Below are 110,215 nucleotides of genomic sequence, written 5' to 3' on the forward strand. Positions count from 1 at the left end.
AGCCGGGCCAGGTCGGCAAGGGCGGCATCGTGCGCGACGCGGCGATGTACGAGATCGTCGAGAAGCGCCTGCGCGATGCCTGCGCCGCGCTCGAGCTGCGCGTGCTGCGCTGGTTCGACAGCCCGATCGCCGGCGGCGACGGCAACCGCGAGTTTTTCATTCACGCCGTGCGCGCGACGGGCGCGGGCGGTTCCTAAGGAGACGCAGGTGCGCCTTCCGCTGAGTTTCGAATTCTTCCCGACCAAGACGCCCGAAGGCGCGGTCAAGCTGCGCGCGGCGCGCCAGCAGCTCTATGCGCGCAAGCCCGAGTTCTGCTCGGTCACCTACGGCGCGGGCGGCTCCACCCACCAGGGCACCTTCGGCGCGGTGCAGGAGATCCTGTCCGAGGGCGTGGACGCGGCCAGCCATTTCTCGTGCATCGGCGCCACGCGCGAGACGGTGCGCGCGCAGCTCGCCGAGCTCAAGGCCATGGGCGTGAAGCGCCTTGTCGCGCTGCGCGGCGACCTGCCCAGCGGCTACGGCGCCGGCGGCGAGTTCCAGTACGCGAGCGACCTCGTGGCCTTCATCCGCGCGGAGACCGGCCGCGACTTCCACATCGAGGTGGCCTGCTATCCCGAGGTGCATCCGCAGGCGCGTTCGCCCGAGGCCGACCTGCAGGCCTTCGCGGCCAAGGTGAAGGCCGGCGCCGATTCGGCGATCACGCAGTACTTCTTCAGCGCCGACGCCTACTTCCGCTTCGTCGACGAGGCGCGCGCGCTCGGCATCGACACGCCGATCGTGCCCGGCATCATGCCGATCACCAGTTCGACGCAGCTGATGCGCTTCTCGGACGCCTGCCGGCGCCGAGATCCCGCGCTGGATCCGGCTGCGGCTGCAGGCCTTCGGCGACGACACGGCCTCGATCAAGGCCTTCGGCCTCGACGTCGTGACCGACCTGTGCGCGCGGCTGCGCGAGGGCGGCGTGCCGGCGCTGCACTTCTACACGATGAACCAGTCGGCGGCCACGCTGGCTGTCCTGGAGCGCCTGGATTGAGAGGGGCGGCGCGGGCGCCTGGCTCGCTGCGCGGGGCGCTTCGCGCCGCGCTCGTGGCCTGCACCTGCGCGCTCGCGGGCTGCGCCATGCCGCCGGCCACCGAGGGCGGCGCGGCGCCCGGCGCCGTGGCGCAGGAGAGCCTGTCGCCGATCCCGCGCCAGATGACCGTGCCGCCCGGTGCCGAGCCGCGTTCGAACGTGCCTTCGGTGCGCTACGACCTCGCCGTGACCGGGCCCGACGAACTGCCCGCCGACGGCCTGCCGGGCGACGAACCGCGCGGCGAGGTGTTCGAGCGCGGCGGCGCCTCGTGGTACGGCATCCAGTTTCACCAGCGCCGCACCGCCAGCGGCGAGCGTTTCGACATGGGCGCCCTGACGGCCGCCCACAAGACCCTGCCCTTCAACACTCGCGTGTGCGTGCGCAGCCTCGTCAACGGCAAGGAAGTGCTGGTGCGCGTGAACGACCGCGGCCCCTACACGCAGGGCCGCGTGATCGACCTGAGCCGCGCCGCGGCCGACCGCATCGGGCTCGCGAGCCTGGGCATCAAGCAGGTGGCGCTGACCGTCATCGACCGCGAGGGCATGCGCTGCGACGGCGAGGTGGCGGCGCCGGGCGAGACCGACACGCCCTCGCTCGACGTGGCGCCGCTGCGGCCGCAGGCCCAGCCCGCGGCGGCCCGCAAGGCGCCGGTGCGCCGCGCGCCGGTACGGCGGCGCTGAGCGCGCGCCGCGCGGATCAGCCCGCGGCTTCGACCGTGAAGCCCGCGTTGCGGTCCTGCCCCAGCTTCTGCACCAGCTGCGGCAGCGCCGCCTCGAGCAGCGGCTTCAAGGTATAGGGCGGGTTGATCAGGAACATGCCGCTGGCCGGCAGGCCCGGGCGGCGCGTTTCGCCGCTGGGCGCGGTCGTGATCTTGCTCGACTTGACCGTCAGCGTGACGTTGAGCGAGGACTTGCCGGCCTTGGTCGCCATGGTCTTGAGCCGGCGCGGCAGGTCGTGCGCCTCGGGCCGCGGAATGATCGGATACCAGACCGCATAGGTGCCGGTGGCGAAGCGCTTGAGCGCCTCGGCCATGAAGTCGAGCACCCGGCCGTAGTCGGTCTTGAGCTCGTAGCTCGGGTCCATCAGCACCAGCGCGCGCCGCGAAGGCGGTGGCAGGAATTTGGTGGCGCTACCGAAGCCGTCCTCGTGCAGCACAGCGATCTGGCGGCCGGCCTCGAGCTGCGCGATGTTGGCCGTGAGCGTGCGGCTGTCGGTGGGGATGCAGCTCGAACAGCTTGAGCCGGTCGTGGTCGCGCAGCAGGTGCTGCACGATGAACGGCGAGCCCGGGTAGACGCGGGCGCCGCCCTTGGCATTGAAGTCGTGGATCACCTCGAGGTAGCGCGCGAGCGCGTCGGCCAGCGGGGCCTCGGCCTCCTTGGCCGCCTTCTTGGCGGCGGCCGTCGTCGCGGGGGCGGGTGCCGGGGCCGGCGCGGCCTTGGGGTCGGCGACCAGGCGCAGCACGCCCTCGGCGGCCTCGCCGCTGGTGCCCGCGTAATCGCCATCGAGCCGGTACAGGCCGGCGCCCGCGTGGGTGTCGACCACCGTCAGGGCGGTCTCCTTTTCGAGCATGTGATCGAGCGTGGCGATCAGCACCAGGTGCTTGAGCACGTCGGCGTGATTGCCGGCATGGAAGGCGTGGCGGTAGCTGAACATGAGAAGAAGTACCTAAAAGGTGGAGGCATGCATCCGGCGAGATCGCTAGACTCGCGCGCCGGAAACATTAATTAACAAGAAAGAGGGCGCAAATGCGTGGAGCAGGGTGGAGATTCTGGGGCCTGTGCGTGGGTGCGGGCGTTTTGTCCATTTTGACGGGGTGTGCGTCGGTGACGCACGGCACCCAGCAGAGCGTGAAGATCGAGACGCTGACGGAGGCCGGCAAGACCGTCGAGGGCGCCCAATGCACGCTCACGAACGACCGCAACGGCATCGTGATGCGCTCGGGCGAAAGCGTTCTCGGTGCGCCGTTCGGGCGCGCTGCTGAACATCGAATGCACGCAGCCGGGCCTGGCGCCGGCCACGGGGCAGGCGATTTCGCGCGTCAACACCGGCATGGTCGGCAACATCCTGATCGGCGGCGTGCTGGGCGCGGCCATCGATTCGGGCACCGGCGCCGGCTTCAACTACCCGAGCTGGATGCAGCTGGTGTTCGGCGAGGTGCGCAGCTTCGACCGCAGCGGCCAGACCGGCGACCAGCCGCTGGCGGGCATCCGCATCGGCGAGACCCGGCTGGCGGCGCCCTCCCTCGTGCCGCCACCGCCGCCGGCCGTCGCGGTGACGCCGCCCCCGGTCGCGCCCACGCCCGCGCCGACGCCGCCGGTGGCCGAGCAGAAGCCCGCCGCGCCGCCGCCCGTCGCCATCGCGCCGCCCCCCGTTGCGCCCGCGGCCCCCGTCGTGCCGCCAGCGGCGCCGCGCGCCGTCGGCGCGCGCGTCTCGATGGACGACCTCGGCGCGCTGCTTCCCGCCAAGCCATGAGGACTCGCGTTCTCTGGCTGGCGGCGCTGCTGGTCGCCGGCCCCGCCGCGGCGCTCGAGCCCGACGCGCTGTTCGCCAAGGTGTCGGGCAGCGTCTGGGCCATCCGCACCTTCGACGCCCAGTCCCGGCCGCTCAGCGCCGGCAGCGCGGTCGTGATCGCGCCCGGCCGGCTGGTGACCAACTGCCATGTGCTGGCCAAGGCCAGCAGCTTCGTCGTGCGCCAGGAGAACGTGGCCTACGGCGCCACCCTCGAGTACCCCGACCCGCAGCGCGACCTGTGCCAGGTCAAGGTGGCGAACTTCACCGCGCCGCCGGTGGCGCTGGCGCCCGCGGGCAGCGCGCGCGTGGGCCAGCGCGTCTACGCCATCGGCAATCCGCGCGGCCTCGAGAACACCCTCAGCGACGGCATCCTGTCGGGCCTGCGCGGCGAAGAGGGCGAGCGCCTGCTGCAGACCACCGCGGCCATCGCGCCCGGCTCGAGCGGCGGCGGACTGTTCGACAGCGAAGGCCGGCTGCTGGGCATCACGACCTTCGCCGCCAGGGATGGCGGCAGCCTGAATTTCGCGGTGCCGGCGGAATGGCTGGCCGAACTGCCGGCGCGCGCGAAGACCGCGCTGGAAGCACGCGCCGGCGGCGCCGACGGCAACGGCAATGGCCGCGGCGCGCCCGCGGCGGGCCGTCCGGGCGCGCCACGGCTCGGCGAGGTGTTCGAATACGCGCTGATCGATGGCCTCACGGGCGTGCGGACGCCGGTGCGCTACCGGGTCGACCGGATCGAGGGCGAGAACGTCTATTACAACCAGGGCGGGCGGGTCGAGAAGGCCGATGGCCAGCTGGTGTCGGCGACCTCGCCGGCCGGCGGGCTGTTCGACGCGGCCGCGCCGCCCGGCGGCTGGACCCGGCCCGCGATGACGCCGGGCATGCGCTGGCGCAGCGAGTACACCTCGGCCTCCAGCGGGGAGACGGTGCGCTACGCGCTCGATGCCGCGGTGATCGGCACGAGCCGCCTGACCGTCGACGGCGAGGCGCTGAGCGTGCAGCAGATTGCCTACGACGGCTGGATGTTCGCGCTCGTGGGCACCGGGCCCGCGCAGGCGCTGCCCTTCAAGGCGACGGTCTCCTACGCGCCCGACCTGGCCCGGGTGGTCCGTTTCGAGGCCGAATACCGCCGCGTCTTCCTCGGCATGACGCGCGAGACGCTGGAGCTGGTGCGGGTCTGGCGCTGAGCCCGCAGCGGGCGTTTCAGGGGCTCGAGGGGCGGCGATCCGGAAAATTGCCCGCCAACCCCGATTCTTCGTATAATCGCGGGCTTCGCAGCGTTTTTGTGGCCCCGCGGCGAAGTACTTCCACCACCTAAGAGATTCCCACCAGAGGAAAACCGACCGTGGAAAAGGGCCCGCCAAACCCTCTTACGAAAAGAGAAATCTCATGACCACGTTCAGCGCAAAACCCGCTGACGTGAAGCACGAGTGGTTTGTGATTGACGCGACCGACAAGGTCCTCGGACGGGTAGCCAGCGAAGTTGCCCTCCGTCTGCGCGGCAAGCACAAGGCCATTTATACGCCTCACGTCGATACCGGTGACTTCATCGTCATCATCAACGCAGCCCAGCTGCGCGTCACCGGCGCCAAGTCCATCGACAAGGTGTACTACCGTCACTCGGGTTACCCGGGCGGCATCACGGCGACGAACTTCCGCGACATGCAGTCGAAGCACCCCGGCCGCGCGCTGGAAAAGGCCGTCAAGGGCATGCTGCCCAAGGGCCCGCTCGGCTACGCCATGATCAAGAAACTCAAGGTGTACGGTGGTGCAGAGCATCCGCACACCGCCCAACAGCCCAAAGTGCTGGAACTGTAAGGAGCCTTGAGAATGATTGGTGAATGGAACAACGGCACCGGCCGTCGCAAATCCAGCGTCGCTCGCGTGTTCCTGAAGAAGGGCACCGGCAAGATCACGGTCAACGGCAAGGACATCCAAGCGTTCTTCGGCCGCGAGACCTCGATCATGATCGCCAAGCAACCGCTGGCGCTGACGAACAACCTCGAAGCCTTCGACGTCATGGTGAACGTGCACGGCGGCGGCGAATCGGGTCAGGCCGGCGCAACCCGCCACGGCATCACCCGTGCGCTGATCGACTACGACGCGAGCCTCAAGCCGGTGCTGAGCCAGGCCGGCTTCGTCACCCGCGACGCGCGTGAAGTCGAACGTAAGAAGGTCGGTCTGCACTCCGCACGCCGCCGCAAGCAGTTCTCGAAGCGCTGATCTCCAGCCTTCGCCTGCCGAGAAAACCGCCTTCGGGCGGTTTTTTTCATGGGCATCGCCGCCCGATCGGCCTTGCCGCCGTGTGGTTGCGACCCCACTTGCATTGGGTGCACCGCCCGCGGCCCCGGCTCCAAAGCCCGCATTGCAGTAGCATTCCCTCCCTTGGCCGCATGTTCCGGCCCCTCTCCAGGAGTTTCCCCTCATGAGCGCCCTTGCCGAAAACATCCAGACCCAGATGCCCGAACCGATCGTCTTCACCGACAGCGCGGCCGCCAAGGTGGCCGACCTGATCGCCGAAGAAGGCAATCCCGACCTCAAGCTGCGCGTGTTCGTCCAGGGTGGCGGCTGCTCGGGCTTCCAGTACGGCTTCACCTTCGACGAGATCACCAACGAAGACGACACGACCATGACCAAGAACGGCGTGTCGCTGCTGATCGATGCCATGAGCTACCAGTACCTGGTCGGCGCCGAGATCGACTACAAGGAAGACCTGCAGGGCGCCCAGTTCGTGATCAAGAACCCGAACGCCACCAGCACCTGCGGCTGCGGCTCCAGCTTCTCGGCCTGATCCACCGATGGTGCCTGCCCGCGGCGCACCATCCCCCCACGAAGCCGCCTCCGGGCGGCTTTTTGCTTTGCGCCTCCCTCCCCGCCCATGCCGCCCGACACCGCCGTAGCCAACACCGCCGTCGCCCCCGCCCGCAAGAGCCTGCTGTGGCTCGTGGCGGTGGGCTTCTTCATGCAGACGCTGGACGCCACCATCATCAACACGGCGCTGCCGGCGATGGCGGCCAGCCTCGGCGAGAGCCCGCTGCGCATGCAGTCGGTGGTGGTGGCCTATGCGCTGACCATGGCGATGCTGATCCCGGCCTCGGGCTGGATCGCCGACCGCTTCGGCACCCGGCGCGTGTTCTTCGCGGCCATCGTGCTGTTCGGGCTGGGCTCGGTGCTGTGCGCGCTCTCGCACGGACTGGGCCAGCTGGTGGCCGCGCGCGTGGTGCAGGGCCTCGGCGGCGCGCTGCTGCTGCCGGTGGGGCGGCTGGCGCTGCTGCGCACCGTGCCGCGCGGCGAGTTCCTGCAGGCGATGAGCTTCGTGGCCATTCCCGGCCTGATCGGCCCGCTGCTCGGGCCCACGCTGGGCGGCTGGCTGGTGCAGTACGCCTCGTGGCACTGGATCTTCCTGATCAACGTGCCGGTGGGCCTGGCCGGCTGCATCGCCACCCTGCGCTTCATGCCCGACCTGCGCGGCGCCGCGCTGCGGCGCTTCGACGCCGTGGGCTACGGCCTGCTGGCCTTCGGCATGGTGGCGATCTCGCTCTCGCTCGACGGCGTGGCCGAACTCGGCCTGCGCCAGGGCGGCGTGATGGTGGTGCTGATCTTCGGTTTCGCGAGCGTGGTGGCCTACTGGCTGCGCGCGGCACGCACGCCCGACCCGCTGTTCGCGCCCTCGCTGTTCAAGGTGCCGACGCTGAGCATCGGCCTGCTCGGCAACCTGTTTTCGCGCTTGGGCAGCAGTTGCATGCCCTTCCTGGTGCCGCTGCTGCTGCAGGTGTCGATGGGCTATTCGCCGGTGCGCGCGGGCCTGATGATGCTGCCGGTGGCGCTGGCCGGCATGGCGATGAAGCGCTTCGCCACGCCGCTGATCACGCGCCACGGCTATCGCAAGGTGCTGGTGGTCAATACGGCGCTGGTGGGGCTCGCGATGGCCAGCTTCGGCCTCACGGCGCCGGGCCAGCCCTTCGCGCTCCACGTGCTGCAGCTGCTGTTCTTCGGCGCGGTCAATTCGCTGCAGTTCACCGCGATGAACACCATCACCCTCAAGGACCTCGACGGCAGTATGGCCAGCAGCGGCAACAGCCTGCTGTCGATGGTGCAGATGCTCGCGATGAGCATGGGCGTGGCCGCCGCGGGCGCTGTGCTCGCGGGCTACAACGGCATCTTCGGCACCGACACGGCGGTGCGCACGCTCGATGCCTTCCAGGCCACCTTCGCCAGCATGGGCCTGATCACGGTGGCTTCGGCGCTCATCTTCTGGCATTTGCCGGCGGAAGTGCGGGCCTCGCGGCCCGCGCAGCCCGAGGTCTCGGGCCAGGGCTGAGTCAGGCCGGGTAGATCGCGCCCAGCACGCGTGCGCCGCGGGCGCCGGTCACGCTGGCGAGGTTGCCGCTCTCGCGCCGCACCGTGGCGCGCGCCAGCCAGGCGAAGGCGGCCGCCTCCACCTGCTGCGGCGGCAGGCCGCGTTCGTTCGAGGCCACCACGGCGATGCCCGGCAGCAGCGCGCGCAGCCGCGACAGCAGGTGGCCGTTGAGCGCGCCGCCGCCGCAGACGATCAGCAGCTTGCTCTCTTTTCCGTAGCGCAGCAGGTCGGCGGCGCAGGTGCTGGCCGTCAGCTCGGCGAGCGTCGCCTGCACGTCGACCGGGGCGTCGCCCGCGCCGGTGCCCACGTGCGCCGCCAGCCATTCGGGATTGAACAGGTCGCGCCCGGTGCTCTTGGGCGGCGCCTTGGCGAAGAAGGGCTCGCCCTGCAGCCGCGCGAGCAGCTCGGGCAGCACCGTGCCGCTCGCGGCCCACTGGCCGTCGAGGTCGAAGGGCTGGCCGTGGTAGCGCTGGCACCAGTGGTCCATCAGCGCGTTGCCGGGGCCGCAGTCGAAGCCCAGCACCACCGCGCCCTCGGGCGCGTCGCTGGCCGGCAGCAAGCTCAGGTTCGAGATGCCGCCGAGGTTTAGCACCGCGATCGGCTCGCCGGGCCCGGCGAACAGCGCCCGGTGGAAGGCCGGCACCAGCGGCGCGCCCTGGCCGCCGGCCGCGAGGTCGCGGCTGCGGAAGTCGGCCACCACGTCGATGCCGCAGAGCTCGGCCAGCAGCGACGGGTTGTTGAGCTGCAGCGTGTAGCCGACCTCGTCGAATTCGCCGGGCCGGTGGCGCACGGTCTGGCCATGCACGCCGACGGCACGGACCGCGCCGGGTTCGAGTCCGGCATCGGCCAGCAGTTGCTCGACCACGCCCGCGTAGACGCGCGCCAGCCCGTTGCCGGCGAGCGCCGCGCGGTGCAGTTCGTTGTCGCCCGGGGTGTTGAGGGCCATCAGTTCGCCGCGCAGGCCGACCGGGAAGGGGGCGGTGGCGTAGCCGGTGACCGAGATCCCGCCGTCGGAGAAGTCGGCGAGCACGCCGTCCACGCCATCGAGCGAGGTGCCCGACATCAGTCCGATGTAGAGATCGCCGGTGGCCATGGGGCTGGGGGAGCTGCCGGATGTTCCGGCGCTTCTATATTATGAGAGGAGGGGCGCGGCGCTCAGTCCGCGCTGGCCTGCACCACCGAGAACGCGGCGGCCAGTTCGTTGCGCGCGCCGACGGCGATGCGCTCGAAGGCCGGGCGCATCGCGGCGGTGATCGGGGCGCCGCCTTCCTGGGCGATCGAGGTCGGGTTCTGGTAGACGCCGTTGACCCGGAATTCGAAGTGCAGGTGCGGGCCGGTGGCCCAGCCCGTGGAGCCCACGGCGCCGACGGTCTGGCCCTGGCTCACGCTCTGGCCGGCCTTGACGTCGATGCGGCTCAGGTGCGCATAGGCCGTCTGCTGGTTGTTGCGGTGGTTGATGATGACGATGTTGCCGTAGCCGTTCTGCGTGCCGGCGAAATCGACCGTGCCGTCGCCGACCGTGCGCACGGCGGTGCCGGTGGGCGCCGCGTAGTCGATGCCGTTGTGCTGGCGCCAGCTGTTGAGGATCGGATGCATGCGCATCGCGAAGCCGCTCGACACGCGCGTGAATTCCACCGGCGTCGCCAGATAGGCCTTGCGCAGGCTGTCGCCGTTCGGGCGGTAGTAGCTGCCCTTCTGGCCCGCGCCCGGCGGCTGGAACCACACGGCCTGGTGGATCTTGCCGTTGTTCTCGAACTCGGCCGAGAGCACGCGGCCGCTGCGCAGCGCCTGGCCGTCGGCCTCGAAGGTCTCGTAGACCACGGCGAAGCGGTCGCCCTTGCGCAGCTGGCGCACGTCGACGTCGCCCGCGAAGATGTCGGCCAGCTGGCTGGCGACGCCATCGGGGATGCGCGCCTCGTCGGTGGCGGCGAACAGCGAGCTGCGGATGGTGCCGCTGGCCAGGCGGGCGCCCGGCGTGAGGGTGTCGCGCTCGGTCAGGGCCACGAAGCCCACGGGCGTGCGTTCGACCACGAAGCGCTTGAAGCCGCCGTCGCCGTCGGGAATCCAGCGCGCGCTGAGCTTCTTGAGCTGGTTGTCCTGGGTGGCCTCGGCGGTCACGGTGCGGCCGGCGCGCGCGAACAGCGCGGTGCGGGCCTCGCCGCTGCCGCGCACGAACGCGCTGGCGGCCGGGTCGGAGATGCCCAGGCGCTTGAGCAGCGCCTCGGCGGTGTCGCTCGAGCGGGTGACGTCGGTGCGGAACAGCGTGAAGCTGAAGTCCTCGAGCGACGTGGCCTGTTCGGCGAACGACAGGGGGGCGGAGGTGGCTTCGAGCACCTGATGGACCGGGAGGTCCGAGGCGTCGGGTCCGAGCGAAGCCACGGCGAGGGTTCCGGCGCTCAGCAGCGCCGCCGCGATGATCGCGGTGATCTGCTTGGGGTAGGTCCGGAACGTATAGGCCACGCGAGAAGCGAGAAGCTCCTCGGCGGCAAGAATGCCGTTGATCAAACTTTGAATTCCAGCTCAGGTTTCTGCAGATCCGTCGGCAAAGCCCAGAGCGGTCAGGGCGGCGGGACGGTGCGGAAAAAGCGCCGCTTAGAATCCGGCGCTTGAAAAGTCGGGCGAGTATAGCTTCCGCACTCCAAAAGTCAGCCAAAAAAAGCCCATGAACGCCGAATCTGTTACATCCGTGGCCCTTTCAAATAGTGTAGGACGCGCGCTCGAAATCTCCCTCCGGGGGCTGACGAACTGCTCCCCCAGGACGAATGGGTGCGCAAGCTGCAGCGCTCCGAGGCCACCGGCACCCCGCTGCGCATCAAGCTCGGCCTCGACCCGACCGCGCCCGACATCCACATCGGCCACACGGTGGTGCTCAACAAGATGCGCCAGCTCCAGGACCTGGGGCACCGCGTGATCTTCCTGATCGGCGACTTCACCACCACCATCGGCGACCCCTCGGGCCGCAACAGCACGCGTCCGCCGCTCACGCGCGAGCAGATCGAGGCCAATGCCCAGACCTACTACAAGCAGGCCAGCCTGGTGCTCGATCCCGAGAAGACCGAGATCCGCTACAACTCCGAGTGGAGCGACCCGCTGGGCGCGCGCGGCATGATCCAGCTGGCCGCCAAGTACACGGTGGCGCGGATGATGGAGCGCGACGACTTCAACAAGCGCTTCAAGGCCGGCCAGTCGATCTCGGTGCACGAGTTCCTTTACCCGCTGATGCAGGGCTACGACTCGGTGGCGCTCAAGAGCGACCTCGAGCTCGGCGGCACCGACCAGAAGTTCAACCTCCTCGTGGGCCGGCATCTGCAGCAGGAATACGGACAGGAACCGCAGTGCATACTCACTATGCCGCTGCTGGAAGGGCTCGATGGCGTCGAGAAGATGTCCAAGAGCAAGAACAACTACATCGGCATCAGCGAAGACGCCAACACCATGTACGCCAAGGTGCTGTCGATCTCCGACGACCTGATGTGGCGCTGGTACACGCTGCTGAGCTTCCGTTCGCTCGAGGAGATCGCCGCGCTCAAGGCCGAGATCGAGGGCGGGCGCAATCCGAAGGACGCCAAGGTCGCGCTCGCCAAGGAGATCACGGCGCGCTTCCACAGCCCGGCGGCGGCCGAGGCGGCCGAGCAGGATTTCATCAACCGCAGCAAGGGCGGCGTGCCCGAAGAGATTCCCGAAGTGAGCCTGGCCGGCGCCCCGCTGGGCATCGGCCAGCTGCTCAAGCAGGCCAACCTCGCGGCCTCGTCCGGCGAGGGCAACCGGCTGATCGACGGCGGCGGCGTGCGCATCGACGGCGCGGTGGTCAGCGACAAGGGGCTCAAGCTGCCGGCCGGCAGCTACGTGGTGCAGGTCGGCAAGCGCAAGTTCGCGCGCGTGACGCTGTCCTGAACCGGGCGCTCCAGAAGCAAAAAGGCCGGGGCGATCCCAGCCTTTTTATCTGGCGAGCGCGTTTCAGCGCACCTCGATCGTCACGCGCCGGTTGCGCGGCTCGTCGACCTCGTCGGCCGTCGGCACCGCCAGTTCGCGTTCGCCGCGGCCCGCGGCCTCGATGCGGTTGGCCGGAAAACGGCGCTCGATGAAGAGCTGCGCCACTTCCTGCGCGCGGCGGCGCGAGAGCACGTCGTTGTTCTGCAGCGTGCCCTTGGTGTCGGTGTGGCCGACCACCACGATGTCGCCGCCGGGGCGTGTCTGGGCGGCGGTCAGCGCCTCTTCCATGATCTTCTGCGAGGCGGCGGTCAGCGTGATGGTGCCGAGCTCGAAGTACACCGTGTAGCGCTGCGAGGGCGGCGGGCGCATCTCGAACAGCGGCTTGTTCTCGGCCTGCACCTTGGCCGCGTCGGCGGCATCGACCACCGGCGCGCCTGAGGCGCCCTTCCTGGCCGTGGCGCGCTGGTAAGGCTGCGACAGCACCTCCTCGCCATCCTTGGCGCGCACCACCACCGCCGAGGCGGAGCCGTCGGCCTGCGGCAGCAGCACCACGCGGGTGGCGGGCGAGGAACAGGCCGCGAGCAGCGCGACCAGCAGCGCGGCACCGAGGAAGCGCAGGCGGGAAGAAAGGAGGGAACTGGAACCGGAACACATCATGGCTGGCCGTCGGTCTGGACGATGAAGTCGGTGCCGCGGATGCCGATGGTTGCCGTCTGGGTCTCGACGCGCACCGCGTCGGGGTTGGTCTTGCCGATCAGGCCGGTGATCATGCGCATCGAGCCGCGCAGCAGCGAGACGAGCAGCCCGCCCTCGTGGGTGGTGGCGTCGAAGTGGAACTGCTTGAGGTCGAGCCGCGAGGACGGGCCGACCACCAGCGTGGTGTCGTCGCGCAGCACGACCGAGGCTGAAGAATCGGGGCCGGTCACGATCCGGTCGACCGAGGCCAGCGCGTCGCCGGGCACGGCGTTGCGCGCGGTGGCGGCGGCGCTCAGCAGCTTGACGTCGCCGCGCACCGACTTCACGAAGCCGGCCTGGCGCTCGGGGGCGGCGGTTGCGGTTGCGGTTGCCGCGGGCGTGCCCGGGGCGGTCTGCGCCTGCGAGATCGCCGCGGCGCCGAACAGCGCGCAGCCCAGCAGGGGCAGTAGGAATTTCTTGTGCATCATCAGGTTTTCCGCGAACTGTTTCGGGGCGGACACAATTATTAATGCCAAGGCGTTACACCTGGACACGAACATGATAATTCGGTGCCTATCTGCGGCCTTTTACCGTTTTTCCTGTCGCTTGTCGCCGTCAACGCCCCCCGGGCACGCATGAACCTCACACCCAAGACACTGCTGCGGGCCTCCATCGCGGTGGCCCTGGTCACGATTGTGCTCAAGGGCCTCGCGGGCTACATCACCCATTCGATGGGCCTGATCTCGGACGCCATGGAGTCGTTCGTGAACCTGGCCAGCGCCACCTTCGCGCTGGCCATGGTGACGATCGCCGAACGCCCGGCCGACGAGGGCCATCCCTACGGCCACCACAAGGCCGAGTACTTCTCCTCGGGCTTCGAGGGCATCCTGATCGTGGGCGCGGCCGTCGCGATCTTCTGGGTCTCGGTGCAGCGGCTGCTGGCGCCGCAGCCGCTCGAGCAGCTCGGCTGGGGCCTCGCGCTGTCGATCGTCAGCTCGGGCCTGAACGCCGGGCTCGCGTGGCTGCTGTTCCGCGCCGCCCGGGCCCGCCGCTCGATCGCGCTCGAGGCCGACGCGCGCCACCTGATGGCCGACGTCTGGACCTCGGCCGCGGTGCTGGTGGGCATCGTCGCGGTGCACTTCACGGGCTGGCTCTGGCTCGACCCGCTGCTGGCCATCGGCGTGGCGCTCAACATCGCGCGCGAGGGCGTGAAGCTGGTCTGGCGTTCCTCGCAGGGCCTGATGGACGAGGCGCTCGAGCCCGAGACCCAGGCGCTGCTGCGCGCCACGCTCGAGCGCTTCGCCGCCGGCGTGCCCGAGGGCGGCCGGCTGCGCTTCGACGACATCTTCACGCGCAGCGCCGGCCAGCGCCGCTTCGCCGACCTGCACATGCACGTGCCCGGCGACTGGACCCTGCAGCGCGCCGCCGCCCTGCGCGATGCGCTCGAGCAGGCCCTGATGGACGCCGTGCCCGGCCTGCGCGTGACCATCCAGCTGCTGCCGCTGGGCATGGAAGCCCGCGCCACCCAGCTTCCGCCAGACAACCCCGAGGAATCCCATCCATGAAAGCAGTGCTCCAGCGCGTGGCGCAGGCACGCGTCGACATCGCGGGCCGCACCGTCGGCGAGATCGGCGCCGGCCTGCTCGTGCTGCTGTGCGCCGAGCGCGGCGACAGCGACGCCGCGGCCGACCGCATGCTCGCCAAGATGCTCAAGCTGCGCATCTTTTCCGACGAGGCCGGCAAGATGAACCGCAGCGTGCAGGACATCGGCGGCGGCCTGCTGGTGGTGAGCCAGTTCACGCTCGCGGCCGACGTGAGCGGCGGCAACCGCCCGAGCTTCACGCTCGCGGCGCCGCCCGACGAAGGCCGCCGGCTCTACGACCATTTCGTCGCGAAGGCGCGCGCCGCGCATCCGGTGGTGGCCACGGGCGAGTTCGGCGCCGACATGCAGGTGCACCTGCTCAACGACGGGCCGGTCACGATTCCGCTGCAGATGAGCTGAGGGCCGCGCCGCCCCGGGTTCAGTCGCGCCGCAGCAGCGCTTCCCACGCCACCTTCGGGTGCTCGTAGCGGTCGATGCTCAGTTCCTCGAGCTGCGCGATGCGCCAGCCGCGCGCGAACAGCCGCTGCACCGTGGCGCGCTCGAAGAAGCGCTTGGGAGCGCCGTCGACCAGATAGAGGTTGTCCTCGTCCGGGCGCCCCGGGCCGCGGCCGCCGTAGTGCCGGTCGTTGACCGAGTTGAGCCGGCACAGCAGCACGCCGCTGGGCCGCAGCACCGCGTGGATGCGCTCGACCAGTTCCAGCGTCTGCGCCCATTCGAAGTAGTGCAGCGACAGGCTCGCGAGCACGACGCCGATGCGCTGCCCCTTGGCCAGCGGAAAGGGCGCGCGGAAATCCTGGTGGTGCACGCGCACGCCCGCCAGGCGCCGCTCGCGCGCGGCATCCGCAGCTTGCGCCGACAGCTCGATCGCCTCCACGCGCAGCCCCGCGGCCGCCAGCGTGGCGCTGTCGCGGCCGTCGCCGCAGCCCAGTTCGAGCACCGGATCGGCGCCCGCGCATTCGGCCAGCAGCGGCAGCCAGCGCACGAGCCACGGGTCGGTGCCATCCACGCCCATCGGTGCGCGCCGTCTCAGCGGTTGTAGGGATCGCGGATGCCCAGCCCCGCGAGGATCTCGATCTCGCGCGCTTCCATCGCCTCGGCGTCTTCTTCGCCGGTCTCGTGGTCCCAGCCCTGCGCATGCAGCGTGCCGTGCACCAGCAGGTGCGCGTAGTGCGCGGCCAGCGTCTTGCGCTGCTCCTTCGCCTCGCGCGCCACCACCGGCGCGCACAGCACCAGGTCGGCCATGACAAGCGGCGCCTGCGCATAGTCGAAGGTCAGCACGTTGGTCGCGTAGTCCTTGCCGCGGAATTCGCGGTTCAGCTGCTGGCCCTCGTCGGCATCGACGATGCGCACCGTGATCTCGGCGTCGGCATCGAGCGCATGGCGGATCCAGCGCGTCACGCCGTGGCGCGGCAGCGCGGCGCGGTGCCGTTCCACGCCCTTGAAGCGTCCGAACTGCAGCGACAGGGTAGTGCGGCCAGGGCCATCTCAGTGCCCGCCCGCGCCGGCGCGCTTGCGCTGGCCGTCGTAGGCGTCGACGATGCGCGCCACCAGCGGATGGCGCACCACGTCGGCGCTCGTGAAGTGCGTGATCGCGATGCCGTTCACGCGCCGCAGCACGCGCTCGGCGTCGATCAGGCCGCTGAGTTGCTGCTTGGGCAGGTCGATCTGGCTCACGTCGCCCGTCACCACCGCCTTGGCGCCGAAGCCGATGCGCGTGAGGAACATCTTCATCTGCTCGGGCGTGGTGTTCTGTGCCTCGTCGAGGATCACGAAGGCGTTGTTGAGCGTGCGCCCGCGCATGAAGGCCAGCGGCGCGATCTCCAGCGCGTTGCGCTCGAAGGCCTTCTGCACCTTCTCGAAGCCCATCAGGTCGTAGAGCGCGTCATACAGCGGCCGCAGGTAGGGGTCGACCTTCTGCGTCAGGTCGCCCGGCAGGAAGCCCAGGCGTTCGCCGGCCTCGACCGCCGGGCGCGTGAGCACGATGCGCTGCACCGCGCTGCGCTCGAGCGCATCGACCGCGCAGGCCACCGCGAGGTAGGTCTTGCCGGTGCCGGCCGGGCCGATGCCGAAGGTGATGTCATGCTTGGCGATATTGTCGAGGTACAGGCCCTGCGTGGGCGTGCGCGCGCGCAGGTCGGCGCGACGGGTGGCGAGCGTGATCGCGCTGTCGACGTCCTCGTCCATCGAGCCGTCGCCGGCCAGCGTGAGCTGCACCACCGCCGCGTCGATCGGGCGCTGGGGCGATCTCGTAGAGCGCCTGCAGCACGTCCATCGCGCGCTGCGCATTGACCTTGGGGCCGTCGATCTTGAACTGCTCGTGGCGGTGCGCGATCTTCACCGCGAGCGCCTCCTCGATGCGGCGCAGGTGGGCGTCGAGCGGGCCGCACAGGTGGCCCAGGCGCGTGTTGTTGGGCGGAGCGAAGGTGTGTCGCAGAATCACGCGGTTTCCATTTCCATCTTTGTTGGTAGCCCATGCAAGACCGGCCCTGCTCGAAAAAACACGATTCAGCGCGGGAAACACCGCGGAACCGGCTTTGCCGGGCCGCTGGTGTTGCCCCCCTCGAGGGGGGAGGCGGCTACACGAAGTGAGCAAGCAACGGGGGTGGGCCAATGATAGGCAAACTCACCGGGATCCTGGCCGAACGCAATCCGCCGCAGGTCGTGATCGACTGCAACGGTGTCGGCTACGAGGTCGACGTGCCGATGAGCACCTTCTACAACCTGCCCGGCGTCGGCGCCAAGGTCTCGCTGCTCACGCACTTCATCGTGCGCGAGGACGCGCAGATCCTCTACGGCTTCGGCAGCGCCGAGGAACGCGCCGCCTTCCGCCAGCTCATCAAGATCTCGGGCGTGGGTCCGCGCACCGCGCTGGGCGTGCTCTCTGGCATGAGCGTGGGCGAGCTGTCGCAGGCCGTCACCCTGCAGGAGGCCGGTCGGCTGGTGAAGGTGCCCGGCATCGGCAAGAAGATCGCCGAGCGCCTCTTGCTCGAGCTCAAGGGCAAGCTCGGCGCCGACATCGGCCTGCCCGCGCACATCGCCTCCGATGCCCAGGCCGACATCCTGCAGGCGCTGGTCGCGCTGGGCTACAGCGACAAGGAAGCGGCCGCCGCGCTCAAGGCACTGCCGAAGGACGTGAGCGTGAGCGACGGCATCAAGCTGGCGCTGAAGGCGCTGGCGAAGTAGACAACGCGGTCGGACATGCCCCACCGCGACTGCTGCGCCACGCGCAAGGCAGGCGCGATCCCTCGCCAAAAGTGAATACCTTTGGCATAGACTGCTCACCGAGAAAAAGGGCGCAGCCCATCCGGTGGTACCCGCCAGGCCGGGCCCCCGGAAAACCGGAGCACGAGGAGCGGGGTGCCACATGTCTTTCGAGAATCTCGAACAGGGGCTGCTGACGGCGATCGACCATGTGCACGGGGCCGCCATCGGCGAGATGAGCTGGAGCCTGGCCCTGGAGGCCGTCTGCGATGTCCTCGGTGCGCGGGCCGCGGACCTCAACATGTTCGATGCCGACACCCTCGACTATCTGGCCTTCCACCCGGCGCGCGTCGATCCCTTCGTGCTGACCTACATCGCCGACTACATGAGCGATGTCACCCACGAGAACCCGCGCGTCGCGCAGCTCTACCTGCCGATGGCGGAAGGCCGCATCGTGGCCGACAGCGACGTCTGGACGACGCGCGAGCTCGGCCGCATGCCCTTCTTCGCGGACTTCCTGCAGCCCTGGGGCACCTTCGATTCCCTCAACACCTGGGTCCGGCGCGGCAGCGACGGGTCGCCGCTGATCGCGCTGGCGGTCCACTACCGCAAGCAGGACTGCCCACCGCAGGCCGAGCATCGGCGCAGGCTGGCCATGCTGCTGCCGCACATCCGGCGCGCCTGCGCCACCGCGGAAAGGCTGAACGAAGCGCTGCTGCGGGTCGCGGGGCTGGAGCAGGCGATCGAGCGTGCGCGCGAGCCGATCGTCCTGCTGAGCGAAGGCGCGCGAATGCTGCATGCGAGCGGCGCGGCGCGGGCCTTGCTGCAGCGGGAGCGGGGGCTTTTCCTCGGGCCCGACGAGACGCTGCGTTTTCGGAGCACGGCACACCAGGACGCCTTGCGCGCCGCGCTGCGGCGATGCCGCCCTGGCGCCACCGCGTTGCAGGATGCCCATGCCTCGCCGTCGGCCCGAATCGTGATTCCGCAGGCCGGCGGCGCCCCGCTGGTGCTCACGGTCCAGCCGCTGCCCGGCACGCGGCGCCATCACTCGGCCGCCGTGGCCGCGCTGTTCATCCACGCGCCGCAGCAAGTCGGCGCCCACGAGGTCGGCGCGCTGCGTGAGGCCTACGGCTTGACGCCCGCCGAGATCCAGGTCGTGTGCGGCCTCGTGAACGGCACCTCCCTGAAGAAGCTGGCGCAGCAGCGCGAGATCTCCTACGAAACCGTCCGCTCGCAGCTGCGCCAGATCTTCGCGAAGACCGGCACCCACCGGCAGTCCGCGCTGGTCGGCCTGGTGCGTGGCGTTCGCTAGCCAGCGCGCGGGCCAGCCGTCAGGCGCACCGTCCCCTGTAGCCCGCTCCGGCCTCGTAGCGCCACCGGCCCTTGCCGCGGTGCGCGGTCGAGCAGGCCCACCACTGGACCCGGCCGTTGAGGATGTTGCCCTCGCCGCGTCCCGGGCTCAGCGTGCTCAGCCCGCCATTGGGGCAGCGGAAGGCTTCCGAGCTGTCGAAGAAGTTCTTCGTCTGGCGGCGGGTTCTCGACGCAGAAGCCGACGTCGACCGGAAAGCTGCATCGGTTGACGAGCGTCCGGTTCTGGACGCTCACGCAGTGGCTGTCGTTCTCGCTGGCGAACGCTCCCGCGCAAGCGCCGAGAAGGGTGGCGCAGGCGAGCGAAGCGCGCAGGGCGCGCGGTCTGCCGAGGATGGTCATGTCCGTCTCCTTCATGCCGAGGGTTCGACGGACGCATCGTGACCATGCCTCGCGGCAGGATCATCCCCCGTTTGGAGTACGCGGCGGCCGCGCTTCCTGACCGCGCAACGCCGCCACCAGCGCGCCCAGCAGCGCATGCGTCTCGACCAGGCTCGGCCCGTGCACCGGCTGCGGCCAGGCGCTGTGGATCGCGACCACGAGCCCTTCCTTCGGATGGATGTAGAGCTGCTGCCCGAAGATGCCGAGCGCGGCGAACAGGCCGCCGTCGAGTTCGGGCAGCGCCTGCGCGCCGAGCGGGAAGGTCCACCACTGGTAGCCGTATCCCATCGGCTCGTAGCCCTCGAGCGTGCCGGGTGCGAGCCGCTGCGCGGGGTCGGCGCGCGTGGCGTCGCGCAGCCAGCCCTCGGGCAGCACGCGCTGTCCGCCGGCCATGCCGCCGCCGAGGATGAACAGGCCGAAGCGGCCGAAGTCGCGCAGGGTCGCGTTGACGCCGCTGCCCGCGAACTCCTGGCCGCCCGGCGCATCGAGCTGCCAATAGGCATCGGCCTCCATGCCGAAGGGCGCCCAGATCCTGCGCGACAGGTAGTCGCCGATCGGCTCGCGCAGCGCGCCGGCCAGGATCCTGCCGACCAGGTAGGTCTCGCCGGTGCTGTAGTTGAAGCGCGTGCCGGCCGGCGCCACGCGCGGCAGCGTGGCCATGAAGGCGAGCACCGCGCCCGCGTCCCGGTCGAGCTGCGCGCGCAGCATGCGGCGGCGGTCGGAGGCCGGGTCGAGGTAGTCCTCGTTCCAGGCCACGCCCGAGCTCATCTGCAGCACCTGCCGCAGCGTGACGCCGTCGTAGGCCGAACCGCGCAGCGCGGGCACGTAGGCGACCACGGCGTCGTCCAGGCTCGCGATCAGGCCGTCGTGCAGCGCCGCGCCCACGAGCGTGGAGGCGATCGACTTCGCGACCGAGAACGACATCCAGCGCGTGGCCGCGTCGTTGCCCATCGCGTAGCGCTCGAGCACCACGCGGCCGTCCTTGATCGCCAGCAGGCCCGCCGTGCGATTGCGCGCCATGAAGTCGCCGATGCCGAACTCCGCGTCGCCCGCGCGGTAGCGCACGTCGACCGCGCGGCCCGCGGGCAGCGGATGGACCTGCGCGCCGCGCCGGATCGTGCGCGTCGCATAGAGCCGGTCCATGTGGCGGTAGGTGGGCGCCTGCAGCTCGGGCGCCAGCGTCATCAGGTCCTCGAGCCGGCCGATGGCCTCGGTGTCCGCCATGCAGCAGCTCCTTACTTTGCCGGCCTGGCCGGCCGGTTCAGCCCCAGCGTCGGCGTCTCGTCGAAGAAGTTCCAGGGCTTGAGCAGCGCATGCACCCACTCGGTGGGCATGATCGGCCATTCCTCGGCGCGCGCGACGTGGGTGGTGCCGGTGGTGAGCCAGACCACGTTGTCGGTGTTCACGATCGCCTGGTCGTCGGCGGTGAACTGGCCCAGGCCGGTGTCCTTGTTCGAGCGGTTCGGGTACTTGCCCTCGGGGAACTGCTCCTCGGGGTCGTAGCGCGTCACCCAGAGCTGGCGGTCCATGAAGCTCAGGCGGTGGTTGATCCACTCGTCCTGCGCGAAGTTGGCGCCCTTGGCGATAGGGTGCGTGCCGCCCGCGTAGGGAATGAGCTGGTACGAGACCGGGTTGCCGACCTTGTTGTTCTTCGCCGGATTGCTCAGCAGCCGGATCGTCGACGGGTCGAACTTCTGCGCCGCCTGCCGCTCGGTCGCCACCGTGCGCTGCACCGTCTGCATGGTGCTGGTGCGCGGGCCGCCGCGGGTGTTGGGCAGCACCACCGGATCGACCTCGGTCAGCGAGTTGTTCTCGCCGTCCACGTCGAGGTCGAGCCGGAAGTTGTAGATGTGCTGGTGCGTGGTGCCGACGATGTGGTGATCGAGCAAGGTGCCGTAGCGCGTGTCCTCGGCGGCGGTCGCGTCCTGCATGGTGCGCGACTTCACGCCCTTCACCGCCTCGATGCCGGTGGCGCCCGCGTTGATGCCGATGGTGCCGTTCTCGGCGAACACCCAGTCGAACAGGTAGTCGTAGTTGCCCACCGTGCTGATCCAGCGCACCACCAGTTCGCGCCGCTCGGTGCTCACGTTGGGCTTGCCCATCTCCTGGTGCTTGAACTCGGGATCGGCATAACGCTCGAAGACCGCGATCGCGCGCGGCACCTTCACGGGCGCGCCGGTGTAGTCGGCCAGCGTGGCGTCGAGCAGCACCGCGTTCTGCGGCGCGTCCTTCTCGGGCTCGATCGGCGAGGTCAGCGTGCCCATGCCGTACTCGCCCGAGTCGAGGTAGGCCTTGAAGTACCAGCCGGTGTCGGGGTCGCCGTAGGGCACGATCATCCCGCCCAGCGAGCCTTCGTACATCACCTTGCGCTTGGTGCCCTTGTCGTTGTAGGTCACGGTCGAGAGCACCAGGCCCACGCGCGAGTCGAGCCGCAGGTGGAAGTCCCAGTTGCGCCAGTGCAGCATGTTGCCGGCGATGGTGTAGTTCTTGCCCTCGGGCTCGGTGATCTCCAGCGGCTTGGGCGCGGGCGTGCCGGCGCGATCGCGGCCGTCGTAGGGCGTGGGCTTGAGCGGCACCGGCACCAGGCCGCCGTCCTCGATCTTCAGCACCTGCTTCTGCTCGAGGTCGACCACCGCCACCAGGCCCTCGATCGGGTGCGCCCAGTAGTTGCCGTCGCCCACGTCGAGGTAGCTCACCACCTTGAGCAGGCGGTCCTCCTGGCGCAGCGAATCCTTGCCGTCGAAGTAGCCCACGGTCAGCGGCGTGGCCACCACCTTCTTCACGTCGTCGATGCCGCGCGTGGCGAGCGCCTTCGCATAGTCGGCGCTGGCCTCGATCGCGCTCTGCACGGTGGCGAAGTCGTCGAGCAGCACCATGCCGTGCGCGCCTTCCACCGGCTTCCACTCGAGCAGCTTGCGTGCCGCGAGGTCGATGCTGCCCTCGATCACCTTCTTGCCGTCGAGCGCGACGAAGCTCGCCTGCCGCGCGGCGCGCACCGGCTGGCCCGAGAGCGCGAAGGCCCAGACCTGGTCCTTGGGCGGGCGCTTGAGGCTAATCTCGGTGAAGCGCAGGCCGGGCTTGTAGTTGCCCGAGGCCTTGATGGTCTCGAGCGCGGCCTGGATCTCCTCGGCCGACAGCGGATTGAGCGGATTCGGCGTGCGCTCGACCACGAAGGTGCGGTCCAGGCTGGACTGGAACACCTGGTTGATGAAGTCGTGCGGCACCCAGGCCGCGCCCTTGCGCAGCACCACCGGCACGTCGAGCTGCAGCGGCTGGCCGTTGATCAGCGCGGTCTTCGAGCCGGGCTTGATGCGAACCAGCGTGCCGTTGCGCGCCACCGTCCAGACGTTGGCGAAGCTGTCGAAGCGCACGGTGGCGCCGAAATCCTCGACCGTCTTCTTGAGCGGCACCATGTGGGCCGCGCCGCCATGGGCCTGGGCGTTGCCGGCCGCGAGCGGGCCGAGGGCCAGCGCGAGCGCGGTGGCAAGAAGGGTGCGGGTGGTGCCGCGGACCGGCGTTCGGTGGTGGCTGCTGCGCATGGACGGCTGTTCCCTTTTCTTCGCATGTTGTGACGAGCGACAGCGAAGTTAAGGGCGCGGCCCGCGCGGCGGTTAGCCGGATTCGGCAAGCCAGCGCGCGCGCGTGGCCGAGGGAAGTTCCCCGAACAGCCGGCTGTAGTCGGCCGCGAAGCGCGACAGGTGCCAGAAGCCCCAGCGCGCCGCCACGTCGCCGATGCTGTCGCGCCGGTGCGTCTGCAGCTCGCGCCGCACCCGGTTCAGGCGCATCACGCGCAGGTAGGTCACGGGGCTCAGGTGCACCACGTCCTCGAAGGCGTACTGCAGCGCGCGGCGCGATACGCCGGTGGCCGCGCAGAGGTCGGGCACGCTGATGGCCTCGTCGGCATGGGCGCGCATGTACTCGCGCGCCAGCGCCACGATGTGGCGCCGCGCCACCGTGCCGGGCGGCAGCCGGGTCTCGAAGGCGTCGCAGCCGATGCAGTGCAGCACCGCGTCGGCCAGCGACAGCGACAGCATGTGGCGCGCCGCCGGCTGCTCGAGCTGCGCGAGGTTGCCGCGCGCCAGCGACAGCGCCGCGCCCAGCAGCTTCGACAGCTCGCTCTCGTCGAAGCCCGGCTGGCGCACCGGTGCCGGCTCGGGCAGGCGCAGCTCGAAGTCGGCGCCGAACAGCGTGGCCGCGAGCTCGGCCAGCGGCGCGGTGTCGATGCACACCGCCATCAGGTCCATGCCGGCGCCGGCCAGCAGTTCGAATTCGCGCTGCGGCGACAGCGCGATCAGGCGCCGGCCCTCGATCTCGTGGCCGCAGTACCAGCTGCCGCTGCCCGCGACCTCGGTGACGGCGAACGAGACCGTGCCCGGGCGGCCCTGGCCGTTCTGCAGCAGGGTCTGGTTCGCATGCTCGTGGAAGACCTGGACGAAGCCCAGGTGCAAGTCCTCGGACAGGCCCTCGAAGCGGCCGTTCGACAGCTGCTCGTAGTGCTGGTCCCAGTGGTCCAGGCTCGAGGCCTGTGCCTGGGCCTCGGCGTTCAGGTGGCGGGAGAAGTGAAGCTCGGTCATGGTCGGCGCGGACGCTGGCACGGCGGCCGTCGTCGAGCCGACGAGCAGGAACCGTGCCGATCAGTGCGCAGTCTGCAAGAAGCGCGGGCGCTTGACCATCTTGCTTACCCTCGGTCCGGCCGCCGCCTCATTCGGGCTGGAGCCCGATGTCCTTGACCAGCGCGCCCCAGTCGCGCAGGTCCTGGCGCAGGGTCGCGGCGAACTGCTCGGGCGTGTTCTGCGGCAGGTCGGTGAAGTTGAGCTCGCGCAGGCGCTGCACCACGGCCGGGTCGCGCAGCGCGCGGTTCACCGCCTCGTTGAGCTTCTTCACGACCGCCGGCGGCGTCTTCGCGGGCGCCAGCACGCCGTACCAGGCATAGGTGGTGAACGGGTAGCCGGACTCGGTCATCGTCGGCACCTCGGGCAGCATCGGGATGCGCGAGGGGCCGCTGTTGGCCAGCGCCCGGAGCCGGCCCGCGCGCACCAGCTCCACCGTCGAGGACATGTCGGCGAAGGCCGCCTCGACCTGGCCGCCCATCAGGTCCTGCACGCAGGGGCCGCTGCCCTTGTAGGGCACGTGCTCGATCACCAGGCCGGCCTGCTTCTTGAGGCTTTCCATCGCCAGGTGGCCGCCCGAGCCGTTGCCCCACGAACAGTAGCTGAGCTTGTCGGGCCGCGCCTTGGCATAGGCGACGAAGTCGGCCAGCGTCTTCACCGGCAGGTCGTTGCGCACCAGCAGCAGGTTGCCGCCGCGGCCGATCTGCGCCACCGGCGCGAAGTCCTTCACCGGGTCGTAGGGCAGCTTGCGGTAGAGGCTGGGGTTCACCACCATCGCGGCGGCATAGGTGAACAGCAGCCGGTAGCCGTCGGGCGCCGCGCGCGCCACCTGCTCGGTGCCGAGGATGCCGTTGGCGCCGGGCCGGTTGTCGACCACGAAGGGCTGCTTGAGCGACTTGCCCAGCGCGTCGGCGATCAGCCGCGCGATGGTGTCGGTGCCGCCCGCGGCGGCCGTGGGCACGACCAGCGTGACGGGCTTGTCGGGATAGGCCTCGGCGCCCTGCGCGGCGGCCGTGGCCAGCAGGCCGGCGAGGCCAACAAGGAACAGGCCGGTGCGGAGAAAAAGAAGCGGTCATGGATGCGGGTCCTCGGGAAGTCATTGGATACCGAAGCGCGCCTGCGTGCCCTGCTCGATCATGTCGGCGCTCACGCGGTAGAGGTTGCGCGACACGTAGCTGGGCACCTGCCGCGCGCGCTGGCGCAGCCACTCGGCCTTGAGCGCGCGCGCCTCGGCGAGCTCGGGCGCGTCGCCGCGCGCGGTGGCCAGCAGGTCGATCACGTGCAGCGCGAGCTGCCATTGCCCCTGCCGCGCCAGCGCGCATGCCCGCGCGATCAGGCCGGCCTTGTCGGTGATGGCCTCGGCCACGGCCTGGCCGACGGCCTCGGGCGGCTCGGGATGCAGGCTGGTCGGGTTGCGGTCCCACCAGCCGTTCTCCGAGCGGTAGATGTCGCGCACGATGTAGGCCGGGTCGCCGTAGGTGGGCTTCATCCAGTCGACCGCGAACAGCTCGTCGGGGCAGCGGATGCGCGCCAGCAGCTCGCGCTCGTTGAGGCCCTCGTTCATCAGCCGCACCACCTCGGCGCGCAGCCAGCGCAGGGCGCGCGCCGTGTGCGTGAGCACGTGCCGCACCTGGTCCTCGCCCTCGAGCGTGGCGCCGAACTCGCGCACCGCCTTGCGCGCGCCGAGCGCGGCCAGCGCCTCGAGCGTGTCGGCCCAGCGCACCGTGTCGCGCAGGGTGCGAAAGGGCGTGCCGATGTTGGGGATCGAATCGATCAGCGCCGCGCCGCCGTAGAGCACGCGCTGCGCGGGGCTCCACAGTGCGATCGCGTCGTCGGTCTCCGAGGGCGCCCAGCGCAGCTCGACGGCGCGCTCGCCGTGGCCGATGGCCAGCCGCTCGTCGAAGGTCTCGGTCGGCGCATGCATCGACAGCCGCTTGGCGAAGAAGCCCGCGGGCCGGTTGAACTGGATCTCGGCCATGCGGTGCTGCAGCGCCTCGGTCTCGCGGTAGCGCGCGAGGCGCCGCGGCACGTTGCGGTGCGCGATCACGCGCGGCGGCGCGTCGCCGCGCTGCGCCGCATGGGCGAGCCACATCGGCACGCCGGCGTTGTAGCCCACATGGCCGTGGCTGTAGCACAGTGCATGCAGCGGCGCGTCGCTGAGCTCGCGCACCGCGTCGATCATGCCCTGCGTCACCGCGCCGCCCGGGCCGGCGTCGATCACCACCAGGCCGACGTCGGTCTCGGCCACGAAGGACTGCCCCTGCCCGCGCAGGATGTGCAGGCCCGGCGCCACCGTCTCGGTGCCGCTGCCGACGATGAGGAAGGGCTTCTCCTGTTCCTGTGTGCTGCTCATGCGTCGTCTCCCAGTCGTTGAAGCGGCGGCAGCGCATAGCGGCCGTCGAGCATCTCCGCGCGCGGCACGTAGGCGCGCAGGCAGAGGTAGAAGGCGCCCGCGGGCGCGGGCAGCCAGTTCGCGCGCGCGGCCTCGTCCGCGGGCGCCGCATGCTGGATGCGCAGCGTGAGCCCGCCGTCGGCGTCGCGGCGCAGCGCCGGCGTGCGGTCGCCGATGGCGTAGCGGTCGATCGGGTTGTCGACCAGCATGCAGTCGCGGCTGTCGTACATCGTGAGCGACCAGAAGGCCTCGACCGGCGGCAGCGCGCCGGGCCCGAAGCGCAAGCTGTAGCGGTGGCTGCCGTGCAGCGCGCGGCCCGCGGCGTCGTGCCAGGCGAGCGGGTAGGTGGCCTCGCGGCTCTCGAGCATGCCGATGTACTTGAGCGCGACCAGCGCGCGCAGCCGGTGGTCGTCGCCGAAGCTCGCTTCGACCGTCGGCATCGATACCCAGCCGCTGGCGGCCGCGCGGCCGGCTTCCGTGGCGCGCAGCCGTGGCAGCACGCGGGCGATCGCGTCCTGCAGCCGCTCGCGCTGCGTGTCGTCGAGCGCGCCGGCATCGGGGTGCAGGCCGAGCGCGGCGTAGCGCGCGAGCCGGTCGGCATCGCGCGCGGGCGGCGGGTTCTCGCGCAGCGCGCGCTGCACCTGCGCCGCGAAATGCGCGGCGTCCGGCGGTGCCTGCGGATCGCAGGCCGGATCGAAGGCCATCGGCCGGGGCGCCGCGCCGGCCTGCCAGTCGGCCAGCGTGCGCACCACGAAGCCGTCCTGCAGCGCATGCACCGCGGGCAGGTCGTGCGGCCCGTCGACCAGGATGCGGCCGATGACCCAGAGCCAGCGCGTGGGCGCCTCGATGCGTGCCCCGGGCGCGTCGAAGGCGGCCGGCAGCGCGCCGCGCCAGCCCGGCGGCACGAGCACGAAGGAACGCGCCGCCGTGCCCGTGAGCCGCTGGCCGAGGTGGGCGAAGGGGTTGGTGTAGAAGTCGAGCAGGCCCAGCACGTAGTAGCGCCCCGCGGTGTCGGGCACGTCGATCACCAGCGGGCCCGCGCCGAGGTCGAGCCAGGCATGGGTGTAGAGCGTGTCGTTGTTCGGCGTCACGACGCGGCTCCTGCCCGGGCCCAGCAGCTTGCGCGCATGGGTGAACACGTTGCACCAGCGTTGCGGTGCCGGTGCCTCGCCGGCGGTCTCGCAGCGTTGCGGCGAGGTGGCCGCGCGCATGCGGCACATCTCGTACAGCGGCCAGGCGTAGACCACGGCCTCCTCGGCCAGGGTGTCGGTCACGGCGTCGATCGTCGCGGCCATGGCGTCAGTCCTCCCGCGGCTGCAGGGCCGGGATGCGCCAGGCGCGCACGCCTTCGCGCGGGTGGTACATGCGCAGGATCAGGTAGAAGCGGCCGGCCGGCGCGGGCAGCCAGTTGGCGGCATCGGCGGGCCGTGCATGGCCCAGCACCAGTTCCAGGCTGCCATCGGCGCCGCGCGCGAGGCCCTGCGTGCGGTCGCCGATCGCATGGCGGCCGATGGCGTTGGGATAGAGGAAGCGGTCGCTGTCGTAGAGCGTCACCGACCAGAAGGCGTCGGCCGGCGGCATGTCGTCGCCCTCGAAGCGCATCGCATAGCGGCGCCGGCCGTCGAGCGGCTCGAGCGTCGCATCGTGGTGCGAGGCGGCGTACACGGCCTCGCTGGTGGCCAGTGCGCCCAGGCCCAGGTAGGCGGTGCGCGCGCGGCCGAGGAACTCGCTGCCGTAGCGGCCGGTGGCGGGCGTCATGGCCCAGGCCTTGGGTCGGTGGTGCCGGCCCACCGCGCCGACCGCGCGCACGCCCTCGGCGAAACCTTCGACCAGGCCCTCGCGCAGCGGCGCGTCGAGCGTGTCCCACGCGAAGGCCGCGTCGGGCCGCAGCCCGGCCTGGCCGAACCAGGCCACCAGCGCGCGGTCCTCGACGCGGCCCGGCGCCTCGGCGAGCGCCTGGCAGAGGTTGGCGAAGAAGCGCGGCGCGACCTGCGCGGCCGGCTCGCCGTTCTCGAAGGCGGCGGCCATGGCATCGACCGGTTCGCCGACCCAGCGTTCGATCGCCGCCGGGCGGCCGCGCGGCACCGTGCCGGGCGCGGGCGCGAGCCGGATCTCGGACTGCAGCGCGCGCGCCGCGGGCCAGTCGGCCTCGTCGCCGACCAGGATGCGGCCGATCAGCCACACCAGGTCGGTCGGGCAGCGCACCACGCGGTGCGCGGCCAGCGCCTCGGGCACCGTGCCGCCCGGGCCCACGAGCACCACGGTCTCGCCCGCGGGATCGCAGTTGCGCGGCCCGAGGTTCTCGAAGTTCTCGGTGTAGGCGTCGTACAGCGGCAGCACGAAGTAGCGCCCCGGATGGCGCGCGGCCGCGGGCACGCTCAGCAGCATCGGGCCATCGGCCAGGTGGATCCAGGCGATGGTGTAGAGCAGGTCGTTGGCCGGCGTCACCACGTCGCGGTCCTCGTGGGTCGAGGGGCGCGGCGCATGGTGCAGCGTGTTGATCGGCGCGCGCACGTCCGAGCCGGCCGAGGTGCCGATCCGGCGTTCGGCGCGCGGCGCGGTCTGCAGCGCGCAGGTGCGATACGTCTCGGTCAGCGGATAGCCGTAGACGAAGGCGGCGAGGCCGATCGAGCGCGCGAGCGCCTGGCGCGCGGCGTCGACGGTGGCCTGGGAGGCGGGAGCATTCATGGGGACGGGACCTCTTGGCTGGTGGCGATGAAGGAAGGGGAAAGGAATCAATCGAGCTTCACGCCCGTGGCCTGCGTGAGCCGCAGCGTCACGGGCAGGAAGGCGCGGTAGGCGGCGCTGGCCTCGGCCGGCAGGTTGCCCACGGGTTCGGCGCCGAGTTCCTCGATGCGGCGCGCGACCTCGGGCTGGTGCACCACCGCGGCGACCTCGCGCCCGAGCCGCTCGACCACCGCGTCGGGCGTCTTCGCGGGCGCCATCAGCGAGGTCGGCCCGGTCAGCGCGTAGACCTCGTCGGCGAAGCCCTGCTCGGCGAAGGTCGGCACCTCGGGCAGCGCCTTGGCGCGGCGCGGCCCGGCGACCGCGAGCGCGCGCAGCTTGCCGGCCGCGATGTAGGGCTGCAGCGTGGCGATCGAGCCCACGGTCAGCTGGATCACGCCGCCGATCAGGTCGATCGCCATCGGGCTCTCGCCCTTGTAGGGCACGTGCAGCGTGCGCAGGCCGTAGGCGCGGTCCATGTAGACCTGGATCTGGTGCGGCTGCGTGCCCGGGCCCCAGGAGCCCATCGCGTACTTGCCGGGCGCGGCCTTCAGCACCGCGATCAGGCTGGCGACATCCTTGGCCGGCACCGACGGGTGCACCGCGAGCACGGTGCGCGTGGTCGCGATGTCCGAGACCATGCGCAGGTCGGTGCGCGGGTCGTAGGGCAGCTTGCCGTAGAGCACGATGTTGGCCGTGACCGGGCCCGGCACCGTCAGCAGCAGCGTGTGGCCGTCGGGCGTGCTCTTGGCGACGTGGTCGGTGCCGATGATCCCGCCCGCGCCGCTGCGGTTCTCGACCACCACGGGCTGGCCCAGCCGCTTCGACAGCCCCTCGGCGACCAGGCGCGCGAGGATGTCGGAGGAGCCGCCGGCCTGGTACTGCACGACGATGCGCAGCGGCTTCGACGGGAATTCGGCGCGGGCGCCGCCGGCCGCGAGGGCCGCGAGCGCGCACAGCAGCAGGCGTCGCTTCGATGGTGTCATGCGATGGCTCCTTCCATCTGCAATGGATCGCGGCCCACGATCAGCGCATCGACCGCCACGCAGCCGCCCTCGGCCTGCGGCCGCGCGATCAGCGGATTGATCTCGGCGCTCGCCAGCGAGTCGCCGGCACGCAGCGCGAAGTCGGCGAGCGCGCACAGCGCATCGGCGATCGACGCGAGGTCGACCGGCGCCTGGCCGCGCGCGCCATCGAGGATCGCGAAGGCGCGCAGCTCGCGCACCATCGCCAGCGTGTCCTCGCGCGTGACCGGCAGCACGCGCAGCGCCACGTCGCGCAGGGTTTCGACGTGGATGCCGCCGAGGCCGAACATCAGCACCGGCCCGAACACCGGGTCGCGGTGCACGCCCGCGATGCATTCGACGCCGCCGCTTGCCATGCGCGCCACCAGCGCACCGTCGAGCCGCGCCTCGGGCCGCGCGCTCAGCGCATGGTCGCGCGTGCGCTCGAAGGCCGCGCGCGCCTGCGCCGCGCCGCGCAGGCCGAGCGCCACGCCGCCGACGTCGGACTTGTGCGCGATGTCCGCGCTCACGATCTTCAGCGCCACGGCGCCGCCGAAGGCCTCGGCCGCCGCCGCGGCCTCGTCGGCGCTGTGCGCCACGCGGTGCGCGACCACCGGCACGCCGGCCCCGGCGAGCAGCGCGAGCGCCGCGGGTTCGGCCATCGCACCGGGCGCGAGCGCGATCGGATCGCCGACGGGCCGCGCATCGGCCTCGGGCAGGGCGCCGCTCTTCAATCCCGCGAGCGCGGCGATGGTGCGGATGCCGTCCGACGGATCGGCGAACACCAGGCAGCGCAGGCCTTCGAGTTCGGCGCGGCGTTCGGGCGAGAGCAGCGTGCTGATCGCGAGCAGCGTGTCGGGGTAGGCCGCGCGCAGCGACGCCACCAGCGCGCGCAGCGTGGGCCAGAACGCGTCCGACGCGCCCGCGGCCGCGAGGAAGCCCAGCCACGAGGCGAAGCCGCGGTCGTCGAGCATCAGGCGCGCGCTGCGCTCGAGCAGGCTCATGTCGTTCGTCACCTGGCCCGTGATGTCGACCGGGTTGCGCGGCGCCGCGAACGGCACCCACTCGCGCAGCGTGGCCTGCGCAGCCTCGCCGAGCGGCTGCACGTCGAGGCCCTGGGCCGAGGCGTCGTCGGCCATCAGCGCGCCCACGCCGCCCGACAGCGTGAACAGCCCGATCGAGCGGTCGCGCGGCCGGCCGGCCACGGCGGCGCTGTGCGCCAGGTCGAAGAACTCGCCGAGGCTGCGCGCGCGCAGCACGCCGTAGCGGCGGAACACCGCGTCGTACACCGCGTCGTCGCCCGCGAGCGCCGCGGTGTGCGAGGCCGCCGCCTGCGCGCCCAGCGCGGTGCGGCCGACCTTGACCATCACCACCGGCTTGCCCGCGGCCTGCGCGAGCGCCAGCGCGGCGCGCAGCCGGGGGCCGTCGCGGCAGCCTTCCATGTAGCCCATGATCACGTCGGTGGCCGGGTCCTGCGCGAGCCAGGCCAGGCAGTCGGCGAACTGCAGGTCGGCCTCGTTGCCGGTGGTGGCCCACAGCGACAGGCCGACGCCGCGCTCGCGCGCCATCGCGTAGGCATAGGCACCGAAGGCGCCCGACTGGCTCACCAGCCCGATGCGCCCCGGCGCCACGCGGCCCACGCCGGGCGCGGGCGAGAAGGTGGCGTAGACCTTGTGCGCGATGTTCATGAAGCCCAGGCAGTTGGGCCCGATGAGCCGCAGGCCGGCAGCACGGGCCTTGGCGCCGAGCCGCGCCTGCGCGGCCGTGCCTTCGGCGCCGGTCTCGGCGAAGCCCGAGGAGAACAGCACCACGCCCTTGACCTTCGCTTCGATCGCGTCGTCGAGCGCCGCATCGACCAGCGCGGCCGGCACCGAGAGGATCGCGAGGTCCACTGGCTGACCGATGGCGCGCAGGCTGGGCCAGGCGCGCAGGTCCTGGATGCGCTCGGCGTTCGGGTTGACCCGGGTAGAGCGCACCGTCGAAGCCGAAGCGGCGCTGGTAGTCGACCGGGATGCCGCCGATCTTCTGCGGGTTGGAGGAGGCGCCGACCACCGCGATGGAACGCGGCGCGAACAGGGCCGACAGGGATGCGGTCTGGGAGCTGAAGAAATCCATGGAAGAGGCGACGAGGGGTTTCAGAAGTTGTGGCGGATGCCGGTCGCGAGCACGCGCACGCCGTTGCCGCTGTCGGGCGCGACCGCGACCGTGGCGAGCGTGGCCGAGGCGCCATGCCGGTTGAGCAGCCGCAGCCAGCGCGCGTAGAGCACGGTGCGCTTGCTCAGGTAGTAGTCGTAGCCCAGGGTCCAGGCCAGCTGCGAACGCTCGCTCGCGTCCACCTTGCGCTGCATGGCCTCGAACATCAGGTTCGAGGCCGGCGTGATGTTGTAGGTGAGGCCGAGGCTCGCGAGCTTCGCGCTCGGCACGCCGGGCAGGCTGGTGCTGTTGCGCACGTAGTTGGCGTAGAGCTGCAGCCCGATCGCCTCCCAGTCGTAGGCCGCGCTCAGCGCCTGGTAGGTGCTGGTGCTCGGCTCGGCCACGGGCGCGGCGGCCGAACCCGAGCGCGCGCGCTGGAAGGCGTAGCCCACGTAGTAGGGCTTGCGCGCCCAGCTGAGGCTGCCGCCGTAGAGCGTGCCGCTGTCGTGGCTCGCGGCGCTGGCCTCGCCGGGCGCATAGGCGAGGTCGGCGTAGAAGCCGGCGATGGCCGGCGTGCGGTAGCGCACCATGTTGCTGGCGCGCGCCGCGAAGGGCAGCAGGCCGGGCTGCGCGTCGGTGGCGGCGACCAGGTTGATCGGCGAGAACACCGAGTTCACGCCATAGGGATCGGCCTTGAACAGCGTGTAGAACATCGGCGTGTACATGCGGCCCGCGTCGACCTGGCCCCAGGGTGTCGACAGGCCGACGAAGGACTGGCGCGTGAACGCGATCTCGGGACCGGCCAGCGTGCCCTTGCCGGTGTCGGGCGCGAAGCCGGCCTCGAGCGTGAAGTGCGCATCGAACCCGCCGCCCAGGTCCTCCGCGCCGCGAAAGCCGAGGCGCGACGCGGTCTGGCCGCCGTCCTCGAGCCGGGTCGAGGAGTTCGGTCCCGACTTCGCATGGGCCAGGTAGAGGTCGGCGGTGCCGAAGATCGTCACGCTGCCCTGTGCGAGCGCGAGCGAGGAGGAGGCCGCGAGCGCGAGGCCCGCGGCGGCTGTCTTCTTCATGTCGTGTTGTCTCCGGTGGGGCTCGCCGCCCGTCGTGGGCGGCTGCCGCTTGTGTGCTTGTCGGTGTCCGGTGCTTACGATAGAAACGACCGCCCCCCGAATCTGTCAATGCGTTGACAGATTCCCGAACATCGCCGCAGGGAGAACCCGCTGACCCGACCGCGCAAGACCAACGAACGAGAGGCCGAGGAGAACGCCGCGCTGCTCGAGCGCGCGCTGCGCTGGAACGAGCTGTTCTCGCGCTGGCCCGATGCGCGCCGCGCCGAGCTCATGAAGTCGGCGCGGCTCGAGCGCTACGGCCGCCGCACGCAGGTGCTGGCGCACGACCGCCATCGGCGCGAGCTGCTGGTGGTGGTGTCGGGCTGCCTCGAGATCAGCAGCATGAGCCCGAACGGCCGCAAGTACGTGAACGCGCTGCTCGGCCCCGGACAGGTGGCGCCGCTGGTGCGCCTGCTCGAGGAGGTGCCGCTGGCCTACGACTACCACGCGCACGAGGACTCGGTGATCGTGCACCTGCCGAGCGACGCGGTGCTGGCCGTGCTCGATGCCGAGCCGCTGCTGTGGCGCGACGTGGCCAAGCTCGGCCTGCAGCGCCAGCGGCTGAGCATCGTGCTGCTTCAGAACCAGATGCTCAACTCGATCCACGGCCGGGTGGCGGCCGCGCTGATGAACCTGGTGCACTTCTACAACGGCCAGGGCGAGGACGGCGCGCCGCCGCTGGTGCGGCTGTCGCAGACCGACCTCGCGGCCATGCTCGGGCTGTCGCGCCAGACCGTCAACAAGGAGCTCGGGCGGCTGGTGGAGGAGGGCGCGATCGACATGCGCTACAAGCGCATCCGCATCGTCGACGCCGAACGGCTCGCGCGCATCGCGGCCGGCACCTGAATCAGGGGTGGATCTTCTCGCCCTTGGCGAGCATCTCGACGAACTGCGCGATGCGCCGCGCGCGCGTCTCGGGCTTCTTCGCGCTCTGGGTGCGGAACAGCACCGCGAAGCGGTTGCGCGCATCGAGCGCGGCGAAGAAGGTCGCGGCCTTCCTGTTGGCGTCGAGCGCGGCCCGCAGGTCGGGCGGCACGGTCGCCACGCGCGAGGCCTCGTAGGCGGCCTCCCAGCGGCCGTCGGCCTTGGCGCGTTCGACCTCGGCCAGGCCACCTGGCTGCATGCGGCCTTCCTCGATCAGCTGCAGTGCCTTGGCGCGGTTGATCTGCGACCAGGTGCTGCGCTTGGTGCGCGGCGTGTAGCGCTGCAGGAAATGCGTGTCGCTCTCGCTCTTGCGCTGGCCGTCGATCCAGCCGTGGCACAGCGCGAGATCGAGCGCCTGCGCGGTATCGACCGAGGCGATGCCGCTGGCCTTCTTCGCGAGCCGCAGCCAAACGCCGGCATGGCTCGCGTGGTGGCGCTCGTACCAGCGCGCGAGCGCGGCGGCGTCGGCGCATTCGATGGGCGTGTCGTCGACGATGCGTTCGGCCGCGGCGGCGGCCTTCTTCGCCGGCGCTTTCTTCGCCGCCGTCACGGCACCCACCAGTAGCGCAGCGCGTGGAAGAAGATCGGCGCCGCGAAGATCACCGAGTCGAGCCGGTCGAGCATGCCGCCATGGCCCTCGATCATCGAGCCCCAGTCCTTCACGCCGCGGTCGCGCTTGATGGCCGACATCACGAGGCCGCCGAAGAAGCCCATCAGGCAGATGGTCAGCGACATCAGCGCGGCCTGCCACGCATTGAGGGGCGTGGCCCACGACAGCGCGGCGCCCAGCGCGGTGGCGCTCGCGATGCCGCCGATCAGGCCCTCCCAGGTCTTCGAGGGCGAGAGCTCGGGCGCCACCTTGCGCTTGCCGAACAGCTTGCCCCAGATGTACTGCAGCACGTCGCTGCCCTGCACCACGATCACGAGGAAGGCGATCAGCAGCAGGTTGCGGCCCTCGAAGCCCGGGATCTGCAGGGTGAGCAGCGCCGGCACGTGGCTGATGCAGAACACGCAGATCATCAGGCCCCACTGGATCTTCGAGGTGCGCTCGAGGAAGCGCTGCGTGTCGCCGCCCACGGCCGCGAGGATCGGCAGCACCAGGAAGGCATAGACCGGGATGAAGATCGAATAGAGGCCGTACCAGTCGATCCAGACCAGAAAGTACTGCACCGGCAGGCCGATGTAGAAGGCGGCCGCGATCGCGTGGTGGTCGCCGCGCCGGGTGTAGGCCAGGCTGATGAACTCGCGCAGCGCGTAGAACGAGATCAGGTAGAACAGCACGATCACCCCGCCCTTGCCGAACGCGAAGGCCAGGCCGATCGCCGCCACCATCACCCACCAGGCATTGACGCGCGCGTTGAGGTTGTCGATCACCGAATGCGGCTGGCCGTGCGCCACGCGCCACTTGAGCACGGCGCCGATGCCCGAGGCCAGCAGCAGCACGCCGAGCACGCCGCCGAACAGCTGCAGGGTGGTCTGCGCGAAGGGCGAGAGCTCGATCATGCGGCGCTCCCGGAGGCCGGCTTCGGCTGCTCGTCGAGGCGGTCGTATTCGGGCCGCAGGTCGAGCATGGCGCTGCGCGCACGCGCCAGGAAGCTCAGCTTGTCCTCGCCCTCGGCCAGCACGATCGGCGTGCCGAAGCGCACCGTGCAGGCCAGCGGGATCGGCACCAGCGTGCCCTTGGGCAGCACGCGCTTGAGGTTTTCGATCCACACCGGCACCAGCCGCACGTTGGGGCAGGCGCGCGCGAGGTGGAACAGCCCGCTCTTGAGCGGCAGCAGGATCTCGTCGCCGGTGTTGCGCGTGCCCTCGGGGAACATGATCAGCGAGTCGCCGGCCTCGAGCGCGGCCTTCATCTGCTCGACCGGGTTGTCGCCCTGGCCCGAGCCGTCGCGCCGGATCATCAGCGCGTTGAACACGTCGGCGCCGATGAACTGGCGCAGCTTCGAGGCCATCCAGTAGTCGAGCCCCGCCACCGGCCGCGTGAGCGCGCGCAGATCGGGCGGCAGCGTGGCCCACAGCAGCACGAAGTCGCCATGGCTGGTGTGGTTGGCGAAGTAGAGCGTCTGCTCGGCCTTGGGGCTGGTGCCCGACCAGATGGCGCGCACGCCGGTCAAAAGGCCCGCGGCGCCGATGATCAGCTTGCCCGCGACCACGGCGAGCGCGCGGCGCACGATGCCGCTGTCGGGTTGTTTTTCTTCTGGGGGAGGAGCGGCGTCGTTCAAGTGAGGTCCTGTGTCATGAGGGCGAGCAGGAACATCGCGCTCTGGCAGGCGACCACGATGGCGTGGCGCTGCAGCAGCTGGCGGGTGCCCTGGGTGCGGTCGGCCAGCGGCCGCGCGGCGGAAGAAGCATCGCTGGCGCGCAGGCCGAGCCGCGCCAGCGCCTGGTCGAGCGCTTCGAGCGAGGCGATGGCGCCGCGCGCGAGGTCTTCGAACAGTGCCTGGTCGAGCCGCAGCCGGAATGCGAAGTAGCGCTCGAGCACGCCGAGGATGGCGACGGCACCGAAGGCCATGCTCGGCGTGGTGGGCAGCGAGCGCAAGGTGAGCGCGAGCACGAGTGCCGCGATCGCGCTGAGCGCGAAACCCCAGAAGGCCAGCACCCCGGCCGCGCGCAGCAGGCCGGCGAGCGCGGCGCAGGTGGCGCGGTCGGTGTCATTCATGGGGCGCTGCTCCGGTGGTGACGCTGGGGGCGCCGAGCGGCGCGAGCGCGGCGAACCAGGCCGGCCGCAGCACGATCTGCGGCCGCGCGCGGCGCACCGCGGCCTCGGCCGTCGCCAGCCCGTCGGCGGCGCTGGCCACGCCGTGCGTGCCGAGCCAGGCGATGGTCGCGGCCGCGCTGCGCGAGAAGCCGAGCGCGCAGCATACCCAGACCGGGCCGCCGCGCGCGGCGCGCCGCTGGCCCTCGATCACCGCGGCCGCGCGCCGCAGCCGCTGCGAGGGCGGCACCACGAGGTCGAGCAACGGCACGCAGCGCGCGCCGGCGGCATCGCGCGGCACCTGCAGCTCGGCGCTGAGGCTCACCAGCCGCGGCCGGCCCGCGGCCTGCCATTCGGCCGGCGTGGGCAGGCGGCCGAGCCAGAGCCCGGGCACCACCTCGGCCGCGGGCGGCAGGCCGCGCGTCCACAGCCGTGCGTTGAGCGCCGCGCCGAGCCGGTAGGGCGCGAACAGCCAGCGCGCGGCCCAACCCATGCGGCCCTGGCCGTCCATCTGGAAGCCGCGCGCGCCGAAGCCCGCGTAGTTGAGCGCCACCAGCGCCAGCGAGGCCGCGGGCCAGGCCAGCCACAGCGCCCAGCCGCCGCCCCACAGCGCGAGCGCGAGGCAGGCCAGCGCGCCCAGTGCATAGCAGGCCGTGAGCTTCCAGCGCCGCGGATCGCGCGCGAGCCGCCAGGCGCGCGGCAGCGAGACCGTGCGCTGCAGCGGCCACAGCCAGATGCAGACCAGGCCCAGCAGCGCGCCGGTCGGGATGTCGATGAAATGGTGCTGCCAGGTGGTCAGCACCGAGGCGCAGATCGCGAAGGCCCACAGGTGCAGCACGAGGCGCGCCCAGCGCGGCCGGATGAACTGCCGATACCAGTCCCACAGGATCACCGCCAGTGCGATGTGCAGCGAGGGCGCCTGGTTGTAGGGCTGGTCGAAGCCGCGCAGCGCCGCGAACAGGAAGGCCGGCGCGCCCTCGACCGCGGGCTGGCCGAAGCTGAAGTGCAGCGGCCAGAGCACGAAGCAGCTGCAGGCGATCAGCGTGGCGCTGAGCAGCCGCGCGCCGTGGCGGTCGAGCGTGTGGCGGTCGCGCGCGAGGAACGGCGACAGCGCGTAGAAGACGTTGATGGTCCAGTAGGGAAAGATGGTCCAGGGCCAGAACGGCACCTGGCGTTCCCACGCGAAGGCCATCGAGGGCACCTGCGCGCGCGTGGTGGCCCACCAGTTGGCGAGGCCGTAGGTCAGGTAGAACAGCGGGCCCAGCACCGCCAGCCAGCCGGCGGCGCGCTTCCAGGGTCTCGCCGCGAACCAGGCGCGCATGGCGTCGCTCAGTGCTCGGTGCGCCGGGCCAGCGAGACGGTGAAGATGCCCCACTCGTCGCTGCGCTGGTCGATCTTGCGGAAGCCCGCCTCCTCCACCAGCTGGTCCATCTCGACCTGCGTGCGGCGGCGCATCACCCCAGGCCTCGCCCTGGCGGTGGCTGGTGAGCGCGCGCGCGATCATCTCGAGCTGCGGATGCCAGGGCTGGCCGGTGTAGACCAGGTAGCCCCCGTCCTCCACCGCGTCGCCCACGCCCGCGAGCGAGCGCCGCACCATCTCGTTGTCGGGGAACAGCTCGTACAGCCCCGACACCACCGCCAGCGTGGGCCGCGGCGTGACGCTCGCGAGGCTCATGCGGTCGAAGGCGTCGGCCTGCACGAACTGGGCGACGTCCTCCAGGCCCTTCTCGGCGATCAGCGCACGGCCGTCGCGCACGTTGATCTCGCTGTAGTCGCGCAGCAGGATCGAGCTGGCCTTGACCGGGCTCGCGAGCACCGCGTCGAGCACGTAGCGGCCATGGCCGGCCGCGATGTCCATCAGCCGCACCTCGCGGTGCATCTCGGCCAGCCGCTCCATCGCGATGCGCAGCAGCTCCTCGACGTGGATCTTGCGCTGCCGGATGCCGCGCCAGCCGATGGCGTCGAGGTAGTTGCGGTCGATGGCGCGGCCCATGGCGCCCTTGCCCTGCGCGACGTTGCGGTAGACGTAGTCGAGCGTGCTGCCCGAGTCGAAGCCGGTGTCGTGGCCCAGCTTCACGCCCTCGGACAGGCCGCCGCCGAAGCGCAGCCCGGCGCGCGTGAGCGACCAGTAGAGGCCGCGCGGCGACAGCGCCGGCAGCGGCGCGGCCAGCGCGCGCGATTCCTCGGCGGTCTCGCCCTCGAGGTGCGCGCCGCGGCGGTCGACCGGCGCCGGTGCCTCGTCGAACAGGCGCAGCACGAATTCGCGGATGGCCTGCACGGCGGGTGCGCGGTCCTTCTCGCCGAGCGTGTCGTGGAAGAAGCCCGGCAGCACCGTCTTGGTCTTGACCGCGCTGCCCAGCCGTTCGAAGAACTGGTGCTGCGGCTTGTGGTGCACCACCCAGTCGGCGCCCGAGATCAGGAGCTGCACCGGCAGCGTGATCGCGTTCGCGTCGGCCACCACGCGGTCGGCCGCCTCGTACAGGCCCAGCAGGATGTTGACCGCGATCGGCCGCGTGATCAGCGGATCGCTCTCGTAGCTCGCGATGCGCTCGGGGTCGTGCGTGAGGAACTTGGCCTTGACGTAGCTGTTGACGAAGAACAGGCCGCGCAGCTTGTGCATCAGCGCCAGGCCCGGGCGCGCGAACGGCACGTAGAGCTTGACCTTGAAGGCCGGCGAGGCCAGCGTGAGGCCGCGCACCTTGGGCGCGTAGTCGTGGGCCCAGGTCGCGACCAGCACCGCGCCCACGCTCTGCGCGATCACGTGGATGTCGTGCTCGGCCACGCCGTGCGTGCCGACGATGTGCTGCACGAAGGTCTGCACGTCGCGCACCGAGGTGCCGAAGCTCGGGCTGTAGCCGCGCTGGCCCGGCGAGCGGCCGTGGCCGCGTGCATCCCAGGCGAAGACGTCGAAGTCGGGCAGGTCGAGCTCGTCGACCAGGTGCGCCATGCGCGCGCCGTGCTCGTGGCCGCGGTGGAACAGCACGATGGCGCCGCGCCGCGCGGGGCCGGTGGCCGGCCAGTGGCGGTAGAACAGCGATTCGCCGTCGTGGGTGCGGAACTGGCGCTCGGCCAGCGGCCGTTGCGTGAGCGAGGACGGCGAGGCGCCGGTGTCGAGGTCGGTGGTGTTGTCGTTCATTGAATCCCTGTTGTTTGTTTTGGCGTGGCGCTGTCCGCGGCATCGCCTTCGGCGAGCGCGCGGCGCACGCGGTTGACCACGGTCCAGGCCACCAGCAGCGCCAGCAGCGGCATCAGCAGCGCGGTCCAGCCAGGCAGCGGGCCGCCGAGCGCCACGTAGAGGCCGAGCGCGCCGAACACGAAGGCGCGGTCGCTCTTGCCGAGCGGCCCATCGTAGCGGCGCGAGGCACCGACCGTGGGGCCGAGCGCGCCGGCGAATTCGCTGAGCCCGGCCAGCACGATCACGGTGCCGACCCAGAACGGGCTGAAGGGCTGCACCAGCACGAAGGGCAGGTACAGCGCGGCATCGGAGACCACGTCGGTGAGTTCGTTGAGGAAGGCGCCGAGCCGGCTTTGCTGGTGGTGCTCGCGCGCCAGCATGCCGTCGATGGCGTTGAAGGCCATGCGCAGGAACATCCAGGCCGGGATCAATGCGAAGGCCGCGAGCGAGGTCGCGGCCAGGTAGAGCCACAGGCCGAGCGCCACCGAGACCGCGCAGGCGCTCAGCGTGACCTGGTTGGCGGTGACGCCCCGGGCATGCAGTGCGACCACGAGCGGCCGAAGCAGGGCCTGGAAACGCGGCTTCAGTTCGTAGATCGACACTGTCGTGATCCCCTCTTCATTCTGGTCGGCGCATTCTGCCAGTGCATGGCAGGCGCCTCGTAGGCGCAGGCCGCGCCTGCGAAAGCCCGCGAATGCTTGCTAATGGCCGCGAAAGGCCCTCGTGGCGCCGGGGCCGCGGCCCCTCCGCAACGGCGATGCAGCCACTAAACTCGCCGCACCCCCCGCGCCCATGACCATCCAGACCGACGACTTCGCCCCCGCCCCGCAACGCGTGGTGTCCGCCGCGCCCGCCTCGCCCAACGAGGAGGCGATCGAGCGGGCCCTGCGCCCCAAGCTGCTCGACGAGTACGTCGGCCAGGCCAAGGTGCGCGAGCAGCTCGAGATCTTCATCGGCGCCGCGCGCAAGCGCCGCGAGGCGCTCGACCACGTGCTGCTGTTCGGCCCGCCGGGCCTGGGCAAGACCACGCTGTCGCACATCATCGCGGCCGAGCTCGGCGTGAACCTGCGCCAGACCTCGGGCCCGGTGCTCGAGAAGCCCAAGGACCTGGCGGCGCTCCTGACCAACCTCGAGCCCAACGACGTGCTGTTCATCGACGAGATCCACCGGCTCAGTCCGGTCGTCGAGGAAATCCTCTACCCGGCGCTCGAGGACTACCAGATCGACATCATGATCGGCGAGGGCCCGGCCGCGCGCAGCATCAAGCTCGACCTGCAGCCCTTCACGCTGGTGGGCGCCACCACGCGCGCGGGCATGCTGACCAATCCGCTGCGCGACCGCTTCGGCATCGTCGCGCGGCTGGAGTTCTACACGCCCGAGGAACTCGCGCTGATCGTGCGCCGCAGCGCCGGCCTGCTCAAGGTCGAGACCGACGAGACCGGCGGCTTCGAGATCGCGCGCCGCTCGCGCGGCACGCCGCGCATCGCCAACCGGCTGCTGCGCCGCGTGCGCGACTACGCCGAGGTCAAGGGCGACGGCCGCATCACCGAGGAGATCGCGCACAAGGCGCTGGCCATGCTCGACGTCGATCCGCAGGGCTTCGACCTGATGGACCGCAAGCTGCTCGAGGCCGTGGTGCACCGCTTCGACGGCGGCCCGGTGGGACTGGACAACGTCGCGGCCAGCATCGGCGAGGAGCGCGACACCATCGAGGACGTGATCGAGCCCTACCTGATCCAGCAGGGCTACCTGCAGCGCACGCCGCGCGGGCGCATCGCCACGCTGGCGGCCTACCGCCATCTCGGCGTGGCGCCGCCATCGAGCCGCACCGAGGGCCAGGACCTGTTCGGAACCTGAAGGACTTTTCGCCATGCACACCCATGACCTGAGCGCCTGGCAGCACGAGCACCACTTCGGCAGCGACAACGAACGCGCCGAGCGCAGCACGCGGCTCGTGATGTGGATCACCGCCGCGATGATGGCGCTCGAGATCGGCGCCGGCTGGTGGTTCAACTCGATGGCGCTGCTGGCCGACGGCTGGCACATGAGCTCGCACGCGCTGGCCATCGGCCTCAGCGCCTTCGCCTATGCGGCCGCGCGGCGCTATGCGCGCGACCCGCGCTTCGCCTTCGGCACCTGGAAGATCGAGGTGCTCGGCGGCTTCGCGAGCGCGCTGGTGCTGCTGGGCATCGCGGCGCTGATGGTGGTGGGTTCGCTCGAGCGGCTGTGGTCGCCGTCGGCGATCCACTATCCCGAGGCGATCTCGGTGGCGGTGCTGGGGCTGGTGGTCAACCTGGTCTGCGCGCGGCTGCTGGGCGGGGCGCACCACCACCCTGGCCACGACCACGGGCATGCGCACGCCCACGACCACGACCATCACCACGCGCACGGCGCGCATGGCCACGACCTGAACCTGCGCTCGGCCTACATCCACGTCGTGGCCGATGCCGCGACCTCGGTGCTCGCGATCGCGGCGCTGCTGGGCGGCTGGTTCTACGGCTGGGCCTGGCTCGACCCGGCGATGGGCATCGTCGGCGCGGTGCTGGTCGCGGTCTGGGCCAAGGGGCTGCTGAAGGAAACCGGCAAGGTGCTGCTCGACCGCGAGATGGACCACCCGGTGGCCGAGGAGATCCGCGAGGGCATCGAAACCGGCCTGGCCGATTCGCTCACGCGCGTGGCCGACCTGCACGTGTGGCGCGTGGGCCGCGAAGCCTATGCCTGCGCGCTGACGGTGGTGACCCATTCGGCCACGCTCACGGCCGACCAGGTGCGGGCCTGCTTCTCGATGCACGAGGAGATCCGGCACTCGACGGTCGAGATCCAGCGCTGCCACGATTGAAGTTCCTGCCCCTTCCCCAGGGCGGAAGGAGTCAAGGCCGCGCGTGCCTCACGATCAGCGTCTGCGCCACGTAGTAGGTCGCCAGCACCCACAGCTGCGCCAGCGGCAGCGGCGCCACGAAGCGGTTGGTCGCGAGCAGCGCGTCGCTCAGCATGAAGAAGCAGGCGCCGGTCGCCACCCAGCCCGCGCCCCATCCAGCCGTTGTGTGGCGCAGCACGAAGGCCCGGCCCAGCGCCTGGGCCGCCATGCAGGCGATCACCAGCACGTAGAGCGCGACCGGAACGCGCAGCGCGACCGGCAGCCCGCCCTGCCACAGGAAGGCGTACATCGCCGCGCCGATCGCCAGCGTGACCGCCAGCGCCGCGGGCCGCGGGAAGAAGCCCACGCCGATGCGGAACACGCCGATGTAGGCCAGGTGCGCGAGCAGGAAGCACACGAGGCCGGGCACGAACAGCGAGGCCGGGCCCATCAGCAGCACGTCGCCCGCGAGCGAGCCGACGAGGCCCGCGACCAGCAGCACATCGAAGCGCGTCATGCCGCCGGGCCGCGCCAGCGCGCGCGCCGCGCGGCGATGAAGACCGCGATCGCGAGCGCCAGCGGCTTGGTCGCGTGGTGCAGCCAGGGCAGGCCGAGCGCGGCGCTCGCGGTCGCCAGTGCCGCGGCTTCCACCAGCAGGGCCTCGGCGATCGAGAGTCGGCCCTGCAGCACGCCGCCGATGGCCCACAGCGCGGCGGTGAGCGCGGCCAGCCACACGGCCGAGCGCGAGAGCGGCAAGCCGTCGGAGAACCAGAGGAACACCGCCACGGCCGCGAGCAGCAGCAGGAACTGCACGCCCGCGAACCACTGCGCGCCGCGGCCCACTTCGGGCTCGTAGCGCCGCACCTGCGCGATGTCGAAGGCCGGTTTCGGAAAGCGCGCCGCCACGTCGGCCGGCCGCCAGCCCGGCGGCTTGAGCCACACGCGCAGCTTGTCGCCCCAGCTGCGCGCATGCCATGAATCCCTGGCCAGGCCCCAGTAGACCTCGGCGTTGGCCCACAGCGGGTCCCAGCTCGCGAGCGGGCTGCGCGTGCCGTAGACGCAGCGCTCGTCCTCTTCCTTGAAGCTGCCGAACAGCCGGTCCCACACGATCAGGATGCCGCCGTAGTTGCGGTCGAGGTAGCGGTCGTTGACCGCGTGGTGCACCCGGTGGTTCGAGGGCGAGCAGAACCAGCGGTCGAACCAGCCGAGCTTGCCGACCTGCTCGGTGTGGACCCAGAACTGGTAGAGCAGGTCGACCAGCGCGACCACGGCGAACACCAGCGGCGGCACGCCCGCGGCCGCCATCGGCATATAGAAGATCCAGCCCAGCAGCGCGCCGCTCGAGGTCTGGCGCAGCGCGGTCGAGAGGTTGTAGTGCTGGCTCTGGTGGTGCACCACGTGCGCGGCCCACAGCACGGCCGACTCGTGGCCCATGCGGTGCAGCCAGTAGTAGCAGAAGTCGTAGAACACCAGCGCCAGCAGCCAGCCGTACCAGGTGGTCCAGAAGTCGGTGTCGGGGAACAGCGCCACGGCCGAGTACACCGCGGTGTAGATGCCCACGCGCAGGAGGCCGGTGAGCACCGCGCTGATCTGGCTCAGCATGCCCAGGCCGATGCTGTTCGACCGCGTCGGCGAGGCGGTAGGTGTCCTGCCCCGTGCCGCGGCGCGCGCGCACGCGGCCGACCGCGAACTCGATCGCGATCAGCAGGAAGAAGACGGGGGTCGCGAGGACGATGATCTGGCCGGGACGCATCGCGCGATTGTGGGCCGCGCACGCGTGGGGACGTCATCGGGATGTCACGCACTTGCCATGGCCAGGTCACGCAAGACAGCCAACCTATAGCTCCATGCAACGCGACGATGCTTTTCTGCGCGCATGGCGCGACACCGATGCCCGCCCCCCGAGGCGGAGGACGATGACGTTTCGCGGCCGATGCAGCGGTTTCGAACGTTGTGGATCTCCGACCTGCACCTCGGAACGCCAGGCTGCCAGGCCCGGGCGCTGCTGGACTTCCTCAAGCACACCGAGTGCGAGACCCTGTTCCTGGTCGGCGACATCATCGACGGCTGGCAGCTCAAGCGGCACTGGTACTGGCCGCAGGCGCACAACGACGTGATCCAGAAGCTGCTGCGCAAGGCCCGCAAGGGCACGCGCGTGATCTTCATCCCGGGCAACCACGACGAGTTCGCGCGCAAGTACCTGAACCACAACTTCGGCGGCATCGACGTCGCCGAGGAATGGATCCACGAGACCGCCGACGGCCGCAAGCTCTGGATCATCCACGGCGACCTGTTCGACGGCGTGATCCAGTGCGCCAAGTGGCTGGCCTACGTGGGCGACTCGCTCTACGAGTTCACGCTCAAGCTCAACCGCCACCTCAACTCGATGCGCGCGCGCCTGGGGCTGCCGTACTGGTCGCTGTCGAAGTACCTCAAGGGCAAGGTCAAGCGCGCCGTGAGCTACGTCGGCGACTTCGAGAACGCCGTGGCGCGCGAGGCCCGCAACCGCGGCGCGCAGGGCGTGGTCTGCGGCCACATCCACCATGCCGAGATGCGCGACATCGACGGCATCCTCTACTGCAACGACGGCGACTGGGTCGAGAGCCTCACGGCGCTGGCCGAGCATGCGGACGGGCGGCTCGAGATCATCGAGTGGTCGGCGCACATGCCGGTGCCGTCGAAGGTCGCGCCGGCACGCGAGGCCGTGGCGGCCTGAGACCCGTCCCGTTCAGGGATAGGCGGCTTCGCACAACGCCAGCACCTCGCCGCGCAGCCAGCGATGCGAGGCATCCTGGTCGAGCCGCGGATGCCAGATCGCCGAGACGTTGAAGGGCGGCGTGGGCACGGGCAGCTCGAAGTGCCGCAGGCCCAGGGCCGCGGCATGGCCGGGCGTGAAGGAATTGCCGAGGCAGGAGTGCGGGATGACGGCCAGCAGGTCCGACTGCCGCGCGACCTGCATCGCGTGGGTGTAGGCCGGCACCACCATCGCCACCTGCCGCGCAAGACCGAGCGAGGCCAGCGCTTCGTCGACCGGGTGGTCCATCTCGCCGGCGCGCGAGGCCACCACGTGGCCGCAGGCCGCATAGCGTTCGGCGGCGATCTCCGCCGCGTCGAGCAGCGGATGGCCGCTGCGGCACACGCCCACGTAGCGGTCGCGGAACAGCCGGCGCGTGCGCAGTTCGGGCGCCGTGGTTTTCACCGTGCCGATCTCGAGGTCGATTCCGCCCTCGCGCAGCGGCCGGGCGTCCCAGTCGGGCTTGGGCGCGAAGCGAAGCCGCACCCGCGGCGCGGCCTGCCGGATGCGTGCCAGCAGGGGCGCGGCGAGCAGGTCGATGAAGCCCTCGCCGACGCGCAGCGTGAAGCACTGGTCGAGCGTGGCGATCTGCAGCGCATGGTCGGCCGGGGCCAGCGCGGCCTGCGCCTCGCGCGCGAGTGCCGGGATGCGTTCGCGCAGTTGCATCGCGTAGGGCGTGAGCACCAGGCCGCGGCCGGCCTGCAGCAACAGCCGGTCGCCCGTGGCCTCGCGCAGGCGCGTGAGCGTGCGGCTCATGGCGGACACGCTGAGCTCGAGCCGCCGCGCCGCGCCGGTCACGCTGCCCTCCGTCAGCAGGGCATCGAGGGCGGGCAGCAGATTGAGGTCGACGCGCGGCATGGCGCCAGCATAGGGCCGAAGCGACGATATGTGGCGTCAGGCGCAATCGTTGGTTGCAGGCCAGGCGTCTGGTGCAAACGGGAGCCCGTTCCCAGAATGGGTGACATCGCAGCCAACAAGGAGCACGCCTCATGTCCCATCCTCGCCACAGCATCCTCGTCGTCGGCGCCTCGCGTGGCCTCGGCCATGCCATCGCGGCCGAATTCCTCACGAAAGACTGGAACGTCATGGGCACGGTCCGCGGAACGGCCCGCACCCTGCTGCACGACCTGGCCGACGCGCATCCCGGCCGCGTCGAGATCGAGTCGCTCGACATCACGCATCCCGGCCAGATCCAGGCCCTGCGCGAGCGGCTGGCGGGCCGCGTGTTCGACATCCTGTTCGTCAATGCCGGCACCACCAACCCCGATCCGACCCAGACCATCGGCGAGGTGTCGACCGAGGACTTCGTGAACCTCATGGTCGCCAATGCGCTGAGCCCGATGCGGGTGGTGGAAAGCCTCGCGGGCAACGTCCCGCCGGACGGCCTGATCGGCGTCATGTCGTCGGGGCAGGGCAGCATCGCCGACAACGAGACGGGCCAGCGCGAGGTCTATCGCGGCAGCAAGGCGGCGCTGAACCAGTTGCTGCGCAGCTTCGCCGCGCGCCAGGCCGGAACGCCGCGTGCCCTGCTGGCGATGGCGCCCGGCTGGGTGCGCACCGAGCTCGGCGGGCCCGAGGGCCGGCTGACGATCGGGCAGAGCGTGCCGAGCCTGGTGGAGGTGATGCTCGCGAAGCGCGGCCGGCCCGGGCTGGAGTACCTGGACTACCGGGGGCGGACGGTGGCCTGGTGAGCGGCGCGGACCACGCTCAAGGCGGGGCGGCGTCCTCGTTGAGGCGTCGTCGGCCCAGCGGCGTGATGGCGAAGATCACCGCCGGGCGGGCGTCGGGCCGCTCCGGATTCGGCAGCTGCGCCTTGATCATCCCGGCGGCCTCCAGAACGATTGCGCTGCGGACGTCTTTCTCATCCGCGATGACCAGCGGGAACGAAGCGTCTTCGATGCGGCGAAGAAAGTCCATGGGCATTTCACGTCTCCAAGGCTGCTGCGCGCAGTTGCCGCGCAGACTGGACGCACGAAAAGAGACTCGAGCGTCACGAAACAGACTTTACGTCTGGTCGGCATTCACGGCGTGACATTTGTCACGTGGGGGCGCAATAATAAGGGCTAACCATTAATACGCAGGTATCAACACAATGTCGGTTTTTACCTGCTGTCAATGCAGCGTGACCCACCTGAACCGGGTCAAGCGCAGCACCTGGATGCGCTTCTTTCCCTGGCTTCGCGCCTACCAGTGCAGCAACTGCGGCAAGGTCCAGCTGCTGTCGCCGCGTGCGGTCAATGAAGCGCTGGCGGCCCATGCGTCGAGGGCCGCGCGCTACCCCGGGGCTCGGTCGAGCGAGCGCAAGGCGCCCGTGCTCGACGATGCGCCGAAGCGCAGTCCCGATATGAACTGAGGTACTGGCCAGTCGCCGGTGCAAGCCAGCGACAGGACCAAAGAAAAGCCCGCTGTCCGATGGACAGCGGGCTTCTCTTTTGTGTGGTGGCTCTTCACGGACTCGAACCGCGGACCTGTGGATTATGATTCCTCATATATGAGTGTTGATCGTTGTTGATTAATATTGATGGAGTCCATATAAATCAACAACTTACGATCGATTTTCTGGCTGGTGGTGGGTTTCGGCATTGATCGGAATTGATCTTGCATGATGTAATCCTCTTACATCCACCATTACAGCGAGCATGGCAAAGGTCGCCTTTACGGCTCCCCGTGTTGCGGGGTTCAAGTGTCCGCCGGACAAGCAACAGGCGTTCCTATGGGACGCGACAACCCCAGGGCTGGGCCTGCGAAGCACCCCCACCGGGAAGCCGTCGTACGTCTTCCAAGGTCTCTATCAAGGAAAAACCGTTCGCATCACCATCGGGAGCCCGGCGGTCTGGTCGATTCCAAACGCGCAGGTGAAGGCCCGCGAGTTGCAGCGTCAGATCGATGAGGGCTTAGATCCGCGTGAGGTGAAGCGAGACGCGATGGCCGAACGAGCAAGGAAGCGTGCGACAGAAGCCGCAGCGGCCGAACTAGCTCAGCGGGATGCCATCGCAGCAGCTACGAAAGTCGGTGATGTCTGGGAGGCGTACATCCAAGCGAGGCGTCCGCACTGGGGCGAGGCGCACTTTCGTGATCACGTGAAACTGGCGCGGCCGGGGGGCAAAGTGATCAAGCGTGGCACGGATGGTCGAGGGGTCACCATCGACATGCCACTGTTCAGCATGATGGGGATGCCTCTGCGGTCCCTCGACGCGGCGACTATCGAGGCCTGGGCGGCGACCGAAGCCAAGACCCGTCCCACCAGTGCGCGACTTGCATGGCGGCTGTTGAAGGTCTTCTTGAACTGGTGTGCCGAGCAACGGGAGTACGCAGATCTTGTTCCAGCCGGCAACATTGCGGCGACTCGCAAGGCTCGCCAAGCGCTCGGAAAGCCGAAAGTCAAGAACGACGCTCTCCTGCGAGAACAACTGCCTGGATGGTTTTCCGCGGTGCGCAGCATTTCCAACCCCATCATTTCCGCCGCGATTCAAGTCATGTTGCTGACAGGTGCCAGGCCCGGCGAAGTCCTGCAAATGCGGTGGGAGGATGTGAACACCAAGTGGCGCGGGCTGACGATCCGCGACAAGGTTGAAGGCGAGAGAGTTATCCCGTTGACGCCCTACGTGAGCCAGTTGCTGCTCGGGCTCCCTCGACGGAACGAGTGGGTTTTTGCCAGTTCCCGCATCGTGAAGATGGACCGCAAGAACATTCAGCGCCGTGCACGGCGCGCTGAACTGAATGGTGAAGTGCTCTTGGCTGGCGAGGTTCAGCAAGCCAGTGAGGCTGGACACATCCGTGAACCGCGTAGCCACCACGTTTCCGCATGCTCTACTGCTGGGATTGAAGGGCTGACATTCCACGGCTTGCGCAGAAGCTTCAAGAGCCTAACGGAGTGGCTGGACATTCCGGCCGGCGTAGTCGCCCAGATCATGGGCCACAAGCCGTCTGCGACCGCTGAGAAGCACTACACGGTGCGTCCTTTGGACCTGCTGCGTGTGCACCATGAGCGGATCGAGGGATGGATCCTCGAGCAAGCTGGCATCGTGTTTACGCCGACTGCAAAGACCAATACGCTGCAGGCGACGAACTAGCTTTTGACCGAGGCCACCAAAAGAATTTACAGGGGGGGGAAAAGTGATTGATGCAGATGTTGATTTGTCGCCATTTGACGAACACGTAGCTCGGCGGTTGATCCTTGGCTGTAAAGACTTTTTAACGCTCAGAGATGGGGGCGTGTGGCCGACCCAGCACTCGCTTGCGCATGTTGTCAACGGGGGGTGGAGGCCTTGCGATGAGTTGCCTGAGGAAGAGGCTGCAACCACAACAGCCAGTCCAGGGCTGCCCATCCCATTCACCGCTGGGCAGCTGGCGGCCTTCATGGTCGATGGTGCTGGAAGATCACTTTCTGAATACTTCGGCGAGATTGCCGACGGCTTTGAGGAGCTGGTGCTCGCACAGTTTCAAGATCACGAGCACCGAGCTGCGGAGGCGATCATCGACGCGTTCTCTGCATATCGAGAGGCCACCGACGTGGTCGGTCGCCAAAGGCTGACGACGGAGCGAACCTTGTGTCCTCGCTGGCGCCGAAGTTTGGTGCAACGTCTTCTACTGCTTCGCGTTCTCCCAACATGCGGCTGCGGATCGTCGACACAGGAGTCATCCCCTACGACGAGCTCGCTACGTGCCTTGCGCAGGCGCAGCAATTCGGAGATGAAGGCCTGATCACGGCGGTGAATGGATGGCGCGAAGTGCTGAGCGACGCTGCTGAGGCGAATCAGCTGATTGTGCGCAGCCGCGAAAGTCTTGCGGCTCAACCGTTCGATCGGCGTGCTCCGACGAAAGGCCTTCTCGTTACCGCCCCCGACCTCAAGAGCTATCTGACAAGCCTTGGAGGGCTGAAGCTAAGGACAGTTTCAGTTCTACCGCGTGCACGAGCACGTGCATCGGGTGACATTGAGAACCCGTGGAAGCGTCAAGCTCGTGATCGCGCCGAGGAGATTATTTTGGAGCAGGCGAACCGCGACCTTTACCCCTCCCAAGCGGCGGTCGCAGACCAGATCGCGCACGAGTTTCGGAAATCCGGAATCGTAGGAAGCGAAGGAAAACCGCTGACTGGTTCGTACATCAAGCGTCATGCTCTCAAGGGGATTTCCAGCGGCGTCAAAACACCGGTGTAGTCGCAGGCGTGTCAGGGCAAATGGGGCAACAGCAGGTCGAGTAGCGCTTGCCCCGCAGCGCCAAGGTTTGACGGCATGTTCGACCAGCCAAGAAAGCTTTGAGGGCAAGTCTTTCGCTGGGACAGTGAAGGCAGGCCAACTCATTGAATGGCGACGAATGAATCGCATGTCTGCCCAACCCGAAATCTTTCCCCCGCTTGAGATCGTCACGACGCCTTCAGTAAGCACCGCTGCGGCCGCGTTCTATCTGAATCGGCGACCCCAAACTCTACGCTCTTGGGCCATGAAAGACGGTATTGGTCCCTCCGCCCTCTGCGGATAAACGGACGCCTCGCATGGCGTACGTCTGAGCTTCGTCAACTGCTTGGCATCGTTCAAAAAAACCAGGTTGACTAGTTTTGTTTTCGGATATACGATTTCAAGATGAAAAACTCCGACTCTAAGCACGGCGGACCGGATCGTGGGCAGGGCCGAAAGCCGCTAGATCCGCAATCGGCTACGGTTTCCTTTCCTGTGAAGATGAGCATTGAGCAACGCGAAAAGCTCAAGCGCCTTGGGGGCGCGACGTGGGTACGAAAGAAGATCGACGTTGCCAAGGAGCCGACCCATGAGTAGCGGGGCGGCTGACGAATCTGCGGCCCCTGGCCGGCCAGCCTTGAGTCGAGACGAGCGCGCCAAACTACTTCGCGAGCATCTGAGGTCTAGGCGAGAACGTAGGGCAACGATTCGCCGCGATACATTCTTGAAGGAGTGGCTGGTCGAGGTGGAACAGATGCAGGAGGAATTTGCCGGCCTCGACGTGAGCGAAGAAGAAATGGAAGAACGGGCGGAATGGGCCGGGTTCCGCAGTGCGCGTGCTTGGAAAACGGCACGCGAGGATGTTCATAAGCTGTTGAAGAACTTCGTTCATGCAGTGCCGTTTCAAAAGCTCTGGGCCGCTCTGAAAGAAAATGATCAAGAGAGCGGCGAAATTTGGGGGTACGCTCCTGGCCCGGCGGGCGTGCCCAACAAGTTAGTCGAGGCGTTGCAGGCGTGGCACCAAGCACCGAAGTTCACTACGGCTGAGCGAAGAGCGCATTCGAAGAAGATCGCGGACGCATGCGAAAAACTTGAGGAGCTTTTAGGCCAACTCGAGCCGACCCATGAAATGGACAGTCAGTTCAGCAGGTTTCGATTTGTGGAGCTAGAGCAAGCTGAGGCAGTTTTCAAATGGTTTGAGACACCGACCGACCGGATGCAGAAGGATGCTCCTTTCGGCATGCAATGGCTGGCAAGCAGGAGGCTGCAGGGATGTGGCGTGGTGCCAATTTGGGCCGTCCGAAACATCAGGCACATGGCATCCAACCAAGCGCCAAACTCAAACCTTCTTCCCGCCAAAGTGCGTGCGAAAGCGGCCAAAAAAACCTATTTCATCGCGGTCGTCTCACAGGCGATTGACGCCGCTAACCCGTTTGGCAAACGACTATCTGTCGGCCCTCAGCTGATCGCCGATATCGTCGAACTCATTTCTGACATGGATTGCACCGCCGACGACGTGAGGAAAGCGGCGCCAAAACTGGTGCCGGAAGATTGAGCGCTAGGTTTCAAAGGAATCTTCCGAGGACAAATCGGGCCATGAGGGGACAGTAAGGGTCATCCGCTAAGGAGGCGGAACGACATGACCCAAGCTTCTTCTTTCGACCTTCTACCCGATAGTGCGTTTGTCCGCAAAGCCCAGCTGATTCGCAACTCGAAGCAGCCTGACTCGGCCGCTCCCCTCCCGTTCAGCGCAAAGACGCTTCATCGAAAAGTTCGTGCGGGCACTTTTCCCGCGCCCTGCAAGCTTTCCAAAGGGGTGAAGGCTTGGAAGGTAGGCGATGTTCGCTCCTGGATGGAGATGCAATCGCGGGGGGTGAACGAGTGACTTTCGAAGCACAACCCCTCGACAGTCATTTCCCGCCGTGCCTCCGCAGCGAGTCGAGGACCACTGTGGACACGGCCACGGCTGCCTACTACCTCAACCGCCGTGCGCAAACGCTGCAGAAATGGGCCTGTCTTGGAACCGGCCCAATCACGCCGAAGAGAGTCTATGGACGCTTGGCTTGGCCGGTAAGCGAGATCAGGAAGCTGCTGGAGGTGACGGAATGAGTGCCTCCAGATTCCCAGTGAGCTTGGTCCCATGGGGTGACCAGCAAATTCCTACATCTCATGGCCGAACAGCGGGCCAACGAAGCGCTCGCGATCTCGAGGGAATTCACGCTCACCAATGAAATCGAGCGATGGATTGACGGCCGGACCTGGATCGTTACCCAGATCGACTACTTCGAACTCGCCCGGCTCCTGGAAAAAGTGCGAGAGGAGCAGCAGGAATGAACGCACTCTTGAACACCAAGTGCGGGAGGAAAGAACCCCTCGCGCCGTTAGCAGCGCGAAGGGACTTTCAAAATCAAGCCGGGATGCCTGATTTTAGCGGTGCCTCTGAAAAGAACAATCCTCGTTGGAGCAGCTTTCGTGACTTGGCAACTCACGGACGGCTCGTCGCCGAATGGGAGGCGCGATGAACGCTTTAGACATGTTCCGCTGCGCCATAGATGCATCCGGCATGACGGCGCCGGAGACCATCATCGGCGATGGTCGACTTCATCGTTTCAGCCCGACGGGCAAGAAGCGCGACGACGCCGGTTGGTACGTCCTCCACCTGGACAATGTCCCGACCGGCGTGTTTGGAAACTGGCGCGACGGGTTTCAACAGCGCTGGTGTATCAAGCAAGACAACGAATTGATGCCGAGCGAACGCCAGGCGCTTCGGCAGCAGGCCGCCGCGTCGCAGCGTTTGCGAGATCAAGAGTGCCAGCGGCGCCAAGCCATCGCCGCCAAGCGATCGGCAGACCTTTGGGCAAGCGGTGTGCAAGCGACTGGCCATCCATACCTCACCGCGAAACGCGTCTGTTCCTACGGATTGCGAGTGGGAACGTGGGAGAAATTCGACCCCGAATCTGGCGAGACGGAATTGCTCTCGAACGTGCTGTACGTTCCGATGCGTGACACCGCTGGGGCGTTGTGGAGCCTCCAGGGGATAACTGAGCAGGGCAGAAAGCTTTTCCTGCCAGGAGGACGGGTGAAGGGCTGCTATCACTCGATCGGTCGGCCTTCCGGGAAGATTGTGATCGCTGAGGGCTATGCAACGGCCGCAACAATTCATAGCGAAGCAGCCCATCCGGTCGCTGTTGCGTTCAATGCGGCGAATCTTCTTTCGGTGTCAGAGGCTCTACGGGCCAAATATCCATGCCTGACGATCGTTCTCGCTGCGGATGACGACTGGAAAACAGACGGGAACCCTGGGATGGCGTACGCGACGGAGGCGGCCCGGCGGATTGGAGGGTTGCTCGCAAAGCCCAATTTCGATGGGCTTACCAGAGGCGATAAAGACACGGACTTCAATGACTTGCACCGCCTAGCGGGAACGATCGAGGTGTCCGTATGAACGCCGTGGCCTCGATCATTGACGCCGCTGAAGCGGTTCCCGGCGATGGAGTGGTCCTGGAGCGCGCATCCAGCATCAAGGTTATGCCGGTCTCCTGGCTTTGGCAGGATTGGCTGGCCCGAGGCAAGCTCCATCTACTCGCCGGCGCGCCAGGCCAGGGCAAGACAACTATCGCTCTTGCGATGGCTTCCACTGTTTCGAGTGGCGGACGTTGGCCAGACGGCAAGCGCTGCACGCCCAGCGATGTTGTGATCTGGTCCGGCGAGGACGATGCCGCGGATACCTTGGTTCCGAGACTCATGGGCATGGGCGCAAATCTTGACCGGATTCATTTTGTGCAAGGCGCTCGGGTGAATGGCGAGGTAGTGCCGTTCGATCCTGCTCGTGACATGCCCTACCTTGAGGCCGCAGTGAAGGCAATCGGAGATATCGGCCTGCTGATCGTGGACCCGATTGTTTCCGCCATTGCAGGCGACTCGCACAAGAACAGTGAAGTCCGCCGAGGGATGCAGCCCCTGGTCGACCTTGCGTCTACTTTGAAGGCAGCAGTGGTGGGGATCACCCATCTTTCAAAGGGAACGATGGGACGGGATCCCACGGAGCGCGTAACCGGATCGATCGCCTTCACCGCAGTCGTTCGTGTAGTTCTGCTCGCAGCGAAAGTGAAGGGCGACGACGGAGAGGACAAAAGAATTCTCGTGCGTAGCAAGTCGAACATCGGTCCCGACACGGGAGGCTTTGAGTATCACGTCGAGCAGACGGAAGCTCAGCCTGGCGTTCCGACCTCGATAGTTACGTGGGGCGCTCCCATCGTGGGCACCGCTCGAGAACTGCTTGCGGACGCCGAGGCTGAATCCGGCGGTGCAGGTAGTGCTCAGGATTCGGCAGAAGCCTTCCTGCGCGACCTGCTGGTCAACCTCACTCCTACGGCGACGGTCAAGAAGGAAGCTCAGGAGGCGGGTCACGCGTGGGGAACGGTCCGCCGGGCCGCTGATGCGCTCCAGGTGATCCGAAAGAAGGGTGGATGAATGACGGCTGGTACTGGAGCCTTCCCGAAGGTGCTCAAAATATCCGAAGGTGCTCACAAAAAATTATGAGTACCTTCGGAAAGATCTGAGCACCTTCGGCAGCCAGGACGATTTCGCGGACGATCAGGAGGTGAGGGTATGAGTCCCGCTGAAATCTGCCGGACCATCCGCGAAGCCGGCGTGACCCTGAGGCTGGATGGTGACAGTTCTGCCCTTAAGCCGGCCCAGCTTCTAAACACCGAGCTTTTGGAGTTGATCAAGGCGAACAAGCCCGAGATCGTCGATTTCCTGCTGGAGGCCCACAGCACTGCCTCGAGCCTCATGGCAGCGGCAATGGCGGCATGTGATCACTACGGCGATGGAGAAGTAGCCAGAGAACAGATGCGGGAGGACATCACAAACACTCCTGCGCACCTGCGGCCAGAGCTACTTGCTCACTTCCGCCAAGCGTATGGAGGTCGGGGTAATCGAGCCGCTCGAATGAAGACCTTCTCGAAGCAATCAGGCTGACGTCGAACAGGCTCCATCTCTTCGCCACGCAACAGGGATTCGTCATCTCTGGCGACCTTCGGGTCAATGAGAAAGCTGCCGCCATCCTGCTGGGATATTCGGCTGGGCATTTGAAGGCGTTGCGTCAGCAAGGCAACGGGCCGCATGTTTACGCCCTCGGGTAGACGGCGGAAGATTCAGCTACCGACTTAACGATTTGGCCTCGTGGGTTGAAATGGCATCTACATAAAGGCAACGACAGATAACGACAGCTATCCGGATGGAAGTGGGGCGTGTAACGGAGGAGAGTACATGCATGCCATCATTCGATCACGCATTGAGTACAGCGGCGCGGGAATCCGTCGCCGACATCCACCATCATTTCGGCGGCGGCGTGTACGCGAAGGAAACGCACGTTCCGGCCGGCATGTGGCTCGTTCAGCACAAGCACAAGCACGACCATCTTTCGATCCTTTCCTCGGGCACTGTGGAAGTGTTCGTCGAAGGACAGCGAACTGAGATGGTGGGCCCCGCATGCATCTGCATCCCTGGCGGCGTGCACCATGGCATCCGGGCTATGACCGACGCCATCTGGTTCTGTGTTCACGCCACCGATTGCAAAGATGAAGATGAGGTAGATGACCTCCTTGTCGTGCCTTCAGACCCAACGGAGATTGCAACTCTCGGACGGGCAATGGCATGAGCCACATCAAGTTGCTGGCCCGAGGCCTCAATGTCGGCCCGATGCTTCGGGCGCTACAGGCTCACCCAGAGCTTTGGGACCAGAACAATGCACGCACGGTATCGGAAGATTCACCTCACCACGGGCTTTCAGACATCTGGGCACGCTACGCAGATCCCAAGACGGTGATGGAAGACGGATCGCATGACTCGGTCTGGTATCCGCCTGCGGAGGTTCTGCCGGTCAAGGAGCTGGTGTATCCGCTCATGCAGGCGGTGCAGGGTGACCGCCTCGGCGGGGTGCTCATTACACGCATCAAGCCGGGACAGATCTGCAAGCCTCATACGGACCCGGGCTGGCATGCCAGCTACTACCAGAAGTTCGCCATTCAGATCCAGAGTGCGCCAGGACAGGCCTTCCATTTTGAGGGGCAGTCCCTCGAGACGCAGCCGGGCGATCTCTTCTGGTTCGACAACGCTTACACGCACTGGGTCACGAATGACAGCCAGAGCGACCGCATCACCATGATCGTCTGCATCAAGACGGATAAGGAGGTCTAGATATGCCATGGGCAGCAGCAGGCGCTATCGGTGGCGCGCTTATCACTTCCAGTGCAGCCAGCGATGCGGCAGACGGCCAGCAAGCCGCTTCGCAGCAGTCGAACGCACTGCAGGCAATGATGTATGACAACAACGTCAAGTTGCAGGCGCCGACCATCAATGCCGGCAATTTGGCGCGAGACTCTTTGCTGTACCGGCTAGGCCTTTCCCGCACTGGCACCGCAGGAACGGGGTGGAACGCTTCTGGATCGAGTGCGCCCCGCCTACAAACAGAGCAGCAGATCCGAGACGAACTGCGCAGCCTCTACACCACGCCGACCTCATACGGCGGCGCTGCCCCTCGGCCGGCTAACTGGGACCAGATGTCTCACACGGAGCAACTAGGGTTCAATCTTTCCCAGTTGCAGCCCACGGGCAATGTCAAAGATGACCCGTACCATCAGATCCCTTATGGCGGGTCTACTGCGGGGACCTTCGATGAAGCCGCCTATGAGGCCGCCGTCAAGCAGCGCCTTGCAGAGCAGGAGCAAGCCAACCGGGACTACCAAGCGCAGATCGCGGGCGGACGGGAGTTCGGCGACCTAGCCGATCCCTTCAAGTTCAAGGATTTCAGCTACACGGGGGAAGATCTCTACAACGATCCCTCTTACCTTTTCAGGCTGCAACAAGGTCAAAAGGCCTTGGATCGGCAGGGCGCGGCGGCTGGGCGATTCCTGTCTGGATCGCAACTGCAAGCCAGTTCCAACTACAACCAGGGCGCTGCCTCGCAGGAGTTCCAGAACGCCTATCAGCGTGCCTTGGGAACGTTCTCGACCAACGAGGGCAACCGCTTCAACGCCTATCAAGCCAACTTCAACAACGCGGTGAATCCGCTGCTGTCGCTGGCTGGTGCTGCGACGCTCGGCTCTCAGAACCTTGGCAATGCCGGCGCCAATGTAGCGAACGCCATGGGCGCGAACCTGACGGCGAACGCTAATGCTCAGGGCGCAGCGGGCATCGCTGGGGCGAATGCGATAACCAATGGTCTCAACAACGCGGTAGGCGGTATTCGAACGAATGCTCTCTTGAACAACCTGCTCCAGAGAGACAACTGGTCGAGCATCAACAACAACGCCGCGGCGAGTGGATTCGGGAACACATTCCAGCAGAACGGCTTTTCTCTAGACCAGTCTTACGGCTGATCTTTGCCGAAGAAAATTTCACAGGAATAGACATGCCAGTCAGCGCCGATATCTACTCACAGATCCAACAACCGCAGCCGGTCAATCAGCTCGCTCAGCTTGCTCAGATGTACCAGCTCCAGAACCTAAAGCGGGAGGGGAACAGGCGGACAGTGCCGCGCAGCAGAAGAACCGGCTGTTCGCCCTAACCCAGGATCCTCAGTTCCGAGCCTCCACGGCGCAGGAGAAGGCAAACCGCTTGCTGGGTGAAGGCTACTTCAGAGAGGCTGGAGACGTCATCACCTCCGCTGCAGCAGCTAACAAAGACCAGCGAGCTGCGGATGCGGCCTCGCTGGATATGCAGTTGAAGAAAATGGAAGCGATGGGCCAGATCATGGCGGGTGTCCGTGACCAGGCAACGTACGACATCGCGCGGCAGCAGGCAGCTCAGATCTTCGGCCCGGAGGCTGCAGCGAAAATCAGTCCAATCTACAACGCTCAGGAAGTCGAGCAGCGGAAGGTGCAGGCGCTTGCGGTGAAGGATCGGCTAGAGCAACAGGTTCAGCTTCGTAGCCAAGACATCACGCGCCAGAACAACATCGACACCAACGCCACGTCTCGTGCAAACAATGCCGACAACCTGGCAATGCAGCGGCAGAAACTCGAATTTGATCGGGAGCAGCCACGTGGTCAAGTCGTCCAGACCGACAGCGGAACGATGCTGGTGGACCCTCGCACTGGTGTCGCGAGGCCGGTAACGGCTGGCGGCGTTCCTGTTCAAAAGCCGGGCAAGGACATCCCCGCGAACATCAACAAGTCGATCATCGACAACCAACAGAACATCAGCAAGATCGACAAAGCGATGGCTGACATCCGCGCAAGACCTGAATCTCTTGGCACGAGATACATGATCCCTGGGATGGAGACCGTCGGTCAGTACACCGATGCTGATGGTGTGCAAGCACGGGCCGGCGTCGCAGACATCGGATCTTTGATTCTGCACGACCGTTCGGGCGCTGCCGTGACTGCTTCGGAAACGCCGCGTTTGAAGCCGTTCATCCCGCAGGCCTCGGATCGCCCCGATGTGGCTCTCAAGAAGCTGCAGCGCTTCCGCGAGATCTACGCGGAGGAGGCTGGTCTACTGGCTCAGACCTACGGCAAGGACCAGGGCTACAGGGAGTCGCCTTTGCTTACGCAGGGGGCGGCTCCGAGAGGCATGGCCGGCGCAAAGACTGCCGGAGCACAGCGCATCACCGACAAGGCTGCATTTGATGCACTGCCGTCTGGGACCGTGTTTATTGCCCCTGACGGAACCACTCGGAGGAAGCCGTAATGCCGAACTGGTGGGACTCTGCGCCGAAGATCAACCCTTTCGATGTCGCGCTGTCGGCTGAAAACGTGACTGGGCCTCTGGCCGACCTTGCACGCAGCATCTACACGCAAGAATCGAGCGGCGGCCGAAACACGAAGACCTCGAATGCTGGCGCGGTAGGAGGCATGCAGATCTTGCCCGGCACCTTCAAGGGCGTGGCTGATAGCGGCTGGGACATCAACGACCCTATCCAGAACGCTCGGGCCGGCATCCGCTATGCCAAGCAGATGCTTGATCAGGCTGGCGGCAATGTGGCGCTGGCTGCGGCCGGCTACTACGGTGGTCCTGGGGGCCTTGAGAAGGCGCGCAAGGGCATCGCCGTCTCCGATCCGCGCAATCCGAACGCTCCCAACACGCTGGAGTATGGGCAGCAGGTTGCATCCAGAGTCCCCGGCAAGCAGCCTGCCGCGCCCTCCGGTGACTGGTGGGCTTCGGCTCCAGTTGTAGACGCTACCGAGGCGCCGGCACCGGCGCAGGAAGTCGCCACTCAGACGCCCAAGCGAGACCGCACCACGGCAGAGAAGATCATCGCCGCGGCTGGCTACGCCAACCCTGCAGGCCTCGCGCTGCAAGGCATCACTGATGGCAACTTCTCTATCGGTGCCGCTCGAGGTCTGAAAGACGTGGTGGACACGGGCGCCGAGCTTCTGGCACGCGGCTATGACAAGGTAACTGGTGGAGGCCCGAAGGTTTCGGATCTGGTCACTGGTCAGCCCTCGGGTGAAGCCGCTCGCGTGGCCGCAATGAACCAGCAGGGCAAGCAGGACTTCGCCAACACCTACGGCAATAGCACCGGCGCGAACGTCGGGCGCATCGCCGGGAACGTGGTCGCGACCTATCCTGTGGGTGGGCTCGTTGCTGCGCCTTTGAGGTTTGGCGCCACGGCGATTGCGGGGAGCGCGCCTGGTGCGGCCAACGTGCTCGCTCGGCTCGCCAGCGCGGCACAGACGGGTGGTATGACGGTGGGGCCTGGCGGTTCTGCCGCGAGCAATATGCTTCTTCGCGTGCTGGGCGGGGCCGGCACGGGTGGAGCAAGCGCGGCGCTTGTTGATCCGAACGCAGCCTCTTTCGGAGCACTTGTGGGCGGCGCTCTACCGCCTGCTATGCGTTTGGCCGGGGCGGCAGGCGGAGCCATTTCAGGAGTTTCGAGGTCGGCCCGTGACATCATGACCAGGGCCGGCCAAGAGCGAATCGCCTCGAACATCCTCCAGCGCTCGGCGACTGATCCTGTGCGAGCCGCAGAGAACCTGGCAGCAGCGCGTTCTGTCGTCCCTGGTAGCAATCCGACGATCGGGCAAGCAGCTCAGGATCCGGGACTTGCTCAGCTCGAACGCACGCTCGTAAACAACCCAGAAACCGCCGCCGCTCTACAAGCACGCTACGCGCAGCAGCGCGCGGCGCGTTCGGGAGCCATCGATGAGGTAGCGGCTACGACTCCGGGTAGCGGCAGCTATTACGACGACGTAGTCGAGGGGCGTCGAATCTTCGCCAACGAAGACTACGCGCGTGCTCGAGCTCAAGGGGTCGACCCTGAGATGGCCGCATCCATGCAAGCGGAGATCTCAAGCCTTCTCGAGCGCCCCTCTATCCGAACTGCGATCAATGATGCGAGGCGATTGGCCGCCGAGACCGGCGAAACGATCAACGACTTCGGTTCCGTGCAGGGCCTCGACTGGGTCAAAAAGGCTCTCGACAACCAAATCAGCAAGGCTACCAACGGGCCCACTTCCTCTATCGGGGCGGAAGACCTCCGAGCGCTCATGCAGACTCGGAGCGACCTCAATGCGACTCTGGAGCAGTTGGCGCCGGCATACCGAGAGGCCAACAGGAACTACGCTGCGATGTCGACGCAGATCAACGGCATGGACGTAGCTCGAGCCGTCGACCAAGCCTACTCACCTGTCGCGGGGAATTTCGGCCTCAGCGCCAAAGAGCATGGACATGCCTACATGAAGGCACTGCGCCGCGCACAAGACTCGGTCAGGCCTGCGACCGGACAAAATTTGGACATCGGGCAGACCCTCAGCACGGCAGACATCCACGCCCTCGAGAACGTCGCTCGGGACTTGGCCAGGAAAGAGTACTCGGAGACCGCCGGCAGGGCTGTGGGTTCTCCCACCGCGCAGAACATGCTGAGTCAGTACCTGGTGGATCGGGTGCTTGCCGATGCTGGCCTTCCGTCTGGCGCGGCGAACTCCACGCTTCTAAACTCACTGCTGCGGCCTGTTGAGTTCGCTGGCAAGCTTGCTGCCCCTAAGGTGACGAATCGGCTTGCAGAACTTGCTTTGTCGCCCGAAGAAGCTGCACTGGCGCTTCGGACCATCCAGGCCACGCGGCCGAGAGGGCTCTCGATGACGGCTCCAATGGCAGAACTTGCGTATCGCAGCCTTCCCCTAACGGGCGCTCAATGATGGGTCTAGCGCTTCAGCAGTCCGTAGATGAACGCTGCGCCCACCAGCACGACAAACTTCAAGACTAGAAAGTCGGTAAATTCCATAGCCGAATTTAATACTGGGAGAAAAGGGCCAAACGGATTCTGCAGACGTTCAGTGATCTAGCTGACCCGAACGGCGATGTACAGGAGCAGTCCAAAGCAGCCCCAGAGGAGAAGTTTGAGGCTCCGGAGATCCTTGAGAACAGGCAGCTGGAGGGCCAGGGTTGCTGCGGCGTCTTCGCGGGCATGGCAAGCCGCGCGGCGACCCTGTTGGTCCGAGTACACCTCGTCACCGTCTTCGTTGCGCGACGGTAGAAGCTCCGACTCCTTCAGGGCGTTGTGCGCGGTTGCCACCGCTCCGAAGAATGTGCGTTCGGAGGCTCCAAGGTCCATGGCACGCTTCATGTCCCTTTGAAACAGTTTTTCCCGTTCTTTGTCGATTTGAGCGTAGTCGATCATTTGCGGCCCTTGAGTTCCCCCATTTTCCACGACCGCAGGGGTCGGGGGGCAATCGCCCGGACGGAGGCTGCGAGTGATCGGCAGAAGAGTGGAAAGCCTCGCTACTAAAGTAGGTCGAAGTAGCCCCCGTTTGAGGTGCAGATCCGGAAAATTGCTCACTTGAGCAAGTCACCGACGCAGGCATTGAATTCGTCGACCATCTCTGAAGTTCTATCGCGGACTAATCGGTTGCCTTCCATTCGTGCAGCTTTCACGCTCAAATCGATATCGAGATTCACGTCTTGCTGCCCGGCTCTTCGGTTGAAGCCGACGATAAACCTTCGCTGTTCAGTGATGGATTGGTAGACCCGCGCTATGTCGTCGTCGAGCGCGCCGAGATAGAGGGCGTAGCCTGGCGTATCGGATTCGGTTCTGATCGCTCGAGTCGTTGGGGCGTTGCCTCTCGGTGGGCGTACAAACGCGTTGCTCGGTGCAAACGGCCGGGCCTCGGGGTTGATGCCGTCCCTCACGCCGAGCTTCAATGCGTAGGCAAAGTTGGCTCCCATCCGGCGCAAGTAGAAGGATCCGATTCCTTGCACTGCCGCTCCCGCTCTCGTCGCGTGGTCTCGGGCGATGACATTAAACTCAAGTCCACACGCGCTCAAACGCCCGTCTGCGGTTTCCCGGTGGCTTACCGTATAGAGGGTTCCTTCCATCAGCCGAAGTAGGTCGGCCTCTGCTGTGCTCGGCTGAGCCCAGGTGCTGCAGGCGGACAGCCACATTCCGAAGATTGCGCTCTTCTTCATGTGTTCAGCACCCGCCGTAGTTCTTCCGACCACTCGCCGTGATGGTGTATGTCCCCCCGCGGGGTCCGACGTAGCAAGTCTTTCCACCGACTGTGGGAGAAGTGCCCGCGGAAGACAAATTGCTGCGGGTGGTAGGCGAGGACAGCGGGCGAGCAGGTGCAGTAGGGGCCGATGTCGAGTTCACTCGGCCGTTGGCCGCCCTCAGGCACTCCAAGCGCTTGGCGGCGGGCTCCATTGCGTTGCAGGCTTCTAGGAGGATTGCGGGGGCTTGCGACCATACCGCGCCGCTTAGGCCCATTAGCACAAACGCAACCAGCGACTTCATTCCGGCTCCCTGCAATTTCGATCGCTCCCTATGCAAGGCGATCCTAGCTCGAAGTAAGCTTTTTGGAGTAAGTCGAGTGAAAGGGGAAACCCTATTTGATTCGTCGTGAAAAGTTGCTGGCGCATGGGCAGAGAGTTCGCATAGGCTTCTGCCATGAAGCCGAAAATTCTTCTGACTGCTTGGGCGGCGCTTCATTTTGATCCAGCGCCGACAGACAACACGCTGCGGACCTGGGCGCGCAGCGGTCGCATCTATCCGATGCCGATAAAAGTAGGGCGCAGCTACTACGTCGAACAAGACGCGCAGCACATTGCTGAGGTGACAAAGGGCGTGCGACTGGTGGACCGGCTAAGGCGATCGGGTGTGTATTGCAACGAAGTCCCGCTGCTAGGCTAACAACTCGCTAACCGGGTTTAGCTTGTCAGCGACAGCAAGAGCCTGAGTCTCCTGGTTTGGTTCAATCTGAATACTGGCGCAGGTTGAGAAATGGCTTCAACCGCGCTCGCTGGGTGACTTCCAGGCTCCAAGCACTCGCAATGGGTCGACAGTACCAATCAATTCGATTGCCAGACGGAGGCGCTCGCGAAGCGGGGTTGCTTCCGCCTCAGGTGAGTTATGAAGCTCCGATTCGATAGCGTCTATGAACGCCCGGACCCTGCGGGCTTCGTCCCAAGCCGCGATTGCTGAAAGAAGGTCGGCACGCGATTCCGCATGAAGCTTGCGCCGATATGCCTCTTTCTTCAGGCGATTCCTTTCGCGCTCCTCTTCCTCCCATCTGCGCAGTTTTTTATCGTGTAGGTCCTGAGCTTCTTGCGTTTGGGCGAGGATCCAAGGCGCTAACGCTTCGAGTTCCTCCGCAATCGATGGCGCTAGTATTTGAAGTTCGCCAGGCGTTGATTCCCGCCATTGTTTAGACCATTTGAAGAGGTGATGAGGGCAGTACGCTTGAAAGCAAAGACGTCCACTCGGCTTTGGCTTCATAACGCGCCAATGACGTGTGCCTGTGTAACGCGCTAGCTGTCGTGAGGAGAGTGAGGCAACGGGAAGGTAGCCCCTCTCCGCATAGACCATCTCCACGTCTACGGTCATTTCGAAAATTGTGAGCCCGATCGGGGTTCCGTTGATATGAACCAAGGTGGGTCGATGTGGCGACCATTTCGCCGCGCGTGGATACATGGCGGGCTTCTCAGGAAAAAATACCTGCTCTCGTGACGCTGGCTCATCGTGTGCTGCCATGCCGACATGAAAGCCTTTCTGATTCAGGGCAAGAAAGAGGGCTTGTGCAGTATCTAACGCGTCGCCTAACTTGCCTTCCGACGCCAAGATGTCGACCAGCTTTGTTTTAAACGGGCGCAGGATGCCATGCTCCAACTCGCGACTTTTCAAAAAGAAGGGTCTTACTCCAATAAGAAGCTCATGGAGCTTCCCATAATCTTTCTGTCTGGCCTGCGGTAGGGACGATTTCGGGTGCCTGCCTCTGGACGCGACGAGGCTTCCAACGGCTGTCCCAGGCGCCCACTGCGTAAGATCGCCTGGCAGAGCGGTGGGCAAACTTGGTTTGGGCGGTGACTTCCCGAACTCGAGCTTTGCCCAGTACCCCCGATCCGGCCGGGGCACCTTCAGCTCTGTGTAGACGCGGGCCAGGTAGCTGGATGACACCCCAAACCGCTCCGCGAGCCTGACCATAGGCTCCTTCCAAGCCAGTTCGTAAAGCTCCTCCCGGCTGAGAGGTTGGGTAACCCTGGGGTTAGATCGCTTCGGCATTCGCCCTCCGGAGGCTTGACGTTCGGCGCTCACGGCTCTGATTGCCGCGCCGATAGGGGATCAGTGACTCAGACCCGGATCCGAAGCGCTCCAAATCGAGTACGAATCTTGATCCGTATCAACTTTCTCACTCCGTCTCACGGCCTCTCAGCTTGCTCGGAAATTCTCGCTCCGTCTCATTCCGTCTCACTCCGTATCACCGAAACGGGCGAAATCAGGGGGTGTACAGATTCCACAAAAAAACAGGCACGTTGGGTATTGTTTACAGCGGCTACGCCGCTGCACATACCGCGTGCCAAAGGCGCTGCCTTTGAAACCTGGGAGGGCAGGGAAAACCCGAGGAGCGAGCTTCCCAAGGCGCGAGATAAGGATCGAGACTGGACGGCGGCGGCTGCGTCGCAACGCGCCGCATAGGTTCAACGGCGACGCCTGGAGTCCGGCTTAGGGGGAGGGCGCACGGTGTTTCAACTATCTGTTCAGGTAGGAGGCGACAGCCGTCGGCCCGGTGATGATTCCGCCATGCAAATCGCTGATCTGTCTGCCGCAGCCTTGGATTACTGGGTTGCTCGAGCCGAGGGGCTGTCGCCGGTCATCACCTATGAGGACGGGAAGGCCGAGTGTCGAGTCGAGTCCTCTGCGTACTCCCCTTCCAGCGACTGGAGCCAGGGCGGCCGGCTTATCGAGCGCCACAGGATCATGGTGGCCTGGAACGCGGACCATTGGATTGCGGGGGCCAACGCACCGCTCGACGACGCGCGAGACAGGATTTGGTTGGGGCGCACGGCTCTCATCGCCGCCATGCGCGCTCATGTGGCATCCGTCTTCGGGGATGAAGTCAGTGGCCAAGCCTGACGCTTAACAAGACGTCTGACGTCAGCATCAAGCTCGAGCCAGATAGGAGTCGAGAGCCTCGTGGTGTTGGCGCGTTGCTGGGCGGTGACTTGGATCTTGGGCATGAGGGTGGTGGTGGGGGAGGGGGAGTGGAAAGGCCACGCCGCGACGTGACCCTGACGCGAGGGAAGGTCGACAAGAAAGCTTTTGGAAACTCCGGGGGAAGCGTCAGCCGGAACTGCGGAACCTATCGCTTTCGACGGATGGCGCGTTCTCTCTCGCTCGTGATTCAATTCGCGGACATGTGGCGCGCCACTTGTCAACGTGATGTGTCTCGCGACAGACGGATTTGACTGGCGCTACGGTAAGCGGTAGCAGTCGAATGTTCTATTTACAGACTGGGTGGAGCGTAGTTATGCCGAAGTACTTCATCAAAATGGGACAGGGAATCGTTGTCGACAAAGGAGTCGACGTCATCGTCTTGACTGACATGCTAGATACCTGCAGATTCATTGCGGGACTAAATCTAAATACAGGAAAGGTTGGGGCTTTTCACTACCCTGCGGGCGTGTTGATCAACGAAGGCACCTATGAAGGCAAGCCGCTGAAGCCAGCTAAAGCATTCCAGAAATACAGCATGAGTAGCGATCTGGAAGACTGGATGACCGCGCTCCGCCCGTCGCGCGTTCAAGTAGCTTTTGGCCCGGGTTGCTTAGTTCCACATTTCGATAGATCAAGCACCGATTTCAAATGGGTCGACCATCGTTGCGAACTCGACGACAAGGTCGTGAACGATTGGATCTTTGAACGATGCAGGGTGAAACCCACGCGAAAGCTATGCAGCAATCCGGCGATGGTTCGAAGGGTGCATGGTGACGGCGGTGGTTTCTTTCACAACGGTTTTGATATCGTGGTTGAGAGGGTTTGGCCGCACCATGCGAATCTGCGGCAAATTGAGCTAGGGAGAGCGGGCGCTGGCGGGTACGACGGATATTCAGTATTCGGCAGGGCGCGCTAGTCAGTCTTTCGTCTGCTTCACCGAACCTTCAGAGGCAGCCGAGTTTGAGGGCTAGACCTCCCGGCGGCGAAATTTCCAGAGGCGGACATGAACGAGCGATCACTGATCAAGATTGATGACCCGGAGGCAGAGGCAATATTCGCCATGCTGGTCCGCGTAGCCGACGCTGCGCCGGAGATAGCGCTTGAGTTTGAGAAGCAGGGCTTCCGGATTTCTGCTGAGCTCGATAAAGCCTACATGGAGGCTCTTGAACCCTCCGATCGCCCGACCTATGCCGCCGAGAAAATCGAATCCAGACGGCGGGGCGTCGCCTCTGGTGTGGTGCTACGCGATGGCCAAAGAATCCCGGTCGGCTATTCGTGGCCGCGGCAGGGCCAGCCGCAAGGTTCTCACCCGATGCACCTCAAAATCCCCATGGATGTCCGTAGGCGTTTCGTGGAGATCGTGCAAGAAGGGAGAGAGCGTGAAGCTGCAGAATTTGGGCTGCACGACGCTCCCTTGCCGACACGCACCCACCTGAACAAGGTTCTCGCAGAGTCGGGGTTTCACAAGACGTTGGTGAGCGGCAAGTCCCAGAGCGTGCGGGCGGGTCGAGGCGAGTTTGATTTCGCTTTGTCGCTGATCGTGAAGCCGACGCGATTCGTTCCGATGGATATTGATGCTCAGCTCTTCCTTGTCAGGAGAGGCCCCGGCACTGACAGCGCTGCGTCGATTCTCGCGATCGACACCCAGCACTTCATGTCCGGGTACGGCTACAGATCATCGATGAGCGTTCCGCAGGCTGCGTTGGCGGTCAAGGCGCAAATCACGCTTGCAAACCTCATGATCGATCGGATCGAGTCGGAGCTCTGAGCTGGTTGTAGTTCCGGATCAGCACAAGGAACGGGACGTTGTTCTCGAGGTTTTCGGTCGAGATGCTGTCGCAGGCATTCAGGCCGCGGCCATTCGGATGAGGTTGGCGCGCTGGCGTTCGGCCATTTGCTCGCCATTCAGCAGGGCCGTCATCCACCAGCGGTCGTTTTCGTCGAGCAGGGCGTAGCTGTCCGCGTCTGCGTTCTCACGGAAGTGGAGCCTGCCAGGCGTGTGGACGGTGTGCTCGCGCGGTGACTGCGTGGCGGGCGCGTCCGTTGCCGAGGCGGTCAGCAGGTGCTGGCACTCGGGCAGCAGGCCCATGGCGATGGTGGGGTCCACGACGTCGTGGTTGTCGACCTTCTGGCCCAGGAACTCGTGCTGCGTGGTGTAGCGGATCCAGACGACGCACCCGTGCTCGTCCTTGGTAGTGAGCTGGGCGACGACGGTGCACAGGCGCGAGTGTTTGCCGCGGGTCCAGTACTGGGTTCCGATGGGGAATCGATGCTTCATTGGGATTGGGTGCGATGACGCGCGCAGCGACCGTGCTGTCGTGCAGGGTGGGAATCGCGGATCGTGGGGTTGCCCGCGACTTAGATGCCGACGTGGACGTTGTCGGAGCGCGAGGTTCGGGCGGGTGGCGGGCGGGGCCGCACGCGACTATGATTCAACGGGCGGCCGCTATCGGCCAAAAGCAGCCGGTCAAACTTGGCTCAGAATGGGCGAGGAAGGGGCCACACGTGGCCGCCACCGGAGAAGCGCCTTGCGACAAGAAATCACCCTGAATATTCCGTATGACCTGTCCGACGAGGAGTGGGCAAAGGTCGCGGAAGTCTATGCCTCGCTGGATGGCTGGCTAGGCGACCAAAATGGCGCGGCTTGGTACGGCCGAGAAGGTGACGCGCGGCACATCGGAGCTTCGGTCGAACCCAGCGGTATCCATTTTTTTGGCGAGGTCGAGTCGCCTTTGTGGACCGGGTGGCTCACGGTTCTGTGCGCCAGAATGTCCATAGCGTTAGGGCGCGAAGTCCATGATGCCGAAGTCTGAAGCCGGCCAGAAGCCGACCTTCGCTTCCGCCCCCTGAATTCAATCGAGATGCCATCCACGTGCGGCCCCCAACAGACTGCGAGGCGATGAAGAAACTGCTCATTCAACGTGCAACGACAGGTGAGGGGCGATTCATTCGCCAATCAGGTTTCCCTCGGTTTGGTCATGTAGTGCTTTCCGTAGAGCCCTCATCCGGCATCGGCCTCTCGTTCCAGTGGGAAGTCTCGCCGGAACAGATATCTGAGATGTTCAGGGATGCCGTCCGCAGGGGTGTGAGCCGCATGTTCGAGCCAGGCGCAAAGTTTGCTCAATACGAACCTGATGGCATCTTGATTCGCGTGGTTGGAGGCTCATCGCACGATACCGACTCCAACGAAGGGAGCTTCGAGATTGCTGCGATGAAAGCTTTTGTGATGGCTCTGGCACTGCCGTCTGACGAGGCCGCCGAGTTGCCGGGTAGTTCGAGAGGCTGAAGCGTGTGGCACAGTTCGGCCAACAGCTGACCTAAGAGCATGGCGGAGGCGAGTCGAGGACACCTTCACACGGCCGTATGAAAAAAATCACTGCTGCGATATTGATCATTGTCACGAGCCTGACAGTCGCCGGACAAGAAATCCCTAAGGCGGAAAGCCTCGCTCGAAGATTGCTAACCTTCCATGAGCCCGGCGACGGCGGTTGGGAATTAATTCGCGACACAGAGTTCATGATTTCATATCGCCGAACAGCGGCGCTAGGCCACGTTCCTTCCAACGCAAGTATCGCCATTTTTAAAGGCGATACGCTGGCAGGGAACTTTGAGGATGAGGCTCGTCGCGTTATCGAGCTAACAACGGCAGAGAAGCGCCAGGTGCTAGCAAGTATCAAGGTCGTAACCGTTACGGATCGACCTAGCGCGTGCATCGGCTTCAAACTGGTCCGAATGCGTGACCTTCCCCTGGAGATTCGCCGCTGGCAGGAACGTGTGCTGGTTTGCAGACCTCCTGCATGGGCAAGTCAAGGATTCATCGCGAGCTTCAGTTATGGTCGAAGCGAGCCAGATGATCTCGTTGAAGCTGAGGCCGACACCTTCCTCCTAGGAATTCAGTACAGGCCGGCGCGGCCGTAAAGTTCTGTCTGAAAGACTGCTTCGGAGCAGGGTGTACGGCAGCTTCGGGCCCAAAGCAGACATCCTCGATCCCTGAAAGCAGACATCCGTCAGGGCAATGGCGCGACTACCCCTGAGCCTTCGTCCACCGCTTGTGCAGTGCGAAGCTGCGATGCCGAGTCCGTTGCTCGTACTGTCGTCCGCGACCGATGGCTTCAAGCCTCGTCGCGATTACGGAGTCGATTGGTGCGCCTTGCTCCAGCCACCCGACCGCAAGCGCGAGCCAGTAGTCGGTCGGCCAGTTCAGCGCACCGAGAAGAATCTCGCTTGCTGGCATCGAACCGGAGTACGCCGAGTACGGCGACTCCAGCGCCGGTAGAAAGCGAATGAACTCGGGGTCTGATGCCATAGCTTAGTGTCTGCTCCTGGCCGGATTCTGCCGTAAGGTCATGACGCCGAGGGGCCCAAAGCTGACCTAGCTGCAGCCGGCCGCGAGAACCGCGACCAGCCTGGAATTCGCGCCGGCCCCGAGTGCGGGCCGGCCGGCTGTACATGATGCCACAGGCTTATGCGTCGTTGCTGGCGTCATCCCGGCCCAGACACATGGGGCAGGCGACAGGATCTCAGGGTAAGGCGGTGATCTAACCTCCGGTTGGGTATGCCGAGCTGCACCAGGTTCGTCGTAGGCGCTCAGTCGCGGCGGGGCCTCCAGCGCGGGAGGGTTGATCGGGGCGTCACCGTCTTGCTGGCGCGACGCAGACAAGAAATGGCTGCGGCGGTGATGAATGTTTCTAGAAGTTTTTTCGCGCTAACCCTATAGTTCTCTCGCGCCATTCGGCGTCATTAATCAAGAGGACGGAGAGCATGAGGGGTTGGCTTTTACTGGGCGCGGTTGCGCTGCTGGTGGGTTGCGAGGCGAAGCTAGACGCTGCTAGCCCTGAGGCATTCAACAGGTCTGTTGAGAAGATGGTCGAATCGGTGCCGCAGGCAGAGCGCACGAAGCTTGTTCGGGACATACGGCAGGTGACGAAAGATCTCGGACCGGCGTTGATTGTGGGGATCGGCGATCAAAATGCCGGGAAGGCGATGTTTCAGCAGAAGGCCGCGAAGTACGATGGTTTGACCGTTGAGCAAATACGTACTGCGGCTCACGCAAAGCGAGTTGAAGACGCAGAGCGAGAAACCAAGAGCAAGCTCGATACTGTTGCGGAGAACATTGCCAGGGCCCAAGCCGCATTGGCCCGTGCTGAAGCCTTGCCAGCGGACATCGTGAGCTTCAAGTTGCTGGGTGCTTCACCAGTCCCTGCTAGAGATGCCCCGTGGATTGACATCGAAGTCGCAAACACGACGGATGCGGAGTTGGTTCAGTTCGCGGGCGTGTACGAGGTTCGATACAAATCTGGCGCCGCAACTGGGAAAACGCAGCTTCAACAGTTTCGCTATGACAGCATCGGCAATGCTCTGCCGTCAGTGCCCGCCGGTCAAACAGCCAGAGTGCAACTCCAGAACTTCTACCACAGCCCCAATGCTGACCTCGAGGTGGTCTCGTTGGATGTCATCTCGTTCTCAGTGCGCAATGGGGCAACTGTGGGGACTAAGGCTGGCGAGGTTTATACGGCGAAGCAAAACCTCGCCATGAAGCAGGAGCAGGCGAAGCGCGTCCAGGAGGAAATCAAGAACAAGGACGTTGACGCCCTGTAGGTCTCGCCCGTCGACCGGTGGACCCGACAACGGCGAGCGAGCCGGCGACGCTCCGACGGCGAAATCGTTCGAATTACCGCGATGCCTTCCCCCCATGCAGGGTAATGTAGGCGTGGATCTTTGCTTCGAGCTTTGCACGTACCTCCTCCTCTGAGTCGTACATAAAGCAAGCAAACACAACGACCAGTCGAAGGCCGCACCACACCTCTGCTCGCCCGCCCCAGGCGCGTGTCCGTAGCGCATATGGGGTAAGGGTGAAGCGCCAAGGTGAGGAGGTTTCGAGCGGCATAGGCCGCGAGTAAATTTCCTCTGGCAGTAGCCGGCATTGAGCCTTATCCGATCTCTGTGTCGGACGATAGCGCAGCACCTGCGTGTCGGTCGGCACGACAGGGCGACAGTGGCAAGTTTGCCGAGGGCGCTTACGCTGAGGGATGGCGCTGGGCGTCGCCGACAATCACACGATGGCGACTGAATCTTTCAACAAGCGGTACGACGCATGGGCCTCGGCAGAAGCCGAAGTCTATAAAGCGATGGATGAGACGACCAGTCCTGAGCAGCTTCAGGCACTGCGCGCTCACGCGGATGCACTGCTGAACGAGCTTTGGGGCGAAGATGAAAAATCCTTAGCTAGGCAAGTCGAGGGCGACAGTGGAAGCCAACCGGCGTGAGTACTGCGTGAACTTTTGGCCGTAGGCCCCTGCGAGGACGGCTTGGGTTCGGAGTGCAGCGCGGTTGAGGCCGCTCAGGCGCGATGCTGTGCCGCAAAGGACCGCGCCGACCGATCCCGACGAACCGTCCGTTCCTCCGCTGCGACATTCCGCCGAGAGGCGCCGCTCGCCGGCGAAGCCGCTCCGCGCGATGCGCCCCTCGTTTCAGTGTGCCCGGACAGCGAGGCTCGCGCCACTCGAGCGCGGCGCGTGAGCTACTTGTCGGCAGGCTTGCGTCGGAGCATGGCCGGGATCTCGAACGGATCCAGCGCACTCGACAGGTCGTTGGCGACCTTCTCGACGAAGGCCTCACGGAGGGCGGTATTCGCGAGCGACTGCAAGCCCGGACCGATGGCCTCCAGCGCGGCCAGCACATAGGGATCGGCGCCCCAAGGTAGGGCCCTGATCGTCTTGCGTTTTGTCGTCGTCCGGGGCGCGTCAGTCCTCAAGGTCGTACTGCCCCTGCAATGTGCGGATGATTTGCGCGATGTCGCCGCGATGGTTGCCCCGGTCGGTGACCACGCGAACCGTCCAGTTTGGGCCACCATCCTCGGACGGGATGCCGATCACTCCGCCGCGGTGGACGTCGGTCTGTTGGCCTCGAAGGCCAGGCTGCGCCTCGATTCTTTGGATCAGCATCTGCTGCAGTTGCTTGGCGGTGCGCGTTGGCTTGGGCATGTGAAAAGCATATTACCGCCGTCGCGGCTGACGCCTGCGAGGCACTTGGCACGCGCGCTGCCAGGCTCCGGTGCTCGGCAACCCACCCTCGAGGCGGCGCTGCGCGAGATCCTGGAGCGCCAGGGCAGGGCGGCGGACCCGCACCAAGCGCCGACGTCTGGCGGCGTGCGCGCCCGGCAGCCGAGAAGATGCCGGCATGCAGCCCCTATGCCACCTAGCCGTTACCGTTTTCCAGTCGGCCGACAAGGCCTACCGTTGGCGCGTGGCGGAGCTCACCTCAGACGGGAAGTGGTTCTCAATCGACGAGCAGCAGGACGCCGGGAAGACTTACAGCGCGGCAATGGCGGCAGGCTTGGTGCAGCTGCAGGGGCTTGTCGAGGACCTAGCTATCGGGTTGCGCCAGGAGGATCCAAAGGCGCTGCCGGTCAAGCAAAAGGATGGACTGTTCGGGTTTGGGATCGGGGTGCAGCGGGCGTAAAAAAAGCCCGCACTTGGCGAGCCTGGGCCTCAGCGGAACTGGCCGTAAGGCGCCACTGAGATATGCGGCGCAAGTATCGACAGACAGAACACGAGTTCTTCACGGTCGAGCCAGTTGAAGTGTCGGGGGGTCGATCACTGCTGGCACCTATACCTCTTGAGCAAGTTCCACCGCGAGTTGCATGATCGAAAGTTTCATGAAAATTCTCCGATATGGATGAAATTTTCATGGTGCCCATCTTTGGGTTCCAAAGGTCAAACGGGGAATCGGAGCCGGCGTGCAAGCCGGAACGAGAGACAGCAGGGCGTAAAAAAGCCTTCGAAGCGGGGCTGGCAAAGCGTGAGTTAAGGGAGGAGCCTTGGGGGCAAGGGCAATGGGGGCAGGAGCGGCCGGTTAGCAGCGGCTGTCAGCATGATTTTCATGTACGAATCCATGTCGGCGCTGCTCTCAAGTGCAAATATTTGGGCTCGATCTTCTAATAGGCGAAGGCTAGGCTGGATTTCGGGCTGTTGACTACCAGCCACTACTACGTATCGACGAGTCCCTGAGCCATAGACCTTTTCAGCTTCATCGAGGACCAATGTTTTGGCTTGTGCTTCGACGCGCTTTGCGCTCAATGTGTGCAATTCGAAATCAACAGTTTCAGTGATATGCATCACTGTGTTGCGCAAAGCGAATTCTGCTGTGATGCCGTGCTCTGCTGATAGCAAAAATCCTTCCACAACTTTATGCGATGCAATGTCTTTGTCTTTCTTGCTCCACAAGTTGACAGCCTGAAAGCGCGATCTTAAGTTGCGACGGACTCTATTCTTTGGCCTTCTTTTTATTCTTGCTCTTGCCACATCCACAGATTCTCTCATTATTTCGGCAACTTGCGATTGGTAGTTGGCATCATCAATAAAGGAGAACGCTTGAGGCTGGCCACTTAACTCTATTGCGGTCCGCATGCCTTTCAGGGCTGAGTCAAGTCCGGCAAAAGTGGTCTGCGCGCTGCTCAGGGTTTCGAGAAAATTCTTTATATTGCTTAGGTGCTGCGCCTTAAATGAAGGGTCGATGGCCAACATTTTCGATAGATCGGTTGCGATCCGCACGTCCCAATATCCATTAATTTGAAAGATCGCGCCAGCCACAACGCGATCCAATCTCTCCGCGCTAGGATAGATTGAAAAGAGGCAGTAAGGGCAAACATTCATGGAAATAGCTTTTCTACGGCGTCGGTTCGAGCAGCCCAGTCTGGCGAACCCCACCACGAAAGCAACTGTTGCCGATGGAGCGGATTTACCCACACAGGAGGCGCGCTGTCAATGATGGTTGTGACTTCTGCGAGTGTGGTTCCGCGCCATGCTGAAAGCACTTGATGGGATGAGGCCGTGTCCCATGCAATTTTGCCGTTCCAAAATTGGAACGCTAGCACCGTTTTAGAACTGGCTGGAGGTGGGGGGGCCGGCAAAGGCCATCCAGAGTGCCACCAAGTTCGACTGTGATCCATTATCTTTGCAACAAGATCTCCGGCAATATTGAGGTAAAGATAATTGTTTAAATGCCTGTCGTCGTTATGTATAAGGCAATCGAAGGTCAGTGTCGAGCTAAATACATGAGGATTTGTTATGTGTTGCAAATCAATTCTAGAGTAATCCAATCCTCCGCTTTCCCATCTTGAGCCAAACAGCAGTTGAGTTGGGTGCGACGGGGCCTCGATAACGGCGCAGTCTGGGATCGGCAGCCCGCATTTAACGCCCAAGTGCTGGCTTAACCATTCAACTAGTGGTAGCCAAGAAAACTTCGATTGATCTTTGCATAAATAGTATTTTAGATTTTTGGAATCGATGGCAATGCACGCTGCATCCGCGGTGGCAGGGCTTGGCTTTGTGCGGTCGCATTTAACAACGTGAGCTGACATTTCTTATTTCTTCGTATTTTCTTTGACACCCTCTTGGTGTCGCGCTCTTGCCGAGGGGCCTAGGTCGAGCGTGAACGCGAAGGGGGATTTTGTCGTCTCCGGCAGCGCGCGTTGAATTTTTCTTATACATCGCCTAGCCAGCTGGCGCCGAGCATCACTATATGGTTGCCTTCCAAGCTGTTCAACGAGATTGAGATCTGCAAGATCATGGGCTGGATGGACACGAAGATGATGCTTCGCTGCGTCTCGTTGCGAGGCGAGGACCTTGCCGATCGCCTCTTCTAGTCGATCGTGGAGTCAAATGATTTCCGGAAGCGATTCAAGCCGGCAATCGCGGCCTCAAGGCTGGTCCTGGCGCTATGCACGAGAACTCGAGCTCGATTCGCGCCTTCTTTGCTTCGCTCGTGATCATTCGCTCCAAGCCGTTGAAGTTCCTGAGGCGATAGCATGCGAGCGGCGTGCTTGAGGCGTGCGAGTGCCGTGGCGATCTCTACTGCCATGTCGCCTGGGGCATGTGAAATCCGCAGGAGCTGCTCCTCGGTTGGTCCCGCGAGTTCCTCCAGCGTGCGCGCTTCGGCTGCAATTTGGACCGTTCCCGCCCCATTCATATGAATGTTCTCGAGCCTTGCCTCGAACTCCTCGACACGTTCTTTCAGCCTCGTGCATAGCCCCGCGACAAGTACTGACGTTATTCGTGCTGCCCTTAGTGCATCATCTCGTTGGCGTTCCTCTGCGGCAAACGTCGCCCATACCGCTGTGAAAACCGCTGCTATCGTGCCTATCGCCGAAGCCCAGCTTGCGTAATCAGAACTCGTCGAAGGCGAAGTCGAAGCCGACGTTGCAATGAGGCACACGACTGCGAGGCATGCAGCGACCGCCCAACCCACGCGCTTTTTGGCCATATTGTTCTCCTCGCGTGTGAGTATAGTTAGCGATGTCGCGAAGGGACTTGCATTTACTGGGCAGTGCGTGACCGCCTCACCAGCTCTCCGCAGGGGGCGACAATAGTGTGCCGGCAGTGTGAGAGGCCACGCACCCTAACTACGCGTTGCTGCGGCTCCACGGTCGCAATCAAGAGACCTACAACGCACCAGCCGAGACACCCGCTGAGCGATTCGACTACGAGTATTTCGAGGCCGAGTTGGCCTCTCTCGCTGCCGAGGTCGCACGGCTCGCGTACAAGATTCGGAGTACGCACGCGATCTTCAACAACTGCAATGAGGACAAGGGGCAGCGCAAAGCCATCGGCTTCATCGAAATGACACGCTCAAGCGAATGATGTCTTGCCGATACACACGGCGAAGACGAAGCCATGCGGGCATCCTTCTCGACCCGCTGGCCTGTGCGCGACTGGATGTAGCTAGCTCACGCTGCCGTATGCGTCTCCAAGAAGGCGGCCGTATCAGGCGCCCGCATGCTCCGCGCGAGATCCAATGCCGACAAGCCTTCCGGGCTCCGAGCATTGCTGTCAGCACCGTGCTTCAGAAGTACCTTCAAGATGTCGAGTCGGTTGAACATCGCGGCGAACATGAGCGGTGTTTTGCCGCCGGGCGGCGCGAAACCTGGCTGAGCCCCGTGGGCCAGCAGCAGTTCAACGATTGGCTGGAGGCCTTTGAATGCTGCTCCAGCAATGGGCGTTTGGCCCTTGTCGTTGAATCGATCAGCATCGGCCCCGGCCCCTAACAACGCCGCCACAGCTTCGGCGTGGCCATGGTACGCGGCGAGCATCAGAAGCGTGTCGCCATTGTGGTTGCTCATGTTGGGTGGAAGCCCTTTTGCAGCAGACGCTCTAGTGTCTGGGCATCACCTGTGCGCGCCAACTCAAAGACCTGCTGAGCGAACTCGATGAAGTCTGCATCGGTCGGCGAGGTGTTAGCTTCTGGTTCTGGATTACTCATGTGAGGCTTTCTGTGTGACGAAGTTGAACTGTCCGCTCTACGGGGCGCCTCAGGCGTACGCCGATCACCCGTTGCGCCGCAGGAGCACCGCCGAACGTATGAGCCGACAGCGCGACAACCTACTGACGTTTGCAAGCAGCTTGAGCGGCGTGACTACTTGCCGCTACTCCAACATCCGAAGGCAACTGCTCGAGCGCATCGCATGGGGTAGATGTAGGGATTAAGGAATGCTCTTCGGGTTTTCGATGACTAAACGTCACACATTATGTGTTGCAAGAAAGGGACTTACTGCACCACAATATGTCATCGTAGAGGTGACCTATGACTAAGCAAGCCCTGAAGGACAACGCACAAAACATCGCTGGCGTACTCGTCGGCCTTACCGCACTCAAGTTCACGGGCCTGCGCTTCGGCAAGTCTTTCCGTGGCTCGCGCTGGTTCTCCACTGTGGCTGCAAACCTCGCAGCTGATGGTGTGGTCGTCTGGGCTCCGTACCGCTGATCAACGCAGGATCGCTGATGACAAAAGAGGAAAGAGAACGAGCTCGTATGGGACGCCCGGTGCTGCCCGAAGAGCTTCGAGCCGTGAGCGGGTCGATACGGCTCACGCCTGATCGTTGGGCGAAGCTTAGGCGCCTAGGTGCTGGATGGCTGAGCAAGGCGATTGATCGCGCAAAGGAGCCGGATAGCAAGGAGTGAAAGCCGCGCCTCAGGGCTTGCCTTCTTGGCGAAGGTTTTGAGGCATCAACGGCGGCAGCGAATGGTGGTGGAACACCGGTGCTGTCGGACCGCCGCGCCTCAGGGCGCAACCAGGCCTTTGCTTGGTTGAACTGAGGCATTCAGGCGGCCGGAATGGTGGTGGAACACCGATCCGGCCTAACCACAAACCTGCTGAACCATGAAAGTGAGCAGACTATGGCTACGAAGATTATCGGGCAACGGGCCGCCGTGCCCATCCTCCCAAAGAGTGAGGACCTTTCGGTCCACAAGGATCGAGTCGCGATCGATTACCTTGGACACCCTTGCCAGATCGCTGAGGCATTCGAGGAGTTCTCCGACTTCCTTGAGCAACCTCGAGGCAAGGCAAAAAGTGATCCGAGAGCGTTGGCCCGCGATATTGCCAGGCACCTTCTAGACGCCCACTCTCGCACTATGGAGGTGGCCGACGTCTTCGAAGCACTGCTTAGCCTCTTGTCCAAGAGCGAAGATGTAGATGCGGCCCGCGCGATCGCACGGATAGCGAAAGAGCGCGCGGAGAGCAGTGTCATGCGTTTCTATGAACTGGCAGGCGAAACGCTTGTTGCACTCGAGTTCGGGGGCCTGGCGCGTGAGGTGAACCATGGCTGATCAGGTTCTCCATCATCAGGACAAGGCCGCCGCTGGAGCGTCTTCCCGTCCCGTGCTGTTCATGCAACAAGCGCGCGCAGTGGCCCAGGCCGCGGCCGAAAGTTCGGAGGCTGACATAGACCTGCCGCTCAACACACTTTGGGGCATTCATAGCCTGGTCGATAAGGGCGCCGACGCGGTGGTGGTCGCCTTTAGGGACGCCAGCCTGGACCATGCCTTAAACGACGCAAGCGACGAGTTGGCGGGATTGCTTGGAGTCCTTCAAGCCCTCGGATTAGCGGCCGGCGCCTCGCTGCTTGGTGCCCTTCACACGATCGTTGCCATGGCGAAGACCGATATCGACGCCCTGGTTTCTCGTGCAGCAGGAGGTGATGCATGAGCACAACTGAAAACAAGGAGTTTCAGGGCGCGGAGATCTTGGTGTTCCCTGGTGTGAGAAGCGCACCGGTTCACAACGATCGGCACTATGGCCGCTATCCCAGAGGCGTCGCTTCCTTGCGCAAATTGAGAGTCGAAAAGAGGGAGGCCGAGCGCCAAGAAGCCGCTGAGAGGGAAATGAAGTTGGACGGCGTAAAACGGGCGGCTGTTCGCGCCCTGAACGGCCTGCTGAGCCGTGCTTTAGAAGGAAAGCTCGACGGGTTCATCTACCTGTACGACGATCACGAGAAGGGCGAGCAAAAGGTCGGGGCGATCGGGAGGTTTTCGGACAACATTTCACTTGCGCTGAACGCCTGCGAGCGCGGTGCGGACGCCATACGCGACCACATCGCTCGAAAAGCTCAAGCAGGACAAGAGGTGCAGGACTAACCCGATGAAGCTGGGGCCCCAGCGATCGATGCTCCCGCTGCATGAAGCGGGCGCCCCGCCAAAGGATGCCGGCCTCACGCCGGCATCGGCGCTTTCGTGAGGGCACTAGGCTCCTGCTTGTATCACCCTCGTTCAATCGTCTGGGCCGTCAACCCCAGCCAAGATGCGAGGACGCGCGCTGTCGCTACTCGGGTCGGATCTGCCCGAAGATGCTCAAAAACCGTCGAAGGTGCTCACAAAAAATTATGAGCACCTTCGGGAGCAGATGAGCACCTTCGGGGTTCTGGAGTCCGAAAACTGGGGTCTGGGCTGCTGCCGGTTTCGTTGACACCGACCTAAGCTTTTTGAGCTTGTTCGAACTGTACGGGACTGACGTAGCCGAGCGTCGAATGCCGGCGCATCGGGTTGTAGAACCGCTCGATGTAGTCGAACACATCGGCCCGAGCTTGCTCCCGACTGCGGTACACGCGCCTGGCCGTGCGCTCGGTCTTCATTGAGCTGAAGAAGCTCTCCATCGCCGAGTTGTCCCAGACCTCGCCGGCTCTGCTCATGCTGCAGGTGATGCCTTGCTCGCGCAGCAGTTGCTGGAAGTGCGCACTGGTGTATTGACTGCCCTGGTCCGAGTGATGAAGCAGTGCTACTGGCTTGCCCCGGCGCCATACGGCCATCATCAGCGCGTCCACCACGAGCTGCGAGGTCATGCCCTCTTGCATCGACCAGCCCACGATGCGACGCGAGTAAAGGTCCAGCACCGCTGCCACGTACAGCCAGCCTTCGGCCGTCCAGATGTAGGTGAAGTCGGCCACCCACTTCTGGTTCGGTGCATCGGCCTGGAACTGGCGGTCCAGCACGTTGTCGGCAATCGCACAGCGCTCGCCCCGGTCCTTGGGTAAGCCCCGGCGCCTGGGACGTGCACGAAGAGCCTGCTCGCGCATGAGCCGCTCGATGCGGTGCAGGCCACAAGGCTGGCCCTGCTCCAGTACATCGCGCCACACGCGCCTGGCGCCATAGGTGCGGTCGCTGTGCACGAAGCTCTGGTGCACCTGAGCGCCCAGCTTCTCGTCATCGAGGCTGCGCCGGCTCCTGGGGCGCGCCAGCCAAGCGTAGAAGCCGCCTCGCGAGACACCGAGCGCCTCGCACATCAGATTGACCGGCCATGCCCCTCGGTGTTTCGCCACGAAGCCGAACTTCACATCGACTCCTTCGCGAAGTAGGCCGCGGCTTTTTTCAAGATGTCGCGCTCCATCTTGAGCTTGGCCACTTCCTTGCGCAGCCTGGCTATCTCCGCGTCCTGGGCCGTCTGCTTGCCATTGCCCGGAAAGGCCTCCTGCGGTGCCTCACGCAGCTCGCGAACCCATTTGCGCAGCACGTTCTCGTGTACGTCCAGGTCCTTGGCCGCCTGGGCCACGGTCACCCCACGCTCAGTGACCAGCTTGACCGCCTCGAGCTTGAACTCGCGGCTGAATGTCCTTCTTCTCTCCATGAACCACCTCCGGTTTCATTTCACACCTTAACAAGGTGTCTTTGAAACCGGCAGCAGCCCAGTCGCAGGGGTGCATATGACCGATTCAAACGCCCTTTTAGGGACTGACAAAACTCTCATTGGCCCACCTTTCGGAGCCACCTTGGCCGCTGGCTTCCGAAAGAACAGGAGTGATTGAAGCGGGCGTAACGGATACGTAATCGCATCAAGCTAGGCGCTCAAAAAATCTGACTTTGCCCGAAGACCCATCGGAAATGACATACCCCTCGTCTCGAGTTTCAATGAGTCGCAGAGCGGTAACCCAGTCGGTCGTTCGTCCAAACCAAACGGCATAGTTGATTCGGATAAGCAGCTCCAACCGTTGAAGTTCCAGGGCGGTGCCGTCCGCGGCCATTACGGCATCTAGTGAGTGCCCAGAAGACATGGCACCGAACGCCGGGATTACGATTCGGCTATCCGTTTGAACCGGAGTATTGGTACTCTTCTTTCGAAGGCTCTTGTTCTCTCGGTCGGTTAGCTGGCGTAGCGGGACCGCCCCCGACCTCGCTATCTCGTGATGTAACGCAGGCCAGTTCCGGTCGACGGTTCTCACCAGTTCCTCGCGCACGAAAAGCGCTGACGCTTTGTGAGGAACAATATCGATGAGATAGGCGTTCGTCGCATCAACACGAAAGAAGAGAAGATAGTCAGCCCGGGCAACAAAACCGTCAGCGCCTTTTGAAGCCGCAGGACTTAGATGGAGATGGTGGATCCCCCAGTGCACCAGCAAACCGTCTTGCGCGGTTAGGTCGTTTGCGGCCTTTGAAAGATAGGGTGCGATCGATTGTCCGCTTCGCAGTTGTTCTATCACCTCGTCCAGTACTGACTTGAGCTCGCGCGCTTTTGGGTTGGCTTGAATCTCTCGCGAAAGGTGGACCTTGTACCTGCGCCGAGGGACCAGCCGCTTCAAAAGATCAAGCAAAACGACGTACCGGGTGAAGTCGTTATCGTCCGGTTCCTCGACATAGTGGTAGGTCGCCAGTTTCGCCCTAACCAGTTCATCGTGGTCGCGCGCAAAGTTCATGTAGCACCGCATAGGCCTTCCTGTGCTTTCCTCCCGGCTGCGAAAAGTTTGTCGGGCGATTTGATGCAAGTCGCCATCTTGGGTTCAGTATCTCAACTTTAGATGATCAGGTCCGCTGCTCGGCTTGGCTTTGAAACGAACTGGTGGCTTCGGAATCGCCCCTAGCAGTTTTTTGCTGTTCTCAGCCATTCGCGTCTCTCAACACCCCAGCCATCGCCTCCAGGCGCGCTTCCATGTCAGGGCCCAACGCTGCCCAACGGGGTGAATCCACGAGGTCATAACTCAGATCTCCTCCCCCAAATGGGGGAGTAGCCTCGAGACATGGTGCAAACCCTCGTAGTCAAAGGTACGCGTGGCAGCAGACTAGGCGCGCCCCTGTCGGGCGAGGAGAACACCATGAAGAAAATGATCGTCTTTGCCTGTGCCTTAATGGCGACCGCTGCTTTTGCTGAGAGCCACTTGCGCAGCGGATACGTCACGAAGAACGGAACCTACGTCGCGCCGAGCTACGCGACTAACCCAAACAACACCCGAGTGGACAACTACAGCTCGCAGGGCAACGTTAACCCGTACTCAGGGCGCGTGGGAACTGTCGATCCCTACCGACAGCCTACCTATCAACCATCGCAGCCTCGCTGCGGGGCAAACCAGTACGGCCAGTACGTCTGTCACTGAACCAGAGGTGCAGCGGCAGAACTTCATGTTGAAAATCAAAGGTCTTGAAAACCTCGCGCGCCTTCGAAGAGGCGTAGAGCAGCTTGGGAGCACCACGTCCATCCCCTTCACCGAGCTGCTCTCTGCGGAGTTTCTAGCCGAGAACACGCGATTTACCAGCCTTGAGCAACTGTTTGCTTCAGGGGGCTTTAAGGTCGAGACGCGGGAGGATCTGGAATCGATACCCGACGAGCAAATGGATGCTCATGTCAGGGCGAACTCCAGTTTTGAAGATTGGAAATCGATGATGAGCGCAGCGCTTGCACGCTGGGCAAAACGCAAGCTCGATGAAGCCTAAGGCACTGAGCCTTCAAGATTTACAGGGGTTGGAGCCGCGGCTTGGGCGCGCCGATGCGCCGCTGGAGTCGCCCGAGCAATATGCGCGACGGGTACAAGCTGCGCTTCCAAACTTTCCCGCTTCGGTGATCACACAGTGGTTCTTCGACCATTCAGATGTCATCGAAGAGTACGCATGGCTCCAATATGAGTCTCTACGCTTCGAATGTGTCGAGCTGAGCGAGAGCGATCTCCGCCGGCCATGCCTGGCAAGGCACGAGACGGTAGCGCAGTACAGAAATCACTTTCTTCGAGGCAATACCAGTCAACGGATGAGCCGCATTGCTCAGTACATGCGAGAGTTTGGAACTTGGCCGATTCCACCCATCGTGCTCGACAACCCGGACGGCGCGATTGTTGCAAGTTGGGGGCTCAAATATTCGACTCCTTATGAACTGCTCGAAGGTCATCATCGGTTGGCCGTCTTGTACGCTCTGCACTTGGAAGCGGCGGGACCGCATCAGGTTTGGCTGGTTAGGCGCGGAGGGGTTCGCTGCTAGTTGAGGTGTCCTTCGTCGTCTAATCTCTTCGCGGCAGGAGCAAAGGCGTCAAGGAAAGTCTGCACCGCTTCGGCGATGTCGAGTAGGGACTGTGTGTTGATGTCTAGAAACCGCATCTGTCCCTTGTATTCCAGGCTGTACCTGTCGGGCTCCCGAAAGCCGCTCAGGGCAAATTTGGTGTCGATGGCATGTTGCTCGGGGAAGGCTTCGATTTCACCTTTGTGTGCGGTGGCGTGCCGTAACGCCTCAATATGTGGGAAGTCGTCGTCGAGGCGTTTTCGGGCGGCCTTTAACTTCGCGGTTTCGAGTGACATGTGTATCGAGGGACACCCCTTTAGCAGAACGCTGTGAACTCGTTCAAGCCTTGCCCGTAAGTGATACAGCTCGAGGATGCACTCATGACACGCAACGAAACGCCACCGTTGCGCCACCGTGGAAGGAATCGTTGACGGCGGGCGTTTTGCGGTCTCGTAAAGTAAGAGCGCTGCTTCCCACGCTAGAACACTGTAGGGCAGGCCCAGCAGATGTGCATGCAAATCCTTGATCGCACTCACTTCCGTGCTCGGCGTCCTCTTAGAGGGCCATAAAAGCGGTGCTTGAAGAGTGATGCGAGAGGTGGGCTGAGCCATGCGTCGCGGCCGTTCGTTCGAAAAGTTGGTGGGCGCAAACTTCGATGAGTTGTATTTTCGCAATGTTACATATTTTTTTCTTCTGGGCCCTATGAGTGCGTTGCGGGGGTTGATGGGGGGCAAGGGTGCGAGTACAACGTTTCAGGGCGCCTTGACAGCTCCCGCAGTCCTGTTGAGCCATTTTTTTGGCTAGAGGCGTCTCCGCGCTGGAGGAACGCACTGTCGTTCAACACCGCTGCTTCGAGGCTTGACGCAGGTTGACAACATCCGTGAGCCTGAAAAAATTGCTTTCTGCGCGGCGCGATAGCGCCAGTTCCACGCGCACATCTGCCTAAAAAATGAACGCGAAGCCTCAAACCATAGCCTCCGATATCACATCAATGATTCGCGAGATCGCCGAAAAGGCTGGCTCCCATGCGCAGGCGAAGATTCTGGCTTCTAGTGTGCTTGACGAATGCGCTAAGTTGCAGAAGGTCGACGTAGTGGAGGCAAGCTTGCTCAAAGCGAACATCTATGCTTTGACTGGGGAGATTGCAGAGGTGGAGCGTTGGATCCGGAATGCGGAACAGAACTACGCAGCTCCGGAACGGGTCGCAGCCGCAAGAGAGCTTGTCTACTTTTTGACAGGCCAGATATCAAAGGCGGCTCCCTACTTTGCCGGGGTCCTAAGGACTCATGCTGGTGACCCCGTGGCAGTGTTCAACAAGTGTATGGCGACTGCGTGGTTCGAAAAAGCGGTTTCCGTCATTGAGATGTTCCCGGCTGTACCTTGGCATGGCGAACTCGTAGATCTGGCTCGACGTGCTTGGGGGGCCGCTCAAGCTCTGAAGCTGGATGAGGGATTTGCGAGCGCGGTCATGGACCAGGTGCACGGAATCATGGTGAATCGAGGATTGATTTGGCTCGATGTCACGCCAACAATCACCGTGCTCGACGAATTGCACGGCGGTCCCCTCATCCATATTTCGTATCGAGTTGCCGAAACGCCTCGAGTTGCAGCAGAGTTAAGTTGGGAGTTGGCCGAAAGGCTGGCCGCGCGAGATTTAGAAAACCGTGGTCTGCTGGTGTCATATCACGGAGTGAAGCTTGGTACTGTTACTGTCGATGCACCTTTGGCAGTTTGCTGATGCCCGTCGCTTGTGCTGATTTTTTGGCGTTCGCCGATTCGGTCGACAGCCAAGGTAACGAAATATCGTTGCGGGCTTCCGTCAGTCGCGCCTACTATGGCACATACCATGCGTGCAAAGATTGGCATGCGAAGTTGCCTGCCCCGGGATATGACACTGGTGTCAATGGCGGGCTTCATCAGACGCTGATTAATCAGTTAACGCACCCTGAGTCAAGCTGCAGCGCGGCTTTGTCACTGCGTTCTCGGAGCATTGGATACGTGCTCCAAGAGCTGAAGCTCGCTCGCACCATTTCTGATTACCACCTCGATCAGACGGTCACGAAGGAGGTAATGGAGAACGTTCGCGAAAGGGCGAAAGTTCTAGTAGAGCAGACGCAACTTCCGCTGCCAACTGGACCTAATCCTCAGGCTCCACGGAGCTTGAAGAGAATTACTTGAGTGAGAGTTGCGACCGCGAGTCGTTTTCTTTGGTGAAACGTTTGCTGTCAGCTTCGACAGTGACAGCCTTCGGGTGTTGAGGGGGCGGGACATCATGAAGCTGACGCTCTTTCCGAGAGCAGTCCGGGGGCCTGGACAAGGCTTCGGGTTTGCCGTCTCGTCTGTTCGCGCTTTGAGGCCTAGCGCGTCATGGGCGTGGCGTGGCGTGAGTTGAGTTCAAGGGGCGCCGGTTCATGGTTCCACGCGTGCTCTAACCTCGGTAATGCGCGTGGACGCGAAAGCGATGCCCGCGATAAGGACTTACATCGCCCCTTACATACTGCGTCCGGGACGCAATAAAAAGCCCCGCGCTACATTTTTTGTAGCAACGGGGCTAGTAGCCGCAAGGCTTTATATGGTGGCTCTTCACGGACTCGAACCGCGGACCTGTGGATTATGATTCCATCGCTCTAACCGACTGAGCTAAAGAGCCGAGCCCGCGATTATAGCCCAGGCTTTTGGCGGAGTTCAACCACCGCGCGAAGCTTGCGCGCCGGGCAGCTTGCCGAGTTCCTCGGACACCAGCCGCACCACCAGCTTGTCGAGCGTCTGCACCGAGTAGTTGCCCACGTCGTGCACGGTCTGCGTGCCCGGGCCGCTCGCGGGATCGGCGGCGTTCCGGTAGGTCAGGAACACGAAGCGCCCGCCGGTGTATTGCGCGATCTGGCGCTGGACGTACTCGCCCTGCTTGTCGAGGCCCGAGGCGCCCACGCTCAGCACCTTGATGCCCTTGCCGAGCGCCGCAACCATGCTGTCGTCGTACTGCGGACCGGGGTAGTCCAGGTGCGGCGGCGCGTCGGCCAGCAGCATCACGAGCCGGGTGGTGTCGTCGCCGCGCCAGCTCAGGCGCTGCACCGTCTCGTGCAGGGCCTCGTTCATCGCCTCGGGATAGTCGCCGCCGCCCGCGGCCTGCAGCGCGTCGAGCGCGCCCTGGAAGGCATCGAGGTCGTTGGTGAAGTCGTGCCGGCGCACCACGAACTCGTCGTGAAGATCGCGGTAGGCGACGAGGCCGAAGCAGGTGTCGGGCCGGCTCGGCAGGCGCGCGACCTGGTCGGCGATGTCGCGCAGGGTGCTGCGCAGGCGGGCGATCTCGTCGCCCATCGAGCCGGTGGCGTCGATCAGGAACACCAGGTCGAGCTGCGCGCGCGCGGGGCGGGCGCCGGGACGCTCGAGCACCACGTCGACCGCGTTCTTCTGGCCGCGGCGCAGGAACGAGGTCGCCTGGCGGCCGTTCTTGCGCACGGTCACTTCGTAGACCGGGCTCGATGCGGCATCGAAGGCCTTGGGATGCAGCCAGGCACGCCCGCCCGCATCGGTGCGGGCCCACATCGCGGCGCCGTTCGCGGCCTGCACGGCGACCTCGGCATCGGGCACGACGCTGCCCTGCGCATCGCGCACCTGCAGCAGGTAGCGCTCGCTGACGTCGCGCTCGCGGTGCGCGACCTGGGTGCGGTTGCGGAAGGCCAGGTACTCGCCGAAGTCGGCGTTGTCGTCGACCATGCCGGCGGTGACGGGCTCGCTCGCGGGGCGTTGGGCGACGACGGCTGCGCGGGCGTCGCGCGGCGCGGCGGCCGGGGCCGATTCCACGACGGCCGGGCGCGCCATCTTCGCGCTGGCGCGGGTTTCGGCCATGGGGGCGGCGCCGGGTGCCGGGGTCATCGGCGCCGCCATCGACGCGAGGGGTGGCGCGGCCATGGCGGGCGCGCCGACGGCACCCAGGGCGGACCGGTGCCGCGCGCTCCCGCCGCTGCCCGGGGTCTCGCTGGTCCGGATCGGCGCGCGCGCAGTGCTTCGCCGATGGCGCCTCGAAGTTCGGCGTCGCCGGCTCGATCCTGCGCGCGGGCGTGATGGCCTCGATGGCCTGCACCGCCGGCGCGGGCCAGCGCTTGTCAGCGGTGGCGACGGCGGCATCGTCGCGGCCCGCCGGCCGCGGCTCGGTGGCGCCGCAGGCGCTCAGGACCAGGGAGGCGCACAGCAGCGCGACGAGGGGGCGGCGAGGGCGAAAGGCCGGTGACGGGATCATGGAACGGCTCCGTGAAGTGAATCGGTGCAGGCTGTTACGGCGCGCCGCCGCCAGCGGGGTTAAGCCGATGCGTCTTTTTTTTGCGCCGCGCCAACCCCGACCGGCGCCGCCGTGCGTACCAGCTGAGGTGAGAATCCACCGATGTCCGCGCTGCCCCGCGCCCGTTCCTCCACCGCCACCGCCAGCCCGGCCGCGCCCGAAGCGACCGGCCGCGACGCCATGCCCGACGATCAGCTGATGCTGGCCTACGCGCGCGGCGACGCCGCCGCCTTCGACGTGCTCTATGCGCGCCACGAGGGCGGGCTGTTCCGCTTCGTGCGGCGGTTGCTGGGTGCGCGGCTGGCGTCGCAGGCCGACGAGGTGTTCCAGGACACCTGGGTGCGGATCATCACGGCGCGCGAGAGCTTCTCGCCGCAGGGCGCGGCCTGGCGCACCTGGGCCTTCACGATCGCGCACAACCTCGTGATGGACCGGCTGCGCGTGAGCGGGCGCGAAGTGGCCCTCGACGGCCACGCGGGCGAGGACGACGAGGCCATTCCCGCGCTCGAGCGCGGCGTGCACGGTGCCTCGGACGACGTCGCCACCCATCCCTCGGCCGAGGAGCTCGCGTTCTGGCGCGCCGCGGGCCGGCGCCTGCTGGCCTGCCTCGACGAACTGCCCACCGAGCAGCGCGCGGCCTTCCTGCTGCACCACGAGGACGGCCTGACGGTCGAGGCGCTGGCGGCCAGCCTGCAGATCGGTTTCGAGACGGTGCGTAGCCGCCTGCGCTACGGGCTGCAGAAGCTGCGCGGCTGCATGGAACGCTACCTCGCGGTGCTGGAGGGCGCGCGATGAGCGCCGGGTTCGACGACGACGACCTGCGCGACGCGCGCCTGCGCCGCGCGCTCGCGCACGCGCCCGACAACGAGGCGCTGCCCGAGGCGCGCACGCGCGAGGCGATCCTCAAGATGGCGCACAACCTCGCGGCCCCCACGCCGCCGGCCGCCGCCAATGCGCCGGCCGCGCAGCCGTGGTGGCGGCGCCTGTTCGGCGGTGGCGAAGCGCGCGCCCGCATGCCGTGGAACGCGGCCTTCGCGACCCTGCTGGTGGTCGGCTTCGTCACCGTGCTGTGGCGGCAGGAGCCGGTGCCCGATGCGCGGCTCGATGGCGAGGCGCGCGTGGGGGGCGCGGTGGCCGAAGCGCCGCCGGCAGCGCGCGAGGCGCCCGTGGTGGTGCCTGAGGCACGGCCCGAAGCTGTCGCGCCCGTTGCGCCCGCTGCGCCTTCTGGTGCGGCGGCCGAGGCGGCCGGCAATGCCGACGCGGTGCGTCGACCGTCCGCGCCCGCCGCGGCTGCGCAACGCGCGCCGGCACCGCAGGCCGAGCGGCGGCAGGCCCCGGCCGAGCCGGTTGCCAAGTCGCGCGAGTCGGCCTCGCTGGAGCGGGCCGCGCCGGTGCCCGCGACACCGCCACCGGCCGCGGCCACTGCGCCGCCACCGCCCGAAGTCGCCGCAGCACCCGTGGCGCCAGCGCCTCCGCCTCCAGCAGCCGTCGCCCCGCCGCCCGCAGCCGTGGCACCACCACCGCCTTCGGCCCCCGCGCCCGTGATCGCCGCTGCACCACCCGCACCCGGCGCAGCGCCGCCCGTCGCCGATGCCGCACCCGGCGCCGCGCCGCTGGCGGCCGAACAGTCGTACAAGAAGAGCGAAAGCGAACGGGACTCGGTCCGCGGTGCCGCCTCCGCCCTGCAGTCCGTCCCGCCGGCCCTCGCGCATGCACCGCAGCCATCGGCCGCCGCGCCGTCCGCGCAGCTCTCGCAGGCCGAGTCCGCCGCGCTCCCGGCGCCATCGCGTGCCCGGCTGGCCGGCGCGCCAGCGCCCGCCGCCGAGCGCGCGCCGTCCTTCGCCGCGCTCGATCGCTGGACCGCCTGGTCGGACTCGGGTGACGCAGCACCGCGCCACGGTCGCGCCGACATCGAAGCCTTCCCCGCATTGCTGAGCGCGGTGGCGCGCTCGGCCACCCAGCCCGATGCCGCGCTGGCCGCGCCGGTCGAAGCGCGCATCGCGCTCTACCGCGGCCGCACCCTGGTCGCGCTGCTCGAGATCGCGGGCGAGCAGGTGCGCTGGTCACCGCAGCCCGGTGCTTCGGCCTTCATCGGCACGCCGCCCGCGCAGGCGCTGGCCTCGCTGCGCGCCGCGCTCGAGCGCGCACGCACAACGCCTTCGACGCCGCAGCGCTGAAGGCATCGGGCCCCAGGGCGAAAAAAAAGCGGGCCTCCCGGCCCGCCCGCCCTCAGGCGTTCTTGAAGTCCGGCTGGCGCTTGGTCAGGAAGGCGTCCATGCCTTCCTTCTGGTCCTGCGTCGCGAACAGCGCATGGAACAGCCGGCGCTCGAACATCACGCCGTCGCTCAGGCCGCTCTCGAAGGCGCGGTTGACCGACTCCTTGGCCGCGATCACCGAGATCTGCGAGAAGCCGCAGATCACCAGCGCGGCGCCCAGTGCCTCGTCGGCGAGCTTCTCGAACGGCACCACGCGGCTCACGAGGCCTGCGCGCTCGGCTTCGGCGGCGTCCATCATGCGGGCGGTCAGCACCATGTCCATGGCCTTGCTCTTGCCCACCGCGCGCGGCAGGCGCTGCGTGCCGCCGGCGCCGGGGATCACGCCGATCTTGATCTCGGGCTGGCCGAACTTGGCGTTGTCGGCCGCGATGATGAAGTCGCACATCATCGCGAGCTCGCAACCGCCGCCGAGCGCGAAACCGGCCACCGCGCCGATCACCGGCTTGCGGATCGAGCGGATGGTCTCCCAGTTGCGCGTGATGTAGTCGCCCCGGTAGGTGTCGATGAAGCTGTACTTGGCCATCGCCGCGATGTCGGCGCCGGCCGCGAAGGCGCGCTCGCTGCCGGTCAGGATGATGCAGCCGATGGCGTCGTCGGCGTCGAAGGCCTTCAGGGCCTGGCCCAGCTCGGTCATCAACGCGTCGTTGAGCGCGTTGAGCGCCTTCGGTCGGTTGAGGGTGATGATGCCGACCTTGCCAGCTTCGGTCCGCACTTCGATGTTCTCGTAGCTCATGGTGTCTCCGGGGAAGGGAAGAAAAAACGCGCTTCACTATACCCACCGTGCCGTGCGCCACCGCGACACGGGGCTGCTGGCCGGTGCCTTCGCCCTTCCCGCTGCATGGCTTTGTTGAGAATTGTTCTCAACTAGAATCCGCGGCCATGGAGTTCCCGATGCAAGAACATGCCGTGCTGCTGCGGGCCTATGCCCGCGTGCAGGAGCGCTGCTCGCAGCTGCTGGCCGAGCAGGCCGCGCTGGTGGAGCGGCTGGAGGCGCAGATCGTGCGCCTGCGTGGCGCGCTGGTGGCGCGCGATTCGGCGATGGCGATGGTGCGCGAGGAACTGGCCGCGCGCGCGGCCGTCGGCGCGGCCCTTCCCAAGCGGCTGCATGCGCTGCTCGCGCCGGGCACCGCGCGCCGCCTGGCCGTGCCGGCGCAGGCACCGGTGCCTGCCGGCCTGCGCGAGAAGGCCGTGCTCTGCGTGGGCGGCGACGAGCGCACGCCCTCGCTCGCGCGCCAGCTGGTCGAGATCGCCGGCGGCCGTTTCCTGCATCTCGAAGGCGCGGACGGCGCCGACGATCCCGCGTTCGAGGCCAGCCTGCGCGCGGCCGACCTCGTTATCTGCCAGACCGGCTGCCTGAGCCACGACGCCTGCTGGCGCGTGCAGGACCATTGCCGCCGCACCGGCAAGCCCTGCGTGATGGTGGGCGAGCCGCAGCCGATTCATTTCGTGCGGCGCGAGACGGCCGAGGAGGCCGCGGCCGAACGGGCCTTGCCCGCGGGCTGAAGTGCCAAAAGAAAACGGGCCGACGACGGCCCGTTTTGCATGGTGCGTGTCCGGCCTAAGCCTTCGTCGCCGCGATCGCCACCGGCGCCAGCCACTTCGAGACCCGGCCCGTGTCCTGCGCGAGCAGGCGCCAGGTCGTGACGCCCGTGGGCAGCACCAGCGGCAGCTTCACCAGCTTGCGGTCGCGCGCGACCAGCGCGGTGCAGCGCTTGCCCGCGCCGAGATAGAGCGCGAGGTCGTCGAGCCGGCCGATGCGCCAGCCCTGCGCGCTCTTGCGCCCGGCGGCCGGCAGCTCGATGCCGATCCATTCGTCGCCGGCCGCGAAGCCGGCCTTCTCGGCCGCGCCGCCGCGCAGCACCACCTTGACCTGCACGCTGCCGCCGCTCTCCGCCACGCGCAGGCCCAGCGTCTGCGCGGGCTGCGAGGGATCGTCGAGCGCGGCCACGCCGTGCAGGCGCAGCAGCTCCGACAGCGGCAGCTCGGCGGTCGAATCCACCCAGGCCGCGAGCTCGGCCGCGTACGAGCGGCCGCCGGCGGCCTCGAGCGCGGCCGCGATATCGGCTTCGCTCACCGGACCGCCGCCGCTCGCGCTCCACAGGTGGCGCATCGCGTCGTCGAGCGAGCCGCGGCCTTCGGCGCGCAGCTTGAGGTCGAGGCACAGCGCGACCAGCGCGCCCTTGGTGTAGTAGCTGACGGTGCCGTTGGGCGTCTGCTCGTCCTGCCGGTAGTACTTGACCCAGGCGTCGAAGCTCGCGTCGGCCACCGACTGCACCTGCCGGCCCGGCGTCTGCTGCACCTGGTTGATGGTCTTGTTGACCAGCCGCAGATAGGCCGCATCGTCGATCAGCCCCGCGCGGCGCAGCAGCAGGTCGTCGTAGTAGCTGGTGAAGCCCTCGAAGAACCACAGCAGCCGCGTGTAGTTCTCGCGGCCGTAGTCGTAGCGCGCGAACTCGGCCGGCCGCAGCCGCTTCACGTTCCAGGTGTGGAAGTACTCGTGGCTGATCAGGCCCAGCAGCGTGACGTAGCCGTCTGCGGACTTCTTCATGCCGAGCTGCGGCAGGTCGCGCCGGTTGCAGATCAGCGCCGTCGAATGGCGGTGCTCGAGGCCGCCGTAGCCGTCGTCGACCGCGTTGAGCATGAACACATAGCGGTCGATCGGCGGCTTCGGGCCGCCGCGCTTGCCGACCTTGTCGCCGTGCCAGAAGCGCATCTCGGCTTCGCAGATGGCCTTGGTGTCGGCCAGCAGCCGATCGCCGTCGAACGAGGCCGCGGCGCCCGCGACCACGAAGCGGTGCGGCACGCCGCCGGCTTCGAACTCGCCGCTCCAGAACGCGCCGAGCTCGACCGGGCTGTCGGCCAGCTCGTCGTAGTCGGCCGCGAGGTAGCGGCCGAAGCCATGGCGGTCGGTCTTCAGCGGCGGCAGCGCGGTGGCGCAGGACCAGGGCGCGGCGCCCTCTGGCAGCGCCGAGGCGGCGGGCGCGACGATCTCGAGCGCATGCGGCGCATCGGTCTGGCCCTCGACCCGCAGGCACAGGCTGGTGCCGTTGAAGAAGCCGCGCTCGGCGTCGAGCCAGGCGGTGCGCACCGAGTTGTCGTAGGCGCAGACCTTGTAGCGCAGCACCAGCGGCTGGCCGGCCGTGCATTCGACGCGCCAGCTGCACTTGTCGAGCTGCGTCAGCACCGGTGCCTTGCGCCGGCCCTGCGAGGCCTGCAGCCCCTGCAGGTTCTTGGCGAACTCGCGCACGAGGTAGCTGCCCGGGATCCACACCGGCAGCGTCAGCAGCTGCTCGGCCGCGGGGCGGTCGATGGTGAGCGTGACCTCGAACAGGCGCGCATGCAGGTCGGCGCATTCCACGCGGTAGTGCACGCCGGGCGCGGCCACGGCCGCGGGCGTCGCGGCCGCGCGCCGCGAGGGGGACTTCGTCGCCATCAGCTGGCGGAGGCGGCGAGTTGCTTCTCGACCTGCTCGGCGGGCACGGCGCCCGGGGTGCGGGTGCCGTTGCTGTAGATCAGGGTGGGCGTGCCGGTGATGTTGTAGCGGCGGCCGAACTCGACGTTGCGCTGCAGCGCGGTCACGTCGCAGCTGCCGGGCGCGGTGGCCGGGCGCGTGCCCGCTTCCATCCAGTCGCTCCAGGCCTTGCCCTTGTCCTTGCTGCACCAGATGTCGCGCGACTTGACGGTCGAATCGGGTCCCAGCACCGGGTAGAGGAACAGGTAGACGGTGACGTTGTCGACCGACTTCATGTCCTTCTCGAAGCGCTTGCAGTAGCCGCAGTTCGGGTCCTCGAAGACCGCGAGCTTGCGCTTGCCGTTGCCGCGCACGATCTTGATCGCGTCCTTCACGGGCAGCTTGTCGAAGGCCACCTCCGACAGCTTCGCCACGCGTTCCTCGGTGAGGTTGCGGCGTGCGTTCACGTCGATCATGTTGCCCTCGAGCAGGTAGTTGCCCTGCTCGTCGGTGTAGTAGATCTGCGCGCCGTTGACGCGCACCTCGTAGAGGCCGGGCATCGGCGACTTGGTGACCTCGTCGATGGTCGGGAACTGCGGGATGCGTTCCTTGAGGTTCTTGCGGATCTCGGCTTCGCCGGCATGGGCGCCGAAAACCGCGATGAGCGCGAGCGACGCGAAGGCGGCGGGAAGCAGGTGGCGTGCGAGTGTCTTCATGGGTTCGAGGAGGTCGTTGTTCGGTTCGTCCGGAGTCGGGTCTTCAGGCCTTCAGGCCCATGGCCTGCCGCGTGACCCAGTGCTTGACCAGGCGCGTGCGGTCGAAACCGCGCATGCCCCAGTTGCGCAGCGCGGGCAGCGGGCCCAGGCCGTGCGAGAAGAGTTGCTGCAGCCCGTCGGTGGCCAGGCTCATCTGCAGCACCTCGGTGCGGCGCGCGCGTTCGTAGCGGCGCAGCAGGCGCGGATCGCCCACGCTGCGCCAGTAGTCGCGTTCCTTGATGACGGTGGCCAGCGCGGCCGCGTCGGCCAGGCCGAGGTTCAGGCCCTGGCCCGCGAGCGGATGCACGGTGTGGGCTGCATCGCCGGCCAATGCCCAGGTGCGCGGCGGCTGGCCGGCGGTCTGCTCGGTGGCGGGCAGGGTGCCGGTCCAGCGGTCGGCGATGGCGCGCGCGAGCGGCCAGGCGGCGCGCTCGCTTGCCAGCCGCAGCGCGCCGAAGGCCTGGTGGCTGGCCTCGGTCGCGGCGGCATTGAATTCCTCGGCCGATTGCGCGAGCAGCGCCGGCGCGCGCAGTTGGTCGACCGACCACACCAGCGCCAGCCGGCGGCCGTGCACGCCGTCGAGCGGCAGCAGCGCGAACACCTCGCCCTTGTCGTTGAACCACTGGCGCGCCGTGCCGTCGTGCGACTGCTCGGCCTCGAGCCGCGCCGCGATCGCATGCTGCGGATAGCGCGTGACCGCGTAGCTCACGCCGAGCGCCTCGCGCGTGGCGCTGGCCTTGCCTTCGCAGACCACGGTGAGCGGCGCGGCGACCGGTTCGCTCACCACCTCGATCTGGGGCTGGAAGCGCACCGCGTCGGCCAGCTGCTTCTCGAGCGCCGGCACGTCGACGATCCAGGCCAGCGCCTCGACCTTCTGGCGCGCGGCGCTGAACTGCACGCGGCCGCCCTCGTCGCCGTCGACCACCATCTCGCGCACCGGCGTGGCGCTGATGCCTTCGGGCCAGGCGCGCAGCGAGACCAGCAGTTCGCGCGAGGCGGCATTGAGCGCATAGGCGCGGACGTCTTCCCGCTCGACGGCGGCGGGCGGCGCCACCAGCGCCACGCGCACGCGTTCGCGCGCGAGCAGCAGGGCCAGCGTGCGGCCGACGATGCCGGCGCCGCGGATACAGACTTCGGGGGGGAGGGCCATCGCGGCATTGTAGGAGGAGGCTCCCGCGGCCGGCCCCGTGGGGAAACCGGCCATTGGGGGTATGCCGGGAGCGAGGACAATCGAGCCCCCATCCGAGGAGCTCCCGTGACAGATTTCGATCTCCAGGCCACCATCGCGCGCCTGTTCGTGTACCCCGTCAAGTCCTGCGCCGGCGTCGAGCTGCCCGAAGCGCTGCTGACCGAGACCGGCCTCGAATTCGACCGCGCCTGGATGGTGGTCGACGCACAGGGCGAGTTCGTCACGCAGCGGCAACTGCCGCGCATGGCGCTGATCAAGCCGCAGATGAAGCACACCGAGGTGGTGCTGCGCGCGCCCGGCATGCTGGCGCTGCACCTGGCCTTCGACCGGGTCGAGCAGCCGATGCGGGTGCGGGTCTGGAAGGACGAGGTCGATGCCTACGACATGGGCGACATCGCGGCCCAGTGGTTCAGCGATTTCCTCTCCGAGCCCGGCAAGCCGCAGCAGCTGCGCCTGGTGCGCTTCGACCCCGAGGTCAAGCGGCTGTCGAGCCTCAAGTGGACCGGCGGCATCGAGGCCCAGACCCAGTTCGCCGACGGCTTCGCGCTGCTGGTGGCCAGCGAAGGCTCGCTGGCCGAGCTCAACGAGCGGCTGGCGCGCGACGGCCATGGCCCGGTGGGCATCGAGCGCTTCCGGCCCAACATCGTGCTGGCCGGCATCGAGTCGCACGACGAGGACCGCGTCGAGATGCTGCACGTGGCCAGCGGCGCCGAGGGTTCGGCGGACGGCGCGCAGCTGCAGCCGGTCAAGCCCTGCACCCGCTGCCCCATTCCCGACATCGACCCGGCCACCGCGCTCAGCAGCCCCGAGGTCAACGACACCTTGCGCACCTACCGCGCCGATCCGCGCGTGGACGGCGGCATCACCTTCGGCATGAACTGCATCGTGATCCAGGGCGTGGAGCAGATGCTCAAGGTCGGGCAGCCCGTGGGAGCGAACTACAAGTTCGAATGAATGGCTAGAACGTCACGCCCGCGCACAGGATGATGTTCGCGTAGGGCGTGCATTCGCCCGTGCGCACCACCGCCCTGGCGCGCGCGCTCAGACGTTTCAGTTCCTCGTGCGACACCGTCTCGGGCACGACCGCGAGCTGCCCCGCGCACCATTCGGGCAGTTCGCCCGTGGCGCGGCCCTCGACCGCCTCGCGCGCGAGCAGCGCGCGCTCGACCTGCAGTTCGCTGAGCACCGCCTTCAGCACCTCGGCCACGCGCGGCACGCCGGGCGTGAGCGCGAGGTCGATGCGGCGCGGGCCATCGGGAATCGGCAGGCCGGCATCGCCGATCACGAGCATGTCGCCATGGCCCATGGTGGCGATGACCTGGGACAGTTCGGAGTGCAGCAGGGCGGTACGTTTCACAGCGGAATCCAGTCGGGGGGCAGGGGGCTGCGCAGCACGGCCTCGCGCTGCGGGATGGAAGGCTGGGCGCCGGGCTGCTGGATGCACAGCGCGGCGGCGCGGATGCCCAGGCGCACGGCCTCGTCGAAGGACTGGCCTTCGCCGAGCGCGGTGGCGAGCGCGCCGAGGAAGGTGTCGCCGGCGGCCGTGGTGTCGACCGCCTGCACGACCAGCGCCGGATGGTGGCGCGCGCCGTCGGCATCGACCGCCACCGCGCCGCGCGCGCCGAGCGTGACCACCACGCGCGCGATGCCGCGCGCGCGCATCGCCTGCCCGGCGGCCGCGGCCTCCTGCGGGCTGTCGGCGCCCAGGCCGCTGAGCGTGCGCGCCTCGATCTCGTTGACCACCAGCGTGTCGATCTTCGGCCACAGGGGCTCGGCGATGGCCTGCACCGGCGAGGGATTGAGCAGCACCTTGCAGCCGGCCTCGTGCGCCACCGCGATCGCGCGCTCGACCTGCGCCATCGGGGTCTCGAACTGGGTCACGAGGAAGGCCGCGCCCTCGAGCCGGGTGCGCAGGTCCGTCGCGTCGAGGTCGACGCCGGCATTGGCGCCCGCGATCATCACGATGCGGTTCTGGCCGCTGTCCTCGACCATGATCAGCGCGGTGCCTGTCGGTTCGGCCGCATCGGTGCGCAGCGCCTCGGTGTCGATGCCGTCGCGCTCGAGCGCCTGGCGCAGCGCGCGGCCGTGGTCGTCGTCGCCCACGCAGCCGATCATCCGCACCTGCGCGCCCTCGCGCGCGCAGCTCACGGCCTGGTTGGCGCCCTTGCCGCCGGGGATGGTGGCGAAGGAGCGGCCCAGCAGGGTCTCGCCCGCGGCGGGCGCATGCGGCACGCGCAGCACCAGGTCCATGTTGAGGCTGCCGAGCACCACGATGCGCGGTGCCGCGGGGCGGGAGGAAGACGTCGGGCTCACGGGGTGCGGGACTTTCGGGTGTCGGCGGAAGAAGGGGCGGAGACGGGTGCGGCCGCGGGCGCTCCGGAATAGCGCGCGGTCGAGGCGCGCACGTGCAGCTCGGGCTGCAGCACCACCTTGCGCGCATCGCGGCGGCGGCCGCCCACGCGCTCGAGCAGCATGTCGACCGCCAGCGCGCCGATGCGCTCCTTGGGCTGGGCCACGGTGGTGAGCGCGGGGCTGGTGTAGGCCGAGAGTTCGATGTCGTCGAAGCCGACGATCGAGAGCTCGTCGGGCACCCGCACGCCGCTCTCGTGCGCGGCGCGCAGCGCGCCGATCGCCATCAGGTCGTTGCAGACGAAGACGGCCGAGGGAATGTCGTTGGTGCCGGCGCGCAGGATGGCGTGCATCGCCTCGTAGCCGCCCTGGCTGGTGAAGCCGCCGCGCCACAGCAGCGCGTCGGCGTCGGCCGCGCCCGTGCTGTTGCCGCTCTCGGCCAGCGCCATGCGCCAGCCCGCGATGCGCTGCTCGCTCGGCGACACGCCCTGCGGCCCGCCGATGCAGGCGATGCGGCGATGGCCCAGCGACAGCAGGTGGCGCACCGCGAGCAGGCCGCCCTGCATGTGGGCGGTCTCGACCAGGTCGCAGTGTGGGTCGGCGATCTCGCGGTCGAGCAGCACGGTCGGCACCTTGAGGCCGTTGAGCTGCCTGGCCAGGGAGTCGTCGTCGCCGGTCGACACCACGATCAGCCCGTCGATGCGGCGCTCGGCCAGCACCTGCAGGTACACGCTCTGGCGGTGCGGCTCGTCGTCGGTGTTGCACAGGATCAGCGTGTAGCCGGCGCCGAAGCAGCGGTCCTCGATGATGCGCACGATCTCGGCGAAGTAGGGGTTCGAGCTGTTCGGGATCAGCATCCCGAGCGTCGAGGTGGTGTTGCTCTTGAGGCTGCGCGCCATCGCGTTGGGCACGTAGCCGAGTTCGCGGATCGCGAGCTCGACGCGCTCGCGGCCCTTGGCGCTGACGTGGCGCGTGTCGTTGACCACGTGCGAGACGGTGGTGACCGACACGCCCGCGCGCAGTGCGACGTCCTTGATGGTGGCCATGGCCTGGGTGTTCCTGTTGCGGGGTGCTGCTTCGTGGGGGAGGGGGCGTCAGGCCAGCCGGCGATCGGCGCGGCGCTGGCGCAGGGTGTCGATGATCACCGCAACCACGATCACCGCGCCGGTGATGATGCGCTTGCTCGGCTCGCTGGCGCCGACCTGCGCCAGGCCGGCCTCGAGCACCGCGATGATCAGCACGCCGAAGAAGGTGTTGACCACCGAGCCGCGCCCGCCCATCAGGCTGGTGCCGCCGATCACCACCGCGGCGATCACCTGCAGCTCGATGCCCACGCCCGAGTTCGGGTCGGCCGCCTCGAGGCGCGCCGACTGCATCAGCCCCGCCAGGCCGGCCAAGAGGCCCGTGACCGCGAACACCACGATGCGGATCGGCCGCGGGTCGATGCCCGCGAGGCGCATTGCTTCCTCGTTGGTGCCGATGCCCACCACGTAGCGGCCGAACACCGTGCGCGACAGCACCAGCTGGCCCACGATCACCAGCACCACCGCGAGCACGAAAGCCGCCGAGATGCCGCCGATCCACGGCGCCGCCAGGCCCGAGATCGCATCGCCCACGTACTGGGTGCGCGAGTCGGTCACGAGATAGGCGCCGCCGCGCACGGCCTCGAGCATGCCGAGCGAGACGATGAAGCTCGGCAGCCGCCAGGCCACCGACACCGCGCCGGTGATCGCGCCGCAGATCAGGCCCGTGGCCAGGCCCAGCAGCGCGGCCAGCGGCACCGGCAGGTGCCATTGCAGGATGGCAGCGGCGGCCACCGCCGCGCTGAGTGCCAGCACCGAGCCCACCGAGAGGTCGATGCCCGCGATGATCAGCACGAAGGTCATGCCCACGGCCATCACGGCCAGCGCGGGGATCTCGTTGGCGATGGTGACGAAGGTCTCGACCGTGAGGAAGTATTCGCTGAGGCTGCCGAACAGCGCGATCATGCCGAGCAGCACCACGGCCAGGCCGATGTAGGTGCCGAGCTGGCCCTTGAGGGAACCGGCGCCGGAGGCGGGGGGAGCGGAAGCGGTGGTGGTCGTCATGGGGCGAAGGAGAGTGAGGCTCAGGCGGCGGCCGCGAGAGCGTGAGCGGTGGGGGCTGCGGAGGTGGCGCGGCCGGTGTCTCCGAAGGCCGCGGCCAGGATCGACTGCTGGTCCCAGGCGCCGCGCTCGAACACCGCCACCAGGCGGCCGGCGTGCATCACGCCGATGCGGTCGCACATGGCCATGAGTTCGCGCAGGTCGCTCGACACCATCAGCAGTGCCTTGCCGGCCTCGGCCATGCGGTCGAGCTCGGCATAGAGGTCGGCGCGCGCGCCCACGTCGACGCCGCGCGTCGGCTCGTCGAGCAGCAGCACCTTGCATTCGCGGTGCAGCCAGCGCGCGAACACCACCTTCTGCTGGTTGCCGCCGCTGAGCGTGGCCACGCTCTGCTCCTCGCTGCGCGAGCGGATGCGCAGCGTCTGCACCAGCCGGCGCGCGATGCCGCGCTCGGCGGCCGCGCGCAGCCAGCCCAGGCGCGAGACCGCGCCGAGGTCGCTGAGCGTGGCGTTGACGCGGATCGACTGCGTCATCAAGAGGCCCTGCGACTTGCGGTCCTCGGTGACCAGGCCGATGCCGGCGCGGATCGCCTGCATCGGCGAGCGCCAGCGGCCCGCGGCCGGTTGCTGCGCGCCGGGCCAATGGAGTTCGATGGTGCCGCGCTCGGCCTTGTCGGCGCCGAACAGCAGCCGCACGAGCTCGGGTGCGGCCCGAGCCCACGAGCCCGGCGATGCCCATCACCTCGCCCGCGCGCAATTGCAGGTCGACGTCGCGCACCGCGCTGCCGCGGCCGATGCCGCGCGCGCTCAGCATCGGCGCGCCGGCCACGCGGCGCGGGCGGCCGTCGTGCTCGTGCACCGCGCGGCCGACCATGCGCTCGACCAGCTCGGATTCGCGCACGCCGGCCATCGGCCGCACGTCGACCAGCCGGCCGTCGCGCAGCACCGCCACGCGGTCGGCGATGCGCTGCAGTTCCTCGAGCCGGTGCGAGACGTAGACGATGCCCACGCCGCGCGCCTTGAGCAGCGCGATCTGCTCGAACAGGTGCTCGGTCTCGCGCGGCGTCAGCATCGCGGTCGGTTCGTCGAGGATCAGCACGCGGGTGTCGTCGAGCAGGTTGCGCGCGATCTCCACCATCTGCTGCTGGCCGATGCCCAGGCGCGAGACCGGCACGGCCGGGTCGATGTGCGAGAGGCCGATCTTGGCCAACTGCAGCCGCGCGGCCGCATGCAGCTCGGCGCGCTGCAGCCAGCCCATGCGCTGCGGCAGCCGGTCGAGCAGCAGGTTCTCCGCCACCGTGAGCGTGGGCACCAGCCCGAGCTCCTGCATCACCATGCGCACGCCGTGCGCCTCGGCGTCGCGGCGCGAGCCCGGCTGGAACGGCGCGCCGCCCAGCAGCATCGTGCCGCGCGTCGGCGTGACGAGGCCGCAGACGATCTTGGAGAGGGTGCTCTTGCCGGCACCGTTCTCTCCGGTCAGCGCGAGCACCTCGCCGGCCTCCAAGGTGAGGCTCACGCCGTCGAGCACCGGCGCGGCGTAGTCCTTGCCGATGTCGTGGAGCGCGAAGAGCGGCGTGGCGGGGGTTGCGGACATGGGTGCCGGCAAGGGTGGTCTCTCGAGGTGTGTGACAGCGGTGAAGGAGGCGCGGTGCTTACTTCTTCGAATCCTTGGTCACCAGCACCACGTCGGTCTTGATCTCGGCCGGCATGTCGGCCTGGCTCTTCTTGTCGGCGATCGCCTTCAGCGCGGTCTCGATGCCGAACACCGCCTGCTTGTCGGCGAACTGGTCGGCCGTGGCGAGCACGCGGCCGTCGGCCAGCATCGGCTTGATGGCGCCGATGTTGTCGTAGCCCACCACCTGCACCTTGCCGGCCTTGCCCGCGGCCTTCACGGCCGCCACCGCGCCCAGCGCCATGCTGTCGTTGCCGGCAAGCAGCGCCTTGAGGTCGGGGTTCTCGCGCATCATGCCGGCGGCCACCGTGTTGCCCTTGTCGATTTCCCACTGGCCCGACTGCACGCCCGCGACGTTGATGCCGGCGGCCTTCATCGCGTCCTGGTAGCCGAGGGTGCGCTGCTGCGCATTGAAGGTGGTCGACACGCCTTCGATGATCCCGACCTTGTCGCCCGACTTCAGGCTCTTGGCGAGGTAGTCGCCCACCAGCTTGGCGCCGGCGCGGTTGTCGGGGCCGACGAAGGGCACCTGGATGTTCTTCTCCTTCAGCGCGGCCGCGTCGAGGCGGTTGTCGATGTTGACCACCAGGATGCCCTTGTCGATGGCGGCCTTGACCACCGGCACCAGCGCCTTCGAATCGGCCGGTGCGATCACCAGTGCATTGACCTTCTGCGCCACCATCTGCTCGACCATCTTGATCTGCGCGGCGGTGTCGGTCTCGTCCTTGATGCCGTTGGTCACCAGCGTGTACTTGCCCGAATTCGCCTTCTGGTGCGCCTTGGCCCCGTCTTCCATGGTGCGGAAGAACTCGTTGGCCAGCGACTTCATCACCAGCGCGACCTTCGGCTTGTCCTGTGCGAGCGCCGGCGAGGCGGCGAAGGTGCCCAGCAGGGCGAGGGCGGCGGCGGTCTGCACGGTGCGGCGGGTGAACTTCATGGTGCGTGTCTCCTGAGGTGTGTTGGAACGAACGATGACCGATCTGGCGGCCCGGCGCCGATGGTAATGGACGAAAACGTTTGCGCAAACGTTTGCTTATCGGGTTTTCATCGGGTTTTACCCTGACCCGCCGGCCCGGTTTGGCGCCCGGCGCAAACCGCCGCTCGGGCCGCCTCGCCTAAAATCGCCGGTTCACCTGAGGACCCCCCATGAGCTTGAAGTGCGGCATCGTCGGCCTGCCCAACGTCGGTAAATCCACCCTTTTCAATGCGCTGACCAAGGCCGGCATCGCAGCGGAAAACTATCCCTTCTGCACCATCGAGCCCAACGTGGGCATCGTCGAGGTGCCCGATCCGCGGCTCGCCCAGCTCGCCGACATCGTCAAGCCCGAGCGCGTGGTGCCCGCCATCGTCGAGTTCGTGGACATCGCGGGCCTCGTGGCCGGCGCCAGCACCGGCGAAGGCCTGGGCAACAAGTTCCTGGCCCACATCCGCGAGACCGACGCCACGGTGAACGTGGTGCGCTGCTTCGACGACGACAACGTGGTGCACGTGGCCGGCAAGGTCGACCCGATCTCCGACATCGAGGTGATCCAGACCGAGCTGTGCCTGGCCGACCTGTCGACGGTCGAGAAGGCGCTGCAGCGCCACACCAAGGTGGCCCGCTCGGGCGACAAGGAGGCGCAGAAGCTGGTCGGCCTGCTCGAGCGCTGCCAGGCCGCGCTCAACGAGAACAAGCCCGTGCGCGCGCTCGAGTTCACCAAGGAAGAGCAGCCGCTGGTCAAGAGCTTCACGCTGATCACCGCCAAGCCCGCGATGTTCGTGGGCAACGTGGCGGAAGACGGCTTCGAGAACAACCCCTACCTCGACCGCCTGCGCGAGTACGCCGCCAAGCAGAACGCGCCCGTGGTGGCGATCTGCGCCAAGATCGAGGCCGACCTGTCCGAGATGGACGACGAGGACAAGAAGATGTTCCTGGCCGAGATCGGCCAGGACGAGCCGGGCCTCAACCGCCTGATCCGCGCCGCCTTCAAGCTGCTGGGCCTGCAGACCTACTTCACCGCCGGCGTGAAGGAAGTGCGCGCCTGGACCATCCACGTCGGCGACACCGGCCCGCAGGCGGCCGGCGTGATCCACACCGATTTCGAGAAGGGCTACATCCGCGCCCAGACCATCGGTTTCGACGACTACATCGCCTTCAAGGGCGAGCAGGGCGCCAAGGACGCGGGGAAGATGCGTTCCGAAGGCAAGGAATACGTCGTCAAGGATGGCGACGTGATGAATTTCCTGTTCAGCTCCTGAACCTTTCGCGCCCCGCGCGAAGAAAGCGCCGTGATCCGCAGCGTCACGGGTCCGGCGCCCTCCACATCTCTCCCTTCACGCTGGCCAGCCGCGCCGCCTCCCGCTCGCGTCGGCGTGATTTGCTTCTCGGAAATTCGCGCGTCCGCGAATTGAGCGGCAATTCCTGAATTCCCGCGTGTGTATTATCCCGGGCGTTTTTTGGGTTTCCGGGGAATGAGTTTCCTGCGAAATCCGACGAATTCTGATTGAAATCGAAGCCAAATAATTCATTGATTTGAATTTTGGTTCGATTCGGAATTTTCGAAGGATGTTCAGGCATCCAGGAATAAAAAGGGGAGGAAATTCAAATGAACCGGATATTCACGGGCTGGCTCGCCGCATGCCTCATGGTCGCGGGCCTGCGGATCGCCGCCGCGGCGCCATCGGTGCCGGATGCGGCATCCGACGAATTGCTGCGCGTCGCGGCCGACATCCTTCGCAAGGCCGACGCCGACCAGGTGAACGAGCTCTGGGAGTCGGGCTCCGGCGTGTTGAAGAGCCGCATGGGCAAGACCGCCTTCGTGCGGGCCACGCGAAAGGCGCGGCTGTCGATGGGGCCCGTCACCGATCGCGAGTGGTCGAGCGTGACACGGCTCAAGTACCAGGCCGACAACGAATCCGGCTTTCCCGCGGGCCTTTATGCCAATGTCGTGTTCTCCACCCAGCTGGACAGCGGCAGGAAAGCCTCCGAAAGAATCAGCTTCGCGCGCGAGAACAACCGCTGGATCTTCACCGGCTATGCAATAGCGCGGGAGGCGCCGGATACCGCCGCGACGCAGGATGCATCGGCGGCGCCCGCCAAGCCAGCAACCCAGCCAGCAACCCAGCCCGCAACCCAGCCCGCAACCCAACCGGGCGCGCCTGCGGTGCGCCCTGCCGGCACCGCCGAGGTCGAGGCCGCGGTGCAAGCCTGGGCCTCGGCCTGGTCGGCCCGGGACGTGGATCGCTACCTGGCGGCCTATGCGCCGGACTTCACGCCGGCCCGCGGCCAGAGCCGCTTCCGGTGGGAAGAAGAACGCCGCGCCCGCATCACGAGCAAGTCGAGCATCGGCGTCACCCTCGAGGACCTGGTGATCAGCGTCGTTGGCGAGACCGCGAGCGCCCGGTTCCGGCAGAACTACCGCGCGGACGCCTTGCGTGAGGTGAGCCGCAAGACGCTGGAGCTGCAGCGCTCGGGCGGCCAGTGGCTGATCCGCAGGGGAAAACACCGGCGGTTGAGCTCGCCGCGGACCGCCATGGCTTCGACTTCCAGCGACGAGCGCTTCGCCCAGGTCGTGTTCGCCTCGATCCAGGCGGCCGAGAAGCTCATGCGCAGGGACGCAGCGCTGCCTCCGCTGGGCCTCGCGTTCCTGCGCGAGGGCGACGAGTTCCAGCTGGTCAACCCGCACGAAGAGGACCGGGCGAAGAACCTCGATGGCGAGCGGCTCCAGGAGCGCGTGCACGAGCGGCTTCGCGCCATCGTCGGGCAGCGCGACGATGTGGTCGCCGTGTCGACCGTGCTGTACCAGCGGGGACGGGGCCGGATCTATGTCCAGGTCGAACTGCCCGAGGCGGTGATGCAGCCGCTGGTCTTCGCCGTGGCGCGCGTGAATGGCGTGTGGACCGTGTCCGACAGCTGGGAATCGTTCCACCGGCTGATCGCGGCACCCCTCTTCGCGCGCTGAGCCGAGGGCGGCTGCGGGGACTGCGCATCGGCGCGCGGCAGGCTAGACTGCCGCGCCCCGTCGCCCTCGCTTCGTTCCAACCCCGCCATGCTCACCGTCCACCACCTCAACAACTCGCGTTCGCAGCGCGTGCTCTGGCTGCTCGAAGAACTGGGCCTGCCCTACGAGATCGTCCACTACCAGCGCGATCCGAACACCATGTTGGCGCCCGCTTCGCTGCGCGCGGTGCATCCGCTGGGCAAGTCGCCGGTGGTGACGACCGACGACGGCCTCGTGCTCGCGGAATCGGGCGCGATCATCGAGACCGTGATCGAGCGCTATGGCCAGGGCCGCCTCGCGCCCGCGCCGCTCACGCCCGAGGCGCTGCGCTACCGCTACTGGCTGCACTTCGCCGAGGGCACGGCGATGTCGCCGCTGCTGCTCAAGCTGGTGTTCGACCGCATCGAGAGCAGCAAGATGCCCTTCTTCGCCAAGCCGGTGGCCAAGGCCATCGCCGCCAAGGCCAAGTCGGCGTTCATCCTGCCGAACATCGCGAGCCACCTGAACTACATGGAAACCGAACTCGGCAAGAGCGAATGGTTCGCGGGCGATGCCTTCAGCGGCGCCGACATCCAGATGAGCTTCGTGGTCGAGGCCGCGCATGCGCGCGGCGGGCTCGATGCGAAGCGGCCGAAGCTCATGGCCTGGCTCGCGCGCATCCATGCGCGCCCCGCCTACCAGCAGGCACTCGCGCGCGGCGGCCCGTACGAACTGCTGAACTGAAGCCGTCCGTTCAGGACGGAAAGATGTAGAGCAGCGCCACCGTCATCGTGACGTAGCGCAGGAACTTGCCGATCGCCATGTAGGCCAGGCAGGGCCAGAACGGCAGCCGCAGCCAGCCCGCGACCGCGCACAGCGGATCGCCGACCAGCGGCAGCCAGCTCAGCAGGCAGGCCTTCGGGCCGAGCCGCTCGAGCCAGCCGAGCACGCGCACGTGGTGCTTCGAGTGCGAGTACTTGTCGGCCACCTTGTGCGCGCCGTAGCCCATCCACCAGTCGACCGCGCCGCCCAGCGTGTTGCCCACGGTCGCGACCGCGATCGCGGGCCAGAACAGCTCGGGGTTGAGCTTGAGCAGGCCGAACAGCACGGGCTCCGAACCCACGGGCAGCAGCGTCGCCGAGATGAAGGCGGCGATGAACAGCGTGGAGAGGCCGTATTGCGGCAGCGCGAGAAGCGCGAGGAGTGCGTCGAGCCAGGCTTGCATAAGGTCGGCGCAGTATAGGCAGCGGATCCAGGAGGGCCAGGTCGGAGGAGGCGCCGCCGCGCATGGGATTTCCACCCGTGTTTACACCCGTCGCGGCGACGCGAATCGGCGCAAATCGTTTCAGTCACTGAAATGGCAGGTGGCTACAATCGTGCCTCATTTTTCAGCAGCCGACGCGCACAGCCTTCCCCGCCATGACCCTGCAGATCGGCAACCACACGCTGGAGAACCGCCTGTTCGTCGCGCCCATGGCCGGCGTGACGGACCGGCCCTTCCGCCATGCTGTGCCGCGCGCTCGGCGCGGGCTACGCGGTCAGCGAGATGGTGACCTCGCGCAAGGACCTCTGGAATTCGCTCAAGACCTCGCGGCGTGCCAACCACGACGGCGAGCCGGGTCCCATCGCGGTGCAGATCGCGGGCACCGACGCGGCCATGATGGCCGAGGCCGCGGTCTACAACATCGAGCGCGGCGCGCAGATCATCGACATCAACATGGGTTGCCCGGCCAAGAAGGTCTGCAACAAGTGGGCCGGTTCGGCACTGATGCGCGACGAGCCGCTGGCGCTCGAGATCGTGAGCGCGGTGGTCGATGCCGCGCAGCCGCACGGCGTGCCGGTCACGCTCAAGATGCGCACCGGCTGGAGCATGGAGCACCGCAACGCGGTGAAGCTCGCGCGCGATTTCGAATCGGCCGGCGTGCAGATGCTCACCGTGCACGGCCGCACGCGCGAGCAGGGTTACAAGGGCCACGCCGAGTACGACACCATCGCCGCCGTCAAGGCCGCGGTGCGCGTGCCGGTGGTGGCCAACGGCGACGTGCGTTCGCCCGAGAAGGCGCGCGAGGTGCTCGCGGCCACCGGTGCCGACGCGGTGATGATCGGCCGCGCCGCGCAGGGCCGGCCGTGGATCTTCCGCGAGATCGCCCACTTCCTCGACACCGGCACGCACCGCGCGCCGCCGCTGGTGGCCGAGGTGCGCCGGCTGCTGCTCGACCACCTGGTGGAGCACTACGCACTGTACGGCGACTACAGCGGCGTGCGCACCGCGCGCAAGCACATCGGCTGGTACGTGCGCGCGCTGCCCGGCGGCGAGGAATTCCGTTCGCGCATGAACGCCATCGAGGACTGCGAGGCGCAGCTGCGCGCGGTCGGCGAGTATTTCGACGGGCTTGCGGACCTGATGGACCGCATCCCGCAGCACCAGGCGGCCGAAGAGCTGTCCGGCGAAGAGGAGGCGGCCTGCGCCGCTGATTAAGAGAAGAAAAGCATGAGCAAGAAACACATCGAGGACTGCGTGCGCGCCAGTCTGGAGAGCTACTTTCGCGACCTGCGCGGCACCGAACCCGACGGCATGTACGACATGCTCGTGCGCGTGGTCGAGAAGCCGCTGCTCGATGTCGTGATGACGCGTGCCGAGGGCAACCAGTCGAAGGCCGCCCAATGGCTGGGCCTGAACCGCAACACGCTGCGCAAGAAGCTGGTCGAACACAAACTTTTGAAATGAACGAGAACGCACGGCGTAACGACACCATGGCCAAGACCGCACTGATTTCCGTCTCCGACAAGACCGGCATCCTCGAATTCGCGCAGGCGCTGCATGCGCTGGGCATCAAGCTGCTGTCCACCGGCGGCACCGCCAAGCTGCTGGCCGACGCCGGCCTGCCGGTGACCGAGGTGGCCGACCACACCGGCTTTCCCGAGATGCTCGACGGCCGCGTGAAGACGCTGCATCCCAAGATCCACGGCGGACTGCTCGCGCGGCGCGACTTGCCGGCGCACGTGGCGGCCATCGAGCAGCACGGCATCGACACCATCGACCTCCTGATCGTCAACCTCTATCCGTTCGAAGCCACCGTGGCCAAGCCCGGCTGCACGCTCGAGGACGCGATCGAGAACATCGACATCGGCGGCCCGGCCATGGTGCGCAGCGCCGCCAAGAACTGGAAGGACGTGGGCGTGCTGACCGACGCCTCGCAGTACGCGGTGGCGCTGGCCGAGCTCAAGGCCGACGGCAAGCTCAGCGACAAGACCAAGTTCGCGTTCTCGGTGGCGGCGTTCAACCGCATCGCCGACTACGACGGCGCGATCAGCGACTACCTCTCGGCGATCGACTTCGAGACCAGCCAGGGCCAGTCGACACCCACGCGCTCGCTGTTCCCGGCGCAGAGCAACGGCCGCTTCGTGAAGGTGCAGGACCTGCGCTACGGCGAGAACCCGCACCAGCAGGCCGCGTTCTACCGCGACCTGCATCCGGCGCCCGGCTCGCTGGTGTCGGCGAAGCAGCTGCAGGGCAAGGAGCTCAGCTACAACAACATCGCCGACGCCGATGCGGCGTGGGAATGCGTCAAGAGCTTCGACGTGCCGGCCTGCGTGATCGTCAAGCACGCCAACCCCTGCGGCGTGGCGATCGGCAAGGATGCGGCCGAGGCCTATGCCAAGGCCTTCAAGACCGACCCGACCTCGGCCTTCGGCGGCATCATCGCCTTCAACCGCACGGTCGACGCCGCCACCGCGCAGGCCGTGGCCAAGCAGTTCGTCGAAGTGCTGATGGCCCCGGGCTACACGCACGAGGCGCTCGAGGTGTTCCAGGCCAGCAAGGCGAAGCTCAACGTGCGCGTGCTCGAGATCGCGCTGCCGCCGGGCGGTGCCACCGACTGGGACAACGGCCGCAACGCGATGGACGTGAAGCGCGTGGGCTCGGGCCTTTTGATCCAGACCGCCGACAACCACGAGCTCGCGCTGTCCGACCTCAAGGTCGTGAGCAAGAAGCAGCCCACGCCGCAGCAGCTGCAGGACCTGCTGTTCGCCTGGAAGGTCGCCAAGTACGTGAAGAGCAACGCGATCGTGTTCTGCGCCGACGGCATGACCATGGGCGTGGGCGCGGGCCAGATGAGCCGCCTCGACTCGGCGCGCATCGCGAGCATCAAGGCCGAGCATGCGGGCCTGTCGCTGCAGGGCACGGCGGTGGCCAGCGATGCCTTCTTCCCGTTCCGCGACGGCCTCGACGTGGTGGTCGATGCGGGCGCGGGCTGCGTGATCCAGCCGGGTGGCTCGATGCGCGACCAGGAGGTGATCGACGCGGCCGACGAGCGCGGCGTGGTGATGGTGCTGTCGGGCGTGCGTCACTTCCGGCACTGAGCCGGGCACGGTTCGAAAAGCAAAGGCGGCCTCGGCCGCCTTTTTTCATGGGCCTCGGCGGCCGTCTACTCAAAGCGGTACTTGAGCTGGAAGCTCAGCGCGCCATAGAGCCGGTTCTTGACCGTCGGCACGTAGGCGATGTTGAGGCCCCAGTTCTTGCCCTCGATCGCCGCGGTGGG

Annotated in this window: 106 protein-coding genes, 1 tRNA gene and 11 pseudogenes (2 of these 118 running past the window's edge); 63 read left to right on the forward strand and 55 right to left on the reverse strand. The window is 66.5% G+C overall.

Going from position 1 to position 110,215, the window contains the following annotated elements; all coding sequences use genetic code 11:
- The 3 genes and pseudogenes from ACHMXE_RS15105 to ACHMXE_RS15115 all read left to right on the forward strand — a co-directional run.
- Positions 1-197: pseudogene (locus tag ACHMXE_RS15105) on the forward strand (TlyA family RNA methyltransferase) (it extends 593 nt beyond the left edge of the window).
- Between the two features lie 10 nt (positions 198-207).
- Positions 208-1,033, forward strand: a pseudogene (metF, locus tag ACHMXE_RS15110) (methylenetetrahydrofolate reductase [NAD(P)H]).
- 161 nt (positions 1,034-1,194) lie between these two features.
- Complete coding sequence (locus tag ACHMXE_RS15115; protein WP_395352686.1) at positions 1,195-1,752, forward strand: septal ring lytic transglycosylase RlpA family protein; 558 nt, start codon at positions 1,195-1,197, stop codon at positions 1,750-1,752.
- 16 nt (positions 1,753-1,768) lie between these two features.
- Here ACHMXE_RS15115 and ACHMXE_RS15120 read toward each other — a convergent pair.
- Positions 1,769-2,726: pseudogene (locus ACHMXE_RS15120) on the reverse strand (23S rRNA (adenine(2030)-N(6))-methyltransferase RlmJ).
- A gap of 303 nt (positions 2,727-3,029) precedes the next feature.
- On the opposite strand from ACHMXE_RS15120, the gene ACHMXE_RS15125 reads away from it, so the two are divergent.
- The 6 genes from ACHMXE_RS15125 to mdtD all read left to right on the forward strand — a co-directional run bounded on the left by ACHMXE_RS15125 (position 3,030) and on the right by mdtD (position 7,905).
- Positions 3,030-3,545, forward strand: a complete 516-nt coding sequence (locus ACHMXE_RS15125) for a hypothetical protein (protein WP_395350004.1) — start codon at positions 3,030-3,032, stop codon at positions 3,543-3,545.
- Positions 3,542-4,771: a S1C family serine protease gene (locus ACHMXE_RS15130; protein ID WP_395350005.1), complete on the forward strand. Its 1,230-nt coding sequence runs from the start codon at positions 3,542-3,544 to the stop codon at positions 4,769-4,771. The genes ACHMXE_RS15125 and ACHMXE_RS15130 overlap by 4 nt, the downstream gene beginning before the upstream one ends.
- A 202-nt stretch (positions 4,772-4,973) precedes the next feature.
- Positions 4,974-5,402: a 50S ribosomal protein L13 gene (gene rplM, locus ACHMXE_RS15135; protein ID WP_057590758.1), complete on the forward strand. Its 429-nt coding sequence runs from the start codon at positions 4,974-4,976 to the stop codon at positions 5,400-5,402.
- Between the two features lie 12 nt (positions 5,403-5,414).
- Complete coding sequence (gene rpsI, locus ACHMXE_RS15140; protein ID WP_093348063.1) at positions 5,415-5,807, forward strand: 30S ribosomal protein S9; 393 nt, start codon at positions 5,415-5,417, stop codon at positions 5,805-5,807.
- A 202-nt stretch (positions 5,808-6,009) separates the two neighbouring features.
- A complete protein-coding gene (gene erpA, locus ACHMXE_RS15145; RefSeq protein ID WP_093348061.1) occupies positions 6,010-6,375 on the forward strand; it encodes an iron-sulfur cluster insertion protein ErpA in 366 nt (121 codons plus the stop codon).
- Between the two features lie 87 nt (positions 6,376-6,462).
- Positions 6,463-7,905: a multidrug transporter subunit MdtD gene (gene mdtD / locus ACHMXE_RS15150; RefSeq protein ID WP_203202974.1), complete on the forward strand. Its 1,443-nt coding sequence runs from the start codon at positions 6,463-6,465 to the stop codon at positions 7,903-7,905.
- 1 nt (position 7,906) lies between these two features.
- On the opposite strand, the gene ACHMXE_RS15155 is transcribed toward mdtD, so the two are convergent.
- Together ACHMXE_RS15155 and ACHMXE_RS15160 are read right to left on the reverse strand one after the other, a co-directional pair.
- Positions 7,907-9,037: an anhydro-N-acetylmuramic acid kinase gene (locus ACHMXE_RS15155; RefSeq protein WP_395350007.1), complete on the reverse strand. Its 1,131-nt coding sequence runs from the start codon at positions 9,035-9,037 to the stop codon at positions 7,907-7,909.
- A 62-nt stretch (positions 9,038-9,099) separates the two neighbouring features.
- Positions 9,100-10,449, reverse strand: a complete 1,350-nt coding sequence (locus ACHMXE_RS15160) for a M23 family metallopeptidase (protein ID WP_203202972.1) — start codon at positions 10,447-10,449, stop codon at positions 9,100-9,102.
- 157 nt (positions 10,450-10,606) lie between these two features.
- Between ACHMXE_RS15160 and tyrS the strand changes: the two are divergent.
- Positions 10,607-11,838: pseudogene (gene tyrS, locus ACHMXE_RS15165) on the forward strand (tyrosine--tRNA ligase).
- Positions 11,839-11,901: 63 nt separating this feature from the next.
- On the opposite strand, the gene ACHMXE_RS15170 reads toward tyrS, so the two are convergent.
- Both ACHMXE_RS15170 and ACHMXE_RS15175 read right to left on the reverse strand, forming a co-directional pair.
- On the reverse strand, positions 11,902-12,534 hold the full coding sequence (locus ACHMXE_RS15170; protein WP_395350008.1) for an OmpA family protein: 633 nt from the start codon (positions 12,532-12,534) through the stop codon (positions 11,902-11,904).
- Positions 12,531-13,037, reverse strand: a complete 507-nt coding sequence (locus tag ACHMXE_RS15175; protein WP_209543908.1) for a FecR domain-containing protein — start codon at positions 13,035-13,037, stop codon at positions 12,531-12,533. The genes ACHMXE_RS15170 and ACHMXE_RS15175 overlap by 4 nt, the downstream gene beginning before the upstream one ends.
- A gap of 150 nt (positions 13,038-13,187) precedes the next feature.
- On the opposite strand from ACHMXE_RS15175, the gene ACHMXE_RS15180 reads away from it, so the two are divergent.
- Both ACHMXE_RS15180 and dtd read left to right on the forward strand, forming a co-directional pair.
- Positions 13,188-14,117, forward strand: coding sequence for a cation diffusion facilitator family transporter (locus tag ACHMXE_RS15180; protein ID WP_203202970.1), 930 nt, complete (start codon positions 13,188-13,190; stop codon positions 14,115-14,117).
- The gene (gene dtd / locus ACHMXE_RS15185) at positions 14,114-14,554 is read left to right on the forward strand and encodes a D-aminoacyl-tRNA deacylase (RefSeq protein ID WP_203202969.1); all 441 of its coding nucleotides are present in this window, start codon (positions 14,114-14,116) and stop codon (positions 14,552-14,554) included. The genes ACHMXE_RS15180 and dtd overlap by 4 nt, the downstream gene beginning before the upstream one ends.
- 19 nt (positions 14,555-14,573) lie before the next feature.
- Here dtd and ACHMXE_RS15190 read toward each other — a convergent pair whose 3' ends face one another.
- The 3 genes and pseudogenes from ACHMXE_RS15190 to ACHMXE_RS15200 all read right to left on the reverse strand — a co-directional run bounded on the left by ACHMXE_RS15190 (position 14,574) and on the right by ACHMXE_RS15200 (position 16,595).
- Positions 14,574-15,167, reverse strand: a complete 594-nt coding sequence (locus tag ACHMXE_RS15190; RefSeq protein ID WP_395350010.1) for a class I SAM-dependent methyltransferase — start codon at positions 15,165-15,167, stop codon at positions 14,574-14,576.
- A gap of 14 nt (positions 15,168-15,181) precedes the next feature.
- A complete protein-coding gene (gene ybeY, locus ACHMXE_RS15195; protein WP_395352688.1) occupies positions 15,182-15,619 on the reverse strand; it encodes an rRNA maturation RNase YbeY in 438 nt (145 codons plus the stop codon).
- 21 nt (positions 15,620-15,640) lie between these two features.
- Positions 15,641-16,595, reverse strand: a pseudogene (locus tag ACHMXE_RS15200) (PhoH family protein).
- Between the two features lie 170 nt (positions 16,596-16,765).
- On the opposite strand from ACHMXE_RS15200, the gene ruvA reads away from it, so the two are divergent.
- Positions 16,766-17,338 carry a Holliday junction branch migration protein RuvA gene (gene ruvA, locus ACHMXE_RS15205; protein WP_209543796.1) on the forward strand — a complete coding sequence of 191 codons (573 nt, stop codon included), beginning with the start codon at positions 16,766-16,768 and terminating at the stop codon, positions 17,336-17,338.
- Positions 17,339-17,519: 181 nt separating this feature from the next.
- Positions 17,520-18,668, forward strand: coding sequence for a helix-turn-helix transcriptional regulator (locus ACHMXE_RS15210; RefSeq protein WP_395350011.1), 1,149 nt, complete (start codon positions 17,520-17,522; stop codon positions 18,666-18,668).
- Between the two features lie 458 nt (positions 18,669-19,126).
- Here the strand turns inward: ACHMXE_RS15210 and ACHMXE_RS15215 are convergent, their stop codons facing one another.
- The 10 genes and pseudogenes from ACHMXE_RS15215 to ACHMXE_RS15260 form a co-directional block, all read right to left on the reverse strand.
- Complete coding sequence (locus ACHMXE_RS15215; RefSeq protein WP_395350012.1) at positions 19,127-20,329, reverse strand: serine hydrolase domain-containing protein; 1,203 nt, start codon at positions 20,327-20,329, stop codon at positions 19,127-19,129.
- 11 nt (positions 20,330-20,340) lie between these two features.
- On the reverse strand, positions 20,341-22,644 hold the full coding sequence (gene tynA / locus ACHMXE_RS15220) for a primary-amine oxidase (RefSeq protein ID WP_395350013.1): 2,304 nt from the start codon (positions 22,642-22,644) through the stop codon (positions 20,341-20,343).
- A 72-nt stretch (positions 22,645-22,716) separates the two neighbouring features.
- On the reverse strand, positions 22,717-23,679 hold the full coding sequence (locus ACHMXE_RS15225; protein ID WP_057590771.1) for a helix-turn-helix domain-containing protein: 963 nt from the start codon (positions 23,677-23,679) through the stop codon (positions 22,717-22,719).
- Positions 23,680-23,806: 127 nt separating this feature from the next.
- Entirely contained in the window at positions 23,807-24,763 is a 957-nt protein-coding gene (locus tag ACHMXE_RS15230; RefSeq protein ID WP_395352690.1) for a Bug family tripartite tricarboxylate transporter substrate binding protein, read from the reverse strand.
- 48 nt (positions 24,764-24,811) lie between these two features.
- Positions 24,812-26,068 (reverse strand): alkyl sulfatase dimerization domain-containing protein, encoded by a 1,257-nt coding sequence (locus tag ACHMXE_RS15235; RefSeq protein ID WP_395350015.1) that lies wholly within the window; start codon positions 26,066-26,068, stop codon positions 24,812-24,814.
- The gene (locus ACHMXE_RS15240) at positions 26,065-27,402 is read right to left on the reverse strand and encodes a DUF1254 domain-containing protein (protein ID WP_395350017.1); all 1,338 of its coding nucleotides are present in this window, start codon (positions 27,400-27,402) and stop codon (positions 26,065-26,067) included. Before ACHMXE_RS15240 ends, ACHMXE_RS15235 begins: the two co-directional genes overlap by 4 nt.
- Before the next feature lie 4 nt (positions 27,403-27,406).
- Positions 27,407-28,795 (reverse strand): DUF1254 domain-containing protein, encoded by a 1,389-nt coding sequence (locus tag ACHMXE_RS15245; RefSeq protein ID WP_395350018.1) that lies wholly within the window; start codon positions 28,793-28,795, stop codon positions 27,407-27,409.
- A 47-nt stretch (positions 28,796-28,842) separates the two neighbouring features.
- Positions 28,843-29,817: a Bug family tripartite tricarboxylate transporter substrate binding protein gene (locus ACHMXE_RS15250; RefSeq protein WP_395350020.1), complete on the reverse strand. Its 975-nt coding sequence runs from the start codon at positions 29,815-29,817 to the stop codon at positions 28,843-28,845.
- Positions 29,814-31,950 (reverse strand): annotated as a pseudogene (locus ACHMXE_RS15255) (acetate--CoA ligase family protein). Before ACHMXE_RS15255 ends, ACHMXE_RS15250 begins: the two are co-directional and overlap by 4 nt.
- 20 nt (positions 31,951-31,970) lie before the next feature.
- Complete coding sequence (locus ACHMXE_RS15260; RefSeq protein WP_395350022.1) at positions 31,971-33,035, reverse strand: porin; 1,065 nt, start codon at positions 33,033-33,035, stop codon at positions 31,971-31,973.
- Positions 33,036-33,305: 270 nt separating this feature from the next.
- Here ACHMXE_RS15260 and ACHMXE_RS15265 point away from each other — a divergent pair, with 270 nt between their 5' ends.
- Positions 33,306-33,920 carry a Crp/Fnr family transcriptional regulator gene (locus ACHMXE_RS15265; RefSeq protein WP_281080926.1) on the forward strand — a complete coding sequence of 205 codons (615 nt, stop codon included), beginning with the start codon at positions 33,306-33,308 and terminating at the stop codon, positions 33,918-33,920.
- Position 33,921: 1 nt separating this feature from the next.
- On the opposite strand, the gene ACHMXE_RS15270 is transcribed toward ACHMXE_RS15265, so the two are convergent.
- From ACHMXE_RS15270 to ACHMXE_RS15300, 7 genes and pseudogenes are all read right to left on the reverse strand, one after another.
- Positions 33,922-34,548: a YdeI family protein gene (locus tag ACHMXE_RS15270; protein WP_395350024.1), complete on the reverse strand. Its 627-nt coding sequence runs from the start codon at positions 34,546-34,548 to the stop codon at positions 33,922-33,924.
- Entirely contained in the window at positions 34,545-35,501 is a 957-nt protein-coding gene (locus ACHMXE_RS15275) for a phosphatidate cytidylyltransferase (protein ID WP_395350026.1), read from the reverse strand. The genes ACHMXE_RS15270 and ACHMXE_RS15275 overlap by 4 nt, the downstream gene beginning before the upstream one ends.
- Positions 35,498-36,175 carry a 1-acyl-sn-glycerol-3-phosphate acyltransferase gene (locus ACHMXE_RS15280; RefSeq protein ID WP_177239447.1) on the reverse strand — a complete coding sequence of 226 codons (678 nt, stop codon included), beginning with the start codon at positions 36,173-36,175 and terminating at the stop codon, positions 35,498-35,500. Before ACHMXE_RS15280 ends, ACHMXE_RS15275 begins: the two co-directional genes overlap by 4 nt.
- A 44-nt stretch (positions 36,176-36,219) precedes the next feature.
- Positions 36,220-36,660: a hypothetical protein gene (locus tag ACHMXE_RS15285; protein WP_395350028.1), complete on the reverse strand. Its 441-nt coding sequence runs from the start codon at positions 36,658-36,660 to the stop codon at positions 36,220-36,222.
- The gene (locus ACHMXE_RS15290; RefSeq protein ID WP_395350029.1) at positions 36,653-38,017 is read right to left on the reverse strand and encodes a phosphatase PAP2/dual specificity phosphatase family protein; all 1,365 of its coding nucleotides are present in this window, start codon (positions 38,015-38,017) and stop codon (positions 36,653-36,655) included. Before ACHMXE_RS15290 ends, ACHMXE_RS15285 begins: the two co-directional genes overlap by 8 nt.
- An 8-nt stretch (positions 38,018-38,025) precedes the next feature.
- Positions 38,026-39,832: pseudogene (locus ACHMXE_RS15295) on the reverse strand (bifunctional alpha/beta hydrolase/class I SAM-dependent methyltransferase).
- Positions 39,829-40,473: a CDP-alcohol phosphatidyltransferase family protein gene (locus tag ACHMXE_RS15300; protein WP_395350031.1), complete on the reverse strand. Its 645-nt coding sequence runs from the start codon at positions 40,471-40,473 to the stop codon at positions 39,829-39,831. Before ACHMXE_RS15300 ends, ACHMXE_RS15295 begins: the two are co-directional and overlap by 4 nt.
- A 190-nt stretch (positions 40,474-40,663) precedes the next feature.
- Here ACHMXE_RS15300 and ruvB point away from each other — a divergent pair, with 190 nt between their 5' ends.
- Both ruvB and dmeF read left to right on the forward strand, forming a co-directional pair.
- Complete coding sequence (gene ruvB / locus ACHMXE_RS15305) at positions 40,664-41,728, forward strand: Holliday junction branch migration DNA helicase RuvB (protein WP_395350033.1); 1,065 nt, start codon at positions 40,664-40,666, stop codon at positions 41,726-41,728.
- Positions 41,729-41,741: 13 nt separating this feature from the next.
- Positions 41,742-42,710 (forward strand): CDF family Co(II)/Ni(II) efflux transporter DmeF, encoded by a 969-nt coding sequence (gene dmeF, locus ACHMXE_RS15310; protein WP_395350034.1) that lies wholly within the window; start codon positions 41,742-41,744, stop codon positions 42,708-42,710.
- Between the two features lie 31 nt (positions 42,711-42,741).
- On the opposite strand, the pseudogene ACHMXE_RS15315 reads toward dmeF, so the two are convergent.
- Positions 42,742-44,481: pseudogene (locus ACHMXE_RS15315) on the reverse strand (lysoplasmalogenase family protein).
- A gap of 180 nt (positions 44,482-44,661) precedes the next feature.
- Here ACHMXE_RS15315 and ACHMXE_RS15320 point away from each other — a divergent pair.
- Complete coding sequence (locus ACHMXE_RS15320; protein WP_395350035.1) at positions 44,662-45,444, forward strand: UDP-2,3-diacylglucosamine diphosphatase; 783 nt, start codon at positions 44,662-44,664, stop codon at positions 45,442-45,444.
- 12 nt (positions 45,445-45,456) lie between these two features.
- On the opposite strand, the gene ACHMXE_RS15325 is transcribed toward ACHMXE_RS15320, so the two are convergent.
- On the reverse strand, positions 45,457-46,380 hold the full coding sequence (locus ACHMXE_RS15325; protein WP_395350036.1) for a LysR family transcriptional regulator: 924 nt from the start codon (positions 46,378-46,380) through the stop codon (positions 45,457-45,459).
- 131 nt (positions 46,381-46,511) lie between these two features.
- On the opposite strand from ACHMXE_RS15325, the gene ACHMXE_RS15330 reads away from it, so the two are divergent.
- Positions 46,512-47,213: an SDR family NAD(P)-dependent oxidoreductase gene (locus tag ACHMXE_RS15330; RefSeq protein WP_395350037.1), complete on the forward strand. Its 702-nt coding sequence runs from the start codon at positions 46,512-46,514 to the stop codon at positions 47,211-47,213.
- A gap of 16 nt (positions 47,214-47,229) precedes the next feature.
- On the opposite strand, the gene ACHMXE_RS15335 is transcribed toward ACHMXE_RS15330, so the two are convergent.
- On the reverse strand, positions 47,230-47,439 hold the full coding sequence (locus tag ACHMXE_RS15335) for a hypothetical protein (RefSeq protein WP_281080921.1): 210 nt from the start codon (positions 47,437-47,439) through the stop codon (positions 47,230-47,232).
- Positions 47,440-47,644: 205 nt separating this feature from the next.
- On the opposite strand from ACHMXE_RS15335, the gene ACHMXE_RS15340 reads away from it, so the two are divergent.
- The 15 genes from ACHMXE_RS15340 to ACHMXE_RS15410 all read left to right on the forward strand — a co-directional run bounded on the left by ACHMXE_RS15340 (position 47,645) and on the right by ACHMXE_RS15410 (position 61,846).
- On the forward strand, positions 47,645-47,875 hold the full coding sequence (locus ACHMXE_RS15340) for a hypothetical protein (RefSeq protein ID WP_209543767.1): 231 nt from the start codon (positions 47,645-47,647) through the stop codon (positions 47,873-47,875).
- Between the two features lie 286 nt (positions 47,876-48,161).
- On the forward strand, positions 48,162-49,595 hold the full coding sequence (locus ACHMXE_RS15345; protein ID WP_395350038.1) for a tyrosine-type recombinase/integrase: 1,434 nt from the start codon (positions 48,162-48,164) through the stop codon (positions 49,593-49,595).
- 477 nt (positions 49,596-50,072) lie between these two features.
- Entirely contained in the window at positions 50,073-50,681 is a 609-nt protein-coding gene (locus tag ACHMXE_RS15350) for a hypothetical protein (protein WP_395350039.1), read from the forward strand.
- A 423-nt stretch (positions 50,682-51,104) separates the two neighbouring features.
- Positions 51,105-51,296, forward strand: coding sequence for a hypothetical protein (locus ACHMXE_RS15355; RefSeq protein ID WP_395350040.1), 192 nt, complete (start codon positions 51,105-51,107; stop codon positions 51,294-51,296).
- Positions 51,297-51,423: 127 nt separating this feature from the next.
- Positions 51,424-52,254: a hypothetical protein gene (locus ACHMXE_RS15360; RefSeq protein ID WP_395350042.1), complete on the forward strand. Its 831-nt coding sequence runs from the start codon at positions 51,424-51,426 to the stop codon at positions 52,252-52,254.
- An 84-nt stretch (positions 52,255-52,338) separates the two neighbouring features.
- Positions 52,339-52,584 carry a helix-turn-helix transcriptional regulator gene (locus ACHMXE_RS15365; protein WP_395350044.1) on the forward strand — a complete coding sequence of 82 codons (246 nt, stop codon included), beginning with the start codon at positions 52,339-52,341 and terminating at the stop codon, positions 52,582-52,584.
- 284 nt (positions 52,585-52,868) lie between these two features.
- Positions 52,869-53,033, forward strand: a complete 165-nt coding sequence (locus ACHMXE_RS15370) for a hypothetical protein (protein WP_395350046.1) — start codon at positions 52,869-52,871, stop codon at positions 53,031-53,033.
- 184 nt (positions 53,034-53,217) lie between these two features.
- Positions 53,218-54,144: a toprim domain-containing protein gene (locus ACHMXE_RS15375; RefSeq protein ID WP_395350048.1), complete on the forward strand. Its 927-nt coding sequence runs from the start codon at positions 53,218-53,220 to the stop codon at positions 54,142-54,144.
- Positions 54,141-55,172 carry an AAA family ATPase gene (locus tag ACHMXE_RS15380; protein ID WP_395350049.1) on the forward strand — a complete coding sequence of 344 codons (1,032 nt, stop codon included), beginning with the start codon at positions 54,141-54,143 and terminating at the stop codon, positions 55,170-55,172. Before ACHMXE_RS15375 ends, ACHMXE_RS15380 begins: the two co-directional genes overlap by 4 nt.
- A gap of 138 nt (positions 55,173-55,310) precedes the next feature.
- The gene (locus ACHMXE_RS15385) at positions 55,311-55,682 is read left to right on the forward strand and encodes a hypothetical protein (RefSeq protein ID WP_395350050.1); all 372 of its coding nucleotides are present in this window, start codon (positions 55,311-55,313) and stop codon (positions 55,680-55,682) included.
- Positions 55,683-55,977: 295 nt separating this feature from the next.
- Positions 55,978-56,364 (forward strand): hypothetical protein, encoded by a 387-nt coding sequence (locus ACHMXE_RS15390; RefSeq protein WP_395350051.1) that lies wholly within the window; start codon positions 55,978-55,980, stop codon positions 56,362-56,364.
- A complete protein-coding gene (locus tag ACHMXE_RS15395; RefSeq protein ID WP_395350052.1) occupies positions 56,361-56,903 on the forward strand; it encodes an aspartyl/asparaginyl beta-hydroxylase domain-containing protein in 543 nt (180 codons plus the stop codon). Before ACHMXE_RS15390 ends, ACHMXE_RS15395 begins: the two co-directional genes overlap by 4 nt.
- A gap of 2 nt (positions 56,904-56,905) precedes the next feature.
- Entirely contained in the window at positions 56,906-58,084 is a 1,179-nt protein-coding gene (locus ACHMXE_RS15400; protein WP_395350053.1) for a hypothetical protein, read from the forward strand.
- Between the two features lie 238 nt (positions 58,085-58,322).
- On the forward strand, positions 58,323-59,396 hold the full coding sequence (locus ACHMXE_RS15405; RefSeq protein WP_395350054.1) for a hypothetical protein: 1,074 nt from the start codon (positions 58,323-58,325) through the stop codon (positions 59,394-59,396).
- Complete coding sequence (locus ACHMXE_RS15410; RefSeq protein ID WP_395350057.1) at positions 59,396-61,846, forward strand: lytic transglycosylase domain-containing protein; 2,451 nt, start codon at positions 59,396-59,398, stop codon at positions 61,844-61,846. Before ACHMXE_RS15405 ends, ACHMXE_RS15410 begins: the two co-directional genes overlap by 1 nt.
- 143 nt (positions 61,847-61,989) lie before the next feature.
- Here ACHMXE_RS15410 and ACHMXE_RS15415 read toward each other — a convergent pair whose 3' ends face one another.
- Together ACHMXE_RS15415 and ACHMXE_RS15420 are read right to left on the reverse strand one after the other, a co-directional pair.
- On the reverse strand, positions 61,990-62,328 hold the full coding sequence (locus tag ACHMXE_RS15415; protein WP_395350059.1) for a hypothetical protein: 339 nt from the start codon (positions 62,326-62,328) through the stop codon (positions 61,990-61,992).
- A gap of 155 nt (positions 62,329-62,483) precedes the next feature.
- The gene (locus ACHMXE_RS15420; protein ID WP_395350061.1) at positions 62,484-63,113 is read right to left on the reverse strand and encodes a hypothetical protein; all 630 of its coding nucleotides are present in this window, start codon (positions 63,111-63,113) and stop codon (positions 62,484-62,486) included.
- A 478-nt stretch (positions 63,114-63,591) separates the two neighbouring features.
- On the opposite strand from ACHMXE_RS15420, the gene ACHMXE_RS15425 reads away from it, so the two are divergent.
- On the forward strand, positions 63,592-63,834 hold the full coding sequence (locus tag ACHMXE_RS15425; protein WP_395350063.1) for an excisionase: 243 nt from the start codon (positions 63,592-63,594) through the stop codon (positions 63,832-63,834).
- A gap of 96 nt (positions 63,835-63,930) precedes the next feature.
- On the opposite strand, the gene ACHMXE_RS15430 is transcribed toward ACHMXE_RS15425, so the two are convergent.
- Complete coding sequence (locus ACHMXE_RS15430) at positions 63,931-64,809, reverse strand: hypothetical protein (RefSeq protein ID WP_395350065.1); 879 nt, start codon at positions 64,807-64,809, stop codon at positions 63,931-63,933.
- Positions 64,810-65,721: 912 nt separating this feature from the next.
- On the opposite strand from ACHMXE_RS15430, the gene ACHMXE_RS15435 reads away from it, so the two are divergent.
- From ACHMXE_RS15435 to ACHMXE_RS15445, 3 genes are all read left to right on the forward strand, one after another.
- Positions 65,722-66,054 (forward strand): phage protein NinX family protein, encoded by a 333-nt coding sequence (locus tag ACHMXE_RS15435; RefSeq protein ID WP_395350066.1) that lies wholly within the window; start codon positions 65,722-65,724, stop codon positions 66,052-66,054.
- A 394-nt stretch (positions 66,055-66,448) separates the two neighbouring features.
- Complete coding sequence (locus tag ACHMXE_RS15440; RefSeq protein WP_395350068.1) at positions 66,449-67,051, forward strand: hypothetical protein; 603 nt, start codon at positions 66,449-66,451, stop codon at positions 67,049-67,051.
- Between the two features lie 87 nt (positions 67,052-67,138).
- Positions 67,139-67,903 carry a hypothetical protein gene (locus ACHMXE_RS15445; protein ID WP_395350070.1) on the forward strand — a complete coding sequence of 255 codons (765 nt, stop codon included), beginning with the start codon at positions 67,139-67,141 and terminating at the stop codon, positions 67,901-67,903.
- 78 nt (positions 67,904-67,981) lie between these two features.
- Here the strand turns inward: ACHMXE_RS15445 and ACHMXE_RS15450 are convergent, their stop codons facing one another.
- Positions 67,982-68,413 carry a hypothetical protein gene (locus tag ACHMXE_RS15450; protein ID WP_395350072.1) on the reverse strand — a complete coding sequence of 144 codons (432 nt, stop codon included), beginning with the start codon at positions 68,411-68,413 and terminating at the stop codon, positions 67,982-67,984.
- A 250-nt stretch (positions 68,414-68,663) separates the two neighbouring features.
- On the opposite strand from ACHMXE_RS15450, the gene ACHMXE_RS15455 reads away from it, so the two are divergent.
- The 5 genes from ACHMXE_RS15455 (at position 68,664) to ACHMXE_RS15475 (ending at position 72,401) form a co-directional block, all read left to right on the forward strand.
- Entirely contained in the window at positions 68,664-68,948 is a 285-nt protein-coding gene (locus tag ACHMXE_RS15455; protein WP_395350074.1) for a hypothetical protein, read from the forward strand.
- 86 nt (positions 68,949-69,034) lie between these two features.
- Positions 69,035-69,421 carry a hypothetical protein gene (locus ACHMXE_RS15460; protein ID WP_395350076.1) on the forward strand — a complete coding sequence of 129 codons (387 nt, stop codon included), beginning with the start codon at positions 69,035-69,037 and terminating at the stop codon, positions 69,419-69,421.
- A gap of 77 nt (positions 69,422-69,498) precedes the next feature.
- Positions 69,499-70,053 (forward strand): hypothetical protein, encoded by a 555-nt coding sequence (locus ACHMXE_RS15465; RefSeq protein WP_395350077.1) that lies wholly within the window; start codon positions 69,499-69,501, stop codon positions 70,051-70,053.
- An 843-nt stretch (positions 70,054-70,896) separates the two neighbouring features.
- Positions 70,897-71,733, forward strand: a complete 837-nt coding sequence (locus tag ACHMXE_RS15470) for a DUF6694 family lipoprotein (protein ID WP_395350078.1) — start codon at positions 70,897-70,899, stop codon at positions 71,731-71,733.
- A 431-nt stretch (positions 71,734-72,164) separates the two neighbouring features.
- Positions 72,165-72,401, forward strand: coding sequence for a hypothetical protein (locus ACHMXE_RS15475; protein ID WP_395350079.1), 237 nt, complete (start codon positions 72,165-72,167; stop codon positions 72,399-72,401).
- Positions 72,402-72,655: 254 nt separating this feature from the next.
- On the opposite strand, the gene ACHMXE_RS15480 is transcribed toward ACHMXE_RS15475, so the two are convergent.
- Positions 72,656-72,814 (reverse strand): hypothetical protein, encoded by a 159-nt coding sequence (locus ACHMXE_RS15480; protein WP_395350080.1) that lies wholly within the window; start codon positions 72,812-72,814, stop codon positions 72,656-72,658.
- A 64-nt stretch (positions 72,815-72,878) separates the two neighbouring features.
- A complete protein-coding gene (locus ACHMXE_RS15485) occupies positions 72,879-73,118 on the reverse strand; it encodes a hypothetical protein (protein WP_209546520.1) in 240 nt (79 codons plus the stop codon).
- Positions 73,119-73,314: 196 nt separating this feature from the next.
- Between ACHMXE_RS15485 and ACHMXE_RS15490 the strand changes: the two genes are divergently transcribed.
- Positions 73,315-73,596: a hypothetical protein gene (locus ACHMXE_RS15490; protein ID WP_395350082.1), complete on the forward strand. Its 282-nt coding sequence runs from the start codon at positions 73,315-73,317 to the stop codon at positions 73,594-73,596.
- Positions 73,597-73,940: 344 nt separating this feature from the next.
- Here the strand turns inward: ACHMXE_RS15490 and ACHMXE_RS15495 are convergent, their stop codons facing one another.
- Both ACHMXE_RS15495 and ACHMXE_RS15500 read right to left on the reverse strand, forming a co-directional pair.
- A complete protein-coding gene (locus ACHMXE_RS15495) occupies positions 73,941-74,726 on the reverse strand; it encodes a hypothetical protein (protein ID WP_395350083.1) in 786 nt (261 codons plus the stop codon).
- Positions 74,727-75,777: 1,051 nt separating this feature from the next.
- Entirely contained in the window at positions 75,778-76,398 is a 621-nt protein-coding gene (locus ACHMXE_RS15500) for a hypothetical protein (protein ID WP_395350085.1), read from the reverse strand.
- 143 nt (positions 76,399-76,541) lie between these two features.
- Between ACHMXE_RS15500 and ACHMXE_RS15505 the strand changes: the two are divergent.
- Positions 76,542-76,775 (forward strand): annotated as a pseudogene (locus ACHMXE_RS15505) (DUF72 domain-containing protein); the annotation flags it as partial.
- 86 nt (positions 76,776-76,861) lie between these two features.
- On the opposite strand, the gene ACHMXE_RS15510 reads toward ACHMXE_RS15505, so the two are convergent.
- Both ACHMXE_RS15510 and ACHMXE_RS15515 read right to left on the reverse strand, forming a co-directional pair.
- Positions 76,862-77,254, reverse strand: a complete 393-nt coding sequence (locus ACHMXE_RS15510) for an ankyrin repeat domain-containing protein (protein WP_395350087.1) — start codon at positions 77,252-77,254, stop codon at positions 76,862-76,864.
- Positions 77,251-77,394: a hypothetical protein gene (locus tag ACHMXE_RS15515; protein ID WP_395350089.1), complete on the reverse strand. Its 144-nt coding sequence runs from the start codon at positions 77,392-77,394 to the stop codon at positions 77,251-77,253. Before ACHMXE_RS15515 ends, ACHMXE_RS15510 begins: the two co-directional genes overlap by 4 nt.
- A 321-nt stretch (positions 77,395-77,715) precedes the next feature.
- On the opposite strand from ACHMXE_RS15515, the gene ACHMXE_RS15520 reads away from it, so the two are divergent.
- The 4 genes from ACHMXE_RS15520 (at position 77,716) to ACHMXE_RS15535 (ending at position 79,547) form a co-directional block, all read left to right on the forward strand.
- On the forward strand, positions 77,716-77,895 hold the full coding sequence (locus tag ACHMXE_RS15520; RefSeq protein ID WP_395350090.1) for a hypothetical protein: 180 nt from the start codon (positions 77,716-77,718) through the stop codon (positions 77,893-77,895).
- Positions 77,896-78,308: 413 nt separating this feature from the next.
- Positions 78,309-78,740 (forward strand): hypothetical protein, encoded by a 432-nt coding sequence (locus tag ACHMXE_RS15525; protein WP_395350092.1) that lies wholly within the window; start codon positions 78,309-78,311, stop codon positions 78,738-78,740.
- Positions 78,733-79,119: a hypothetical protein gene (locus tag ACHMXE_RS15530; protein ID WP_395350094.1), complete on the forward strand. Its 387-nt coding sequence runs from the start codon at positions 78,733-78,735 to the stop codon at positions 79,117-79,119. Before ACHMXE_RS15525 ends, ACHMXE_RS15530 begins: the two co-directional genes overlap by 8 nt.
- Positions 79,116-79,547 carry a hypothetical protein gene (locus ACHMXE_RS15535; RefSeq protein ID WP_395350095.1) on the forward strand — a complete coding sequence of 144 codons (432 nt, stop codon included), beginning with the start codon at positions 79,116-79,118 and terminating at the stop codon, positions 79,545-79,547. The genes ACHMXE_RS15530 and ACHMXE_RS15535 overlap by 4 nt, the downstream gene beginning before the upstream one ends.
- Positions 79,548-79,882: 335 nt before the next feature.
- Here ACHMXE_RS15535 and ACHMXE_RS15540 read toward each other — a convergent pair.
- A protein-coding gene (locus ACHMXE_RS15540) for an IS3 family transposase (protein ID WP_395350096.1) occupies positions 79,883-81,030 on the reverse strand; the annotation gives its coding sequence in 2 pieces (ribosomal slippage) (positions 79,883-80,769 and positions 80,769-81,030; 1,149 coding nt in all).
- Between the two features lie 205 nt (positions 81,031-81,235).
- Entirely contained in the window at positions 81,236-82,093 is an 858-nt protein-coding gene (locus tag ACHMXE_RS15545) for a hypothetical protein (RefSeq protein WP_395350097.1), read from the reverse strand.
- Positions 82,094-82,489: 396 nt separating this feature from the next.
- Here ACHMXE_RS15545 and ACHMXE_RS15550 point away from each other — a divergent pair, with 396 nt between their 5' ends.
- Genes ACHMXE_RS15550 through ACHMXE_RS15560 form a run of 3 tightly spaced genes read left to right on the forward strand, consistent with a single transcriptional unit; the run spans position 82,490 to position 83,643 of the window.
- Complete coding sequence (locus ACHMXE_RS15550) at positions 82,490-82,768, forward strand: hypothetical protein (protein ID WP_395350098.1); 279 nt, start codon at positions 82,490-82,492, stop codon at positions 82,766-82,768.
- Between the two features lie 7 nt (positions 82,769-82,775).
- Positions 82,776-83,105, forward strand: a complete 330-nt coding sequence (locus tag ACHMXE_RS15555; protein WP_395350099.1) for a hypothetical protein — start codon at positions 82,776-82,778, stop codon at positions 83,103-83,105.
- Positions 83,095-83,643: a hypothetical protein gene (locus ACHMXE_RS15560; RefSeq protein WP_395350100.1), complete on the forward strand. Its 549-nt coding sequence runs from the start codon at positions 83,095-83,097 to the stop codon at positions 83,641-83,643. The genes ACHMXE_RS15555 and ACHMXE_RS15560 overlap by 11 nt, the downstream gene beginning before the upstream one ends.
- On the opposite strand, the gene ACHMXE_RS15565 is transcribed toward ACHMXE_RS15560, so the two are convergent.
- The gene (locus tag ACHMXE_RS15565) at positions 83,640-84,197 is read right to left on the reverse strand and encodes a hypothetical protein (RefSeq protein WP_395350102.1); all 558 of its coding nucleotides are present in this window, start codon (positions 84,195-84,197) and stop codon (positions 83,640-83,642) included. The genes ACHMXE_RS15560 and ACHMXE_RS15565 overlap by 4 nt on opposite strands.
- A 413-nt stretch (positions 84,198-84,610) precedes the next feature.
- Between ACHMXE_RS15565 and ACHMXE_RS15570 the strand changes: the two genes are divergently transcribed.
- Positions 84,611-85,399, forward strand: coding sequence for a hypothetical protein (locus ACHMXE_RS15570; RefSeq protein ID WP_395350103.1), 789 nt, complete (start codon positions 84,611-84,613; stop codon positions 85,397-85,399).
- Positions 85,400-86,234: 835 nt separating this feature from the next.
- On the opposite strand, the gene ACHMXE_RS15575 is transcribed toward ACHMXE_RS15570, so the two are convergent.
- Positions 86,235-86,311, reverse strand: a tRNA-Met gene (locus tag ACHMXE_RS15575).
- Between the two features lie 35 nt (positions 86,312-86,346).
- A complete protein-coding gene (locus tag ACHMXE_RS15580) occupies positions 86,347-87,573 on the reverse strand; it encodes a VWA domain-containing protein (RefSeq protein ID WP_395350104.1) in 1,227 nt (408 codons plus the stop codon).
- Between the two features lie 469 nt (positions 87,574-88,042).
- On the opposite strand from ACHMXE_RS15580, the gene ACHMXE_RS15585 reads away from it, so the two are divergent.
- Together ACHMXE_RS15585 and ACHMXE_RS15590 are read left to right on the forward strand one after the other, a co-directional pair.
- Positions 88,043-88,735, forward strand: coding sequence for a sigma-70 family RNA polymerase sigma factor (locus ACHMXE_RS15585; protein WP_395350105.1), 693 nt, complete (start codon positions 88,043-88,045; stop codon positions 88,733-88,735).
- Complete coding sequence (locus ACHMXE_RS15590) at positions 88,732-90,117, forward strand: hypothetical protein (RefSeq protein WP_395350106.1); 1,386 nt, start codon at positions 88,732-88,734, stop codon at positions 90,115-90,117. Before ACHMXE_RS15585 ends, ACHMXE_RS15590 begins: the two co-directional genes overlap by 4 nt.
- Before the next feature lie 52 nt (positions 90,118-90,169).
- Here ACHMXE_RS15590 and ACHMXE_RS15595 read toward each other — a convergent pair whose 3' ends face one another.
- Positions 90,170-90,949, reverse strand: a complete 780-nt coding sequence (locus ACHMXE_RS15595; RefSeq protein ID WP_203202937.1) for an enoyl-CoA hydratase — start codon at positions 90,947-90,949, stop codon at positions 90,170-90,172.
- A 158-nt stretch (positions 90,950-91,107) separates the two neighbouring features.
- Here ACHMXE_RS15595 and ACHMXE_RS15600 point away from each other — a divergent pair, with 158 nt between their 5' ends.
- A complete protein-coding gene (locus ACHMXE_RS15600; protein WP_395350108.1) occupies positions 91,108-91,719 on the forward strand; it encodes a DUF2325 domain-containing protein in 612 nt (203 codons plus the stop codon).
- 55 nt (positions 91,720-91,774) lie between these two features.
- On the opposite strand, the gene ACHMXE_RS15605 is transcribed toward ACHMXE_RS15600, so the two are convergent.
- The 3 genes from ACHMXE_RS15605 to ACHMXE_RS15615 are packed head-to-tail and all read right to left on the reverse strand — an operon-like array spanning position 91,775 to position 95,572.
- Positions 91,775-93,649 (reverse strand): M61 family metallopeptidase, encoded by a 1,875-nt coding sequence (locus ACHMXE_RS15605; protein ID WP_395350109.1) that lies wholly within the window; start codon positions 93,647-93,649, stop codon positions 91,775-91,777.
- Complete coding sequence (locus ACHMXE_RS15610; protein ID WP_395350111.1) at positions 93,649-94,383, reverse strand: DsbC family protein; 735 nt, start codon at positions 94,381-94,383, stop codon at positions 93,649-93,651. The genes ACHMXE_RS15605 and ACHMXE_RS15610 overlap by 1 nt, the downstream gene beginning before the upstream one ends.
- 43 nt (positions 94,384-94,426) lie before the next feature.
- Positions 94,427-95,572, reverse strand: a complete 1,146-nt coding sequence (locus ACHMXE_RS15615; RefSeq protein ID WP_395350112.1) for an FAD-dependent monooxygenase — start codon at positions 95,570-95,572, stop codon at positions 94,427-94,429.
- Positions 95,573-95,677: 105 nt separating this feature from the next.
- On the opposite strand from ACHMXE_RS15615, the gene ACHMXE_RS15620 reads away from it, so the two are divergent.
- On the forward strand, positions 95,678-96,565 hold the full coding sequence (locus ACHMXE_RS15620) for an MOSC domain-containing protein (protein ID WP_395350114.1): 888 nt from the start codon (positions 95,678-95,680) through the stop codon (positions 96,563-96,565).
- 4 nt (positions 96,566-96,569) lie between these two features.
- On the opposite strand, the gene rbsD is transcribed toward ACHMXE_RS15620, so the two are convergent.
- The 6 genes and pseudogenes from rbsD to ACHMXE_RS15650 form a co-directional block, all read right to left on the reverse strand.
- The gene (rbsD, locus tag ACHMXE_RS15625) at positions 96,570-96,968 is read right to left on the reverse strand and encodes a D-ribose pyranase (RefSeq protein WP_093347953.1); all 399 of its coding nucleotides are present in this window, start codon (positions 96,966-96,968) and stop codon (positions 96,570-96,572) included.
- On the reverse strand, positions 96,965-97,924 hold the full coding sequence (gene rbsK / locus ACHMXE_RS15630; protein WP_395350115.1) for a ribokinase: 960 nt from the start codon (positions 97,922-97,924) through the stop codon (positions 96,965-96,967). The genes rbsD and rbsK overlap by 4 nt, the downstream gene beginning before the upstream one ends.
- Positions 97,921-99,006, reverse strand: a complete 1,086-nt coding sequence (locus ACHMXE_RS15635) for a LacI family DNA-binding transcriptional regulator (RefSeq protein WP_208511298.1) — start codon at positions 99,004-99,006, stop codon at positions 97,921-97,923. The genes rbsK and ACHMXE_RS15635 overlap by 4 nt, the downstream gene beginning before the upstream one ends.
- A 48-nt stretch (positions 99,007-99,054) precedes the next feature.
- Positions 99,055-100,047, reverse strand: coding sequence for an ABC transporter permease (locus ACHMXE_RS15640; protein WP_093347945.1), 993 nt, complete (start codon positions 100,045-100,047; stop codon positions 99,055-99,057).
- 20 nt (positions 100,048-100,067) lie between these two features.
- Positions 100,068-101,637: pseudogene (locus ACHMXE_RS15645) on the reverse strand (sugar ABC transporter ATP-binding protein).
- Positions 101,638-101,695: 58 nt separating this feature from the next.
- Positions 101,696-102,652: a sugar ABC transporter substrate-binding protein gene (locus tag ACHMXE_RS15650; protein WP_209543686.1), complete on the reverse strand. Its 957-nt coding sequence runs from the start codon at positions 102,650-102,652 to the stop codon at positions 101,696-101,698.
- A gap of 209 nt (positions 102,653-102,861) precedes the next feature.
- Between ACHMXE_RS15650 and ychF the strand changes: the two genes are divergently transcribed.
- The 3 genes from ychF (at position 102,862) to ACHMXE_RS15665 (ending at position 106,418) form a co-directional block, all read left to right on the forward strand.
- A complete protein-coding gene (gene ychF / locus ACHMXE_RS15655) occupies positions 102,862-103,953 on the forward strand; it encodes a redox-regulated ATPase YchF (RefSeq protein ID WP_203202928.1) in 1,092 nt (363 codons plus the stop codon).
- A gap of 347 nt (positions 103,954-104,300) precedes the next feature.
- The gene (locus ACHMXE_RS15660) at positions 104,301-105,656 is read left to right on the forward strand and encodes a DUF4019 domain-containing protein (RefSeq protein WP_395350116.1); all 1,356 of its coding nucleotides are present in this window, start codon (positions 104,301-104,303) and stop codon (positions 105,654-105,656) included.
- Positions 105,657-105,743: 87 nt separating this feature from the next.
- Complete coding sequence (locus tag ACHMXE_RS15665) at positions 105,744-106,418, forward strand: glutathione S-transferase family protein (RefSeq protein WP_395350117.1); 675 nt, start codon at positions 105,744-105,746, stop codon at positions 106,416-106,418.
- A 10-nt stretch (positions 106,419-106,428) separates the two neighbouring features.
- On the opposite strand, the gene ACHMXE_RS15670 is transcribed toward ACHMXE_RS15665, so the two are convergent.
- Positions 106,429-106,899, reverse strand: coding sequence for a YqaA family protein (locus ACHMXE_RS15670; RefSeq protein WP_093347931.1), 471 nt, complete (start codon positions 106,897-106,899; stop codon positions 106,429-106,431).
- Positions 106,900-107,093: 194 nt separating this feature from the next.
- On the opposite strand from ACHMXE_RS15670, the pseudogene dusB reads away from it, so the two are divergent.
- The 3 genes and pseudogenes from dusB to purH all read left to right on the forward strand — a co-directional run bounded on the left by dusB (position 107,094) and on the right by purH (position 110,036).
- A pseudogene (dusB, locus tag ACHMXE_RS15675) lies at positions 107,094-108,153 on the forward strand (tRNA dihydrouridine synthase DusB).
- A gap of 12 nt (positions 108,154-108,165) precedes the next feature.
- On the forward strand, positions 108,166-108,402 hold the full coding sequence (locus ACHMXE_RS15680) for a Fis family transcriptional regulator (protein WP_203202924.1): 237 nt from the start codon (positions 108,166-108,168) through the stop codon (positions 108,400-108,402).
- Positions 108,403-108,428: 26 nt separating this feature from the next.
- Positions 108,429-110,036 carry a bifunctional phosphoribosylaminoimidazolecarboxamide formyltransferase/IMP cyclohydrolase gene (gene purH, locus ACHMXE_RS15685; RefSeq protein ID WP_395350119.1) on the forward strand — a complete coding sequence of 536 codons (1,608 nt, stop codon included), beginning with the start codon at positions 108,429-108,431 and terminating at the stop codon, positions 110,034-110,036.
- 65 nt (positions 110,037-110,101) lie between these two features.
- On the opposite strand, the gene ACHMXE_RS15690 is transcribed toward purH, so the two are convergent.
- Positions 110,102-110,215: the 3' portion of a hypothetical protein gene (locus tag ACHMXE_RS15690; protein ID WP_209543681.1), read on the reverse strand. The gene runs 390 nt beyond the window's last position; only the last 114 of its 504 coding nucleotides appear in the window; the start codon falls outside the window, past its right edge — the gene reads right to left on this strand; its stop codon occupies positions 110,102-110,104.

Source organism: Variovorax sp. UC122_21 (genome assembly GCF_044056785.1).
Lineage (GTDB): Bacteria > Pseudomonadota > Gammaproteobacteria > Burkholderiales > Burkholderiaceae_C > Variovorax.

Bases quoted from the DNA above. Each gene is read 5' to 3' on its own strand.
- ACHMXE_RS15285 (WP_395350028.1), bottom strand. From the start codon at position 36,660: ATGAATGACACCGACCGCGCCACCTGCGCCGCGCTCGCCGGCCTGCTG.
- ACHMXE_RS15335 (WP_281080921.1), bottom strand. From the start codon at position 47,439: ATGGACTTTCTTCGCCGCATCGAAGACGCTTCGTTCCCGCTGGTCATC.
- ACHMXE_RS15560 (WP_395350100.1), top strand. From the start codon at position 83,095: ATGAAGCCTAAGGCACTGAGCCTTCAAGATTTACAGGGGTTGGAGCCG.
- ACHMXE_RS15585 (WP_395350105.1), top strand. From the start codon at position 88,043: ATGTCCGCGCTGCCCCGCGCCCGTTCCTCCACCGCCACCGCCAGCCCG.
- ACHMXE_RS15420 (WP_395350061.1), bottom strand. From the start codon at position 63,113: ATGAAGAAGAGCGCAATCTTCGGAATGTGGCTGTCCGCCTGCAGCACC.
- ACHMXE_RS15380 (WP_395350049.1), top strand. From the start codon at position 54,141: ATGAACGCCGTGGCCTCGATCATTGACGCCGCTGAAGCGGTTCCCGGC.
- ACHMXE_RS15400 (WP_395350053.1), top strand. From the start codon at position 56,906: ATGCCATGGGCAGCAGCAGGCGCTATCGGTGGCGCGCTTATCACTTCC.
- ACHMXE_RS15410 (WP_395350057.1), top strand. From the start codon at position 59,396: ATGCCGAACTGGTGGGACTCTGCGCCGAAGATCAACCCTTTCGATGTC.
- ACHMXE_RS15275 (WP_395350026.1), bottom strand. From the start codon at position 35,501: ATGATCGAGCTCTCGCCCTTCGCGCAGACCACCCTGCAGCTGTTCGGC.
- ACHMXE_RS15465 (WP_395350077.1), top strand. From the start codon at position 69,499: ATGAAAAAAATCACTGCTGCGATATTGATCATTGTCACGAGCCTGACA.
- ACHMXE_RS15390 (WP_395350051.1), top strand. From the start codon at position 55,978: ATGCCATCATTCGATCACGCATTGAGTACAGCGGCGCGGGAATCCGTC.
- ACHMXE_RS15170 (WP_395350008.1), bottom strand. From the start codon at position 12,534: ATGATGTGTTCCGGTTCCAGTTCCCTCCTTTCTTCCCGCCTGCGCTTC.
- ACHMXE_RS15470 (WP_395350078.1), top strand. From the start codon at position 70,897: ATGAGGGGTTGGCTTTTACTGGGCGCGGTTGCGCTGCTGGTGGGTTGC.
- ACHMXE_RS15680 (WP_203202924.1), top strand. From the start codon at position 108,166: ATGAGCAAGAAACACATCGAGGACTGCGTGCGCGCCAGTCTGGAGAGC.
- ACHMXE_RS15605 (WP_395350109.1), bottom strand. From the start codon at position 93,649: ATGGCGACGAAGTCCCCCTCGCGGCGCGCGGCCGCGACGCCCGCGGCC.
- ACHMXE_RS15265 (WP_281080926.1), top strand. From the start codon at position 33,306: ATGAAGTCGGCGCGGCTCGAGCGCTACGGCCGCCGCACGCAGGTGCTG.
- ACHMXE_RS15190 (WP_395350010.1), bottom strand. From the start codon at position 15,167: ATGGGCGTGGATGGCACCGACCCGTGGCTCGTGCGCTGGCTGCCGCTG.
- ACHMXE_RS15155 (WP_395350007.1), bottom strand. From the start codon at position 9,037: ATGGCCACCGGCGATCTCTACATCGGACTGATGTCGGGCACCTCGCTC.
- ACHMXE_RS15490 (WP_395350082.1), top strand. From the start codon at position 73,315: ATGCAGCCCCTATGCCACCTAGCCGTTACCGTTTTCCAGTCGGCCGAC.
- tynA (WP_395350013.1), bottom strand. From the start codon at position 22,644: ATGCGCAGCAGCCACCACCGAACGCCGGTCCGCGGCACCACCCGCACC.
- ACHMXE_RS15425 (WP_395350063.1), top strand. From the start codon at position 63,592: ATGAAGCCGAAAATTCTTCTGACTGCTTGGGCGGCGCTTCATTTTGAT.
- ACHMXE_RS15175 (WP_209543908.1), bottom strand. From the start codon at position 13,037: ATGCACAAGAAATTCCTACTGCCCCTGCTGGGCTGCGCGCTGTTCGGC.
- ACHMXE_RS15535 (WP_395350095.1), top strand. From the start codon at position 79,116: ATGAGCACAACTGAAAACAAGGAGTTTCAGGGCGCGGAGATCTTGGTG.
- ACHMXE_RS15245 (WP_395350018.1), bottom strand. From the start codon at position 28,795: ATGAATGCTCCCGCCTCCCAGGCCACCGTCGACGCCGCGCGCCAGGCG.
- ACHMXE_RS15385 (WP_395350050.1), top strand. From the start codon at position 55,311: ATGAGTCCCGCTGAAATCTGCCGGACCATCCGCGAAGCCGGCGTGACC.
- purH (WP_395350119.1), top strand. From the start codon at position 108,429: ATGGCCAAGACCGCACTGATTTCCGTCTCCGACAAGACCGGCATCCTC.
- mdtD (WP_203202974.1), top strand. From the start codon at position 6,463: ATGCCGCCCGACACCGCCGTAGCCAACACCGCCGTCGCCCCCGCCCGC.
- ACHMXE_RS15215 (WP_395350012.1), bottom strand. From the start codon at position 20,329: ATGGCGGACACCGAGGCCATCGGCCGGCTCGAGGACCTGATGACGCTG.
- ACHMXE_RS15510 (WP_395350087.1), bottom strand. From the start codon at position 77,254: ATGAGCAACCACAATGGCGACACGCTTCTGATGCTCGCCGCGTACCAT.
- ACHMXE_RS15615 (WP_395350112.1), bottom strand. From the start codon at position 95,572: ATGGCCCTCCCCCCCGAAGTCTGTATCCGCGGCGCCGGCATCGTCGGC.
- ACHMXE_RS15180 (WP_203202970.1), top strand. From the start codon at position 13,188: ATGAACCTCACACCCAAGACACTGCTGCGGGCCTCCATCGCGGTGGCC.
- ACHMXE_RS15600 (WP_395350108.1), top strand. From the start codon at position 91,108: ATGCAAGAACATGCCGTGCTGCTGCGGGCCTATGCCCGCGTGCAGGAG.
- ACHMXE_RS15330 (WP_395350037.1), top strand. From the start codon at position 46,512: ATGTCCCATCCTCGCCACAGCATCCTCGTCGTCGGCGCCTCGCGTGGC.
- ACHMXE_RS15435 (WP_395350066.1), top strand. From the start codon at position 65,722: ATGCAAATCGCTGATCTGTCTGCCGCAGCCTTGGATTACTGGGTTGCT.
- ACHMXE_RS15520 (WP_395350090.1), top strand. From the start codon at position 77,716: ATGACTAAGCAAGCCCTGAAGGACAACGCACAAAACATCGCTGGCGTA.
- ACHMXE_RS15325 (WP_395350036.1), bottom strand. From the start codon at position 46,380: ATGCCGCGCGTCGACCTCAATCTGCTGCCCGCCCTCGATGCCCTGCTG.
- ruvA (WP_209543796.1), top strand. From the start codon at position 16,766: ATGATAGGCAAACTCACCGGGATCCTGGCCGAACGCAATCCGCCGCAG.
- ACHMXE_RS15530 (WP_395350094.1), top strand. From the start codon at position 78,733: ATGGCTGATCAGGTTCTCCATCATCAGGACAAGGCCGCCGCTGGAGCG.
- ACHMXE_RS15235 (WP_395350015.1), bottom strand. From the start codon at position 26,068: ATGAGCAGCACACAGGAACAGGAGAAGCCCTTCCTCATCGTCGGCAGC.
- ruvB (WP_395350033.1), top strand. From the start codon at position 40,664: ATGACCATCCAGACCGACGACTTCGCCCCCGCCCCGCAACGCGTGGTG.
- ACHMXE_RS15650 (WP_209543686.1), bottom strand. From the start codon at position 102,652: ATGAAGTTCACCCGCCGCACCGTGCAGACCGCCGCCGCCCTCGCCCTG.
- ACHMXE_RS15570 (WP_395350103.1), top strand. From the start codon at position 84,611: ATGAACGCGAAGCCTCAAACCATAGCCTCCGATATCACATCAATGATT.
- ACHMXE_RS15635 (WP_208511298.1), bottom strand. From the start codon at position 99,006: ATGGCCACCATCAAGGACGTCGCACTGCGCGCGGGCGTGTCGGTCACC.
- ACHMXE_RS15290 (WP_395350029.1), bottom strand. From the start codon at position 38,017: ATGCGCGCCTGGTTCGCGGCGAGACCCTGGAAGCGCGCCGCCGGCTGG.
- ACHMXE_RS15260 (WP_395350022.1), bottom strand. From the start codon at position 33,035: ATGAAGAAGACAGCCGCCGCGGGCCTCGCGCTCGCGGCCTCCTCCTCG.
- ACHMXE_RS15660 (WP_395350116.1), top strand. From the start codon at position 104,301: ATGAACCGGATATTCACGGGCTGGCTCGCCGCATGCCTCATGGTCGCG.
- ACHMXE_RS15665 (WP_395350117.1), top strand. From the start codon at position 105,744: ATGCTCACCGTCCACCACCTCAACAACTCGCGTTCGCAGCGCGTGCTC.
- ychF (WP_203202928.1), top strand. From the start codon at position 102,862: ATGAGCTTGAAGTGCGGCATCGTCGGCCTGCCCAACGTCGGTAAATCC.
- ACHMXE_RS15345 (WP_395350038.1), top strand. From the start codon at position 48,162: ATGGCAAAGGTCGCCTTTACGGCTCCCCGTGTTGCGGGGTTCAAGTGT.
- ACHMXE_RS15525 (WP_395350092.1), top strand. From the start codon at position 78,309: ATGGCTACGAAGATTATCGGGCAACGGGCCGCCGTGCCCATCCTCCCA.
- ACHMXE_RS15250 (WP_395350020.1), bottom strand. From the start codon at position 29,817: ATGACACCATCGAAGCGACGCCTGCTGCTGTGCGCGCTCGCGGCCCTC.
- ACHMXE_RS15365 (WP_395350044.1), top strand. From the start codon at position 52,339: ATGACCCAAGCTTCTTCTTTCGACCTTCTACCCGATAGTGCGTTTGTC.
- dtd (WP_203202969.1), top strand. From the start codon at position 14,114: ATGAAAGCAGTGCTCCAGCGCGTGGCGCAGGCACGCGTCGACATCGCG.
- ACHMXE_RS15225 (WP_057590771.1), bottom strand. From the start codon at position 23,679: ATGACCGAGCTTCACTTCTCCCGCCACCTGAACGCCGAGGCCCAGGCA.
- erpA (WP_093348061.1), top strand. From the start codon at position 6,010: ATGAGCGCCCTTGCCGAAAACATCCAGACCCAGATGCCCGAACCGATC.
- ACHMXE_RS15115 (WP_395352686.1), top strand. From the start codon at position 1,195: ATGACCGTGCCGCCCGGTGCCGAGCCGCGTTCGAACGTGCCTTCGGTG.
- ACHMXE_RS15320 (WP_395350035.1), top strand. From the start codon at position 44,662: ATGCAGCGGTTTCGAACGTTGTGGATCTCCGACCTGCACCTCGGAACG.
- ACHMXE_RS15475 (WP_395350079.1), top strand. From the start codon at position 72,165: ATGGCGCTGGGCGTCGCCGACAATCACACGATGGCGACTGAATCTTTC.
- ACHMXE_RS15545 (WP_395350097.1), bottom strand. From the start codon at position 82,093: ATGAACTTTGCGCGCGACCACGATGAACTGGTTAGGGCGAAACTGGCG.
- rplM (WP_057590758.1), top strand. From the start codon at position 4,974: ATGACCACGTTCAGCGCAAAACCCGCTGACGTGAAGCACGAGTGGTTT.
- ACHMXE_RS15485 (WP_209546520.1), bottom strand. From the start codon at position 73,118: ATGCCCAAGCCAACGCGCACCGCCAAGCAACTGCAGCAGATGCTGATC.
- ACHMXE_RS15355 (WP_395350040.1), top strand. From the start codon at position 51,105: ATGAAAAACTCCGACTCTAAGCACGGCGGACCGGATCGTGGGCAGGGC.
- ACHMXE_RS15460 (WP_395350076.1), top strand. From the start codon at position 69,035: ATGAAGAAACTGCTCATTCAACGTGCAACGACAGGTGAGGGGCGATTC.
- ACHMXE_RS15595 (WP_203202937.1), bottom strand. From the start codon at position 90,949: ATGAGCTACGAGAACATCGAAGTGCGGACCGAAGCTGGCAAGGTCGGC.
- ACHMXE_RS15240 (WP_395350017.1), bottom strand. From the start codon at position 27,402: ATGGCCGCGACGATCGACGCCGTGACCGACACCCTGGCCGAGGAGGCC.
- ACHMXE_RS15210 (WP_395350011.1), top strand. From the start codon at position 17,520: ATGTCTTTCGAGAATCTCGAACAGGGGCTGCTGACGGCGATCGACCAT.
- ACHMXE_RS15670 (WP_093347931.1), bottom strand. From the start codon at position 106,899: ATGCAAGCCTGGCTCGACGCACTCCTCGCGCTTCTCGCGCTGCCGCAA.
- ACHMXE_RS15590 (WP_395350106.1), top strand. From the start codon at position 88,732: ATGAGCGCCGGGTTCGACGACGACGACCTGCGCGACGCGCGCCTGCGC.
- ACHMXE_RS15580 (WP_395350104.1), bottom strand. From the start codon at position 87,573: ATGGCCGCGCCACCCCTCGCGTCGATGGCGGCGCCGATGACCCCGGCA.
- rpsI (WP_093348063.1), top strand. From the start codon at position 5,415: ATGATTGGTGAATGGAACAACGGCACCGGCCGTCGCAAATCCAGCGTC.
- ACHMXE_RS15550 (WP_395350098.1), top strand. From the start codon at position 82,490: ATGAAGAAAATGATCGTCTTTGCCTGTGCCTTAATGGCGACCGCTGCT.
- ACHMXE_RS15440 (WP_395350068.1), top strand. From the start codon at position 66,449: ATGCCGAAGTACTTCATCAAAATGGGACAGGGAATCGTTGTCGACAAA.
- dmeF (WP_395350034.1), top strand. From the start codon at position 41,742: ATGCACACCCATGACCTGAGCGCCTGGCAGCACGAGCACCACTTCGGC.
- ACHMXE_RS15515 (WP_395350089.1), bottom strand. From the start codon at position 77,394: ATGAGTAATCCAGAACCAGAAGCTAACACCTCGCCGACCGATGCAGAC.
- ACHMXE_RS15610 (WP_395350111.1), bottom strand. From the start codon at position 94,383: ATGAAGACACTCGCACGCCACCTGCTTCCCGCCGCCTTCGCGTCGCTC.
- ACHMXE_RS15395 (WP_395350052.1), top strand. From the start codon at position 56,361: ATGAGCCACATCAAGTTGCTGGCCCGAGGCCTCAATGTCGGCCCGATG.
- ACHMXE_RS15375 (WP_395350048.1), top strand. From the start codon at position 53,218: ATGAACGCTTTAGACATGTTCCGCTGCGCCATAGATGCATCCGGCATG.
- ACHMXE_RS15415 (WP_395350059.1), bottom strand. From the start codon at position 62,328: ATGATCGACTACGCTCAAATCGACAAAGAACGGGAAAAACTGTTTCAA.
- ACHMXE_RS15640 (WP_093347945.1), bottom strand. From the start codon at position 100,047: ATGACGACCACCACCGCTTCCGCTCCCCCCGCCTCCGGCGCCGGTTCC.
- ACHMXE_RS15130 (WP_395350005.1), top strand. From the start codon at position 3,542: ATGAGGACTCGCGTTCTCTGGCTGGCGGCGCTGCTGGTCGCCGGCCCC.
- ACHMXE_RS15370 (WP_395350046.1), top strand. From the start codon at position 52,869: ATGGCCGAACAGCGGGCCAACGAAGCGCTCGCGATCTCGAGGGAATTC.
- ACHMXE_RS15445 (WP_395350070.1), top strand. From the start codon at position 67,139: ATGAACGAGCGATCACTGATCAAGATTGATGACCCGGAGGCAGAGGCA.
- ACHMXE_RS15450 (WP_395350072.1), bottom strand. From the start codon at position 68,413: ATGAAGCATCGATTCCCCATCGGAACCCAGTACTGGACCCGCGGCAAA.
- ACHMXE_RS15500 (WP_395350085.1), bottom strand. From the start codon at position 76,398: ATGGCCAAAAAGCGCGTGGGTTGGGCGGTCGCTGCATGCCTCGCAGTC.